Origin of the sequence: Actinacidiphila glaucinigra, from assembly GCF_035918135.1 — a bacterium.
Taxonomy (GTDB): Bacteria; Actinomycetota; Actinomycetes; order Streptomycetales; family Streptomycetaceae; genus Actinacidiphila; species Actinacidiphila glaucinigra.
The window spans coordinates 3,112,843-3,226,832 of the sequence record NZ_CP109144.1 but is presented as its reverse complement, the minus strand read 5'-3'; the positions used below and the strand labels follow the sequence as shown (position 1 = coordinate 3,226,832).

Annotated in this window: 106 protein-coding genes, 5 tRNA genes and 3 pseudogenes (2 of these 114 only partly in view); 89 read left to right on the top strand and 25 right to left on the bottom strand. The window is 71.6% G+C overall.

Annotation, left to right across the window (positions count from 1 at the left end; translation table 11 throughout):
* From OIE69_RS14060 to serA, 6 genes are all read left to right on the top strand, one after another.
* A protein-coding gene (locus OIE69_RS14060; protein ID WP_326572297.1) for a 2-hydroxyacid dehydrogenase crosses the window boundary here: on the top strand, positions 1–13 show its end. It extends 941 nt beyond the left edge of the window; 13 of the gene's 954 nt are visible here — the last part of the coding sequence; the start codon falls outside the window, past its left edge; its stop codon occupies positions 11–13.
* Positions 14–285: 272 nt separating this feature from the next.
* Positions 286–3,138, top strand: coding sequence for a putative bifunctional diguanylate cyclase/phosphodiesterase (locus OIE69_RS14055; RefSeq protein WP_326572296.1), 2,853 nt, complete (start codon positions 286–288; stop codon positions 3,136–3,138).
* A 212-nt stretch (positions 3,139–3,350) separates the two neighbouring features.
* Positions 3,351–5,228 (top strand): acetolactate synthase large subunit, encoded by a 1,878-nt coding sequence (locus OIE69_RS14050; protein WP_326572295.1) that lies wholly within the window; start codon positions 3,351–3,353, stop codon positions 5,226–5,228.
* Between the two features lie 32 nt (positions 5,229–5,260).
* On the top strand, positions 5,261–5,788 hold the full coding sequence (ilvN, locus tag OIE69_RS14045; protein ID WP_018563397.1) for an acetolactate synthase small subunit: 528 nt from the start codon (positions 5,261–5,263) through the stop codon (positions 5,786–5,788).
* A gap of 77 nt (positions 5,789–5,865) precedes the next feature.
* Entirely contained in the window at positions 5,866–6,864 is a 999-nt protein-coding gene (ilvC, locus tag OIE69_RS14040; RefSeq protein ID WP_326572294.1) for a ketol-acid reductoisomerase, read from the top strand.
* Positions 6,865–7,117: 253 nt separating this feature from the next.
* On the top strand, positions 7,118–8,707 hold the full coding sequence (gene serA, locus OIE69_RS14035) for a phosphoglycerate dehydrogenase (RefSeq protein WP_326572293.1): 1,590 nt from the start codon (positions 7,118–7,120) through the stop codon (positions 8,705–8,707).
* Here serA and OIE69_RS14030 read toward each other — a convergent pair.
* Positions 8,691–9,998 carry a glycosyltransferase 87 family protein gene (locus tag OIE69_RS14030; protein WP_326572292.1) on the bottom strand — a complete coding sequence of 436 codons (1,308 nt, stop codon included), beginning with the start codon at positions 9,996–9,998 and terminating at the stop codon, positions 8,691–8,693. The genes serA and OIE69_RS14030 overlap by 17 nt on opposite strands.
* Before the next feature lie 154 nt (positions 9,999–10,152).
* Positions 10,153–11,340: a PucR family transcriptional regulator gene (locus tag OIE69_RS14025; RefSeq protein ID WP_326572291.1), complete on the bottom strand. Its 1,188-nt coding sequence runs from the start codon at positions 11,338–11,340 to the stop codon at positions 10,153–10,155.
* Between the two features lie 142 nt (positions 11,341–11,482).
* On the opposite strand from OIE69_RS14025, the gene OIE69_RS14020 reads away from it, so the two are divergent.
* The 4 genes from OIE69_RS14020 (at position 11,483) to OIE69_RS14005 (ending at position 17,402) form a co-directional block, all read left to right on the top strand.
* Positions 11,483–12,412: a proline dehydrogenase family protein gene (locus OIE69_RS14020; RefSeq protein ID WP_089225011.1), complete on the top strand. Its 930-nt coding sequence runs from the start codon at positions 11,483–11,485 to the stop codon at positions 12,410–12,412.
* Positions 12,413–12,447: 35 nt separating this feature from the next.
* Positions 12,448–14,088 carry an L-glutamate gamma-semialdehyde dehydrogenase gene (pruA, locus tag OIE69_RS14015; RefSeq protein WP_326572290.1) on the top strand — a complete coding sequence of 547 codons (1,641 nt, stop codon included), beginning with the start codon at positions 12,448–12,450 and terminating at the stop codon, positions 14,086–14,088.
* A gap of 979 nt (positions 14,089–15,067) precedes the next feature.
* Positions 15,068–16,105 carry a 3-isopropylmalate dehydrogenase gene (locus OIE69_RS14010; protein WP_326572289.1) on the top strand — a complete coding sequence of 346 codons (1,038 nt, stop codon included), beginning with the start codon at positions 15,068–15,070 and terminating at the stop codon, positions 16,103–16,105.
* 208 nt (positions 16,106–16,313) lie between these two features.
* Positions 16,314–17,402 carry a branched-chain amino acid aminotransferase gene (locus OIE69_RS14005; RefSeq protein WP_326572288.1) on the top strand — a complete coding sequence of 363 codons (1,089 nt, stop codon included), beginning with the start codon at positions 16,314–16,316 and terminating at the stop codon, positions 17,400–17,402.
* Between the two features lie 98 nt (positions 17,403–17,500).
* On the opposite strand, the pseudogene OIE69_RS14000 reads toward OIE69_RS14005, so the two are convergent.
* Positions 17,501–18,445, bottom strand: a pseudogene (locus OIE69_RS14000) (cytosine permease).
* Positions 18,446–18,600: 155 nt separating this feature from the next.
* On the opposite strand from OIE69_RS14000, the gene ureA reads away from it, so the two are divergent.
* The 7 genes from ureA to OIE69_RS13965 all read left to right on the top strand — a co-directional run bounded on the left by ureA (position 18,601) and on the right by OIE69_RS13965 (position 26,007).
* Positions 18,601–19,284, top strand: coding sequence for an urease subunit gamma (gene ureA / locus OIE69_RS13995; protein ID WP_326572287.1), 684 nt, complete (start codon positions 18,601–18,603; stop codon positions 19,282–19,284).
* Positions 19,281–20,969 carry an urease subunit alpha gene (locus tag OIE69_RS13990; protein ID WP_326572286.1) on the top strand — a complete coding sequence of 563 codons (1,689 nt, stop codon included), beginning with the start codon at positions 19,281–19,283 and terminating at the stop codon, positions 20,967–20,969. The genes ureA and OIE69_RS13990 overlap by 4 nt, the downstream gene beginning before the upstream one ends.
* Positions 20,970–20,983: 14 nt before the next feature.
* Positions 20,984–22,027 (top strand): agmatine deiminase family protein, encoded by a 1,044-nt coding sequence (locus OIE69_RS13985; protein ID WP_326572285.1) that lies wholly within the window; start codon positions 20,984–20,986, stop codon positions 22,025–22,027.
* A gap of 25 nt (positions 22,028–22,052) precedes the next feature.
* Positions 22,053–22,667: a TetR/AcrR family transcriptional regulator gene (locus OIE69_RS13980; protein WP_326572284.1), complete on the top strand. Its 615-nt coding sequence runs from the start codon at positions 22,053–22,055 to the stop codon at positions 22,665–22,667.
* A gap of 375 nt (positions 22,668–23,042) precedes the next feature.
* The gene (gene cimA / locus OIE69_RS13975; RefSeq protein ID WP_326572283.1) at positions 23,043–24,647 is read left to right on the top strand and encodes a citramalate synthase; all 1,605 of its coding nucleotides are present in this window, start codon (positions 23,043–23,045) and stop codon (positions 24,645–24,647) included.
* Between the two features lie 399 nt (positions 24,648–25,046).
* On the top strand, positions 25,047–25,361 hold the full coding sequence (locus OIE69_RS13970) for a hypothetical protein (protein ID WP_326572282.1): 315 nt from the start codon (positions 25,047–25,049) through the stop codon (positions 25,359–25,361).
* Between the two features lie 139 nt (positions 25,362–25,500).
* On the top strand, positions 25,501–26,007 hold the full coding sequence (locus OIE69_RS13965) for a hypothetical protein (RefSeq protein ID WP_326572281.1): 507 nt from the start codon (positions 25,501–25,503) through the stop codon (positions 26,005–26,007).
* A 70-nt stretch (positions 26,008–26,077) separates the two neighbouring features.
* Here the strand turns inward: OIE69_RS13965 and OIE69_RS13960 are convergent, their stop codons facing one another.
* On the bottom strand, positions 26,078–26,911 hold the full coding sequence (locus OIE69_RS13960; RefSeq protein WP_326572280.1) for an MOSC domain-containing protein: 834 nt from the start codon (positions 26,909–26,911) through the stop codon (positions 26,078–26,080).
* Between the two features lie 69 nt (positions 26,912–26,980).
* Between OIE69_RS13960 and OIE69_RS13955 the strand changes: the two genes are divergently transcribed.
* The 5 genes from OIE69_RS13955 (at position 26,981) to OIE69_RS13935 (ending at position 31,539) form a co-directional block, all read left to right on the top strand.
* Entirely contained in the window at positions 26,981–27,460 is a 480-nt protein-coding gene (locus OIE69_RS13955; RefSeq protein ID WP_326572279.1) for a GNAT family N-acetyltransferase, read from the top strand.
* A 93-nt stretch (positions 27,461–27,553) separates the two neighbouring features.
* Positions 27,554–28,645, top strand: coding sequence for an HpcH/HpaI aldolase/citrate lyase family protein (locus OIE69_RS13950; RefSeq protein WP_326572278.1), 1,092 nt, complete (start codon positions 27,554–27,556; stop codon positions 28,643–28,645).
* Positions 28,642–29,514 carry an HpcH/HpaI aldolase/citrate lyase family protein gene (locus tag OIE69_RS13945; RefSeq protein WP_326572277.1) on the top strand — a complete coding sequence of 291 codons (873 nt, stop codon included), beginning with the start codon at positions 28,642–28,644 and terminating at the stop codon, positions 29,512–29,514. Before OIE69_RS13950 ends, OIE69_RS13945 begins: the two co-directional genes overlap by 4 nt.
* A gap of 167 nt (positions 29,515–29,681) precedes the next feature.
* Entirely contained in the window at positions 29,682–31,304 is a 1,623-nt protein-coding gene (locus tag OIE69_RS13940; protein ID WP_089225228.1) for an acyl-CoA carboxylase subunit beta, read from the top strand.
* 16 nt (positions 31,305–31,320) lie between these two features.
* Complete coding sequence (locus tag OIE69_RS13935; RefSeq protein WP_089224994.1) at positions 31,321–31,539, top strand: acyl-CoA carboxylase epsilon subunit; 219 nt, start codon at positions 31,321–31,323, stop codon at positions 31,537–31,539.
* 194 nt (positions 31,540–31,733) lie between these two features.
* Here OIE69_RS13935 and OIE69_RS13930 read toward each other — a convergent pair whose 3' ends face one another.
* The 8 genes from OIE69_RS13930 to OIE69_RS13895 all read right to left on the bottom strand — a co-directional run bounded on the left by OIE69_RS13930 (position 31,734) and on the right by OIE69_RS13895 (position 41,938).
* Positions 31,734–32,312, bottom strand: a complete 579-nt coding sequence (locus OIE69_RS13930) for a GTP-binding protein (protein ID WP_078620108.1) — start codon at positions 32,310–32,312, stop codon at positions 31,734–31,736.
* Positions 32,293–32,859: a DUF742 domain-containing protein gene (locus tag OIE69_RS13925; protein WP_326572276.1), complete on the bottom strand. Its 567-nt coding sequence runs from the start codon at positions 32,857–32,859 to the stop codon at positions 32,293–32,295. The genes OIE69_RS13930 and OIE69_RS13925 overlap by 20 nt, the downstream gene beginning before the upstream one ends.
* 71 nt (positions 32,860–32,930) lie before the next feature.
* A complete protein-coding gene (locus tag OIE69_RS13920) occupies positions 32,931–33,344 on the bottom strand; it encodes a roadblock/LC7 domain-containing protein (protein WP_018562059.1) in 414 nt (137 codons plus the stop codon).
* Between the two features lie 9 nt (positions 33,345–33,353).
* Entirely contained in the window at positions 33,354–36,458 is a 3,105-nt protein-coding gene (locus tag OIE69_RS13915) for a sensor histidine kinase (protein WP_326572275.1), read from the bottom strand.
* Positions 36,459–36,920: 462 nt separating this feature from the next.
* The gene (locus OIE69_RS13910; RefSeq protein WP_078620110.1) at positions 36,921–37,529 is read right to left on the bottom strand and encodes a GTP-binding protein; all 609 of its coding nucleotides are present in this window, start codon (positions 37,527–37,529) and stop codon (positions 36,921–36,923) included.
* Positions 37,510–37,917, bottom strand: a complete 408-nt coding sequence (locus tag OIE69_RS13905; protein WP_018562062.1) for a DUF742 domain-containing protein — start codon at positions 37,915–37,917, stop codon at positions 37,510–37,512. The genes OIE69_RS13910 and OIE69_RS13905 overlap by 20 nt, the downstream gene beginning before the upstream one ends.
* A gap of 76 nt (positions 37,918–37,993) precedes the next feature.
* The gene (locus OIE69_RS13900; RefSeq protein ID WP_018562063.1) at positions 37,994–38,407 is read right to left on the bottom strand and encodes a roadblock/LC7 domain-containing protein; all 414 of its coding nucleotides are present in this window, start codon (positions 38,405–38,407) and stop codon (positions 37,994–37,996) included.
* A 9-nt stretch (positions 38,408–38,416) separates the two neighbouring features.
* Complete coding sequence (locus OIE69_RS13895) at positions 38,417–41,938, bottom strand: sensor histidine kinase (RefSeq protein WP_392567501.1); 3,522 nt, start codon at positions 41,936–41,938, stop codon at positions 38,417–38,419.
* Between the two features lie 563 nt (positions 41,939–42,501).
* Here OIE69_RS13895 and OIE69_RS13890 point away from each other — a divergent pair.
* The 10 genes from OIE69_RS13890 to OIE69_RS13845 all read left to right on the top strand — a co-directional run bounded on the left by OIE69_RS13890 (position 42,502) and on the right by OIE69_RS13845 (position 47,326).
* Entirely contained in the window at positions 42,502–42,690 is a 189-nt protein-coding gene (locus OIE69_RS13890; protein ID WP_089224988.1) for a hypothetical protein, read from the top strand.
* An 85-nt stretch (positions 42,691–42,775) separates the two neighbouring features.
* Complete coding sequence (locus OIE69_RS13885) at positions 42,776–43,567, top strand: fumarylacetoacetate hydrolase family protein (protein ID WP_326572273.1); 792 nt, start codon at positions 42,776–42,778, stop codon at positions 43,565–43,567.
* Complete coding sequence (gltX, locus tag OIE69_RS13880) at positions 43,560–45,044, top strand: glutamate--tRNA ligase (RefSeq protein WP_326572272.1); 1,485 nt, start codon at positions 43,560–43,562, stop codon at positions 45,042–45,044. The genes OIE69_RS13885 and gltX overlap by 8 nt, the downstream gene beginning before the upstream one ends.
* A 69-nt stretch (positions 45,045–45,113) precedes the next feature.
* Positions 45,114–46,073, top strand: a complete 960-nt coding sequence (locus tag OIE69_RS13875; RefSeq protein ID WP_326572271.1) for a pseudouridine synthase — start codon at positions 45,114–45,116, stop codon at positions 46,071–46,073.
* A gap of 9 nt (positions 46,074–46,082) precedes the next feature.
* Positions 46,083–46,802: an HAD family hydrolase gene (locus OIE69_RS13870; protein WP_326572270.1), complete on the top strand. Its 720-nt coding sequence runs from the start codon at positions 46,083–46,085 to the stop codon at positions 46,800–46,802.
* Between the two features lie 88 nt (positions 46,803–46,890).
* Positions 46,891–46,962 (top strand) — tRNA-Gln (locus tag OIE69_RS13865).
* A 16-nt stretch (positions 46,963–46,978) separates the two neighbouring features.
* Positions 46,979–47,051: transfer RNA gene (locus OIE69_RS13860), tRNA-Glu, on the top strand.
* A 27-nt stretch (positions 47,052–47,078) separates the two neighbouring features.
* A tRNA-Glu gene (locus OIE69_RS13855) sits at positions 47,079–47,151 on the top strand.
* A 12-nt stretch (positions 47,152–47,163) separates the two neighbouring features.
* Positions 47,164–47,235, top strand: a tRNA-Gln gene (locus tag OIE69_RS13850).
* A gap of 18 nt (positions 47,236–47,253) precedes the next feature.
* Positions 47,254–47,326, top strand: a tRNA-Glu gene (locus tag OIE69_RS13845).
* A 78-nt stretch (positions 47,327–47,404) separates the two neighbouring features.
* On the opposite strand, the gene OIE69_RS13840 is transcribed toward OIE69_RS13845, so the two are convergent.
* Positions 47,405–48,049, bottom strand: a complete 645-nt coding sequence (locus tag OIE69_RS13840) for a MerR family transcriptional regulator (protein WP_326572269.1) — start codon at positions 48,047–48,049, stop codon at positions 47,405–47,407.
* Positions 48,050–48,131: 82 nt separating this feature from the next.
* Between OIE69_RS13840 and OIE69_RS13835 the strand changes: the two genes are divergently transcribed.
* Entirely contained in the window at positions 48,132–48,632 is a 501-nt protein-coding gene (locus tag OIE69_RS13835) for a DUF4188 domain-containing protein (RefSeq protein ID WP_326572268.1), read from the top strand.
* 16 nt (positions 48,633–48,648) lie between these two features.
* On the opposite strand, the gene ndgR is transcribed toward OIE69_RS13835, so the two are convergent.
* A complete protein-coding gene (gene ndgR / locus OIE69_RS13830; RefSeq protein ID WP_089224981.1) occupies positions 48,649–49,365 on the bottom strand; it encodes an IclR family transcriptional regulator NdgR in 717 nt (238 codons plus the stop codon).
* A gap of 160 nt (positions 49,366–49,525) precedes the next feature.
* Here ndgR and leuC point away from each other — a divergent pair, with 160 nt between their 5' ends.
* The 4 genes from leuC to OIE69_RS13810 all read left to right on the top strand — a co-directional run bounded on the left by leuC (position 49,526) and on the right by OIE69_RS13810 (position 52,645).
* Positions 49,526–50,947 carry a 3-isopropylmalate dehydratase large subunit gene (leuC, locus tag OIE69_RS13825; protein WP_089224980.1) on the top strand — a complete coding sequence of 474 codons (1,422 nt, stop codon included), beginning with the start codon at positions 49,526–49,528 and terminating at the stop codon, positions 50,945–50,947.
* A gap of 5 nt (positions 50,948–50,952) precedes the next feature.
* Positions 50,953–51,546 (top strand): 3-isopropylmalate dehydratase small subunit, encoded by a 594-nt coding sequence (gene leuD, locus OIE69_RS13820; RefSeq protein WP_326572267.1) that lies wholly within the window; start codon positions 50,953–50,955, stop codon positions 51,544–51,546.
* Between the two features lie 133 nt (positions 51,547–51,679).
* Positions 51,680–51,913, top strand: a complete 234-nt coding sequence (locus OIE69_RS13815) for an SCO5555 family protein (protein ID WP_018562075.1) — start codon at positions 51,680–51,682, stop codon at positions 51,911–51,913.
* A gap of 123 nt (positions 51,914–52,036) precedes the next feature.
* Positions 52,037–52,645, top strand: a complete 609-nt coding sequence (locus OIE69_RS13810; RefSeq protein WP_326572266.1) for an HU family DNA-binding protein — start codon at positions 52,037–52,039, stop codon at positions 52,643–52,645.
* 73 nt (positions 52,646–52,718) lie between these two features.
* On the opposite strand, the gene OIE69_RS13805 is transcribed toward OIE69_RS13810, so the two are convergent.
* Complete coding sequence (locus tag OIE69_RS13805) at positions 52,719–52,937, bottom strand: hypothetical protein (protein ID WP_018562077.1); 219 nt, start codon at positions 52,935–52,937, stop codon at positions 52,719–52,721.
* A gap of 10 nt (positions 52,938–52,947) precedes the next feature.
* Positions 52,948–53,661, bottom strand: a complete 714-nt coding sequence (gene cofC / locus OIE69_RS13800; protein WP_326581133.1) for a 2-phospho-L-lactate guanylyltransferase — start codon at positions 53,659–53,661, stop codon at positions 52,948–52,950.
* Positions 53,662–53,950: 289 nt separating this feature from the next.
* Here cofC and OIE69_RS13795 point away from each other — a divergent pair, with 289 nt between their 5' ends.
* From OIE69_RS13795 to OIE69_RS13785, 3 genes are read left to right on the top strand one after another with little or no spacing between them, the layout of a single operon-like run.
* Complete coding sequence (locus OIE69_RS13795; protein WP_326572265.1) at positions 53,951–54,676, top strand: lysophospholipid acyltransferase family protein; 726 nt, start codon at positions 53,951–53,953, stop codon at positions 54,674–54,676.
* The gene (locus OIE69_RS13790; protein ID WP_326572264.1) at positions 54,673–55,674 is read left to right on the top strand and encodes an NAD(P)H-dependent glycerol-3-phosphate dehydrogenase; all 1,002 of its coding nucleotides are present in this window, start codon (positions 54,673–54,675) and stop codon (positions 55,672–55,674) included. The genes OIE69_RS13795 and OIE69_RS13790 overlap by 4 nt, the downstream gene beginning before the upstream one ends.
* Positions 55,675–55,701: 27 nt before the next feature.
* A complete protein-coding gene (locus OIE69_RS13785; RefSeq protein ID WP_326572263.1) occupies positions 55,702–56,838 on the top strand; it encodes a D-alanine--D-alanine ligase family protein in 1,137 nt (378 codons plus the stop codon).
* Positions 56,839–56,872: 34 nt separating this feature from the next.
* On the opposite strand, the gene OIE69_RS13780 is transcribed toward OIE69_RS13785, so the two are convergent.
* Positions 56,873–57,337 carry a DUF3515 domain-containing protein gene (locus OIE69_RS13780; RefSeq protein ID WP_326572262.1) on the bottom strand — a complete coding sequence of 155 codons (465 nt, stop codon included), beginning with the start codon at positions 57,335–57,337 and terminating at the stop codon, positions 56,873–56,875.
* Positions 57,338–57,387: 50 nt separating this feature from the next.
* Complete coding sequence (locus OIE69_RS13775; protein ID WP_018562083.1) at positions 57,388–57,621, bottom strand: Lrp/AsnC family transcriptional regulator; 234 nt, start codon at positions 57,619–57,621, stop codon at positions 57,388–57,390.
* Between the two features lie 155 nt (positions 57,622–57,776).
* Between OIE69_RS13775 and OIE69_RS13770 the strand changes: the two genes are divergently transcribed.
* On the top strand, positions 57,777–58,736 hold the full coding sequence (locus tag OIE69_RS13770; RefSeq protein WP_089224972.1) for a thiamine-phosphate kinase: 960 nt from the start codon (positions 57,777–57,779) through the stop codon (positions 58,734–58,736).
* A gap of 22 nt (positions 58,737–58,758) precedes the next feature.
* Positions 58,759–59,547, top strand: a complete 789-nt coding sequence (thiD, locus tag OIE69_RS13765; protein WP_326572261.1) for a bifunctional hydroxymethylpyrimidine kinase/phosphomethylpyrimidine kinase — start codon at positions 58,759–58,761, stop codon at positions 59,545–59,547.
* Between the two features lie 134 nt (positions 59,548–59,681).
* On the opposite strand, the gene rpmB is transcribed toward thiD, so the two are convergent.
* Positions 59,682–59,867 (bottom strand): 50S ribosomal protein L28, encoded by a 186-nt coding sequence (gene rpmB, locus OIE69_RS13760; protein WP_014628431.1) that lies wholly within the window; start codon positions 59,865–59,867, stop codon positions 59,682–59,684.
* A 270-nt stretch (positions 59,868–60,137) separates the two neighbouring features.
* On the opposite strand from rpmB, the gene OIE69_RS13755 reads away from it, so the two are divergent.
* The 12 genes from OIE69_RS13755 (at position 60,138) to OIE69_RS13700 (ending at position 71,985) form a co-directional block, all read left to right on the top strand.
* A complete protein-coding gene (locus tag OIE69_RS13755) occupies positions 60,138–61,835 on the top strand; it encodes a DAK2 domain-containing protein (RefSeq protein WP_326572260.1) in 1,698 nt (565 codons plus the stop codon).
* A gap of 288 nt (positions 61,836–62,123) precedes the next feature.
* Positions 62,124–62,933, top strand: coding sequence for a calcium-binding protein (locus OIE69_RS13750; protein WP_326572259.1), 810 nt, complete (start codon positions 62,124–62,126; stop codon positions 62,931–62,933).
* Positions 62,934–63,215: 282 nt separating this feature from the next.
* Positions 63,216–65,414: an ATP-dependent DNA helicase RecG gene (gene recG / locus OIE69_RS13745; RefSeq protein ID WP_392567500.1), complete on the top strand. Its 2,199-nt coding sequence runs from the start codon at positions 63,216–63,218 to the stop codon at positions 65,412–65,414.
* Positions 65,415–65,509: 95 nt separating this feature from the next.
* The gene (locus OIE69_RS13740; protein ID WP_326572257.1) at positions 65,510–66,055 is read left to right on the top strand and encodes a helix-turn-helix domain-containing protein; all 546 of its coding nucleotides are present in this window, start codon (positions 65,510–65,512) and stop codon (positions 66,053–66,055) included.
* Between the two features lie 68 nt (positions 66,056–66,123).
* Complete coding sequence (gene rsmD / locus OIE69_RS13735; protein ID WP_326572256.1) at positions 66,124–66,705, top strand: 16S rRNA (guanine(966)-N(2))-methyltransferase RsmD; 582 nt, start codon at positions 66,124–66,126, stop codon at positions 66,703–66,705.
* Positions 66,706–66,740: 35 nt separating this feature from the next.
* Entirely contained in the window at positions 66,741–67,220 is a 480-nt protein-coding gene (gene coaD / locus OIE69_RS13730; RefSeq protein ID WP_018562090.1) for a pantetheine-phosphate adenylyltransferase, read from the top strand.
* A 10-nt stretch (positions 67,221–67,230) separates the two neighbouring features.
* Complete coding sequence (locus OIE69_RS13725) at positions 67,231–68,325, top strand: ATP synthase F0 subunit B (RefSeq protein WP_326572255.1); 1,095 nt, start codon at positions 67,231–67,233, stop codon at positions 68,323–68,325.
* 178 nt (positions 68,326–68,503) lie between these two features.
* Complete coding sequence (locus OIE69_RS13720; protein WP_326572254.1) at positions 68,504–69,043, top strand: YceD family protein; 540 nt, start codon at positions 68,504–68,506, stop codon at positions 69,041–69,043.
* 2 nt (positions 69,044–69,045) lie between these two features.
* Positions 69,046–69,219 carry a 50S ribosomal protein L32 gene (gene rpmF / locus OIE69_RS13715; protein WP_026251550.1) on the top strand — a complete coding sequence of 58 codons (174 nt, stop codon included), beginning with the start codon at positions 69,046–69,048 and terminating at the stop codon, positions 69,217–69,219.
* Positions 69,220–69,238: 19 nt separating this feature from the next.
* Positions 69,239–69,988, top strand: a complete 750-nt coding sequence (gene rnc, locus OIE69_RS13710) for a ribonuclease III (RefSeq protein WP_326572253.1) — start codon at positions 69,239–69,241, stop codon at positions 69,986–69,988.
* Between the two features lie 94 nt (positions 69,989–70,082).
* Positions 70,083–70,982, top strand: coding sequence for a bifunctional DNA-formamidopyrimidine glycosylase/DNA-(apurinic or apyrimidinic site) lyase (gene mutM / locus OIE69_RS13705; RefSeq protein ID WP_326572252.1), 900 nt, complete (start codon positions 70,083–70,085; stop codon positions 70,980–70,982).
* A gap of 130 nt (positions 70,983–71,112) precedes the next feature.
* On the top strand, positions 71,113–71,985 hold the full coding sequence (locus OIE69_RS13700; protein ID WP_326572251.1) for a phosphotransferase: 873 nt from the start codon (positions 71,113–71,115) through the stop codon (positions 71,983–71,985).
* 389 nt (positions 71,986–72,374) lie between these two features.
* On the opposite strand, the gene OIE69_RS13695 is transcribed toward OIE69_RS13700, so the two are convergent.
* Entirely contained in the window at positions 72,375–72,545 is a 171-nt protein-coding gene (locus tag OIE69_RS13695; RefSeq protein ID WP_326572250.1) for a hypothetical protein, read from the bottom strand.
* Positions 72,546–73,558: 1,013 nt separating this feature from the next.
* Between OIE69_RS13695 and OIE69_RS13690 the strand changes: the two are divergent.
* A pseudogene (locus tag OIE69_RS13690) lies at positions 73,559–73,855 on the top strand (tyrosine-type recombinase/integrase); the annotation flags it as partial.
* Positions 73,856–73,878: 23 nt separating this feature from the next.
* Here the strand turns inward: OIE69_RS13690 and OIE69_RS13685 are convergent.
* A complete protein-coding gene (locus OIE69_RS13685) occupies positions 73,879–74,787 on the bottom strand; it encodes a CAP domain-containing protein (RefSeq protein WP_326572249.1) in 909 nt (302 codons plus the stop codon).
* Between the two features lie 124 nt (positions 74,788–74,911).
* Here OIE69_RS13685 and OIE69_RS13680 point away from each other — a divergent pair, with 124 nt between their 5' ends.
* The 3 genes from OIE69_RS13680 (at position 74,912) to smc (ending at position 79,526) form a co-directional block, all read left to right on the top strand.
* A complete protein-coding gene (locus OIE69_RS13680) occupies positions 74,912–75,193 on the top strand; it encodes an acylphosphatase (protein WP_326572248.1) in 282 nt (93 codons plus the stop codon).
* Positions 75,194–75,605: 412 nt separating this feature from the next.
* Positions 75,606–75,794 (top strand): hypothetical protein, encoded by a 189-nt coding sequence (locus OIE69_RS13675; RefSeq protein WP_018562974.1) that lies wholly within the window; start codon positions 75,606–75,608, stop codon positions 75,792–75,794.
* Positions 75,795–75,968: 174 nt separating this feature from the next.
* Positions 75,969–79,526 carry a chromosome segregation protein SMC gene (gene smc / locus OIE69_RS13670; protein WP_326572247.1) on the top strand — a complete coding sequence of 1,186 codons (3,558 nt, stop codon included), beginning with the start codon at positions 75,969–75,971 and terminating at the stop codon, positions 79,524–79,526.
* 19 nt (positions 79,527–79,545) lie between these two features.
* On the opposite strand, the gene OIE69_RS13665 is transcribed toward smc, so the two are convergent.
* Complete coding sequence (locus OIE69_RS13665) at positions 79,546–80,535, bottom strand: LLM class flavin-dependent oxidoreductase (protein WP_326572246.1); 990 nt, start codon at positions 80,533–80,535, stop codon at positions 79,546–79,548.
* A 100-nt stretch (positions 80,536–80,635) separates the two neighbouring features.
* Between OIE69_RS13665 and ftsY the strand changes: the two genes are divergently transcribed.
* Entirely contained in the window at positions 80,636–81,862 is a 1,227-nt protein-coding gene (gene ftsY / locus OIE69_RS13660) for a signal recognition particle-docking protein FtsY (protein WP_018562971.1), read from the top strand.
* A gap of 81 nt (positions 81,863–81,943) precedes the next feature.
* Here ftsY and OIE69_RS13655 read toward each other — a convergent pair whose 3' ends face one another.
* Positions 81,944–82,618 carry a bifunctional DNA primase/polymerase gene (locus tag OIE69_RS13655; protein ID WP_326572245.1) on the bottom strand — a complete coding sequence of 225 codons (675 nt, stop codon included), beginning with the start codon at positions 82,616–82,618 and terminating at the stop codon, positions 81,944–81,946.
* Between the two features lie 233 nt (positions 82,619–82,851).
* Between OIE69_RS13655 and nsdA the strand changes: the two genes are divergently transcribed.
* From nsdA to ftsH, 7 genes are all read left to right on the top strand, one after another.
* Positions 82,852–84,366 carry a transcriptional repressor NsdA gene (nsdA, locus tag OIE69_RS13650; RefSeq protein ID WP_392567499.1) on the top strand — a complete coding sequence of 505 codons (1,515 nt, stop codon included), beginning with the start codon at positions 82,852–82,854 and terminating at the stop codon, positions 84,364–84,366.
* A 393-nt stretch (positions 84,367–84,759) separates the two neighbouring features.
* A complete protein-coding gene (locus tag OIE69_RS13645) occupies positions 84,760–86,118 on the top strand; it encodes an ammonium transporter (RefSeq protein ID WP_326572243.1) in 1,359 nt (452 codons plus the stop codon).
* Complete coding sequence (locus OIE69_RS13640; RefSeq protein ID WP_326572242.1) at positions 86,115–86,453, top strand: P-II family nitrogen regulator; 339 nt, start codon at positions 86,115–86,117, stop codon at positions 86,451–86,453. Before OIE69_RS13645 ends, OIE69_RS13640 begins: the two co-directional genes overlap by 4 nt.
* A gap of 91 nt (positions 86,454–86,544) precedes the next feature.
* Positions 86,545–89,022, top strand: a complete 2,478-nt coding sequence (locus OIE69_RS13635; RefSeq protein ID WP_326572241.1) for a [protein-PII] uridylyltransferase — start codon at positions 86,545–86,547, stop codon at positions 89,020–89,022.
* An 84-nt stretch (positions 89,023–89,106) separates the two neighbouring features.
* Entirely contained in the window at positions 89,107–90,636 is a 1,530-nt protein-coding gene (gene ffh, locus OIE69_RS13630) for a signal recognition particle protein (protein ID WP_326572240.1), read from the top strand.
* A 74-nt stretch (positions 90,637–90,710) separates the two neighbouring features.
* Entirely contained in the window at positions 90,711–91,226 is a 516-nt protein-coding gene (locus tag OIE69_RS13625) for a GNAT family N-acetyltransferase (protein ID WP_089224953.1), read from the top strand.
* Positions 91,227–91,262: 36 nt separating this feature from the next.
* Positions 91,263–93,197 carry an ATP-dependent zinc metalloprotease FtsH gene (ftsH, locus tag OIE69_RS13620; RefSeq protein ID WP_326572239.1) on the top strand — a complete coding sequence of 645 codons (1,935 nt, stop codon included), beginning with the start codon at positions 91,263–91,265 and terminating at the stop codon, positions 93,195–93,197.
* 68 nt (positions 93,198–93,265) lie between these two features.
* On the opposite strand, the gene OIE69_RS13615 is transcribed toward ftsH, so the two are convergent.
* Positions 93,266–94,099, bottom strand: coding sequence for a class I SAM-dependent methyltransferase (locus OIE69_RS13615; protein WP_326572238.1), 834 nt, complete (start codon positions 94,097–94,099; stop codon positions 93,266–93,268).
* Positions 94,100–94,315: 216 nt separating this feature from the next.
* Between OIE69_RS13615 and proS the strand changes: the two genes are divergently transcribed.
* The 18 genes and pseudogenes from proS (at position 94,316) to OIE69_RS13525 (ending at position 108,508) form a co-directional block, all read left to right on the top strand.
* A complete protein-coding gene (proS, locus tag OIE69_RS13610; protein WP_326572237.1) occupies positions 94,316–95,728 on the top strand; it encodes a proline--tRNA ligase in 1,413 nt (470 codons plus the stop codon).
* A gap of 190 nt (positions 95,729–95,918) precedes the next feature.
* A complete protein-coding gene (locus OIE69_RS13605) occupies positions 95,919–96,509 on the top strand; it encodes a hypothetical protein (RefSeq protein WP_326572236.1) in 591 nt (196 codons plus the stop codon).
* Between the two features lie 227 nt (positions 96,510–96,736).
* Entirely contained in the window at positions 96,737–97,168 is a 432-nt protein-coding gene (gene rpsP / locus OIE69_RS13600; RefSeq protein WP_326572235.1) for a 30S ribosomal protein S16, read from the top strand.
* 2 nt (positions 97,169–97,170) lie between these two features.
* On the top strand, positions 97,171–97,410 hold the full coding sequence (locus OIE69_RS13595) for an RNA-binding protein (RefSeq protein WP_018562958.1): 240 nt from the start codon (positions 97,171–97,173) through the stop codon (positions 97,408–97,410).
* A 91-nt stretch (positions 97,411–97,501) separates the two neighbouring features.
* Positions 97,502–98,026 (top strand): ribosome maturation factor RimM, encoded by a 525-nt coding sequence (rimM, locus tag OIE69_RS13590; RefSeq protein ID WP_326572234.1) that lies wholly within the window; start codon positions 97,502–97,504, stop codon positions 98,024–98,026.
* 4 nt (positions 98,027–98,030) lie between these two features.
* Positions 98,031–98,840 (top strand): tRNA (guanosine(37)-N1)-methyltransferase TrmD, encoded by an 810-nt coding sequence (gene trmD / locus OIE69_RS13585; protein ID WP_326572233.1) that lies wholly within the window; start codon positions 98,031–98,033, stop codon positions 98,838–98,840.
* A 131-nt stretch (positions 98,841–98,971) separates the two neighbouring features.
* A complete protein-coding gene (rplS, locus tag OIE69_RS13580) occupies positions 98,972–99,322 on the top strand; it encodes a 50S ribosomal protein L19 (RefSeq protein WP_018562955.1) in 351 nt (116 codons plus the stop codon).
* A gap of 41 nt (positions 99,323–99,363) precedes the next feature.
* Positions 99,364–100,002: a signal peptidase I gene (gene lepB, locus OIE69_RS13575; protein WP_326572232.1), complete on the top strand. Its 639-nt coding sequence runs from the start codon at positions 99,364–99,366 to the stop codon at positions 100,000–100,002.
* Complete coding sequence (gene lepB, locus OIE69_RS13570; protein ID WP_326572231.1) at positions 99,995–101,119, top strand: signal peptidase I; 1,125 nt, start codon at positions 99,995–99,997, stop codon at positions 101,117–101,119. Before lepB (OIE69_RS13575) ends, lepB (OIE69_RS13570) begins: the two co-directional genes overlap by 8 nt.
* Positions 101,120–101,150: 31 nt before the next feature.
* Positions 101,151–101,915, top strand: a pseudogene (lepB, locus tag OIE69_RS13565) (signal peptidase I); the annotation flags it as partial.
* A gap of 43 nt (positions 101,916–101,958) precedes the next feature.
* Positions 101,959–102,720, top strand: coding sequence for a signal peptidase I (gene lepB / locus OIE69_RS13560; RefSeq protein ID WP_326572230.1), 762 nt, complete (start codon positions 101,959–101,961; stop codon positions 102,718–102,720).
* A 2-nt stretch (positions 102,721–102,722) separates the two neighbouring features.
* Positions 102,723–103,202: an NUDIX hydrolase gene (locus OIE69_RS13555; protein ID WP_326572229.1), complete on the top strand. Its 480-nt coding sequence runs from the start codon at positions 102,723–102,725 to the stop codon at positions 103,200–103,202.
* A gap of 39 nt (positions 103,203–103,241) precedes the next feature.
* Complete coding sequence (locus tag OIE69_RS13550) at positions 103,242–103,568, top strand: DUF2469 domain-containing protein (RefSeq protein ID WP_018562949.1); 327 nt, start codon at positions 103,242–103,244, stop codon at positions 103,566–103,568.
* 92 nt (positions 103,569–103,660) lie between these two features.
* Positions 103,661–104,032: a YraN family protein gene (locus OIE69_RS13545; protein ID WP_326572228.1), complete on the top strand. Its 372-nt coding sequence runs from the start codon at positions 103,661–103,663 to the stop codon at positions 104,030–104,032.
* Positions 104,032–105,639, top strand: coding sequence for a YifB family Mg chelatase-like AAA ATPase (locus OIE69_RS13540; RefSeq protein ID WP_326572227.1), 1,608 nt, complete (start codon positions 104,032–104,034; stop codon positions 105,637–105,639). The genes OIE69_RS13545 and OIE69_RS13540 overlap by 1 nt, the downstream gene beginning before the upstream one ends.
* Positions 105,640–105,656: 17 nt before the next feature.
* Positions 105,657–106,868 carry a DNA-processing protein DprA gene (gene dprA / locus OIE69_RS13535; protein ID WP_326581130.1) on the top strand — a complete coding sequence of 404 codons (1,212 nt, stop codon included), beginning with the start codon at positions 105,657–105,659 and terminating at the stop codon, positions 106,866–106,868.
* Positions 106,869–107,033: 165 nt separating this feature from the next.
* The gene (whiG, locus tag OIE69_RS13530; protein ID WP_018561721.1) at positions 107,034–107,870 is read left to right on the top strand and encodes an RNA polymerase sigma factor WhiG; all 837 of its coding nucleotides are present in this window, start codon (positions 107,034–107,036) and stop codon (positions 107,868–107,870) included.
* An 80-nt stretch (positions 107,871–107,950) separates the two neighbouring features.
* Positions 107,951–108,508, top strand: coding sequence for a TetR/AcrR family transcriptional regulator (locus OIE69_RS13525; protein ID WP_326581129.1), 558 nt, complete (start codon positions 107,951–107,953; stop codon positions 108,506–108,508).
* Here the strand turns inward: OIE69_RS13525 and OIE69_RS13520 are convergent.
* A complete protein-coding gene (locus OIE69_RS13520) occupies positions 108,477–109,118 on the bottom strand; it encodes a murein hydrolase activator EnvC family protein (RefSeq protein ID WP_326572226.1) in 642 nt (213 codons plus the stop codon). The genes OIE69_RS13525 and OIE69_RS13520 overlap by 32 nt on opposite strands.
* 285 nt (positions 109,119–109,403) lie before the next feature.
* On the opposite strand from OIE69_RS13520, the gene rpsB reads away from it, so the two are divergent.
* From rpsB to OIE69_RS13495, 5 genes are all read left to right on the top strand, one after another.
* Positions 109,404–110,330, top strand: a complete 927-nt coding sequence (rpsB, locus tag OIE69_RS13515; protein WP_326572225.1) for a 30S ribosomal protein S2 — start codon at positions 109,404–109,406, stop codon at positions 110,328–110,330.
* 115 nt (positions 110,331–110,445) lie between these two features.
* The gene (tsf, locus tag OIE69_RS13510; protein ID WP_018561725.1) at positions 110,446–111,282 is read left to right on the top strand and encodes a translation elongation factor Ts; all 837 of its coding nucleotides are present in this window, start codon (positions 110,446–110,448) and stop codon (positions 111,280–111,282) included.
* Positions 111,283–111,444: 162 nt separating this feature from the next.
* Complete coding sequence (gene pyrH, locus OIE69_RS13505; protein WP_326572224.1) at positions 111,445–112,206, top strand: UMP kinase; 762 nt, start codon at positions 111,445–111,447, stop codon at positions 112,204–112,206.
* 134 nt (positions 112,207–112,340) lie between these two features.
* Complete coding sequence (frr, locus tag OIE69_RS13500) at positions 112,341–112,898, top strand: ribosome recycling factor (protein ID WP_326581127.1); 558 nt, start codon at positions 112,341–112,343, stop codon at positions 112,896–112,898.
* 116 nt (positions 112,899–113,014) lie between these two features.
* Positions 113,015–113,990, top strand: the 5' portion of a protein-coding gene (locus OIE69_RS13495) for a phosphatidate cytidylyltransferase (RefSeq protein WP_326572223.1). It continues 26 nt past the right edge of the window; only the first 976 of its 1,002 coding nucleotides appear in the window; its start codon is at positions 113,015–113,017; its stop codon lies off the right edge, out of view.

Here is a 113,990-nt window from a genome sequence, read left to right as displayed (position 1 = left end):
CCTGACCACCTGAACACGCCCTGGCACCCGGTGCCTCACGCGTGGGGCAGGACGCTACGCGTGGTCACGCTGTGTAGAGGAACTATGTCCCTGAGTGACTGAACTGGTGTATCGTCCCGCACTGGGGGAACACGACCGGCGTGGCTCGGCGAGTCGCGAACGGGCGTGGGACGACTCAGGACTTGATGGGGGGCGACGGGCGATGCGCGGCCAATGGAGAGAGCATCCGACGCTGGACCACGGCACACCGTGCCGGGGACGTTCACGGTCCCAGGGGACGACACCGTGAGCGCGCCCGGTGCGGTCCTCTCGCAGGCCTCCGCGCCGGGCAGCCGGACCGGCCTGCTGCCCCAGATGCTGCTGGCCGTACTCTGCGGCGGCTACGCCGTCGGGTCGGCCTTCGGCTGGGGCGGCTCCACCGGGCTGGCCCTGGTCATGGGCGACTTCGGGCTCTCCGTGGCGGCACTGGCCGCGGCCGTCTCGTGCCTGGTCTACGTCCGCAGGGCCGCCAACGACCGGTACCGCCCCGCGTGGGCGCTGTTCGCCGTCTCCTCCGCCATGGTGGCGCTCGGCAACGGCATCTGGGGCTGGTACGAGGTCGTGCTGCGGGGCGAAGTGCCGCGCACCTCGGTCGCCGACTTCTGCTTCCTGCTCTTCGCCCCTCCTGCCATCATCGGGCTGCTGGTGCTCGCCAAGCGGCCGGTCACCCGGGCCGGCTGGGTCTGCCTCGGACTGGACGCCTGGCTCATCGGCGGCTCCCTGCTGACCCTCTCCTGGACCCTCGCCCTGGCCCAGACGGCCCTGTGGGAGGGCCACAGCACCGCGCGCATCGCACTGTCCCTGGCGTACCCGCTGCTGGACATCATGCTGGTGAGCATGGTGCTGGCGCTGCACTTCCGGCGGTCCTCGGCCAACCGGGCGGCGGTGAACACCGCCATCGCCTCGCTCGCCCTCACCGTGCTGTGCGACGCGCTGTTCACCTCGCCCCTGCTGCGCGAGCACTACAACTCCGGCCAGATCCTGGACGCCGGATGGTTCGCCGGCAGCATGCTGCTCGCCTACGCCCCCTGGGTCGGCGAGCGCGACACCGCCGAGCGGGTCGCGGCCGAGCGGGGGACCGCCGAACGGGAGCAGGAGCAGGGCCGCCGCATGAGCGGCTCGCTGGCGGCGCTGACCCCGTACCTGGCCGCCGCGGTCTGCGTGCTCGGCATCCTCTACAACGTCATCGACGGCCGGAAGAGCGACCGGGTGGTGCTTCTGACCGGCTGCACCGTCGTGCTCGCCCTGGTGGTGCGGCAGGGCATCATGCTGCTGGACAACATGGCCCTCACCCAGGAGCTGGCCCAGAAGGAGAACCACTTCCGGTCGCTCGTGCAGGGCTCCAGCGACGTCATCATGATCGCCTCGCCGACCGGCGCGCTGCGCTACGTCAGCCCCGCCGCCAAGGGCGTCTACGGCTGCGACCCCGAGGAATGGGTCGGCACCGAGTTCGCCACCCACATCCATCCGGACGACCTGGGACGGGTGGTGCACGAGGTGCGCCGCTTCCTGGCCGCGCACGCGGCCGAGGAACCCGCCACCCGCATCGAGTGCCGCATACGGCACGGAGACGGCAGCTGGCTCAACGTCGAGTCCAGTGTCAATCGCCACCAGGGCGGCCTGATCTTCAACAGCCGCGACGTCACCGAGCGGGTGCGGCTCCAGGCGCAGCTGCAGCACAACGCCTCGCACGACCCGCTCACCGACCTGCCCAACCGGGCCCTGTTCACCGAACGGATCCGCCAGGCGATCGGCGGCCGCCGGGCCGGCGACGGCGACACCGGCACGACGGCGGTGCTCTTCATCGACCTGGACGGCTTCAAGGCGGTCAACGACACCGTCGGCCACCAGGCCGGCGACGAGCTCCTCGTCCAGGCGGCGCGGCGCCTGCAGGACTCCGTGCGCGCCGGCGACACCACCGCACGCCTGGGCGGAGACGAGTTCGCCGCCCTCATCTGCGGCACCAGCGCCGACCCCCATCTGCGCCAGTACCAGGTCCACGAGGTCGCCGACCGGCTCCGTGCCGCCCTCTCCGAGCCCTACCGGGTGGACGGCGCCGAGGTCCGGGTGGCCGCCAGCATCGGCGTGGCCTTCGCCGACCCCGGGGTCAGCCCCGGCGAGCTCCTGCGCAACGCAGACCTGGCGATGTACCGGGCCAAGCAGGCGGGCAAGGGCCGGGTCGAGATGTACGCGCCCGCCATGCAGGCCGAGGTGGTGCGCCGCGCCGAGCTCGCGGGACGGCTGCGCACGGCCCTGCGGGACGGCGAGTTCGCCCTGCTCCACCAGCCCGTGGTCGACCTCGGCACCGGCGAGGTGACGGCGGTCGAGGCGCAGGCCCGCTGGCGGTCCGCCCAGGGCATCCTCTTCACCCCCGCCGAGTTCCTGCGGGTGGCCGAGGACACCGACCGGACCGCGCAGCTGGCCCGCTGGCTGCTGGAGGAGGCGGTCGGCCAGGCCGCGCTGCGCCACGCCGCGGGCAGCCCGGTGCCCGTCGCTGTACGGCTGTCCACCCGGCGCCTGATGCACCGCGAGCTGCCCACCAAGGACGTGGAGGCTCTGCTCGAACGGCACGGGCTGCCGCCGGACTCCCTCCTCCTGCAGGTCGCCGACCAGGACCCGCGGATCTCCCTGGACGAACTGGAGCGGCGGCTGACCGCGCTGAGCCGGCTCGGGGTGCGCATCGCCCTGGAGGGCTTCGGCAGCGGCTACGCGCCCATGGACACGCTGCGGCGGCTCCCCGTCGACGTGCTCAAGCTGGACCGGGGGCTCACCGAGGGCGTCGTGGAGTCCCCGCGGCTGCGGAAGATCACCGCGGGGCTGCTGCGCATCGCCGAGGACCTCGGGATCCGCTCGGTGGCCGAGGGCGTGGACCGCCCGGAGCAGGTGCTGGCCCTGCGCGAGATGAACTGCACCCACGGGCAGGGCATGGCGTTCTCCGGGCCGCTGGACGAGCACCGGCTGCGCTCCTCGCTGACCCGCGGCAGCTATCCCGTGCCCGGCGGGCCGGTCCCGGCGGACAGCACCCGGGTCTCCGTACGCGGCACACGGAAGGCGGACGAGCTACGCTCAAATAATGAGACGCCCGTCCCACCCGCTTGACACTCCCGGCTCGCGAGGAGGAAGGTCAGTCGCATGCGCACCCGAATTCTCGTACTTGGAAAGCGCGTCGGCTGACCCGGGGCCCCTGACCGCCTCGTGGAACGCACCGACGCGCTCCCCTCGCTTGCCTGCCGGCACGAGGGGTTTTTTGTTGCCTGGGATCCAGACATACCGCCCTCTCCACCCTCAAACTCCTGAGAGATGAGAACCAGATGACCGAGCAGGCCACCGGGGCCCACCACCCGCAGCCGCGGGCCCGCGGCGCCGCGCCGCAGCCCACTCCCGCCGAGCGCGTCACGGGCGCCCAGTCCCTCATCCGCTCTCTCGAGGCGGTCGGCGCCGACACCGTGTTCGGTATCCCGGGTGGTGCGATCCTTCCCGCGTACGACCCGCTCATGGACTCCTCGAAGGTGCGCCACGTCCTCGTCCGGCACGAGCAGGGGGCCGGTCACGCCGCCACCGGCTACGCGCAGGCCACGGGCAAGGTCGGCGTCTGTATGGCGACCTCGGGCCCGGGTGCGACCAACCTGGTCACCCCGATCGCGGACGCCCACATGGACTCGGTCCCCATCGTCGCCATCACCGGTCAGGTGGCCTCCAAGGCGATCGGCACCGACGCCTTCCAGGAGGCGGACATCTGCGGCATCACGATGCCGATCACCAAGCACAACTTCCTCGTCACCGACGCGGACGAGATCCCCCGCACCATCGCCGAGGCCTTCCACATCGCGTCCACCGGCCGCCCCGGGCCGGTCCTGGTCGACATCGCCAAGGACGCCCTGCAGTCGCAGACCACGTTCTCCTGGCCGCCCGTCACCGACCTGCCCGGCTACCGCCCGGTCACCAAGCCGCACGCCAAGCAGATCCGCGAGGCCGCCCGGCTCATCAACGAGGCCAAGCGCCCCGTGCTGTACGTCGGCGGCGGCGTCCTCAAGGCCCGTGCCACCGGAGAGCTGCGCATCCTGGCCGAGCTGACCGGGGCCCCGGTCACCACCACCCTGATGGCGCTGGGCGCCTTCCCCGACAGCCACCCCCAGCACGTCGGCATGCCCGGCATGCACGGCTCGGTCTCCGCCGTCGCGGCGCTGCAGAAGGCCGACCTGATCGTCGCCCTCGGTGCCCGCTTCGACGACCGCGTCACCGGCAAGCTCGACTCCTTCGCCCCGTTCGCCAAGATCGTGCACGCCGACATCGACCCGGCCGAGATCTCCAAGAACCGCGTGGCCGACGTGCCGATCGTCGGCGACGCCCGTGAGGTCGTCGCCGACCTGATCGTCGCCGTCCAGGCCGACCACGACGCGGGCCGGCGCGGCGACTACACCGACTGGTGGAAGCTGCTGGGCGGCCTGCGCGACACCTACCCGCTCGGCTACGACCTGCCCGCGAACGGCAGTCTGTCCCCGCAGCAGGTCATCCAGCGTATCGGCGAGCTGGCCCCGGAGGGCACCCTCTTCGCGGCGGGCGTCGGACAGCACCAGATGTGGGCCTCGCAGTTCATCTCCTTCGAGCGGCCCAACACCTGGTTCAACTCCGGCGGCGCCGGGACGATGGGCTACGCCGTCCCCGCCGCCATGGGCGCCAAGGCCGGCCGGCCCGGCACGACCGTGTGGGCGATCGACGGCGACGGCTGCTTCCAGATGACCAACCAGGAGCTGGTCACCTGCGCGCTGAACAACATCCCGATCAAGGTCGCCATCATCAACAACGGCGCCCTCGGCATGGTCCGGCAGTGGCAGTCGCTCTTCTACAACGAGCGCTACTCCAACACCGTCCTGCACGCCGGTGAGACCAACGCGGGCCGCGGCTCCCACCAGGGCGTCAGCGAGACCCCGCCGGTCGGCACCCGCGTCCCGGACTTCGTGAAGCTGTCGGAGGCCATGGGCTGCGTCGGTCTGCGCTGCGAGTCCCCCGACGAGCTGGACGAGATCATCGAGAAGGCCAACGCCATCAACGACCGCCCGGTCGTCGTGGACTTCATCGTCCACGAGGACGCCATGGTGTGGCCGATGGTCGCCGCCGGCACCTCCAACGACGAGATCATGGCCGCCCGCGACGTCCGCCCCGACTTCGGCGACGCCGCGGACGACTGAGGACCGAGAGAGAAGCAGAGGAACGACGCGACATGTCCAAGCACACGCTCTCCGTCCTGGTGGAGAACAAGCCCGGTGTCCTGGCCAGGATCACCGCCCTGTTCTCCCGCCGCGGCTTCAACATCGACTCCCTCGCCGTGGGCACCACCGAGCACGCCGACATCTCCCGCATCACCATCGTGGTGAACGTGATCGAGGACCTCCCGCTGGAGCAGGTCACCAAGCAGCTCAACAAGCTGGTGAACGTCCTGAAGATCGTGGAGCTGGAGCCGTCCGCCGCCGTCCAGCGCGAGCTGGTCCTGGTGAAGGTGCGTGCCGACAACGAGTCCCGGTCCCAGATCGTGGAGATCGTCCAGCTGTTCCGCGCCAAGACCGTGGACGTCTCGCCCGAGGCGGTCACCATCGAGGCCACCGGCGGCGCCGACAAGCTCGAGGCCATGCTGAAGATGCTGGAGCCCTTCGGCATCAAGGAACTCGTCCAGTCCGGCACGATCGCGATCGGCCGGGGTGCACGCTCGATCACCGACCGCTCTCTGCGCGCCCTCGACCGGACCGCATAGCGAGACCGCCAGACTTGATCCCGGCCCGCGGACGTAGTGTGTGGGCAACCCCCCAGATCCCCAAGGAGAGACCCGAAGTGGCCGAGCTGTTCTACGACGACGACGCCGACCTGTCCATCATCCAGGGCCGCAAGGTCGCGGTCATCGGCTACGGGAGCCAGGGGCACGCGCACGCGCTGTCGCTGCGCGACTCGGGTGTCGACGTGCGCGTCGGCCTGCACGAGGGCTCCAAGTCCAAGGCGAAGGCCGAGGAGCAGGGTCTCCGCGTGGTCACCCCCGCCGAGGCCGCGGCCGAGGCCGACGTCATCATGATCCTGGTCCCGGACCCGATCCAGGCGCGGGTCTACGAGGAGTCCGTCAAGGACAACCTGAAGGACGGCGACGCGCTGTTCTTCGGACACGGCCTGAACATCCGCTACGGCTTCATCAAGCCCCCGGCCGGCGTCGACGTGTGCATGGTCGCCCCCAAGGGCCCGGGCCACCTGGTGCGCCGTCAGTACGAGGAGGGGCGCGGCGTCCCGTGCATCGCGGCCGTCGAGCAGGACTCGACCGGGAACGGCTTCGCGCTCGCGCTGTCCTACGCCAAGGCCATCGGCGGCACCCGTGCGGGTGTCATCAAGACGACCTTCACCGAGGAGACCGAGACCGACCTGTTCGGTGAGCAGGCGGTGCTCTGCGGTGGTACGGCGGCGCTGGTCAAGGCCGGTTTCGAGACCCTGACCGAGGCCGGCTACCAGCCGGAGATCGCGTACTTCGAGTGCCTGCACGAGCTGAAGCTCATCGTGGACCTCATGTACGAGGGCGGTCTGGAGAAGATGCGCTGGTCCATCTCCGAGACCGCCGAGTGGGGCGACTACGTCACCGGTCCCCGCATCATCACCGACGCCACCAAGGCCGAGATGAAGAAGGTCCTCGCGGAGATCCAGGACGGCTCCTTCGCCAACAACTGGATCGCCGAGTACAACGCCGGCCTGCCGAGGTACAACGAGTACAAGAAGGCCGACGAGAACCACCTGCTGGAGACCACCGGCAAGAAGCTGCGCAAGCTCATGAGCTGGGTGGACGAGGAGGCGTAAGTCCTCCGCACCGCGGTCTGCACGGTCCCGGGGGCGCCGCGCCCCCGGGACCTGCCGCTTTGGCCACGCCGTACACCCTCGTGCGGGTGATCCTTCCACGTTGGCGCAGGATGCCGGGCCCGCCGCCGATACACTCCACTAACAAGCGCGTCAGGCTCACAGCGTCGTGCGTCTTCCACGCGGCATGCCATCCCTCTCCACCGCCTTCGGCCGTCGGGACGCGGCCGTAGACCAGGGACTAGTGAGGACTCACGTGAGCAACCCCGTCGTACTCATCGCTGAAGAGCTGTCGCCTGCCACCGTCGACGCCCTCGGTCCGGACTTCGAGATCCGTCACTGCAACGGCGCCGACCGAGCCGAACTCCTGAGCGCGATCACCGATGTCGACGCCATCCTGATCCGCAGCGCCACCAAGGTCGACGCCGAGGCCGTCGCCGCCGCCTCCAAGCTGAAGGTCGTGGCCCGCGCGGGCGTCGGCCTGGACAACGTGGACGTCTCCGCCGCCACCAAGGCCGGCGTCATGGTGGTCAACGCCCCGACCTCCAACATCGTCACCGCCGCCGAACTCGCCTGCGGTCTGCTGATCTCCGTCGCCCGCAACATCGCCCCGGCGAACGCGGCGCTGAAGCAGGGCGAGTGGAAGCGCAACAAGTACACCGGCGTCGAGCTCGCCGAGAAGACCCTCGGCGTGGTCGGCCTCGGCCGCATCGGCGCCCTGGTGGCCCAGCGCATGTCGGCCTTCGGGATGAAGATCGTCGCGTACGACCCCTACATCCAGCCCGCGCGCGCCGCCCAGATGGGTGTGAAGATCCTCAGCCTCGACGAGCTGCTGCAGGTCTCCGACTTCATCACGGTGCACCTCCCCAAGACCCCGGAGACGGTCGGCCTCATCGGCGAGGAGGCGCTGCGCAAGGTCAAGCCGCACGTCCGCATCGTCAACGCCGCGCGCGGCGGCATCGTGGACGAGGAGGCGCTGTTCGCCGCGCTCAAGGAGGGACGGGTCGGCGGCGCGGGCGTGGACGTGTACGCCAAGGAGCCCTGCACGGACTCCCCGCTCTTCCAGTTCGACAACGTGGTGGCCACCCCGCACCTGGGCGCCTCCACGGACGAGGCCCAGGAGAAGGCGGGCATCTCCGTCGCCCGTTCGGTGCGCCTCGCCCTCGCCGGTGAGCTGGTGCCGGACGCGGTCAACGTCCAGGGCGGGGTCATCGCCGAGGACGTCCGCCCCGGCCTGCCGCTCGCCGAGAAGCTCGGGCGGATCTTCACCGCCCTCGCGGGCGAGGTGGCGGTCCGCCTCGACGTGGAGGTACGCGGCGAGATCACCCAGCACGACGTGAAGGTGCTGGAGCTCTCCGCCCTCAAGGGCGTCTTCGAGGACGTCGTCGACGAGACCGTCAGCTACGTCAACGCCCCGCTCTTCGCGCAGGAGCGCGGCGTCGAGGTCCGCCTCACCACCAGCAGCGAGTCGCCCGACCACCGCAACCTGGTCACCGTGCGCGGCACCCTCTCGGACGGCACCGAGGTGTCCGTCTCCGGCACGCTGGCGGGTCCCAAGCACATCCAGAAGATCGTCGCCGTCGGCGACGACGACGTGGACCTGGTCTTCGCGGAGCACATGGGCTTCCTGCGCTACATCGACCGCCCCGGTGTCGTCGGCACCGTCGGCCGCATCCTGGGCGACGCCGGCATCAACATCGCGGGCATGCAGGTCGCGCGTGACCAGGCCGGCGGCGAGGCGCTGGTCGCGCTCACCGTCGACACCGCCATCCCCGCCCCGGTGCTGGCCGAGATCGCCGAGGAGATCGGCGCGACCTCGGCCCGCGCGGTCAATCTCGAGGGCTGACGGCCGGTTCGCTCCGCTGGGGGCGGCCGACCCGGGCGATCCGGGTCGGCCGCCCCTTCGCCGTCAGCGTCGCCGTCGCGGGGGAGCCGGGCCGGAAGCGCAGCGCCACCGCCGCGAGGAAGACCAGGCCCAGCACGGGGTACGGAGAGGCGAAGGGCTGCAGCCACCACGCCAGGTGCAGATCCAGGTCACCGGCCTTAGGCACGATCCACAGGGTGCGCGCCAGGAAGACCACCGCCGCCACCCGCAGCGCCCAGCGCGGCGCCTCGGCGGCGAGCAGGATCAGCATCGGCACGCACCACACCCAGTGGTGCGACCAGCTGATCGGCGTGATGAGCAGCGCCGTCACCGCGCAGCACACCACGCCCCAGGCCTCCCGGCCCAGCCGGCCCATCCGCACCGAGACCGCGAGCCCCGCGCAGGCCACCACGAGCGCGGCGACCGCCCACACCGCACCGGGGTGGGCGGTGTGCAGCACTCGGGCGGCGAAGCCCTGCAGCGACTGGTTGTCGACGATCCAGACCTTGCCGATGCGGTTGGTGTCGAAGAGGCAGCGGGTCCAGTAGTCGACCGTCGCGCCGGGCAGCGCGAGCGCCCCCAGCAGTGTGGTCCCGGCGAACCCGGCGGCGGCGACCGCGGCTTCCTTCCGCCGGCCGGTCAGCAGCAGGTAGACGGCGAAGATCGCGGGGGTGAGCTTGATACCCGCCGCCACGCCGATCGCGATGCCCTTGCCGCGTGCGCCGTCCGGCCTGCTCAGGTCCCACAGCACCAGCACCGCGAGCAGCAGGTTGATCTGGCCGTAGAGCATCGTCTGGAAGACGGGCTCCAGCCACAGCCCGAGGGCCATGGCCAGGAGCACCACCACCCAGCGCGAACCGCGGGCGCGCGGCCATCCCGTCGCCCGGCAGGACAGGTATGCGAGCAGCCCGAGCAGCAGCAGGTTGCCGCCCATGAAGGCCAGCTTCAGCAGCGGTACGGGCAGCCACGTCGTCGGCACGAACAGCAGCGCGGCGAACGGCGGGTAGGTCGCCGGGAGGTTCCACTCGGTGACGGTGAAGCCGTACAGGTCGCTGCCGTCGACGGCGGCCGCGCCCTCGGCGCGGTAGACCTGCATGTCGGCCATGGGCACGGGCATCGACAGGCACAGCGCGGTGAAGGCGGCCAGCGACACGACGAGCAGCAGCCCGGCGAGGAGCAGTCGGCGGTCGGCGCGGGGTCTGCCGGGGACGGTCGGCGGCGTCCTCCACAGCGCTGGGCGTTCGCGTCCGTGGGCGTCCGTGGAATGAGTCACCGGCTCCCGATCCCCTTGTTTCGCCATCCGCGGTGTCCGCGCCGGACGCGCGGTTCGCCCACGTCCTACGCGTGTCGATCAAGCCCCCCTGGGCCCTGTCGGCCCGAGCCTCGCGTCACGTTACTTGTGCCCCCTCGGGTCGGCAACAGTCCCTTCAGTCCCCGAGCCCGGCCGTCTTGAGGGCTATGTGGAGCAACAGCCGGTCCTCCCCGTCGTCCAGGTCGAGGCCGGTCAGCCGCTCGATGCGGGACAGCCGGTAGTAGAGCGTCTGCCGGTGTATCCGTAGCTCAGCGGCGGCGCGCCCGGCCTGTCCCGCACGGTCGAGGTACACCTCGGCGGTATGTGCGAGGTCGGAGTGCGAGGGGTCGAGCAGTGGACGCACCGCCGGATCCACCGCCCCGGCGGGCAGCGCGGCCAGCATCCGGTAGGGGCCGATGGCGTCCCACTCCGCGGTGCGACCGAGCCGCGGCTGGGCGCGGGCGGCGCGGGCCGCGGAGACGGCCTCGTGCCATGCCGCGGGCAGTTCCGCGAGCCCCTGGCGGGGGGTGCTGATCCCGGCCCGCGCGCTCGGCTCCACCGCCCTGCCGTTGCCCTCCATCAGCCGTGCGGCCGCGGTGAGCGCCGGCCCCGACGTCGTCGCCGAGCGCAGCCGTACCAGGGCGGCGAGCGCCGCGACCGGGGGCTCCCGGTGCGTGTCGATCGTGCTTTCCTGTGGCGGCACCACGCACAGCGCGGCGGCGCCCGGCACGCTGCGCGGTCCCGGCGCGTCGCCGTCCTCGCCGCCCGGCCAGGGCAGGACGCACACCATCGCGTGGGCCTCGTCCGCGTCCGGGCCGAGTGCCGCCCGCAGCGCCTCACGGGCGGCCGTTCGGCCGGGCCCGGGGGCGGAGCCGAGGAGGTCGCCCAGCGCGCGGCCGGCGTCGGCGCCCGCGCGGGACTCGGCGGCCAGCAGCGCGCCGATACGGGCGGCGACCGCCATGGCGGCGGCCAGCTGGGCGTCGGTGTGCCCGCTGGTGTCCAGCAGCCACACGTAACCGTGCACGACGCCGCCGTGCCGCACCGGCAGGCACAGGCGGGGCCGGAAGACCCCGGCGTCGGGCGCGGCCGGGATGCGGACCGGGGCCGTGGCGCGGGCGATGCCGAAGCGCTCGAACCAGGAGCGGACCTCGGCGGTGGAGCGGCGGGTGAGGATCGACCGGGTGCGCACCGGGTCCATGGCGCCGTCGTCGTCGCTGTCGTGCGCGCCGAAGGCGATCAGCCGGAAGTCGCGGTCCTCCAGGGTCGCCGGGGCGCCGAGCAGCGCCGAGACCTCGTCGACAAGCTCCTGGTAGTCACCACGCACGCCGCCATTCTCCCTCATACATCTGTATGAGCGATGCCGATCGGATGCGTGACAGCTGTCGATGGCGGGCGGGGTAGGTGAATCCTAGATTTCACGGCGACGCTGCCTGCCCCCTGGGCAGCCCTTCAACCAGGAGGAGACCGTGCTCGGTCCCGTGCTGCTCGCCGCCTCGCGCAGCGACCGTATGCGCCGCGTCGTCGCGGGCGCGCCGATCACCCGCCCCGTGGTGAACCGCTTCATCGCGGGTGACGAGCTGGCGCCCGCCATGGACACCGTGCGGTCGCTGACCGCCTCCGGCCTGGAGGTCACGCTCGACCACCTGGGTGAGGACGTCACCGACAAGGCGACCGCGCTCGCCACCCGCGACGCCTACCTGCGGCTGCTGGAGGCACTGAAGGCCGAGGGCCTGGGCACCCGCGCCGAGGTCTCCGTCAAGCTGTCGGCCTTCGGGCAGGCCCTGCCGGCCGGCGGCCACGACATCGCGCTGGAGAACGTCCGTCCCGTCGCCGACCTGGCGAGCGAGATCGGCACCACGGTCACGCTCGACATGGAGGACCACACCACGGTCGACTCCACCCTCGCGATCCTCGACGACCTGCGCCTGCGTCACCCCGGCACCGGCGCCGTCCTGCAGTCGTACCTCTTCCGCACCGAGGAGGACGCCCGCAACCTCGCCGTCGCCGGCTCCCGCGTGCGCCTGGTCAAGGGCGCCTACAAGGAGCCCGCCAATGTGGCCCACCAGGACAAGGCCGAGGTCGACCGCGCCTATGTGCGCTGCCTGAAGATCCTGATGGCGGGCGAGGGCTACCCGATGATCGGGTCCCACGACCCGCGGCTGATCTCCATCGGCCAGGAGCTCGCCCACCGCCACGGCCGCAAGCAGGGCTCGTACGAGTTCCAGATGCTGTACGGCATCCGCACCGCCGAGCAGCGGCGGCTGGCCGAAGAGGGCGAGCGCATGCGCATCTACGTCCCGTACGGCGCAGACTGGTACGGGTACTTCATGCGGCGTCTCGCGGAGCGGCCGGCGAACCTGGCCTTCTTCCTGCGGTCCTTCCTCCCCACCCGCTGACCACGACCCCACAAGGACACAAGGAGATGTCTTCCATGGACGCTGTGACCCAGGTCCCCGCCCCGGTGAACGAGCCGGTGCACTCCTACGCCCCGGGGAGCCCGGAGCGGGCCCGGCTGGAGGCGAAGCTGAAGGAGCTGGCCGGGAACCCCGTCGAGCTGCCGATGACCATCGGCGGCGTGCGGCGGATGGGCGGCGGCGAGCGCTTCGACGTCGTACAGCCGCACAACCACGGCGCCCGCCTGGGCACCTACGCCAACGCCACCCAGGACGACGCCCGCGACGCCGTCGAGGCCGCACTGGCCGCCGCCCCGGCCTGGCGCGCCATGTCCTTCGACGACCGCGCCGCCATCATCCTGCGCGCCGCCGACCTGCTGGCCGGCCCCTGGCGCGAGACGATCGCCGCCTCGACGATGCTCGGCCAGTCCAAGACCGCGCAGCAGGCCGAGATCGACAGCCCCTGCGAGCTGGTCGACTTCTGGCGCTTCAACGTGCACTTCGCCCGGCAGATCCTGGCCGAGCAGCCGATCGCCAACTCCCCGGGTGTGTGGAACCGCCTCGACCACCGCCCGCTCGAGGGCTTCGTCTACGCGATCACGCCCTTCAACTTCACCGCGATCGCCGGCAACCTGCCGACCGCTCCGGCCCTGATGGGCAACGCCGTGGTGTGGAAGCCGTCCCCGACCCAGACGCACGCCGCCGTGCTGCTGATGGAGCTGCTGGAGGAGGCCGGGCTGCCCAAGGGCGTCATCAACCTGGTCACCGGCGACGGCATCGCCGTCTCCGAGGTCGCCCTGGAGCACCCGGACCTGGCCGGCATCCACTTCACCGGTTCCACCCGGACCTTCCAGCACCTGTGGAAGACGGTCGGCAACAACATCGACAAGTACCGCTCCTACCCGCGGATCGTCGGCGAGACCGGCGGCAAGGACTTCGTCGTCGCCCACCCGTCGGCCGACCCGGCGGTGCTGAAGACCGCGCTGACCCGCGGCGCCTTCGAGTACCAGGGCCAGAAGTGCTCCGCGACCTCCCGCGCCTACATCCCGCGCTCGCTGTGGGAGAACGGCTTCAAGGAGGAGTTCGCGGCGGAGGTCGACGGCCTCACCATGGGTGACGTCACCGACCTGTCGAACTTCATCGGCGCGGTGATCGACGAGCGCGCCTTCGCGAAGAACAAGGCCGCCATCGACCGCGCCAAGGCCGACCCGACCGTCGAGGTCGTCGCCGGCGGCACCTACGACGACGGCGTCGGCTACTTCGTCCGGCCGACCGTGCTGGTCTCCTCCGACCCGGAGAACGAGATCTTCCGCGAGGAGTACTTCGGCCCGGTCCTCGGCGTCCACGTCTACGACGACGCCGACGAGGGCGCCTTCGAGGCGATGCTCACCCAGATGGAATCGGTCGCCGCGTACGCGCTGACCGGCTCGATCGTCTCCCGTGACCGCGCCGCCGTCGCGCACGTCATGGACAGGCTGCGCTTCGCCGCGGGCAACTTCTACATCAACGACAAGTCCACCGGCGCCGTGGTCGGCCAGCAGCCGTTCGGCGGCGGTCGTGCCTCCGGCACCAACGACAAGGCGGGTGCCGCGCAGAACCTCCTGCGCTGGACGTCGACGCGGTCGATCAAGGAGGCCCTGGTGCCCCCCACCGACTACCGCTACCCGCACATGGGCTGACCTCCGCGTCACCCGGACGAGCCCGCAAGGGGCAGGGCCCGGTACCCCCGATTCCGTGGGGTGCCGGGCCTTCGCCGTCTCAGATAGTAGGAAGTCCGAGTAATTGTGGAGACAGATCGGCCGAGCTGTCCTAGCTTTGTAGAAGCCGAACGTCTCGCTCCACCAGCGACCGGCGGACAGCCGCGCACCTCTGGCAGGTCACCCCCTGCAGCGCCGCTCCCCGCCCCGTTCTATGGCGACACAACCCTCCTCTTCTTCTCCGGGAGCTGTTCACCATGGACGAGACCGCCCGCAAGAACGCCGCCGAAGCCCTCCAGCGCGCCCTGGACCGCCGTGACAACGGCGGCTCGACGGGCCACGAGCCGCGATGAGCGGCCCCCTCGTGCCCCGCCGGATCAGCCGTCTGCGGCGCCTGGCCTACCTGGCCGTGCGCGCGATGGTGAAGTGATCGATCCGTCTGCCGTTCTCGGCGAGTGCCGAGACGACCAGCCGTGCCGTCCTGCCGTCCTGCCGGACGGCGCGGGCCGCGACTCCACGGACAGGAACGAGTGGCCCGGGCCCGTGTAGCGGACGCGTGACCATTCCACGGTCTCCGTGGCCTTGTGGGCACCCTTCACCCAGCGATGGGTGTCCATGCTGTCCAGGTCCTTGACGTGCCCTTCGTGGCTTCCGGCACGGGGAAGGCGTACAGGGTCTTCCCCGCGCCGCCCGCCGTGACGTGGACGGTGCCGTCCCACTCGGGGTCCGTGGTCGCCCCGACGGGGACGGCCCTGCCGACGGCGTCGCGGCGCACCGCATCGGTGCGCTGCCGGCGAGGTGCTCGTCGATGCCCATCCGTGGAGTGTCCGTGGACAGGGAATTCACCTCCGCCGCCAACTCGGCACGGTCAGACGGGTCAACAGCGCCCGGCGGGCACGCACCACGTCCGCCATGCGGACATCACGTGTCATTCCCTGGACGGGAGAGTAGGGTTCTCGCCATGTCTCGCAGCATCAGTCTCGCAGTGATCCCCGGTGACGGAATCGGCCAGGAAGTGGTGGCAGAGGGCCTGAAGGTCCTGTCCGCCGTCCTTCCGCAGGACGTGAAGCTGGAGACCAAGGAGTACAGCCTCGGCGCCAAGCGCTGGCACGAGACCGGCGAGACCCTGCCGGACGCGGAGCTGGAGCAGCTCAAGGCGCACGACGCCATCCTGCTGGGCGCGGTCGGCGACCCTTCGGTGCCCTCCGGCGTCCTGGAGCGCGGCCTGCTGCTGAAGCTCCGTTTCGCCTTCGACCACCACGTCAACCTGCGGCCCTCCCGGCTCTTCCCGGGAGTGAAGGGTCCGCTGGCCGGTGAGCCGGACATCGACTTCGTCGTCGTCCGCGAGGGCACCGAGGGCCCCTACGTCGGCAACGGCGGTTCCCTGCGCACCGGTACGCCGCACGAGGTGGCCACCGAGGTCAGCCTCAACACGGCGTTCGGCATCGAGCGCGTGGTGCGCGACGCCTACGCCCGCGCCCAGGCGCGCCCCCGCAGGAAGCTGACGCTGGTCCACAAGAACAACGTCCTCGTGCACGCGGGCCACCTGTGGAAGAACATCTTCGACAGGGTCGGCGAGGAGTACCCCGAGGTCGCCACCGACTACCTGCACGTGGACGCGGCGACGATCTTCTTCGTCACCCAGCCCGAGCGCTTCGACGTGATCGTCACCGACAACCTCTTCGGTGACATCCTCACCGACCTGGCCGCCGCCGTGACCGGTGGCATCGGCCTCGCCGCCAGCGGCAACATCAACCCGGGCGGCGAGTTCCCGTCGATGTTCGAGCCGGTGCACGGCTCCGCCCCGGACATCGCCGGCCAGGGCAAGGCCGATCCCACCGCCACCGTGCTCTCGGTCGGCATGCTGCTGCGGCACCTCGGGTACACCGCCGAGGCCGAGCGGATCGAGGCCGCGGTCGCCGCGGACCTCGCCGAGCGTTCCGCGACACGCAGCACCTCCGAGATCGGCGACGCGCTCGCCGCGCGAGTAGCCGGCTGACCGCCGGGCAAGCCTCCGCCAGTCGGCCCGGCCGGTCAGCGACCGCACCACGACTGACCTCCACCTCCCGGGCCGCGCATGTATGTCCTCGGCCCCACCGCTGCGATAATCGGCGGTGGGGCCGCTGTGCGAGGGGAAACTCGGACGTCCTAGCAGCTGAGGACGTCGGGTGCGGTCCGCCCTGACCCTGACGCGAAGGACACCACACATGACGACGCCCACGATCGAGCTCAAGCCCTCCTCGCACCCGCTGCCCCACGCGCAGCGCGAGGCGATCCTCGCCAGCCCCGGCTTCGGCCGCCACTTCACCGACCACATGGTGACGATCCGGTGGACCGAGGGCCGCGGCTGGCACGACGCGGAGCTCGTGCCGTACGCGCCGCTCTCCATCGACCCCGCGAACATGACGCTGCACTACGCGCAGACGATCTTCGAGGGGCTCAAGGCCTACCGTCAGCCCGACGGGTCCGTCGCCACCTTCCGTCCCGAGGCCAACGCCGAGCGCTTCCAGGCCTCCGCCCGCCGCCTGGCCATGCCTGAGCTGCCCGTCGAGACCTTCATCGCCGCCGTCGACGCGCTCGTCAGCCAGGACAAGGAGTGGGTGCCCAGCCAGGGCGAGCAGTCCCTCTACCTGCGTCCGTTCATGTTCGCCACCGAGGTCGGCCTCGGCGTCAAGCCGGCCAACGAGTACCTGTTCATGGTCATCGCCTCCCCGGCGGGTGCCTACTTCCCCAGTGGCGTCAAGCCCGTCTCCGTCTGGCTCTCCGAGGAGTACGTCCGTGCCGCGCCCGGCGGCACCGGCGCCGCGAAGGCCGGCGGTAACTACGCCGCGTCCCTCGTCGCGCAGGCCCAGGCCATCGAGCACGGCTGCGACCAGGTCGTGTGGCTCGACGCGATCGAGCGCCGCTGGATCGAGGAGATGGGCGGCATGAACCTGTACTTCGTGTACGGGGACAGGATCGTCACCCCCGAGCTCACCGGCTCCCTCCTCCCCGGCATCACCCGCGCATCGCTGCTGCGCATCGCCGCCGACCTCGGCTACGAGGTCGGCGAGGGCCGTATCTCCGTGGACGACTGGAAGAACGGCAACGCGGACGGATCGCTGACCGAGGTCTTCGCCTGCGGCACCGCGGCGGTCATCACGCCGGTCGGTTCGGTGAAGTCCACCCGCGCGGACTGGACCGTCGGCGACGGCCGGTCCGGCGAGGTCACCATGAAACTGCGCAAGGCGCTGCTCGACATCCAGACCGGTCAGTCCCCCGACACCCACGGCTGGATGCACCCCCTGGGCGGCTGACCGCCCGCGGTCCCCGTACGGCGCCGCCCGGGGCAGGGCCCGGGCGGCGCCGCACCCCTGCCCGCGCGACGGCCGGGCCGGGCGGGGAGCGGACCGTCTCACACGGTGACGGCGATCCGTTCCGGAGTCCGCGCCGGCGGCACGGGGTGCGGACGGCCCGCGTGGAGCACCAGGTACACCGCGGCCGTGGCGCCGCCCGATATCAGGAAGCTGAGGTCGATCCCTCCGGTCACGGGCAGCAGGGGCCCGCTGTACGCCGGGGTGTCGACGCAGGGCAGCCCGATGCCCGACCCCGCCGCCCAGGCGACCGCGGCCTGCACGTTCCAGCCGCCGCGGTACCAGTACGGACCGCCGCGGCCGCCCCGGAAGACCCGCGGCTGGGAGAAGCGGCGCGGCGATATGGAGCGCGTGCAGTCGCCCAGCAGGGTGATGAACGCGATCGCCCGCTCAGGCCCGCCGAGACCGTGGCGAGCAGCCAGGTCGGCCAGAAGCCGCCGAGCAGGTACTCCGTGCCGGCGGGCGCGGCCGTGGTGAAGTCCCCCGCGTACGCGACGACCCCGATCACCAGCAGCGCCGTCAGCCCTACGGACAGGGCGCGGCTGAGTCGCAGCAGCATCCGGTAGCCGAAGACCGCGGACGTGGCGGTGCAGGCCGCGAGCAGGGCGTGGACCACGGCGTGGCTCCGGCCGCCGGCCGTGAGCCCGACGAGCCGGTCGAGGCAGCCGACGACGGCGTCGCCGCCGAACCAGAGGGTCAGCGCGGTGCAGCCCAGCGACAGCAGCAGCCCGATGACCGAGCCGAGCAGCCTGCCGCGCACGCCGACGTGCACGCCGCCGCTCGTGGACAGGTTGGTGGCCGTACGCAGCGAGACCAGCGCGAGCGGGGCGAACCAGCACCGTGCCGGCCACGGTGCCCACGAGCAGGGAGGTGAAGGAGGCCCACCGGCCGAGACCGAACGAGACGGGGAGCCGGCCGAAGACGATCACGCCCAGCGCGAGGTCGGAGCCCAGCACGGTGTCCACTCCGCGTTGTTCGATCTGCATGGCGGGCTCCCTTGCCGTGCCGGGAAAGTTAGAACGCCACTCAATTTCATCTGGCAGCGTTCCGACACCAATACTTCCCATGAGTGGCTTTCAGGTTTAGAGTGATGCTCAAATCGTTGATCGATGTGGGAGGCCGATGTGGGAGGTGTCGAGACGTGAGGCTCACCCCGACCGAGCGCGACCGGCTGCTGCTGTTCGGCGCCGCGGAGCTGGCCCGGGCGCGCCGGGCGCGCGGGCTGCGGCTGAACGTCCCCGAGGCCACCGCACTGATCGCCGACGCGGTCTGCGAGGCCGCGCGGGACGGCGCGCGCCTCGCGGAGGCCGTCGAGGCCGGCCGTGCCGTGCTCGGTCCCGAGGACGTGCTGCCCGGCGTGGCGGACGTCGTCACCGAGGTCCACGTGGAGGCCGTCTTCGACGACGGCTCGCGGCTGGCCGTCGTCCCGGACCCGATCGGCGGGGGCTCGCTGGGGCCGCAGGCCCCCGGCGCCGTGCTGCCCGGCCCGGCTCTCCCCGAGCGGTCCCCGGAGGCGGTGGTGGCCGTGCGCAACACCGCCTCCGTACCGGTGAGCGTGACCTCGCACTTCCACTTCTTCGAGGCCAACCCCCGGCTGGACTTCGACCGTTCGGCGGCGTACGGCATGCGCCTGAACGTCCCGGCAGGCTCCTCCGTGCGCTTCGGGCCGGGGGAGGAGCGGGAGGTCGGGCTCGTCCCGATCGGTGGCGACCGCGTGGTGATCGGTTTCGCCGGGCTCGTCGACGGCCCGCTCGACGCGCCCGGCGCGAAGGCGGAGGCACTGCGGCGGGCCGCCGCCTGCGGATACCTGGGAGCGCGGCGATGAGCATCGACCCCTACGAGTACGCCGCCGTGCACGGACCGCGTGCCGGGGACCGGGTCAGGCTGGGGGACTCGGGCCTGGTGGTCCGCGTCGAGTCGGACTCCCAGCGGCCCGGGGACGAGTTCCTCGCCGGATTCGGCAAGACCGCCCGCGACGGGCTGGCGCTCAAGGCCGCCGCCGTCCGCGAGACCTGCGACGTGGTGATCAGCAACGTACTGGTCATCGACGCGGCCGTCGGCATCCGCAAGGTGTCCGTCGGCATCCGCGAGGGCCGCATCCACGCCATCGGCCGGGCAGGCAACCCCGACACCCTCGACGGGGTGGACGTGGTGGTCGGCACGGGCACCTCCATCGTGTCCGGCGAGGGGCTGATCGCCACCGCCGGAGCCGTGGACACCCATGTCCACCTGCTGTCCCCGCGCATCATGGAGGCCTCGCTCGCCTCCGGGGTCACGACGATCATCGGTCAGGAGTTCGGGCCTGTCTGGGGCGTCGGCGTCAACTCGCCCTGGGCGCTGCGCCACGCGTTCAACGCCTTCGACGCCTGGCCCGTCAACATCGGCTTCCTCGGGCGCGGTTCGTCCTCCGACCCGGCGCCGCTGGTCGAGGCGCTCGCCGAGGGCGGGGCGTGCGGCTTCAAGGTCCACGAGGACATGGGCGCCCACACCCGCGCCCTGGACACCGCGCTGCGCGTCGCCGAGGAGCACGACGTCCAGGTCGCCCTGCACAGCGACGGCCTGAACGAGTGCCTGTCCGTGGAGGACACCCTGCGCGTGCTGGACGGCCGTACGATCCACGCCTTCCACATCGAGGGCTGCGGCGGCGGGCACGTGCCCAACGTTTTGAAGATGGCGGGCGTGCCCAACGTCATCGGCTCCTCGACCAACCCCACCCTGCCCTTCGGCCGGGACGCGGTCGGCGAGCACTACGGGATGATCGTCTCCGTCCACGACCTCAAGCCCGACCTGCCGGGCGACGCGGCCATGGCCCGCGACCGCATCCGTGCCGGCACGATGGGCGCCGAGGACGTACTGCACGACCTGGGCGCGATCGGCATCACCTCCTCCGACGCCCAGGGCATGGGCCGCGCCGGCGAGACCGTGCGCCGCACCTTCGCCATGGCCGGGAAGATGAAGGCCGAGCGCGGTCCCCTGGAGGGCGACGGCCCCGACGACGACAACACCCGCGTGCTGCGCTACGTCGCCAAGCTCACCATCAACCCGGCGATCGCCCACGGCCTCGCCCACGAGATCGGCTCGATCGAGGTCGGCAAGCTCGCCGACATCGTGCTGTGGCGGCCGCAGTACTTCGGCGCCAAGCCGCAGATGGTGCTCAAGTCCGGCTTCCCCGCGTACGGGGTCACCGGCGACCCCAACGCCGCCACCGACACCTGCGAACCGCTCGTCCTCGGCCCGCTGTTCGGGGCCCACGGCGCCACCGCCGCCGACCTGTCCGTGGCGTTCGTTGCCCGCCCCGCACTGGAACTGGAGCACGACCGGATGCCCACCCGGCGCCGTCGGGTCGCCGTGCGCGGCACCCGCGGCATCGGTCCGGCCGACCTCGTCCTCAACTCCCGTACCGGGCAGGTGGACGTGGAGGGCACGACGGGCCTGGTGACCCTCGACGGCGACCCGCTGCGCTCCGAGCCCGCGGAGCAGGTGTCGCTCAGCCGTCTCTACTTCTTGTGACAAGGACCAGCGCCATGCCCAGCACCCCCGCCGCCGACGGCTACACCATGCCGCCCGAGTGGGCCCCGCACACCCGTACCTGGATGGCGTGGCCGTCGCCCAGCGTCACCTTCGACGGCGCGGACGACCTCGCCGAGTCCCGCACCGCCTGGGCCGCGGTGGCCCTGACAGTGGCCCGCTTCGAGCCGGTGACCGTCGTGGCCCGGCCCGAGGACGCGGCGGGCGCCCGGGAGCTGCTCGGCTCCGGCGGCGCGGACGTCACGGTCGCCGAGGCGCCGCTGAACGACGCCTGGATGCGTGACATGGGCCCGACCTTCCTGACCGGCGGCGGCCGCCTCGCGGCCGCCGACTGGACGTTCAACGGCTGGGGCGCCCAGGAATGGGCGGCCTGGGGGCACGACGCGGAGATCGGCGCCTTCGTCGCCGGGCGGGCCGGCGCCGCCCGCTACGCCACGTCCTTCGTCAACGAGGGCGGCGGCATCCATGTCGACGGCGAGGGCACCGTGCTGCTCACCGAGACCGTGCAGCTCGACCCGGGCCGCAACCCGGGCTGGACGAGGGAGCGGGCGGAGGCCGAGGTCCACGCCTTCCTCGGCACCCGAAAGGCGATCTGGCTGCCCCGCGGTCTCACCGCCGACTACGGGCGCTTCGGCACCCGCGGGCACGTCGACATCGTGGCGGCCTTCGTCCGTCCCGGCGTGGTCGCCGTCCACAGCCAGCAGGACCCGGCCCACCCCGACCACGCCGTCTCCCGGGAGGTCGCGTCCCTGCTGCGGGCCGCCACCGACGCCCGGGGCCGGGCGCTGGAGGTCGTGGAGCTGCCGGCGCCGCAGGTCCGGGAGGTGGACGGCGAGCTGGTCGACCACTCCTACGTCAACCACTACCTCTGCAACGGCGCCGTGGTCCTGTGCGCCTTCGACGACCCCGCCGACGAGGTCAACAAGGCGGTCTTCGAGCGGCTCTTCCCGGACCGGGAAGTGGTGCTGGTGGACGCTCGTACGATCTTCGCCCACGGTGGTGGTATTCATTGCATCACCCAGCAGCAGCCCCAGGTGTGACCGCCCCACCACCTCCGGAGGAACAGTGACCGGACCCGCCCGCCCGCGGCGGCGGCTCAAGCAGCCGCGCGAGGACGTGATGGCCGCCGCCATGGCGACCATCGCCGAGCGCGGGCTCGCCGAGCTGACCATCGCGGGCCTCGGCCGGCAGGTCGGCATGAGCAGCGGCCACGTCCTCTACTACTTCGGCAGCAAGGACGAGCTGCTGCTGCAGACCCTCGAATGGAGCGAGGAGCAGCTCGCCGCCGAGCGCCGGCGGGTGCTGGGCGGCCCCGCCGCCCCCCGGGAACGGCTCGACGCCGTGATCGACCTCTACCTTCCCGACGGGCGCCGCGACCCGCGCTGGACGCTCTGGTCCGAGATCTGGAACAGGACGACGGCCGCCGAGGACGTGCTGCGCCGCCAGCTCGATCTCGAACTGGTCTGGCACCGCGACCTGGTCGCCCTGCTCGCCGAGGGCATCTCGCGCGGCGACTTCCGGCCCCTGGACCCCGAGCGCTTCACGGTGCGGCTGCGGGCGCTGCTGGACGGCTTCGGGGTGCCCCTGGTCATCGGGCTGCCGGGGACGGACCGCAGGCAGACCCTGGAGCACGTCAAGGAGTTCCTGGACGACGCTCTCTCCCCGGCCCCCGCGGGCTGACGGAGGGCTCACGGCCGGGGTGGCGCGGCTGCCCGAGGCGGGACCGGACGCGGCCGTTCCGGCCCGCTGCCGACCGGGTGCCCGCATCCTGAGACCGTGTCCCACGTCCGCGGGTCCTGTGGCAGACTGCCGATGTGTCCTCGTTCGCCATGATTATCGGCAGCAGGCGCGCCGGTCCTCAGTGATCGCCGAACCGCAGACCATCGCGGAAGCGAACACCGTGTCCCAGACCCGCGCGCAGACCTCTCGCACCCGCGAGAGGTTTTTTCGTTTCCCGGCCCACCCGCGCCGGAGGCGGCGCAGCGCGAGGGATGATGGGGGCAAGTGGAGCCCGGTCTTCCGGAACCACTCACCCGACAGGAGTTGGAACGAACCATGACGGCCGTACTGGACGACAGCTTCCACGTCTTCGACACCACGCTGCGCGACGGCGCGCAGCGCGAGGGCATCAACCTCACCGTCGCCGACAAGCTGACGATCGCCCGGCACCTGGACGACTTCGGGGTGGGCTTCATCGAGGGCGGCTGGCCGGGCGCCAACCCGCGCGACACCGAGTTCTTCGCCCGTGCCGCCGCCGAGCTGGACCTGCGGCACGCCGAATTGGTGGCGTTCGGCGCCACGCGCCGCGCCGGCGGCAACGCCGCAGAGGACCCGCAGGTCAGGGCGCTGCTGGAGTCGGGAGCCCCGGTGATCACGTTGGTCGCCAAGTCCCATGACCGGCATGTCGAGCTGGCCCTGCGCACCACGCTCGAGGAGAACCTGGAGATGGTCCGGGACACCGTCTCCCACCTGCGTTCCCAGGGCCGCCGGGTCTTCGTCGACTGCGAGCACTTCTTCGACGGCTACAGGGCCAACCCGGGGTACGCCAAGGAGGTCGTGCGCGCCGCCCACGAGGCCGGCGCCGACGTCGTCGTCCTCTGCGACACCAACGGCGGGATGCTCCCGGCCCAGATCACCGCCGTCGTCCGCACCGTGCTCGCCGACACCGGCGCCCGCCTGGGGATCCACGCCCAGGACGACACCGGCTGCGCCGTCGCCAACACCCTCGCCGCCGTCGACGCGGGCGCCACCCACGTCCAGTGCACCGCCAACGGCTACGGCGAGCGGGTCGGCAACGCCAACCTCTTCCCGGTCGTGGCGGCGCTGGAGCTCAAGTACGGCCGCAAGGTCCTGCCCGCCGGCTCCCTCGCCGAGATGACCCGCATCTCGCACGCCATCGCCGAGGTCGTCAACCTCACGCCCTCCACCCACCAGCCGTACGTGGGAATCTCGGCCTTCGCCCACAAGGCGGGGCTGCACGCCTCCGCGATCAAGGTCGACCCCGACCTCTACCAGCACATCGACCCGGAACTCGTCGGCAACACCATGCGCATGCTGGTCTCCGACATGGCGGGCCGTGCCTCGGTGGAGCTCAAGGGCAAGGAACTCGGCATCGACCTCGGCGACGACCGCGAGCTCGTCGGCCGCGTCGTGGAGCGCGTCAAGGAGCGCGAACTCGCGGGCTACACCTACGAGGCTGCCGACGCCTCCTTCGAACTCCTGCTGCGCGAGGAGGTGGAGGGCAGGCCGCTGCGCTACTTCCGGGTCGAGTCCTGGCGCGCCATCGTCGAGGACCGCCCCGACGGCACGCACGCCAACGAGGCGACGGTCAAGGTGTGGGCCGACGGCCAGCGCATCGTCGCCACCGCCGAGGGCAACGGCCCGGTCAACGCGCTGGACCGCGCGCTGCGCGTCGCACTGGAGCGGACCTACCCGCAGCTGGCGAAGCTGGAGTTGGTGGACTACAAGGTCCGCATCCTGGAGGGCAAGCACGGCACGGAGTCCATCACCCGGGTGCTGGTCTCCACCTCCGACGGCAGCTGCGAATGGTCCACCGTCGGCGTCGGCGAGAACGTCATCGCCGCCTCCTGGCAGGCACTGGAGGACGCCTACGCGTACGGGCTGCTGCGCGCCGGCGTGGAGCCGCGTCGGAACGACTGAAGGGCCCGGCGCGGCGGACACGGCGCAATCACCCGCGTCCGCCGCGCCGAAAAGGCGTCGGTCACGCAACACGGCGGCCGCGCCGGAATAATTGCCGTAGGCACCGGAATTCCCACCCCGGTAATTCCGGCTGATTGATCCGTCCAAGAAGAGCAAGCGTCCATGAGTGGACACCCGGCGCCCGGGTCGTTACGGTCGAATTGTCGGCGTCGTCGACATGGGATGACTTGATCCGCAGGTCAGGTGGCGTCCGCAGCCGGAATCGACCGGCTGTTGTGGTGCCCGGCGCATCGCGTTGAAGATTTCGCTCTCCGGGCCCGCTCCGCATGTCTTCCATGCGCCCCCGGCCGGGTCGAGCGCACCATCCGCGCGTACCAGATTCCAGGGAAGAAGAAATTCATGCGCGCCAAGCGAAGCATCGCATTGCTGGCAAGCCCCCTCGTCGCGGCCGCGGCGCTGGCGTTCTCGTCGGCGGTACCGGCAACGGCGTCCGCGGACACGGCGCACCACGCGACGGCGTCCGCGCAGCAGTCTCCCACCAAGAACGACCCGAAGTACCAGCAGGGTTACAACGCCGGGCTTCTCGACGGACGCTTCGACGGAAACTCCTGCTCGTACTACGACTCCTACAGTCCGCAGACCACGAACTCGAAGTACAAGTCGGGCTACACCAACGGCTACAACATCGGCTACAACGCCAACTGCGACAACTAAAACCCGGAGATCCGCGCGGCGTGCGTCTCAAGTGCCGTGCATACGCGCGTAGAACACCGGGCACACTCCTCCTGCTCCACCTGCTCCACCTGCACCGCCGCCCCACCGGAAGCACGGTCCCCAGCAGGAGGAATCCCCCATGAAGTTCCGCTCTCTCCTGAGCGCGCTCGTTCTCGCGCTCGGAGTGCTGTTCGCCCCGGGCGTCGGCCTCACCGCGTCCCACGACGCCTACGCCGTCACGAAACTGACGCACGCCCAGGCCACGACGATGTTCCGCAACGCCGGGATCACCTGGTCCTCGTCAGGCGGCTGCTCCAACCGCAACAACGCGACCTGCACGTCCTTCGACCAGCTCAACCAGCCGACCGCCCAGGGCGCGGTGACCCTGAAGGGCGCCACCGGCTGCGCCCTGAACATCACCGGCGGCACCGAGACCGGTCACGCGAGCGGCACCTACTCGCACTGGAACGGCTACAAGCTCGACTACGGCAAGAACAGCTGCGTCACCAACTACATCCACAGCGTCTTCACCTACATCGGCCTGCGCGGTGACGGCGCCCCCCAGTACCGCTCCGGCTCGGGCAACATCTACGCCGACGAGGGCAACCACTGGGACGTCCTGTACTACAACTGCGGCGGCTGCTGATCCGTGCCCGGCGAGCCGCCCGCGGCACGGTCCCGGCCGTGCCGCGGGCGGTCCCGCACCCTGACGACGCTCACGCCCAGGCCCGGACCTCCACCGGGTCGCCCACCGCGATCGTGCCCGGCCGGAGCACGGCCGCCTTCATCGCGAAGCTCACCTTGTTGCCGTACTCCGGCTCCCGCCGGTAGCCGGCCAGGCTGCGCACCGGCTCGGGACCGGCGGTACGGCCGGTCGCCTGGTCGACCAGCGGCACGGAGCAGCGCATCGCGCGCACGGAGTAGCCGAGGCGGGCGGTGCCGACGTCCATGAGACGCACCCGGTCCTCGGTGTGGGGCTCGCTCCAGCCGGCGACCACGATGTTGGGGCGGAAGCGGTCCACGGGCACGGGTGCGCCGCCGCGCTCGGCGATGCGCCGGTTGAGGTCGTCGAGCGAGGCCAGCGAGGCCACGGAAAGGGCGTGCGCGTCGGCGAAGTTGACCTTGCCCGGATGCTCGCCCCAGCCGTCCCGGTCGAAGCCCGGACGGACCCGCACCAGGCGCGAGGGCGCACCCAGCGCATCGGAGAACCAGTGCGCGGCCTCCTCGCCCTGGTCGACCGCCGGCCCCAGCGGCCGGTCGAACAGGGCGACCTCGCGCGGCGGCCCCTCGTACGCCACCTCCAGCGTCAGCTCCCCGGCCCCGGGCGCCGACAGCGACAGGTGCTTGCCGTCGTCGGTGACGTCCGCGCGCACGACCGCCATCCGCGGGAGCGTCCGCTGGCTGCGGAAGGATCCGTCGGCCGCGTCGACCACCATGAACGTACGGTCGTGGACCAGACCGGTCGCGGTGACGGCCGAGCCGGCCAGGGGCACGCCGGCGCAGCCCTTGACGGGGTAGCGGGTCAGCGAGTGCACGGTCGCGGCGGTCATGGGGCTCGTCCTTCCAGGGGCGGAGAAACCCATTCGATCACGCTCCCGTGCCCGGCGTACGGTCATCGCGTGACCGACGACACGACGCCACGGATCAGACCCGCGCGGGCCGCGGACGCGGACGCGATCACCGCGGTCTTCCTGGCCTCCCGGGAGGCCGCCATGCCCTGGCTGCCCCGGCTGCACAGCGACGAGGAGACCCGGTGGTGGGTCGCGAACGTCGTCCTGGAGCAGTGCGGGGTGTGGCTCGCGGAGGAGACCGGGACCGGTGCCGCGGTCGGCTTCGCCGCACTCGGGGGCGACTGGCTGGAGCACCTCTACCTGCGGCCCGACGTGCGCGGACGCGGCATCGGCAGCCGACTGCTCGACGAGGTCGTGCGCCACCACCCGGACGGCCCACTGTCGTTGCACGTCTTCCGGCGCAACACCGCGGCACGCGCGTTCTACGAACGGCACGGCTTCCGGGCCGTCCCCGGCAGCGGGAGCACCGCGAACGAGGAGGGCGAGCCGGATCTGACCTACCGTCTGCCGCCGGTGGCCGGCCGGTGACCAACGGCACACGTACCGACCAGTAACGCGAGGACCCCGCGGATCATAGGGTGAGCGCCGTACGCTCCCCACCCTCGAACCCTGGGAGACCGCATGCGTTCCGCGAAGGACTTCTTCCGACCGCTGGCCGTGGGGGCCCCGGCCCCCGTACGGGAAGTGCCGTTCCGGCCGTCGCGGATGATCCACTTCTTCGATCCGAGCAACGAGAAGATGGCGGCGAAGGTCCCCACCATCGCCCCCAAGGTGGACGTCCTGCTGGGCAACCTGGAGGACGCCGTCTCGGCCGACCGCAAGGAGGCCGCCCGTGCGGGGCTGGTCGCCACGGCCAAGGCCAACGACTTCGGCGGCACCCAGCTGTGGACCCGGATCAACAGCCTCGACTCGCCGTGGGCGCTGGACGACCTGCTGACCCTGGTCACCGAGATCGGCCACAAGCTCGACGTCGTGATGGTGCCCAAGGTCGAGGGCGCCGAGGACATCCACTACGTCGACCGGCTGCTGGCCCAGCTGGAGGCCAAGGCGGGCATCGGGCGGCCGATCCTCGTCCACGCGATCCTGGAGACCGCGACGGGCGTCGCGAACGTCGAGGAGATCGCCGGGGCGAGCCCCCGGATGCAGGGCATCTCCCTCGGCCCCGCCGACCTCGCGGCGAGCCGCCGCATGAAGACCACCCGTGTCGGCGGGGGACACCCGGGGTACCTCGTGCGGGAGGACCCGAAAGGCCCCCTGGGCGCGGAAGGGGACATGGAGCTGCCGCGGCTGACCTTCCAGCAGGACCTGTGGCACTACACGATCGCGCGCATGGTCGACGCCTGTGCCGCGCACGGGATCCTGCCGTACTACGGTCCCTTCGGCGACATCAAGGACACCACCGCCTGCGAGGACCAGTTCCGCAACGCCTTCCTGCTCGGCTGCGTCGGCGCGTGGAGCCTGCACCCGGTGCAGATCGACATCGCCAGGCGGGTCTTCTCCCCGGCGCCCGCCGACGTGGCCTGGGCGCGCAGGGTCATCGACGCCATGGGCGACGGCACCGGCGCCGTGATGATCGACGGCAAGATGCAGGACGACGCCACGGTCAAGCAGTGCCACGTCGTCGTCGAGCTCGCGGAGGCGCTGGCCGCCCGCGATCCGGAACTGGCCGAGACGTACGAGGCCGTGTACAAGGAGCAGGAGCAGAACCGATGACCGACGCGATCCTGCGGCCGCGCCGCTCCGTCCTCTACATGCCCGGCGCGAACGAGCGCGCCCTGGAGAAGGCGAAGACCCTCCCCACCGACGCGCTCATCCTCGACCTGGAGGACTCCGTCGCGCCCGACGCCAAGCCCGAGGCCCGCAAGCGGGTCGCCGCGGCCGCCGCCTCCGGCGAGTACGGGTACCGGGAGGTCGCCGTCCGGGTGAACTCGCCCGGCACGCCCTGGCACGAGGACGACCTGCGGGCCGCCGCCGAGGCGGGCCCGGACGCCGTGGTCGTCCCCAAGGTCGACTCGGCCGCGACGGTGCACGCCGTCGAGCGCGCCCTGGAGGCCGCCGGCGCCCCGGATCACACGGCCATCTGGGCGATGGTGGAGACCCCGCGTGCGATGCTGGACGCCCGTGCCGTCGCGGCGGCCTCCGAGCGGCTGCGCGTCCTGGTCATGGGCACCAACGACCTCGCCAAGGAGCTGCACGCCGAGCACGTCCCCGGCCGTGCCCCGCTGCTCACCGGGCTGTCGCTGGCCCTGCTGGGCGCCCGCGAGGCCGGCAAGGTGATCCTGGACGGTGTCTACAACGACGTCACCGACGAGAGCGGCTTCGAGGCGGAGTGCGTCCAGGGCCGGCGGTTCGGATTCGACGGCAAGACCCTGATCCACCCCCGGCAGGTGGAGGTGTGCAACCGGGTGTTCGCCCCCTCGCCGGAGGAAGCCGACAAGGCGCGGCGCATCATCGAGGCCTTCGAAGAGGCCGTGGCCGAGGGCCGGGGGGTGGTCACGGTGGACGGCCGGATGATCGAGAACCTCCATGTGGATGACGCCCGGCGTGTCCTTGCGCTGGCCGAGGCGGTGTCCGGAAGGTAGCGCTCCCGTTGAGTCCGGGTGGACAACCGCTACAAAGAAAAGGTCCCGCACGTGCCGTGCGGGGCCTTTCTTGTGTTGGTTCTGTCCAGATGCTCCATGAAGCGGGTCCGGACACTGTACGAAGTCGACGCCGATTTTGACGGCCCTCCGCTCGTATGGTCGATGGCATGAGCGTTTTGGACGAGGTGCCGACCCAGCCCGCCGAGGCCGAAGGGGCCGAAGAGGCCGCGCAGCCGGCGAATGACGCGCGCGGGCGCGTCGCGGAACTGCACGCCATCCGCGAGCAGGTCCGGCTCGGCCCCAGCGAGAAGGCCACCCAGGCCCAGAAGGCCAAGGGCAAGCTGACCGCGCGCGAGCGCATCGAGCTGCTGCTCGACGAGGGCTCCTTCAACGAGGTGGAGCCGCTGCGCCGGCACCGCGCCAGCGGATTCGGCCTGGAGTCGAAGAAGCCCTACACCGACGGTGTCATCACCGGCTGGGGCACCGTCCACGGACGGACCGTCTTCGTGTACGCCCATGACTTCCGGATCTTCGGCGGCGCGCTGGGCGAGGCCCACGCCAGCAAGATCCACAAGATCATGGACATGGCCATCGCGGCCGGCGCCCCGCTGGTCTCGCTCAACGACGGTGCCGGCGCCCGCATCCAGGAGGGCGTCTCGGCGCTCGCCGGCTACGGCGGCATCTTCCAGCGCAACACCCGCGCCTCCGGTGTGATCCCGCAGATCTCCGTGATGCTCGGCCCCTGCGCCGGCGGCGCCGCGTACTCCCCGGCCCTGACCGACTTCGTGTTCATGGTCCGGGAGACCTCCCAGATGTTCATCACCGGCCCGGACGTCGTCCAGGCCGTCACCGGCGAGAAGATCTCCCAGAACGGGCTCGGCGGCGCCGACGTCCACTCCGAGGTCTCCGGTGTCTCGCACTTCGCGTACGACGACGAGCAGACCTGCCTGGAGGAGGTCCGCTACCTGCTGTCGATGCTGCCGCAGAACAACCGCGAGAACCCCCCGTCGGCCCCCGCCGCGGACCCGGCCGACCGGCGCTCCGACGTCCTGCTGGACATCGTCCCGGCCGACGGCAACCGCTCGTACGACATGCACCAGGTGATCGAGGAGCTCGTCGACGACGGCGAGTACCTGGAGATCCACGAGCGCTGGGCGACCAACATCATCGTGGCCCTGGCCCGCCTCGACGGCCAGGTCGTCGGCATCATCGCCAACCAGCCCGCCTCCCTCGCCGGCGTCCTCGACATCGAGGCCAGCGAGAAGGCCGCGCGCTTCGTGCAGATGTGCGACGCCTTCAACATCCCGCTCATCACCCTTCTGGACGTCCCCGGCTTCCTGCCGGGCGTCGACCAGGAGCACGGTGGCATCATCCGGCACGGCGCCAAGCTGCTGTACGCGTACTGCAACGCGACCGTGCCGCGGATCTCGCTGATCCTGCGGAAGGCGTACGGAGGTGCCTACATCGTCATGGACAGCCAGTCGATCGGCGCCGACCTGACCTACGCCTGGCCGACCAACGAGATCGCCGTCATGGGCGCCGAAGGCGCCGCCAACGTGATCTTCCGCCGCCAGATCGCCGAGGCCGACGACCCCGACGCCATGCGTGCCCGCATGGTGAAGGAGTACAAGTCCGAGCTGATGCACCCCTACTACGCCGCCGAGCGCGGCCTGGTGGACGACGTCATCGACCCCGCCGAGACGCGCGAGGTCCTCATCCGCTCGCTCGCGATGCTGCGCACCAAGCACGCCGACCTGCCGTCCCGCAAGCATGGCAACCCGCCCCAGTAAGGGAGAGACGAACCCCGTGAGCACCCCTGCCGACAGCACCTCCGCCGCGCTCGTGCGCGTGGAGCGCGGCCACGCCAGCGACGAGGAGCTGGCCGCCCTCACCGCGGTCCTGCTCGCCCGCGCCGCGGCCCAGGGCCAGGACGCGACCGACTACGTCAAGCCCCGCTCCACGGCCGGCTGGCGCCGCCTGGAGCGGCAGTCCGGCTTCAGCGCGCCGCACAGCTGGCGCAGCTGACCCCTCCGGCCCCGCACGGCGGCGCGGCACCCCTCCCGGGTGCCGCGCCGCCGTCGTCGTCGTACGGGGGGCACCACGACGCGTCCCGGGCGGCCCGGAGCGCGAGCGCGGCGCCGCCGGCGGCTCCCAGGCAACGCGAAGGCCCCGCACATCTCGTGCGGGGCCTTTCGCGTCGTGCTCGGGAGCGGGAACCGCTACCGCAGCCGCGCCATCAGGGCGTGCTCGACGAGCGTGATGAGCGCGCTCTTCGCCTCGGCCCGGTGCCGGGCGTCCGTGATGATGATGGGCGCCTCGGGACCGATCTGGAGGGCCTCGCGGACCTCCTCCGGGGCGTACGGCTGGTGCCCGTCGAAGCCGTTGAGGGCGATGACGAACGGCAGGCCGCTGTTCTCGAAGTAGTCGACCGCCGGGAAGCAGTCGGCCAGCCGGCGGGTGTCGACCAGGACGACCGCGCCGATGGCGCCGCGCACCAGGTCGTCCCACATGAACCAGAAGCGGTCCTGGCCCGGCGTACCGAACAGGTAGAGGATCAGGTCCTCGTCCAGGGTGATACGGCCGAAGTCCATCGCCACCGTCGTGGTGGTCTTGTCCGGCGCGTGCGTCAGATCGTCGATCCCCGCGGAGGCGGAGGTCATCACGGCTTCGGTACGCAGCGGGTTGATCTCCGATACGGCACCGACGAACGTGGTCTTGCCCACGCCGAAGCCGCCCGCCACCACGATCTTCGCCGAGGTGGTTGAGCGAGCTGGACCGCTAGAGCTTGCGAAGTCCACTGAGCACCCTTTCGAGCAGTGTCACGTCTGGCTGTCCGCCCGAGGCATCGTCGCCACCGGGCTGGTGAATGGCGACAAGCCCGGCCTCCGCCAGGTCGGCGACGAGGATTCGGGCGACGCCGAGGGGGATGGAGAGGAGCGCGGAGATCTCCGCGACCGACTTGATCTCCCGGCAGAGGATGCAGATCCGCTGGTGCTCCGGCAACTGGCCCCGCAGCTGAGCCGGGTCGGCGGTCGTGCTGACCAGGGCCTCGATGGCGAGCTGGTAGCGCGGCCGGGTGCGGCCACCGGTCATGGCGTAGGGGCGTACCAGACCGGACGGCGTCCTGGCGCGCCCGGTCTGCGCTGTCCGAGGCGGTGGCGCCTGCGGGGGTTCGTACGGCTGGATCCTCGGCTGCCGGTGCGGCGGCATGGGGCCGGGACCGGTGTTCCCCCCACCGTGGGAGGGGGGTGGCTCCTGGCTTGGTGCCGAGGGGAAGTTGAACCGCTTCAGGGGCGGCTGCTGTTGGTGATTGCCGTACTGATCTCCGCCTGGGGGCGTTGCCACGGTTCCTCCTCCAGCTGGGTAGCGCGTCTGAAAACCCTACGGGTCCCCAGACGCGCCCGCATGCCTGTCCGTTAGTTGAGCAGGCTGCCCTGCAATTCCGCACGCAGATCGGGGGTGAGCACATTGCCCGCCCGGTCGACCAGCAGGGCCATCTCGTAGCCCACGAGGCCGATGTCGCACTCCGGGTGCGCCAGCACGGCCAGCGAGGAACCGTCCGAGACGGACATGATGAAGAGGAAGCCGCGCTCCATCTCCACGACGGTCTGGTTCACGTGGCCGCCCTCGAAGATGCGCGAGGCACCCGCGGTCAGCGAGGTCAGACCGGAGGCCACCGCGGCCAGCTGGTCCGCACGGTCCCGGGGGAATCCTTCGGACATCGCCAGCAGCAGGCCGTCGGCAGAGACCACAACCGTATGGGAGACCCCTGGGGTCTGGTCCACGAAACTGGTGATCAACCAGTTCAGGTTCTGTGCCGCCTGGCTCATCGGACTCAACTAACGCTCCTGGTGCTTGGGGCCGAAGCCCTGGCCGTTCGTGTCAGTTCCCGCAGTGCGTCCCTGCTGGACACCACGCCGGAGATTGCTCAGCCGGCCGCGGACGTCCTCGGGTGCACGGGAGACCATCGGTCCACCCTGCGGAGTCTGCTGGGCGGTGCCCGGGACCAGGTTGGCCTTGGGGACCCGCCGGGGCAGGCCGGAGGGGGTGACCCCGCCCGCCTTGGGCTTACGGGCCTGTTCGGCCCGCTGCCAGTTCTCGTCGTTCGTGGAGCGCCAGTCGGGGGACGACTCCCCGTCCTGCGCCGGTGCGGAGGGCGCCGGCTGCGCGGGGAAGGCGTCAGCCGACTGGGGTTCCGGCTGCGCCGGGGCCGCCGGGCCGGACTGCTGCCATCCGCGGTCGCGGCGCGGCAGGCCCGCGTCGGTCACCGAGGACTGCAGCGGGCCGGTGGTCGGACCCGATCGGTCGAAGCCTACGCGCTCAGGGGCCCCGAAGGGGGCGGCTGTGGCGGAATCGGTCGCGGCCTGGGCGGGGAAGCCCTGCTGCCGGCCCGCCTGCGGCAGTTCGCCGCCGGGCGTCGCCGTCCACTGCTCCTGGGCGTAGCCGTTCTGCTGCTGCCAGTCGTCCTGGGCGTAGCCGTTCTGCGGAGCGGCGTACCCCTGCTCCGCGTAGGCGCCCTCGGTGTACGCCGGCTCCTGGAACCCGGGTTGCGCGTCGTAGCCGTGCTGCTCCGGGAACGGCTGGGCCTGCGGCTCCTGGTAGCCCTGCTCGGCGTAGCCGTTGGCCGGGAAGCCGTTGTCCTGGAAGGGGCTCTCCTGGAAGGCCGCCTCGGGGCCGGCCTCCTGGTAGCCGTCCTGGAAGGAGCCCTGCTCCTGCGCCTCCCCCTCGAAGGGCGGGCGCTCCACGGTGCGGTCGCCGGCCGCGGCCTCGAGCTGGGCGCGGCGCTGGTCGCGCATGAGCGAGCGGCCGACGGGGTCGAGCGAGCGGGCGTCGTTCGGGGCCTCGGCGCGCTCGTAGCGCGAGTCGTCGAAGCCGAGTTCGGCGGCGGTCGGCCCGTAGGCGTCGAACTGCGGGGTCTCGAGCTCCGGCACGATCCGGGAGACGGTGAAGTCGTCCTCCAGCGGCACCTCCTCGCCGCCGCCACCGTGGGTGATCGGCTCGGGGAGCATGACCAGCGAGGTGGTGCCCGCCTGCTCGCCGGACGGGCGGAGCTGGACGCGGATGCCGTGCCGGTCGGCCAGGCGGCCGACCACGAACAGGCCCATGCGCTTGGAGATCGACGCGTCGACGATCGGCGGGTCGGCCAGCTTGTGGTTGATGTCCGCGAAGTCCTCGGCCGTGAGGCCGATGCCCTTGTCGTGGATCTCGACCATGACCCGGCCGTCGGGCAGCCGGGTCGCGGTGACGCGCACCTTGGTCTGCGGCGAGGAGAACGTGGTGGCGTTCTCCAGCAACTCGGCCAGCAGGTGCACGAGGTCGGTCACGGCGGTGCCGTGGATCTCGGTCTCCGGGATGCCGACCAGCTCGATTCGGGCGTAGGCCTCCACCTCGGAGGCCGCGGCGCGGAGCACGTCGACCAGCGGGACCGGCTGGTTCCAGCGGCGGCCGGGCTCCTCGCCGGCGAGGACCAGGAGGTTCTCGCCGTTGCGGCGCATACGGGTGGCCAGGTGGTCCAGCTTGAAGAGGTTCTCCAGCTGGTCCGGCTCCGCCTCGTTGTTCTCCAGGTCCGTGATCAGCGTCAGCTGGCGCTGGATGAGGCCCTGGTTGCGGCGGGAGAGGTTGGTGAAGATCGCGTTGACGTTGCCGCGGAGCAGGGCCTGCTCGGCGGCGAGCCGTACCGCCTCGCGGTGGATCTGGTCGAAGGCGCGGGCGACCTCGCCGATCTCGTCGTTGGAGGTGATCGGGATCGCCTGGACGCGGGTGTCGACCTTGCCCGGGTCGGTGCGGGAGAGCTGGTCGACCAGGCTCGGCAGGCGCTTCTCGGCGACCTCGAAGGCCGAGGTGCGCAGGCGGCGCATGCTGTTGCTCATGGAGCGGGCGACCATCGCGGCCACGATGAAGGCGATGATCAGCGCGATCAGCACGACGGCGGAGTTGACGATGGCGTCGATGCGGGCGCTGTCGGCGATGTCGCTCGAGTCGCTGTACGCCTGGTTGGCCAGGTGCTGCTCGACGTTCTTGTAGGCGTCGAAGGCGAGGGTGGTCGCGCCGAACCAGCTCTCCGCGGTCACGCCCTGGCCCTTGAGCTGCTCAGGATCCTGACCGGAGGCGATCAGCTTGATCATGTTCTCCAGGCTCGGGGGCGCCTTGAAGGGCTGTCCGGCCTGCTGGGCCGCCTCGGCGGCCTGGGCGACCTGCTCCTTGCCCTTCTCCAGGGCCGCGGCCTGCTCGTTCTGCAGCCGCTGGTAGTCCGCGTCGGTGCCACCGCCCCGGTACTCCTCGAGGGCGACCTGCTGGAGGTAGGCGTACGAGGTGAACGCGGTGAGCTGGAGCCGCAGCTCGCCGTCGGCGAGCTTGCTGCGGTCCTCGACGAGGAGGTGGGTGCCTATGGAGCGGGTCAGCGACTCGGCGGCCTTCGACAGTTCGAGCGCGTAGAGGGTGCGGCCGTAGGAGGCGACGCTGTTGGTGCCGAAGCCGAGCTCGTTCGCCAGTTCCATCAGCGGGTGCTGGACCTCGACGTACTTCTCCTCGGTCTGCACGCCCGGGAGCTGCCGGGTGAAGGCCGTGTCGCGCAGCTTCGCCAGGACCTTCTCGCCCTCGCGGATGTTCGCCACGCGGCGCTGCAGCCGGTCGTTCACGGGCAGTTGGGTGACGGCCGCGTCGAACTTCGCGGCGGCCTGGTCGGTGGCCGCGCGGGTCGCTACGACGGTCTTGTTGTCGGCGTCGCCGGCCAGCAGGGGAACGACGCTGAGATCGCGTTCGTTGAGGATGGCGTTGGCGTAGTCCACGGCCGCACGTACGGCGCTGGCGGTCCGCACCGCGTCGTCCGCGTCCTGCCAGGTCTTCACCGAACTCTGCACCCGGAAGCCGCCGAAGACCAGGGCGACCAGCACCGGGATGAGGAGGATGACGTTCAGACGGGTGGCCACCCGCCAGTTGCGCATGGCGAAGCGGCTTCCCGCGCTCGCCGCCGGCTCGGGGGCAGGTGCGGCCTCGGGGGCGGTGTCCTGTGCCGTGCCGTATCGCGCAGGCGGGGTGAAATTGCCACGCGGGTGGTCCGCGGGACCCGGCTCTGCTCGCCTCGTGTTCCTCACTCGACCAACAACCTCTCGGCGACGGCGCGGGCGGCGCCGTTCCTACTCTCGGGTTTCGATGAATTCCAGCACGTCATGGGGGTGCTCCACAAACCTCCGGCGAGGACTGCGAAGCCATGATCACGCGCCGGTCAAAGGGGGCATAAGCATAAAGCGGTGGCAATTCACTGGGTGGATGTATGCGCAGTGAAGCCGACTGGGCGCGGGCGGTGTTCGGGTTGTTCCGATTCGCGGTCGAAACGTTATGAACAGAAGGACCGGCCATGTCCAAAGACACAGCCGGTCCTTTCGTGAAGTGGCAAGCTGGAACGCTTACTTGAGACGGGCGAGCAGCGCGTGTTCGACGAGCGTGATGAGCGCGCTCTTCGCCTCGGCGCGGTGCCGGGCGTCCGTGATGATGATGGGGGCGTCCGGGCCGATCTGCAGTGCTTCCCGGACTTCGTCGGGCGTGTACGGCTGGTGCCCGTCGAAGCCGTTGAGGGCGATGACGAACGGCAGGCCGCTGTTCTCGAAGTAGTCGACGGCAGGGAAGCAGTCGGCCAGTCGGCGGGTGTCGACCAGGACGACCGCGCCGATGGCGCCGCGGACCAGGTCGTCCCACATGAACCAGAAGCGGTCCTGGCCCGGCGTACCGAACAGGTACAGGATCAGGTCGTCGTCGAGCGTGATACGACCGAAGTCCATGGCCACGGTCGTCGTGGTCTTGTCGGCCACGTGTGTCAGATCGTCCACGCCCGCGGACGCCGAGGTCATCACGGCCTCCGTGCGGAGCGGGTTGATCTCCGAGACCGCTCCGACGAACGTGGTCTTGCCCACGCCGAAGCCACCCGCCACCACGATCTTCGCCGAGGTGGTGGACCGGGCCGCGGGCGGCGCACCGTACGCCGCCTGCTGCCCCGGCCTAGAGCTTGCGAAGTCCACTGAGCACCCTTTCGAGCAGTGTCACATCAGGCTGTCCGCCGGCCTCGCCGCTGCTCGGCTGGTGGATGGCGACCATACCGGCCTCAGCCAGGTCGGCCACCAGAATCCGGGCCACCCCCAGCGGGATCCCCAGCAGTGCGGAGATCTCGGCGACCGACTTGATCTCCATGCACAGGTGGCAGATGCGCTGGTGTTCGGGGAGTAGCCCCTGGAAGGCACTCGCGTCCGCGCTGGTGCTGACCAGCGCCTCGATGGCGAGCTGGTAGCGGGGCCGGGTGCGACCACCGGTCATGGCGTACGGCCGCACCAGCGGCTGGTCGCCTTCATCCCCGTACGGCGCATGGTGGGGCGCGCCGTACGGGCCGGGCGAGGCGGGCGGCGGGGTCATGAATGGTCCTCCGGGTAAGAGCGGACGCGTGTCGCGAGTAGTCATGGGGCGTGCATTCGGCCGGGCTCCGGAGAGCTCAGCCCATCAGGCTGCCTTGGAGTTCTGCGCGCAGGTCGGGGGTGAGAACGGCGCCCGCTCGGTCGACGAGCAGGGCCATCTCGTAGCCCACGAGGCCGATGTCGCACTCGGGGTGCGCCAGTACGGCGAGTGAGGACCCGTCCGAGACCGACATCAGGAGGAGGAAGCCGCGCTCCATCTCCACGACGGTCTGGTTGACGCTGCCGCCCTCGAAGATGCGGGACGCGCCCGCGGTCAGCGAGGTGAGGCCGGAGGCCACCGCGGCCAGCTGGTCGGCGCGGTCCCGGGGGAAGCCCTCGGACATGGCCAGCAGCAGGCCGTCGGCGGATACGACCACGGTGTGGGACACCCCGGGGGTGTTGTCCACGAAGTTGGTGATCAACCAGTTCAGATTCTGTGCCGCCTGGCTCATCTGACTCAACTAACGCTCCTGCTGGTGAGTGGTGCCAAAGCCGCGGCCGTCGGTCGTTCCCGTACCGGCCTGGCGGCCCTGCTGGATACCGCGACGGAGGTTGGTCAGGCGTCCGCGCACGTCGTCGGGCGCCCGCGAGATCTGCGGACCGCCCTGTGGGGCTTGCTGGGGAGCACCGGCTCCCGGGACGAGGTTGGCCTTGGGGACGCGCCGCGGCAGACCGGACGGGGTGACCCCGCCGGCGGACGGCTGGCGTACCTGGCCGGCGCGCTCCCACACCTCGTCGTTCGGCGAGGACCGCCACGCCGCCGATTCGCGCCGCGGGGGCTGCGGCGGCTGCGCGGGCTGTGCCGGGTGCGCGGGCGGCGCCGGGTACTCGGCGCGGGCCCGCTGCGGCTGCGGCTGCTGCTGGTGGTGCTGCTGCGGCGCGGGCTGCTGCGGGCGCTGCGGCGGCAGGGTGGGCGCGCCCGCGCTCTGGCCGTTGCCGTTCTGCTGCGCTGCGACCGGGCCACTCTCGACGTGCACCTGCTGCATGCGCTCCGCACGACCGGTGCGGAACCAGTCCGACTCGAGGGAGTCGAAGATCGGGCTGGACTCGTCCCCGCGGATCGGGGCCGGGGGCAGCGCCATCGGCTCGCTGACGGCCGGCAGCGGCTGCCGGTCGGCCTGCGGGGCCGCGGGACGCTGCTGGTGGCCGCCACCGGGGCCCTGGGCGTAGCTCGCGGAGTGCCGCGGGCCCTGCGGGGCCGCCGGAGCGGGCGGCGGGGTCTCGGGCGCCTGCGGGTACTGAGGCGCCTGCGGGTACTGAGGTGCCTGCGGCGCCGCGGGGCGCTGGAAGACGTCGCTGCGGGTGAACTGGCCCTGCTGCTGGGGGGCCTGGCCACCGTGCTGCGGGACCTGGCCACCGTGCTGCGGCATCTGCGGAGCCTGCGGCATCTGGGGGGCCTGCGGCATGTGCGGGGCCTGGGGGCCGCCGTAGGCCTGCGGCGCGTGCGGCATCGCGTTGAAGTCCGGGCGCTCGAACTGCGCCGTGGACTCCAGGTCCTCGTGACCGCGCGGCATGTCGGCCTCGGGGCCGTGGGCCGCGCCCATCGGCTGCGGGGCCGCCGGACGCTGCGGGGGAGCCGCGGGCCGCTGCTGTTGCTGCGGCTGCTGCGGCCGGCCCTGGCCACCGGGCACCTGCTCGTTGGCCCAGCTCGGGCCCGAGCGCTGCGGGCCGGGACCCGCCGGGGCGCCGGGGCCGGCCGGACGGCCGCCCTGCGGGCCCATACCGGGACCGGAGTTGAGGGCCGGACGCGACGCGGAACCGGACACCTGGCCGCGCTGGCCGCCTCGGTGCATGCCGGCCAGGCCCGTACCGCCGCCGCCCATGGCCGGGGCGGGTGCGCCCGGAGCCCCGGCGGGGGCACCGCCCGGCTGCTGGCCGCGGTTGCCCGCGCCGGGCTGCGGCTTCGCGCCGCCCTGGGTGACGTCCACCGGCAGCATGACGAGCGCGGTGGTGCCGCCCGAGTCGGACGGACGCAGCTGGATCCGGATGCCGTGTCGCAGGGACAGGCGGCCGACCACGAACAGACCCATGCGGCGGGAGACGGAGACGTCCACCGTCGGCGGGTTCGCGAGCCGCTCGTTGATGTCGGCGAGGTCCTCCGGGGAGAGGCCGATGCCGGTGTCGTGGATCTCGATCAGCACGCGGCCGTCGGGCAGCGCGTGACCGGTGACCCGCACCTTGGTCTGCGGGGAGGAGAACGAGGTCGCGTTCTCCAGCAGCTCTGCGAGCAGGTGGACGAGGTCGTTGACGACGCGGCCGGTGACCTCGACCGCCGGCACAGAGGTGAGTTCGATGCGCTCGTACTGCTCCACCTCGGAGGCGGCGGCGCGGAGGACGTCGACCAGCGGGACCGGGCGGGTCCAGCGGCGGCCGGGCTCCTCGCCCGCGAGGACGAGGAGGTTTTCGCCGTTCCGGCGCATACGGGTCGCGAGGTGGTCGAGCTTGAAGAGGCTGGACAGCTGGTCCGGGTCGGCCTCGCGGGACTCCAGTTCGGAGATCAGGCTCAGCTGACGCTGGATCAGGCCCTGGCTGCGGCGCGAGAGGTTGGTGAACATCGCGTTGACGTTCCCTCGCAGCAGCGCCTGCTCGGCGGCGAGACGGACCGCCTCGCGGTGGACCTCGTCGAACGCGCGGGCCACCTGGCCGATTTCGTCGCGGGTGTGGATGCCGATCGACTCGACCGAGGTGTCGACGTCCTGCGGGTCGGACTCGGAGAGCTGCTTGACCAGCTCGGGCAGTCGCTTCTGGGCGACTTCCTGGGCGGTGTCCTGCAGCCGGCGCAGCGAGCGGACCATCGACCGGGCGACGACGAAGGCGCCGACGACCGAGATGCCGAGCACGAGGAGGATCAGCGCACCGCTGAGGATCGCCTCTTGCTGGGCCTCGTCCCGCAGCGTCAGGGCCTTCTGCTGCATCTGCTGCAGCAGGGTCTGCTCGATCTGGCCCATGACCTGGAGCTTGGTCTTGGCGTCGTCGTCCCAGTCCAGGTACGAGGTGCCCTTGAAGTTCTGGATGCTGGACTCGGAGGCCGTGATGCGTTCGACCTGGTCGTCGACCTTGGTGACGATGTCGTTGCCACCGGTGAGGCCCTTGAGCAGGTCCGCGGAGTTCGCCCGGCCGTAGATCTGGCTGAACTGCTTCAGCTCCGTGTTCTCGGAGCGGTGGACGCCCGAGAGGTAACGGAAGTCGGCGGCGCTGAGCTTGCGGTCGTCGGCGAGCGCGGCACTGACCACGGCGCGCTGGATGGAGTCGTACTCCTTGGCTGCCGAGAACGCGGCCAGCGCGCGGGTGCTCGCGATCATGTCCGAGTTGCCGGTCGCCTCGGCCAGCTCCTGGGAGAGGTCGATCAGCGACTGGATGATGTCGTTGTAGTCGCTGACGGTCTGCGAGATGTAGCCGTGATCCTCGTACGCACGCTCGCGGATGGAGTTCAGTTCTTGAAGATTACGGCCGATCACGGACAGCGAGGCGTTGACACCGGTGAGGTCCGGCGAGACCTCGTTGGCGGCGGCGATGTACGCCGTGCGCGCCAGCTTGGTCTTCGCCTGGGAGGCCTTGATGTTGTCGTCGTTCACGTCCCTGGGCGTGCTGGACAGCGGCCCGGCCGAGGCGTCCCGCTCCTCCTGGAGCGCGGCGGCGAGCTTGGTCGCCTGCTCCGTGAGGTCGGTCAGCGAGGTCATGGCCTCCAGTTGCTGCACGTTCTCCAGCGAGCTCTGGATGCGCAGCGCACCCAGCGTGGTCGCGGCGACCACCGGCAGCGCGAGCAGCGACACCAGACGAGTGCTGATGCGCCAGTTGCGCATGGCTATTCGAGAGCCGTGCTTCGGGCCGGTGCGCACACCGATTCCCGGCGTGACGTCGCTATGCGCGCCCGCGGTTCCGGCGTCTGCGGTTTCATCCCGGCGGGCGGGACCGTGTTCGGTCCCACCGCGCTGCTCCGGGTCGCCCGCAGCGCCGCCATCCCTCTTGAAACGTCCCTGCACTAGCGTCGCAACCTCTGGACCAGGCGTCCCCCGCACGGGCGGCAGGACGGTGTCGAGTCTTCGGAGTACCGCCCCCCGGCGGATACCCATTGGCCGCCGCCGCTCGGCGATCGCACGCTCCCCCCTGCGCGCCGGCATCTGTTGATACGGCGGTCCGGGGAATTCCAGCACAGTGCCGGACGTCCAACAAGGGCCGACATGTTTCGAGTGGAATACGTGACTCAGCGCGTCCGGTGGATCACGCGGTGTCGGTGTCCTTTCGGATTTCTTCCGGCAATCCGGGCTTTCTCCAGGGGGGTTGGAGCCCCCCGTCCGGCGCCCGGCTGCTGCCAACCGGGGGTGAAGAGTCCGGATAGGCCGTGATGTCGGGTTGGGGGGCATCGGCCGGCCGACCGATTCGCCCCGCTTGTCCCCGCCTTCGTGAGCAAAATCACAGGCCGTCAGTTGTATTGGGCATCCGGATCGGGGAACAGGCGCCGATAGATTGACGTTTGACACAGCCGTGTATTACGTCAACCGCGCCTTGCGGGGCGCCCGGTACAACACGAGGTTCTGACCGGCCCATGAAGACGACCATGATCATGCGACCCATAGCCAACCCGCGCCGCACCACCCTCGCGCACCTGACGGACGCCGAGGACGCGCGGACCGCAGAGGTCGCGCCGGCCGTCGAGGGCGCGGAGGCCGTCGTGCTGCCCCGCCAGACCGCCAACCCCCGCCGTACCGTCCTGACGGAGCTGCCGACCGCCTGAGGCGCGGCTCGGCGGGCGGGGCCGGGAGCCACCCCCGGGATAACCTGGAGCGTCAGTCTCCGGCCAGTGAGGTGAGCTGCTTCCCGTGCGCATCGCCAGGTTCTCCATCGACGGCAATGTCGCCTTCGGCGTCGTCGAAGGCGACGAGTCCGTCCCGGACGGACTCGTCCTCGACATCATCAAGGGCATCCCGTTCGCCGAGTACGAGCGCTCCGGCACCAAGGTGCCGCTGAGCAAGGTCCGGCTGTTGCCGCCGGTGCTCCCCAGCAAGGTCGTCGCGATCGGCCGGAACTACGCCGAGCACGCCGCCGAGCTGGGCAACGAGGTGCCGGAGGTCCCGGTCGCCTTCTTCAAGCCGTCCACCTCGGTGATCGGCCCCGGCGACCCCATCGTGTACCCCTCCTTCTCGCAGGAGGTGCACCACGAGGCCGAGCTCGCCGTCGTCATCGGCCGGATGTGCCGCGAGGTCCCGCGTGAGCGCGTCGCCGAGGTCGTCCTCGGCTACACCTGCGCCAACGACGTCACCGCGCGGGACGCCCAGAAGGCCGAGAAGCAGTGGGCGAGGGCCAAGGGCTTCGACTCCTCGTGCCCCATCGGCCCCTGGATCGAGACCGGCCTCGACCTCGCCGCCGCGAACGACCTCGCCGTCACCGCGACCGTCAACGGCGAACTCCGCCAGTCCGGCCGCACGAGCCAGATGATCCGCTCCATCGAGGACCTGATCGTCCACATCACCGAGGCCATGACGCTGCTCCCGGGCGACGTCGTCCTCACCGGCACTCCGGCGGGCGTCGGCCCGCTCCACGTCGGCGACGAGGTCGCCGTCTCCATCGAAGGCATCGGCACTCTCACCAACAAGGTGATCAAGCGTGACTAGCGCAGCTCCCGTACGCGTACGTTTCTGCCCCTCGCCGACCGGCAACCCCCACGTGGGCCTGGTCCGCACCGCCCTGTTCAACTGGGCGTTCGCCCGTCACCACCAGGGCACCCTGGTCTTCCGCATCGAGGACACCGACGCCGCCCGCGACTCGGAGGAGTCGTACGAGCAGCTGCTGCAGGCCATGCGCTGGCTCGGCTTCGACTGGGACGAGGGCCCCGAGGTCGGCGGCCCGCACGCGCCGTACCGGCAGTCGCAGCGCATGGACGTCTACAAGGACGTCGCCGCGAAGCTGCTGGAGTCCGGCCACGCGTACAAGTGCTACTGCACCACCGAGGAGCTCGACGAGCGCCGCGAGGCCGCCCGCGCCGCCGGCCGCCCCTCGGGTTACGACGGCCACTGCCGCGACCTGACCGCCGAGCAGGTGGACGCGTACGAGCGCGAGGGCCGCGAGCCCATCGTCCGCTTCCGCATGCCCGACGAGACGATCACCTTCACCGACCTGGTCCGCGGCGAGCTGACCTTCACGCCGGACAACGTGCCCGACTACGGCATCGTCCGGGCCAACGGCGCCCCGCTGTACACGCTGGTCAACCCGGTCGACGACGCGCTGATGGAGATCACGCACGTGCTGCGCGGCGAGGACCTGCTGTCCTCCACCCCGCGGCAGATCGCGCTCTACCGCGCGCTCGCCGAGATCGGCGTCGGCAACGGCACCACCCCGCGCTTCGGCCACCTGCCGTACGTCATGGGCGAGGGCAACAAGAAGCTCTCCAAGCGCGACCCGCAGTCCTCCCTCAACCTCTACCGGGAGCGCGGCTTCCTTCCCGAGGGCCTGCTGAACTACCTGTCGCTGCTGGGCTGGTCGCTCTCCGCCGACCGCGACGTCTTCAGCGTCGAGGAGATGGTGGCCGCCTTCGACATCGACGCGGTCAACGCCAACCCGGCGCGCTTCGACCTGAAGAAGGCCGAGTCGATCAACGGCGACCACATCCGCATGCTGGACGTGAAGACGTTCGTCGAGGCCTGCGGCCCGTGGCTGAAGGCCCCGTTCGCCCCCTGGGCGCCCGAGGCGTTCGACCAGGCCGCCTTCGAGGCGATCGCGCCGCACGCGCAGACCCGTCTGACGGTGCTCTCCGACATCACCGACAACGTCGACTTCCTCTTCCTCGACACGCCGGTGGAGGACGAGGCGTCCTGGCAGAAGGCGATGAAGGACCCGGCCGCCGCCTCGGCGCTGCTGACCACCGCCCGGGAGAACCTGGCGGCCGCCGACTGGAACGCCGAGGCGCTGAAGGACGCCGTGCTCGCCGCCGGCGAGACCCACGGCCTCAAGCTCGGCAAGGCCCAGGCGCCGGTCCGGGTCGCCGTCACCGGCCGCACCGTGGGACTGCCGCTCTTCGAGTCCCTCGAAGTGCTCGGCCGTGAGCGCACCCTGGACCGCGTCGACGCCACCCTGGCGAAACTGGCCGGCTGACCGCGGTACGCCGATCCGCCCCGGGCACTCCGCCAGGAGCCCGGGGCGGCACGCTTCCCGGACCACCTCATGCGCCGCAGGACCCGGCCCCCGATCCCCCCGCTGCCCCAACGCCGCGGGGTCGATCCCGTACGCGTGCGGCTGCCCGGCACCGGGACCTGGGCGACGGTCCGCGACCACCTGGTGGACCGCCTCGGCGCGGCGGTGCCCGCGGAGCGGGTGGACGCCATGTTCGCGGCGGGAGAGGTGCACGGGAGCGACGGCCCGCTCGCCCCTGACGCCGCCTTCCGCCCGGGTGGCCACGTCTGGTTCCACCGGGAGCTGCCGGCGGAGGTCCCGGTGCCCTTCGGGATCGAGGTGCTCCACCGGGACGACCGGCTGCTCGTCGTCGACAAGCCGCACTTCCTCGCCACCATGCCGCGTGGCGCCCATGTCGTCGAGACGGCGCTGAGCCGGCTGCGCCACGACCTCGCCCTGCCCGAGCTCAGCCCGGCCCACCGGCTCGACCGGCTGACGGCGGGCGTGGTGATGTTCGTGATCCGCCCCGAGCTGCGCGGCGCCTACCAGACCATCTTCCGCGACCGGCTGGTGCGCAAGGAGTACGAGGCCGTGGCCCGGCACGACCCCGCCCTGGCGCTGCCGCGCACAGTGGAGAGCCGGATCGTCAAGGAGCGCGGCGACATGGCGGCCCACGAGGTCCCCGGCGAGCCCAACGCCCGCAGCCACGTGGAGCTGATGGAGCACCGCGACGGGCTGGCCCGCTACCGGCTCCGCCCCGAGACCGGCCGCACCCACCAGTTGCGGGTGCACATGAACAGCCTGGGGGTGCCCATCCTCGGCGACCCCGTCTATCCGCACGTCCTGCCGCCGGCCGTGCCCGGCGACTTCACCCGCCCCCTGCGGCTGCTGGCCCGGGTGCTGGAGTTCGACGACCCCGTGACGGGCGACCGGCGCCGTTTCGAGAGCCGCCGGACGGTGTTCACCCGGTGGCCGCCGGGCCCCGGCGCCCCGGACGGAGCACCGGGTTAGAGTCGGCACATGCCGATCCGCGCCGTGCTCTGGGACATCGACGACACGATCTTCGACTACTCGGGTGCCGAGCGGACCGGCGCGCTGCGTCACCTCGAGGCCGAGGGTCTGCTCGGTGAGTTCGGCGGCGAGGAGCGGGCGCTGGGTACCTGGCGCGAGGTGATGGAGACGCACTACGCGCGCTTCCTCACCGGGGAGCTGGACTTCACCGAGCACCGCAGGGAGCGCGTCCGGGCCTTCCTGGGGCCCTCGGTGAGCGACTCCGTGGCCGACGCCTGGTTCGCGGCCTACTACGTGCACTTCGAGGCCGCCTGGTCGGTCTTCCCCGACGTGGTGCCGGCGCTGGACGCCCTCACCCCCGACTACCGGCACGGCCTGCTGTCCAACTCCAGCACGGCCCACCAGGAGCGCAAGCTCACCCGGCTGGGCCTCCGCGACCGCTTCGAGTGCCTGGTGTGCTCGCAGGAACTGGGACACGCCAAGCCCGCCCCGGAGGCCTTCCTGGGCGCGTGCGAGGCCCTGGGGCTGCCTCCGGAGGAGGTCGCCTATGTCGGCGACAAGGCCGACACCGACGCGCGCGGCGCCGACGCGGCGGGCCTGCACGGGGTGTGGCTGGACCGTACGGGTTCCGTCACCGCGCCGGACCTGCGGCGGATCACCGGGCTCGCGGAGCTGCCCGCACTTCTGGCGGCGGATACTCGTTTTGGAGCCCCGTCACCGATCGGGTAATGTTCTTCCTGCGCCGCCCGGGCGGGCCGAAATGGCCGGTACGGGGAGCGCGGCCAAACAAAACCCCCTGCGGGGGGTTGAGTTTTGGTGGGGTATGGTGTAATTGGCAGCACGACTGATTCTGGTTCAGTTAGTCTAGGTTCGAGTCCTGGTACCCCAGCGCAGATTTCTGCAAAGCCCCCGTTGTGTAGCGGCCTAGCACGCTGCCCTCTCAAGGCAGTAGCGCCGGTTCGAATCCGGTCGGGGGTACTGATCTCTCTCGCAGGGATCGCTAGGGCCCCCGTTGTGTAGCGGCCTAGCACGCCGCCCTCTCAAGGCGGTAGCGCCGGTTCGAATCCGGTCGGGGGTACTTGACACACCATGGGGTATGGTGTAATTGGCAGCACGAGTGATTCTGGTTCATTTAGTCTAGGTTCGAGTCCTGGTACCCCAGCGTATTTCCTCAAGGCTTGCCCCCGTTGTGTAGCGGCCTAGCACGCCGCCCTCTCAAGGCGGTAGCGCCGGTTCGAATCCGGTCGGGGGTACATCGAGGAGAGGCCCTCCGCTTCGGCGGGGGGCCTCTTCCGTTTTCCCCGTCCCCTCCCCGTTCCCGGCGTCCGGGCTCACTCAACTCCGAAGCGGCGCCGGGACTCCTCGGCCTCGGCGAGCCGGCGCAGGCTCAGCAGCACCGGCTCGTAGAGCACCGTGAGCGTCACGGCGGCGGCCGCCTGCTCCAGCGGGGTGTCGTAGGTCTCGACCAGATCCAGGTCGTGGACCGCCTGTTGGGCGGCGAGCCGCGCGTACGGGGCCAAGTGCCTTGCGCTGCTGGGGTATCCGAGGCGGGTCAGGGCGGCGACCGCCGTGACGAGCATCCGGTACGCGGGGGAGGGGCCGTACTTCTCGCTGCCGTGGCTCCAGCCGAGTTCGGCCATCAGCCCGTCCACCTCGCGGCGGGCCGTCCCGGTCGCCGGGTCGTCCTCGTCCGGCTCCGGTCCGTGCGGCAGGACGAAGGTGGCGGCGCCGAGCCGCATGTGCTGGTTGAGCGACTCGTCCTCCACCGCGGCGAGCACCTCGCGGGCGGTGGCCACCGGCACCTTGCCGACCTGGATCAGCGCCCGGACGAACCGCAGCCGGCGCAGGTGCTCCTCCCCGTACTCGGACTGCGTGGCCGTGACGCGACGGCCCGGCGGGAGCAGGCCCTCGCGCAGGTAGTACTTGATCGTGGCCGTGGCCACGCCGCTGCGTTCGCTCAGCTCCGCCAGTCGCATTCCCTTGCGCCCTCCATTGGATAGTGGCACTATCTAAGCATGGATAGCGTCACTATCCAACACGACCGACAGGGGGCTCCTCATGTCCGCGCAGGTGATTCCGGGCCGCAACACCGCCGCCGCCGAGGGCGGCATCGTCGTGTTCCTCATCGGGATGCGGATCAACCGCTTCCTGGCACTCGGCAGCTGGCTCCCGGTGTTCCGCGCCATGCCGCGCATGCTGCGCGAGCTGTCGCGGGACGACGGGAGCGGGTTCCTGGGGTACCGGCTGCTGTTCGGCGGGCCCCGGGTGATCTACGTCGTCCAGTACTGGAAGTCCACGGAGCAGCTCTTCGCGTACGCCTCCCAGCAGGACAAGCAGCACCGGCCCGCGTGGGCGGCGTTCAACCGCCGCGCGCGGGCCGGCAAGGGCAGGGTGGGCTTCTGGCACGAGACATACGCCGCGCCGGCGGGCGCCTACGAGTCCGTCTACGTCGACATGCCCGCCTTCGGGCTGGGCGCCGCGACGGGCGTCGTCCCGGTGGGACGCCGCGGTGAGACGGCGGCGCAGCGGCTGAAGACGGGCGAGGAGCGGGCGGCCTGAGGCCGGCGCTCCGGGCTCAGCCGCTGCGGCGCAGCGCCTCGGACAGGCGGCCGGCGGCGTCCACGACGGCCTGGGCGTGCATGCGCCCGGGGTGCCGGGTGAGCCGCTCGATCGGACCGGAGACGGACACCGCCGCCACCACGCGGTTGGACGGGCCGCGCACCGGGGCCGAGACGGAGGCCACACCCGGTTCGCGCTCGCCGATCGACTGGGCCCAGCCGCGGCGCCGTACGCCGGAGAGCGCGGTGGCGGTGAAGCGGGCTCCCTGCAGCCCGCGGTGGAGCCGCTCCGGCTCCTCCCAGGCGAGCAGGACCTGGGCGGCGGAACCGGCCTTCATCGGCAGCGTCGAGCCGACCGGGACGGTGTCCCGCAGTCCGGACAGCCGCTCGGCGGCGGCCACGCAGATGCGCATGTCGCCCTGGCGGCGATAGAGCTGGGCGCTCTCGCCGGTCACGTCGCGCAGATGCGTGAGCACCGGCCCGGCGGTGGCCAGCAGGCGGTCCTCGCCCGCCGCGGCGGCCAGTTCGGACAGTCGCGGGCCGAGGATGAAGCGCCCCTGCATGTCGCGGGCCACCATCCGGTGGTGCTCCAGGGCGACGGCGAGGCGGTGCGCGGTGGGGCGGGCGAGGCCCGTGGCGCCCACGAGACCGGCCAGGGTGGCCGGGCCGGACTCCAGTGCGCTGAGCACCAGAGCCGCCTTGTCGAGAACGCCGACGCCACTACTGTTGTCCATGCAACGATACTCGCGTCTCACTCTGTGAAACGCAAGTTCAATTTTCCGGCGGACGCGGCACGCTGGAATGCACAGGCCGCTGCGGCCACTCCCCACAAGGGCGCGGACACGCAGGGCAACGACGAACAGGCCGGCAGAGCGGCCGGTCGGAGGGAATGCGATGGCAAGGACACTCGCGGAAAAGGTCTGGGAGGATCACGTCGTACGGCGCGCCGAGGGCGAGCCCGACCTCCTCTTCATCGACCTGCACCTGCTCCACGAGGTCACCAGCCCGCAGGCCTTCGACGGTCTGCGGATGAACGGCCGCCCGGTGCGCCGGCTGGACCTCACCATCGCGACCGAGGACCACAACACCCCCACCCTCGACATCGACAAGCCGATCGCCGACCCGGTCTCGCGCACGCAGCTGGAGACGCTGCGCAAGAACTGCGCCGAGTTCGGGGTGCGGCTGCACCCGCTGGGCGACGTCGAGCAGGGAGTCGTGCACGTCGTCGGTCCGCAGCTGGGCCTGACCCAGCCGGGCATGACGGTCGTCTGCGGCGACAGCCACACCTCGACCCACGGCGCCTTCGGCGCGCTGGCGTTCGGCATCGGCACCAGCCAGGTCGAGCACGTGCTGGCCACCCAGACCCTGCCGCTCGCCCCGTTCAAGACCATGGCGATCACCGTCGACGGCGAGCTGCCCGGCGGCGTCACCGCCAAGGACCTGATCCTGGCGATCATCGCCAGGATCGGCACCGGCGGCGGCCAGGGCTACGTCATCGAGTACCGCGGCTCGGCCATCGAGAAGCTCTCGATGGAGGCCCGGATGACCATCTGCAACATGTCGATCGAGGCGGGCGCCCGGGCCGGCATGATCGCCCCCGACCGGACCACCTTCGACTACCTGCAGGGCCGTCCGCACGCCCCGCAGGGCGAGGACTGGGACGCCGCGGTCGCGTACTGGAAGACCCTCAGGACCGACGAGGACGCCGTCTTCGACCACGAGGTCGTCATCGACGCCGCCTCGCTGTCCCCGTTCGTCACCTGGGGCACCAACCCCGGCCAGGGCGCCCCGCTGAGCGCCTCCGTGCCGGACCCGGCCGGCTTCGAGGACCCCAGTGACCGCCTGGCCGCCGAGAAGGCCCTGGAGTACATGGCCCTGGAGCCCGGTACGCCGCTGCGCGAGGTGAAGGTCGACACCGTCTTCGTCGGCTCCTGCACCAACGGCCGCATCGAGGATCTGCGGTCCGCCGCCTCCGTCGTCAAGGGCCGCAGGATCGCCGACGGCGTGCGGATGCTGGTCGTGCCCGGCTCGGTCCGGGTCGCGCTGCAGGCCGTGGAGGAGGGCCTGGACAAGGTCTTCAAGGAGGCGGGTGCCGAGTGGCGGCACGCGGGCTGCTCGATGTGCCTGGGCATGAACCCCGACCAACTGGCCCCCGGTGAGCGCTCCGCGTCCACCTCCAACCGCAACTTCGAGGGACGGCAGGGCAAGGGCGGCCGCACCCACCTGGTGTCGCCGCAGGTCGCGGCCGCGACCGCGGTCACCGGCCGACTCTCGTCCCCCGCCGATCTGCCCGGCGCAGCCGTCCTGGAGGCCTGAGAACGATGGAAGCTTTCACCACGCACACCGGCCGCGCCGTCCCGCTGCGCCGCAGCAACGCCGACACGGACCAGATCATCCCGGCCCACTGGCTGAAGAAGGTCACCCGCAACGGCTTCGAGGACGGCCTGTTCGAGGCCTGGCGCAAGGACCCCGAGTTCGTGCTCAACCGGCCCGAGCGCCAGGGGGCGACCGTTCTGGTCGCCGGCCCGGACTTCGGCACCGGCTCCTCCCGCGAGCACGCGGTGTGGGCCCTGCAGAACTACGGTTTCAAGGCCGTCATCTCCTCCCGCTACGCCGATATCTTCCGGGGCAACTCGTTGAAGAACGGCCTGCTCACCGTGATCCTGCCGCAGGAGACGGTCGAGGAGCTCTGGCAGCTGACCGAGGCCGACCCGACGGTCGAGATCACCGTCGACCTGGAGGCCCGGGAGGTCCGCGCCGAGGGGATCACCGCCCCCTTCGAACTGGACGACAACGCCCGCTGGCGGCTGCTCAACGGCCTGGACGACATCAGCCTCACCTTGCAGAACGAGGCCGACATCGCCGCCTACGAGGCCGAGCGCCCCTCCTACAAGCCGCAGACCCTGCCCGTCTGAGAGGCCCGGCGGCCCCCGCGGCCGCCCGCCCGCCCACCTCCGCAGCGCCCCCCGCCCCCACCGGGCGGGGGGCGCTGCGGCGTGTTCGGCTCCACACCTCGTGACAACTCACCGCAGATGACACAATCGGCACATGGAACACGATGGCCAACTCGAGCTGTACGGGTTCCTCGCTGCCAGGTTGAAGCAGGCCCACACCCGGGTGGCGGGTCTGCAAGTGCCGGAGGACGTCAGGATGCAGTTGACCCGGCGGCTGCTCGTCATCACCGCTGCCGCGAAGCATGATCTCGCTGGTGCGGCAAGGCGTCTGGAGGAACTGATGAAGGACCTCGACGAAGGCCGATTCCCCGATCAAAGGTCTTCCTGAGCCCCGAGTTCGTTGCGGCACAAGGGTGATTCGCCCGTTTCGTATTTGATTTGCGGTATATATCCGCCTAGCGTGCGAAAAAGCCCGAACTTCATCGCCGGGCAAGTTTCCGAAGGGGAAGACGTGAACAAGGCGCAGCTCGTTGAAGCGATTGCCGACAAGCTCGGCGGCCGTCAGCAGGCCGCGGACGCGGTCGACGCCGTCCTGGACGCGATCGTCCGCGCGACGGTGAGCGGGGACCGGGTCTCGGTCACCGGCTTCGGCTCGTTCGAGAAGGTGGAGCGTCCCGCCCGTTACGCCCGCAACCCCCAGACCGGGGAGCGGGTCCGGGTCAAGAAGACCTCCGTCCCGCGCTTCCGCGCCGGTCAGGGCTTCAAGGACCTGGTCAGCGGGTCGAAGAAGCTCCCCAAGGCCGGAGAGGTCTCCGTCAAGAAGGCGCCCAAGGGCAGCCTGAGCGGTGGCGTCACCGCCAAGGCCACGACCAAGAAGGCCGCCGCGAAGAAGACCACGGCGAAGAAGGCCGCCACCAAGGCCGCCGCGGCCAAGAAGACCACCGCCGCCAAGACCACGGCCAAGAAGGCCACCGCGGCAAAGGCGACGACGGCGAAGAAGGCGACCGCCAAGAAGACCGCGGCGAAGAAGGCGACCGCCAAGAAGACCGCCCCGGCCAAGAAGGCGCCCGCCAAGTCGGCGGCCCGGAAGACCGCCACCAAGCGGACCGCGAAGCGGTAACGATTCCGCGGCCCCGCACACGCCGACGGGCCGGACACCCCTGAATCAGGGTGTCCGGCCCGTCGGCGTGTGCTCAGGCCCCCGGGTCGGGGAAGGTCTGCAGCGTCACGAACACCACCCGGCGCCCGTCCCCGCTGCCCTCGGTGCGGATGCGCACCCGCTGCCCGGGCCGCAGCAGCCGCAAGCCCCCCGCGTCGAACGCCGCCGCGTCGAACGGCAGCGGCGTCCCGTCGTCCAGCAGCACGCTGCCGGCGCGGGTCTCGGGGTCGTAGGTGTACGCGGTGGCCTGCATGGGCCTCAGCCTATCGGGCACCGCCGCCCGGGGCCGGTGCGCCCGCGGCCGGGCAGCCGGCGGGCCCGGGCCCCGCGGCCCCGTCCCGCGGAGCCGCCCGAAGTGCGGGCCGCAGCAGCGCCCGCGTGTGCGGCCCGACCCCCAGCAGCAGGGCGGCGGCCAGGTCCTCTCCCGTATCCACGTCCCGGCGTACGGAGTCCACGTCCGGCAGGGCGATCTCATGGGCGCCGGAGGCCCGGTGGCGGGCCCGCGAGGGCCCCCCGAAGGCCGGCGCGAGGGTGGTCCCGGCGGTGGCCGCCAGCAGCGTGGTGCCGATTCCGGCCGCGTCGGCCAGAAACGACCGTCCTGGGCGCCGTGCGGCCGCGCGGAGCACCGCGGCCAGTTCGAGGGGCCGCAAGGCCGGGAGATCGGCGTTCACGGCCGCCACGGCCGCCGTGGGGTGACGCCGCAGAACCGTGTCGGCGCCGTGCCGCAGCGCCGCGTTGAGGCCGGCCGCCGGGGAGTCCGCCTCGACGCGCGCCCCGAGGGCCGCCAGCACGGACCCGGCGAGCGGGTCATCGGTGACGACCGTCACATTTCGTACCGCCTCGCAGGCGAGCGCGGCGGCCACCGTGTCCTGCGCGAAGGCCAGCGCCAGCCCCGGCCGCACGGGGCCGACGGCCTCCGCGAGGCGGCTCTTGGCGGCGGACAGCGGCTTCAGCGGGACGACGAGCGTCCATTCCACGGGTGGCGACACCGAACTATTGTGCTCGGGTCCCCCGGGGCCGCCGCCACCCTGCCCCAACCCCCCTTCCCGGCGGCCCGCCTCCGGGTGCACGATCTCCCTGGTGCGTGCCCGGGCCTCCTGGTCCCGGTGCTTCCGCCGGGGCGTACCCCGAGGGCCTTTCGCCCTGGCGTTACGGTGGCCCTACCGGCGACACTTGTGCGGCCGCACCGGCCGTACGGTGCCGCCGACCGCAGCAGGCCGCGATCCGGTGACCCCCGGGTCGGCGGCGGAACGAGGAGGAGTTCTGGTGTCCCGCCGCAGAATCGGCTTCTGGTACCGGCTCGCAGCCGTCATCGCCAAACCGCCGCTTGTCGTTCTCTTCAAGCGGGACTGGCGCGGAATGGAGCACATTCCGGGCCAGGGCGGATTCATCACGGCGGTCAACCACAACTCGTACCTCGACCCGCTGTCGTACGCGCATTTCCAGTACAACACCGGGCGGGTCCCGCGCTTCCTGGCGAAGGCGCCGCTGTTCAAGCCCGCCTTCGTCGGCGCCATACTGCGCGGCACCGGCCAGATCCCCGTCTACCGCGAGAGCACCGACGCCGCCAACGCCTTCCGGGCCGCGGTGGACGCCATCAACTCCGGCGAGTGCGTCGCCTTCTACCCGGAGGGCACGCTGACCCGCGACCCCGAGATGTGGCCGATGGTGGGCAAGACCGGCGTGGCACGGGTCGCGCTGATGACCAAGGCCCCCGTGATCCCGGTCGCCCAGTGGGGCGCCAACGAGGTCATGCCGCCGTACGCCACGGACAAGAAGCTCCGCCTCTTCCCGCGCAGGACCCTGCGGGTCGTCGCCGGGCCGCCGGTGGACCTCTCGGCCTTCTACGGGCAGGAGGCCAACGCCGAGGTGCTCAGGGACGCCACCGACACCATCATGGCCGCGGTCAGCGAGCTGCTGGGCGAACTGCGCGGCCAGACCCCGCCCGCCGAGCGCTTCGACCCTCGCAAGCAGAAGGGGAACACCAAGTGACGACGCGCTGCGCGGTCTACGGAGCGGGCTCCTGGGGAACCGCCTTCGCGATGGTGCTCGCCGACGCGGGCGCCCAGGTGACCATGTGGGGCCGCCGCCCCGAGGTGGTCGAGGCGGTCAACAACACGCGCACCAACCCGTACTACCTCCCCGGGACCGAGCTGCCCGCGACGATCACCGCCACCACCGACCCCGCCGAGGCGGCCCGGGACGCGGAGTTCGTGATCCTCTCCGTACCGTCGCAGACGCTCCGCGGCAACCTGGCCGAGTGGCAGTCGCTGCTGCCCCGCGACTCGGTGCTGGTCAGCCTGATGAAGGGCGTCGAACTCGGCACGGCCAAGCGGATGAGCGAGGTCATCGAGGAGGTCGCCAAGGCGGGCCCGGAGCGCGTCGCCGTGCTGTCCGGCCCCAACCTGGCCAAGGAGATCGCCGCACGGCAGCCCGCCGCCAGCGTCGTCGCCTGCCGCGACGAGGCCGTCGCCAAGCGGCTGCAGGCCGCCAGCCACACCGCGTACTTCCGGCCGTACACCAACACCGACGTCGTCGGCTGCGAACTCGGCGGCGCGGTGAAGAACGTGATCGGCCTGGCGGTCGGCATCGCCGACGGCATGGGCCTGGGCGACAACACCAAGGGCTCGCTGATCACGCGCGGACTGGCGGAGACCACCCGGCTCGGCATCGCGCTCGGCGCCGACCCGCTGACCTTCTCCGGTCTGGCGGGACTGGGCGACCTCGTCGCGACCTGCTCCTCGCCGCTGTCGCGCAACCACACCTTCGGCTTCAACCTGGGCAAGGGCATGACGCTGCAGGAGACCATCGCCGTCACCCGGCAGACCGCCGAGGGCGTCAAGTCCTGCGAGTCGGTGCTCGACCTCGCCCGCCGGCACGGTGTCGACATGCCCATCACCGAGACCGTCGTCGACATCGTGCACAACGGCAAGCAGCCGGTCGTCGCGGTCAAGGAGCTGATGTCGCGCTCCGCCAAGTCGGAACGCTGACGTCCGGAACGGTAAGGTCAACGCGACATGAGCATTCAGCCTTCTTCCCGCAAGCCGCGCGTCGCCGTCGTCTTCGGCGGACGCAGCTCCGAGCACGCCATCTCGGTCGTCACCGCAGGCGCCGTACTGAGCGCGATCGACCGCGACAAGTACGACGTTCTGCCGATCGGGATCACCACCGACGGCCGTTGGGCGCTCACCGCCGACGACCCGTCCCGGATGGCGATCGCCGACCGCGCGCTGCCGAGCGTCGAGGAGCTCGCCGAGTCCTCCGACGGCTCGGTGATGCTGCCGGTGGACCCGGCCAGCCGCGAGGTCGTCTACAGCGAGCCCGGCTCGGTGCCCAAGGCGCTGGGCGACGTCGACGTCGTCTTCCCCATGCTGCACGGCCCCTACGGCGAGGACGGCACTCTCCAGGGACTGCTGGAGCTCTCCGGTGTGCCCTACGTCGGCTCCGGAGTGCTCGCCTCGGCCGTCGGCATGGACAAGGAGTACATGAAGCGGGTCTTCATCTCCTTCGGTCTGCCGGTCGGCCCGTACGTGGTGATCCGCCCCCGCGACTGGGAGAACGACCCCGCCGCGGCCCGGAAGACGGTCGTGGACTTCGCGGCCGACCACGGCTGGCCGGTCTTCGTCAAGCCCGCACGCGCCGGGTCCTCGATGGGCATCAGCAAGGTCAACGACCTCGCCGGCCTGGACGAGGCGATCGAGGAGGCCCGCCGGCACGACCCCAAGGTGCTGGTGGAGTCGCTGCTGCGGGGCCGCGAGATCGAATGCGGCGTCCTGGAGTTCGAGGACGGCCCGCGCGCCTCCGTCCCCGCGGAGATCCCGCCGGTCACGGCACACGACTTCTACGACTTCGAGGCGAAGTACATCGACTCCGCCGAGGGCGTCGTCCCCGCCCCGCTGACCCCGGAGCAGACCGCCGAGGTGCAGCGGCTCGCCGTGGCCGCCTTCGACGCGGCCTCCTGCGAGGGCCTGGTCCGCGCGGACTTCTTCCTGCAGGACGACGGCGAGTTCGTGATCAACGAGATCAACACGATGCCCGGCTTCACGCCGATCTCCATGTACCCGCGCATGTGGCAGGAGAGCGGCGTCGGCTACGCGGAACTGGTGGACCGGCTGATCCAGGCCGCGCTGCGGCGCCCCACCGGCCTGCGCTGAGCCGCGAACGGCGAGGAGCGGTGCCCCGGGCCCGTCAGAGCTCGGAGGGGATCGTCGTCTTCACGGCGTGCCCGAGGTCGGTCAGCGGATTGACCTCGGGCTTGTAGCGGGCGGGTACCGTCACCTCGACGAAGGCCTTGCGGCCGGTCGTCGTGAAGCGGTAGCCGTCGCCGGCCTGCTCGATGAGCCAGCTCACGCCGTTGACCTCCACCGCCTCGGCGGTGGGGTTGTACACCGGGTTGCCCGGGGTCAGCATCTCGGGTCGCGGCACGCCGCAGCGCAGCACCACCGTAGGATCCCCCCATCCGGCGGTGAGGTCGGAGGCGGGGCTCACCGACCGCTTCGACAGGCCGTCGACCTTCCCCGGCAGCGCGTCGTGGAGGGCGCCGCACATCCGGGCGGCGGAGGCGGAGGGCGACGGCACGGCGACCCCGCCCGCGGCAGTACCGGAGGCGGAAATCCAGACCGCCGCCGCGGACAGGCACGCGACGGCGGACACGGAGACTAGCGCTACCCGGCGGTACATCACCCGCCGAGCCTACAGGGGGCCTACAGATGGACGACCGGACAGGTCAGGGTGCGGGTGATCCCCTCCACCTGCTGCACCTTCGCCACCACGAGGCGCCCCAAGTCGTCGACCGTGTCGGCCTGGGCACGCACGATCACGTCGTACGGGCCGGTGACGTCCTCGGCCTGGATGACCCCCGAAATCTTGGAGATCACCTCAGCTACTGCCGAGGCCTTTCCTACCTCGGTCTGGATCAGAATGTACGCCTGTACCACGGAACCTCCAGGGCGGCTACGAGGATCATGTGGGAGGGAACGTCACGGTACCGCGTCGCCGCATGCCGCGGGGAGACCCGCGCGGTACCGGCCGTGCCGAAGCCGCCGCACAAGGGCACACAGAAGGGGACCGGCCAGGTGAAGGGGACAGTCAGATGAAGGGCACCGTGGGCGAACTGGGGGAGTTCGGGCTCATCAGGGAGTTGACCGCCCGGCTCACATCCAGCCCCGCCGTCCGGCTCGGACCGGGTGACGACGCCGCCGTGGTCGCCGCCCCGGACCGGCGGGTGGTGGCCACCACCGACGCGCTCGTGGAGGGGCGGCACTTCCGCCGCGACTGGTCCACCGCCTACGACGTGGGCCGCAAGGCCGCCGCGCAGAACCTCGCGGACATCGCCGCCATGGGCGCCGTGCCGACCGCCGTGCTGCTCGCCCTGGTCGTCCCGGCCGACCTGCCGGTGACCTGGCCGGTCGAGCTGATGGACGGCATCCGGGACGAGTGCCAGGTGGCCGGCGCGGCCGTGGTCGGCGGCGACGTCGTCCGCGGTGACACGATCATGGTCTCCATCACCGCACTGGGCGACCTCCGCGACCGCGAACCCATCACCCGATCCGGTGCCCGTCCCGGCGACGTCGTCGCCGTCACCGGCTGGCTGGGCTGGTCCGCGGCGGGACTCGCCGTCCTCTCCCGGGGGTTCCGCTCCCCGCGCGCCTTCGTCGAGGCCCACCGCCGCCCCGAACCGCCGTACCACGCGGGTCCCGCCGCCGCGGAACTCGGCGCGACGGCCATGACGGACGTGAGCGACGGGCTCGTCGCCGACCTCGGCCACATCGCCGCCGCGAGCGGCGTGGCCATAGACCTGTCCTCCGCGGACATCGACATCCCGGCGCAGATGGCCGACATCGGGCAGGCCGTCGGGGTCGACCCGTTGCACTGGGTGCTGACCGGGGGTGAGGACCACGCGATAGTCGCCGCCTTCCCCCCGGACACGAAGCTGCCCGCCCGCTGGCGGGTCATCGGCCGGGTGGTGAAGGCCACCACGGCGCCCCAGGTCACCGTTGACGGCGCCCCCTGGGACAAGGCGGGCGGCTGGGACCACTTCGGGGCCGAGTGACGGCGCCGACTAGATTCGCCGTATGACGATCCCACCACGCGTGCTCACCGTCGCCGGCTCCGACTCCGGCGGCGGCGCGGGCATCCAGGCCGACCTGAAGACCATGCTCGCCCTCGGCGTCCACGGGATGAGCGTGGTCACGGCCGTCACGGCGCAGAACTCGCTGGGCGTCCAGGGCGCCTGGGAACTCCCGGTGGAGGCCGTACGGGCCCAGTTCCACAGTGTCGTGGACGACATCGGCGTCCAGGCGGTCAAGACCGGGATGCTCTCCTCGGCCGGGCTCGTCACCGCCGTCGCCGAACTCCTCGCCCCGCTCGACGTCCCCGTGGTCGTCGACCCCGTCGGCGTCTCCAAGCACGGCGACCCGCTGCTCGCCGCCGACGCCGTCGAGGTCGTCCGGACGCGGCTGCTGCCGCTGGCCACCGTCGCCACTCCCAACCTGGACGAAGTGCGCCAGATCACAGGAGTCGTCGTGGACGGCGAGCCGGCCATGCGCGAGGCCGCGGCGGCCGTCCTCAAGTGCGGCCCCCGCTGGGTCCTGATCAAGGGCGGCCACCTGAGCGGCGACGCCGTCGACCTGCTCACCGACGGCGGCAGCGAGCACTGGCTGCGCGCCCCGCGCCATGACAACCGCCACACCCACGGCACCGGCTGCACCCTGGCGTCCGCCGTCGCCTCGTTCCTGGCGCGGGGGATGGACGTCCCCGAGGCGGCCCACGCCGCCAAGGAGTACGTCACCGGAGCCATCGGGGCGGGGTTCCCGCTGGGCGGCGGCATCGGCCCCGTGGACCACGCCTGGCGGCTGCGCTGACGAAGGCCGGCGGATCCCGCCGATTGCGGTGGGATCCCATGTGATCCGGCGGGAAAGCACACCAGAAAGCCGGTCCACCACAAGGGTGGACCGGCTCAAGTAGCCGCAAAGGCTGCGCTACGACGTCCTATGCGTCAGCGCGCGACCTTGCCGGCCTTGATGCACGAGGTGCAGACGTTGAGGCGCTTCGGCGTCCGACCGACCACAGCACGCACCGTCTGGATGTTGGGGTTCCAACGACGGCGGGTACGGCGGTGCGAGTGCGAGATGTTGTTGCCGAAGCCCGGCCCCTTGCCGCAGACGTCGCAGTTGGCAGCCACGGGTCACTCCAAAGACTTCAGATGCACTAACGGATAAATCCCGGCGGCGACCGGCATCCGTCCAAGTGCATGAAGGAAGAGCCGGTGGTGCCGAGGGACGGCCCGGGACAGCCCCGGGCAACCGGAGCAGCATACTACGTCCGCTCCTGTCCCTCGAAATTACCATGGTCAGCGGTACGGGGCGGTCGCCCGGAGGGCCCCGGCCCTCAGTACGCTGCGTGCGGACACCTCCCCACCCCAGGTCCCCGGCCGCCCCCGCAGGAGGAACACGTGCCGCCGACGCTCGACCCTCCCGCGGTCCGCGCATGGTGCCGGCTGTCCCTCCAGGCGCTCGGGCGGGCACGCGAGGAGATCGACGCGATCAACGTCTACCCCGTCGCCGACGGGGACACCGGAACGAACCTCTTCCTGACCGTGGAGTCCGCCGCCCAGTCCGTGGACGCGGTCTTCGAGGGCCACGCCGCCTCGGGCGGCACCCCGGACCTCACCTCGTGCCTGCGCTCCATGGCGCACGGCGCGCTCATCGGGGCGCGCGGCAACTCCGGGACGATCCTGGCCCAACTGCTGCGCGGCATGGCCGAGGTCCTCACCGAGGACGCCGGCGACCTGCGGCCCGCCCTGCGCAGGGCGGCGGAGTTCGCGTACCAGGCGGTGGCGCACCCGGTCGAGGGCACGATGCTGACCGTCGCCACGGCGGCCGCGGAGGCCGCCTCCGTGGTGAACGGCGACGTCCACGAGGTCTCCCGGGCCGCGTACGAGGCGGCGCGCCTCGCGCTGGCGGCGACCCCGGGGCAACTGGCCGTCCTCGGCGACGCAGGGGTCGTCGACGCCGGCGGCCGCGGCCTGGTGGCCGTCCTGGGTGCCCTCGCGGACGCGGTCTCCGGCCAGGCCCCCATGGGCCCGCTCGACGACGTCCTGCGGGTCCCGCTGCCCCGGAGCGCGTCCCAGGTCGTGCCGTACGGCTGCGCGACCGGCGAGGACGGCACGGAGGGCGGCGACCCCCACGCGGTGCCCGGCGGGCCGGACTTCGAGGTGATCTACCTCCTGGAGGCGCCCGACCGCGCCGTACCGGCGCTGCGCACACGGCTGGACCGGCTCGGCGACTCCCTGGTGGTCGTCGGCGGGGACGGGCTGTGGAACGTCCACGTCCACGTCGACGACGTGGGCGCCGCCATCGAGGCCGGGATCGAGGCCGGACGGCCGTACCGCATCAAGGTCACGCACTTCGGCGACCAGGCGCGGGCGCTGGAGCGGGGCCGCCGCGGGACGAGCGGCCCGCACGGGGCGGGCGAGCGGGGCGAGCGCGCGCTGCGCGCCGTCGTCGCCGTGGTGCGCGGCGACGGCCTCGCCGGACTCTGCGTCCAGGCCGGCGCCACCGTGGTCGCCGTACGGCCCGGGGAGCCGCCCGCGAGCGGCGACATCGCCGAGGCCATCCGCCGCGCGCACGCCGACGAGGTCGTCCTGCTGCCCAACGAGGTCGAACTGCGCCACGCGGTGGGCGCCGCGGCCGAGCAGGCGCGCGCGGAGGGCGTCCGCGTGGCCCTCATCCCCACCCGGTCCGCGGTCCAGGGCATCGCCGCTCTCGCCGTCCACGAGCCCACCCGGCGCTTCGACGAGGACGTCGTCGCCATGACCTCCGCGGCCGGCGCCACCCGCTACGCCGAGCTCGCCGTCGCGGAGGCCCGGTCCTGGACCATGGCCGGCGTCTGCCAGGCGGGGGACGTCCTCGGCCTCATCGACGGGGACGTCGCGGTGATCGGCGGCAACCTCGTGGAGACCGGGATCATCGTCCTGGACCGCATGCTCGCGGCGGGCGGGGAGATGGTCACGCTCGTCATCGGGGCCCACGCGCCCGCGGATCTCGCGGACCGGCTCGAGGCGCACGTCCGCGACAGCCACCTCGCGGTCGACACGGTCGTCTACCACGGCGGCCAGGAGACGTGCCCCCTCCTGATCGGCGTCGAATAGCCCCGCCGGGCAAGTCGACGATTTCGCGGAGTGGGCGGCCGCGGTCCAGTCCGGCCGTGATTTCACCGCGAATTAACCGGCTCGCCATCTGCCGGTCCCACCGTCGCCACCTGCGATTATGTCGACGTCAATTGGTCCTGCCGCGCACGTATGTACGTCACACTAATGTGTTTCCGAACCGTGAATGCCGCCCGTACGATGCTTCAACCATTCATGATTCCTGCCGGGGGGAAACGCGGCGGGGTCACATCGATGTGGGGGCTCATACACATGCGCATTCGCGCCACAGTGGCAGCCGTTTCGGGCGCCCTGGCTCTGTCCGCACTGGCCGTGCCGGCCGCTCACGCCGACGGCAAGGCACATGGTTTCTCCTTCCCGTCCGCCACCAAGCGGACGGTCACCCCGGCCGACGACGCGGACGGTGACACCACCCTCTCGAGCGTCGTCGTCAACGCCGGGAAGCCCGTCGTGCTCGGCACGACCAGCAAGCTGACCGTCAAGGTCACGCTGACCGCCAACGACCCGGCGGGCATCTACGACGCCGACGCGCTGCTCTACCACGGCACGTATCCCAACGCCGTCGACGGCGCGGAGACGTCCGTCAAGACGTGCGGAGCGCGGAACGCAGCGACGTACACCTGCACACTCACCTACAGCTTCACGTCGAAGGAAACCGTCTACAAGAACGGACTGGCGGGCACCTGGAAGGTCGCCGCCTACGCGGTCGGACAGGACGGCGACTTCGTCGAGAAGGAGGCGATCAAGACCTTCAAGGTCCTGCGCACCTCGAAGGTGACGGTCAACGCCGCTCCGGAGCCGGTGAAGAAGGGCAAGACGATCACGGTCACCGGCTCCTTGACCGTCGCGAACTGGGACACCCTGAAGTACGGCGGCTACGCGAGCCAGAAGGTCGCGCTGCAGTTCCGCAAGGCGGGCACGACCAACTACGTGAACGTCAAGGGCATCACGTCGAGCAAGACGGGCTCGCTGAAGACCACGGTCAAGGCAGCCCAGGACGGCTACTACCGCTTCAGCTTCATCGGTTCGCCGACCGCCGCCGCGTCCACCGTCGCCGGCGACTACATCGACGTCAGGTAACCACCGCGCCGCACACCACGGCAGCCGGACTCCCGCCTCGCGGGGTCCGGCTGCCGCGCGTGCGGGAGGAATCCACGAGCGGGACGGTCCATGGTGCCCCGTCGTCCGGAGCCGCGCCGGCGCGGTCGACCGCCGCCCTCGCCGGCCGTCGTGATCCCGTTCACGTATCGATCGACGGCCGGCGGGAATGCGGAGGCGATCCGAGGCCGGCCGCCGGCACAACGGCGCCGCAGGTGACGCACAGGCACCACATTGTCCGCGGGGTGCGCAAAGATGGACGCGATGTCTGCTGCCCTTGACGAACCGCTCGCAAAATCCGTCGGCGGCCGCACCGCAAAGGTGTTCGCCGACCACCTCGACCTGCGCACGGTCGGTGACCTGCTGCACCACTACCCGCGCCGCTACGCCGAACGCGGCGAGCTGACCCGCCTGTCCGACCTTCCGCTCGACGAGCACGTCACCGTCGTCGCCCGCGTCGCCAAGGCGACGAAGAAGACGTACGGCCCGGGCAAGGCGCGCCTGGAGGTGGTCGTCACGGACGGCAGCGGCTCGCTCACCCTGGTCTTCTTCGGCCGGGGGGTGTTCAAGCCCGAGCACGACCTCCTCCCGGGCCGGCGCGGCATGTTCGCCGGCAAGGTCTCCGTGTTCAACCGGGCCCTGCAGTTGGCGCATCCTGAGTACCAGTTGCTGGACGCCGAGGACGGCAAGGAGGCGGTGGACGCCTTCGCGGGCCGGCTGATCCCGATCTACCCGGCGTGCAAGCAGGTCAACTCGTGGACGATCGCCAAGACCGTGGACACGGTGCTGACCTCCCTGGGGGCCACGCAGTGGTCCGGCACGGGTGAGCCGCTGCCCGCAGCGCTGCGGGAGTCGCGCGGGCTCACGGCGCTGCCGGAGGCGCTGGAGAAGATCCACCGGCCGCGGTCCAAGGCGGACATCATGATCGCCAAGGAGCGCCTCAAGTGGGACGAGGCGTTCGTGCTGCAGGTGGCCCTCGCGCGGCGCCGTGCCGCGGACGACGCGCTGCCCGCCGTGCCGCGTGCGCCGGCGGAGGACGGCCTGCTGACGGCCTTCGACGCGCGGCTGCCGTTCACGCTCACCGAGGGCCAGCAGAAGGTGTCGGCGGAGATCTTCGCGGACCTGGCGACGGACCACCCGATGCACCGGCTGCTGCAGGGCGAGGTGGGTTCCGGCAAGACGATGGTGGCGCTGCGCGCCATGCTCGGGGTGGTCGACGCGGGCGGCCAGGCCGCGATGCTCGCGCCCACGGAGGTGCTGGCGCAGCAGCACCACCGGTCGATCACGGAGATGATGGGCGACCTCGCCGAGGGCGGCATGCTCGGCGGCTCGGACCTGGGCACGAAGATCGTGCTGCTGACGGGTTCCATGGGGGCCGCCGCCCGCCGCCGGGCGCTGCTGGACCTGGTGACCGGCGAGGCCGGGATCGTCGTGGGCACGCACGCGCTGATCGAGGACAAGGTGCAGTTCCACGACCTGGGTCTGGTCGTGGTGGACGAGCAGCACCGCTTCGGTGTCGAGCAGCGCGACGCGCTGCGGGGCAAGGCCAAGCAGCCGCCGCACCTGCTGGTGATGACGGCGACGCCGATTCCGCGGACCGTGGCGATGACGGTCTTCGGCGACCTGGAGACCTCCGTGCTGGACCAGTTGCCGGCGGGCCGTTCGCCGATCGCCACGCACGTCGTGCCCGCCAAGGACAAGCCGCACTTCCTCTCGCGCGCCTGGGAGCGGGTGCGCGAGGAGGCCGAGAACGGGCACCAGGCGTACGTGGTGTGCCCGCGGATCGGCGACTCGGACGATGAAGCGGACGCGCCGAAGAAGAAGTCCGCGGAGGACGAGGCGGAGCGGCGGCCGCCGCTGGCCGTGCTGGAGACAGCCGAGCAGCTCGTCAAGGGGCCGCTGGCGGGGCTGCGGGTGGAGGTGCTGCACGGGCGGATGCAGCCGGAGGCGAAGGACGACGTGATGCGCCGCTTCGCCGCGGGCGAGGTCGACGTCCTGGTGGCGACCACGGTGATCGAGGTCGGCGTCAACGTGCCGAACGCCACCGCCATGGTGATCCTGGACGCGGACCGCTTCGGCGTCTCGCAGCTGCACCAGTTGCGCGGCCGGGTCGGCCGCGGTTCGGCGGCGGGTCTGTGCCTGCTGGTGTCCGAGATGCCGGAGGCGACCTCGGCCCGCGCCCGGCTGGACGCCGTGGCCGGGACGCTGGACGGCTTCGAGTTGTCCCGCATCGACCTGGAACAGCGGCGTGAGGGCGACGTGCTGGGGCAGGCCCAGTCCGGGACGCGCTCGTCGCTGCGCATGCTGACGGTGATCGACGACGAGGACGTGATCGCGGCCGCCCGCGAGGAGGCCACCTCGCTGGTCGCCGCGGATCCCGAACTGGCGGGCCAGCCGGACCTGCGCAGCGCGCTGGAGAGCCTGGTGGACGCGGACCGCGAGCAGTATCTCGACAAGGGCTGACGGACCGTCATTGTCAGTGCCCCCTGGGAGAATGGACACAGTCCGCGCCGATCCGCTCGGGAATCGGCGTAGTTGGACCTTTGGGGGCTGATTTCATGTCGTTCCGTCATCTCAACGAACTGCCGCTCGGTGAGAAGGTCTTCCGGATCGAGCTCTCCAGCGACGACGACACCACCGTCACCCTGACCCTGGCCGGCTGGTCCGAGGACGACCCGGACACCCTCCTCGCCTCCGGCACGCTCACGCTGCCGCTGACCGACGTCCCGTCCCTGCGCATCGCCCTCAACCGCGCCCTTCGCGCCCTCGCGCTCGTGGCCGACGTGTCCGAGCCCATCCCCGACCGCGACGTGCTGCGCGAACTGTTCCCGGGGCACGGCGCGCCCTGGGTGCCGCAGCACGAGGAGGAACTGCTCCGCCGGTTCCACGACGGCGAGTCCATCGCCCGCATAGCCGCGCGCTTCGGCCGCACGCCCGACTCCGTCCGGACGAAGCTGCGTGAGCTCGGTCACGACCCGCGCCGCCCCGAGCACTGCCCGCCCGACGGCTGCCTGTCCTGGTCGCGCTACGCCTCGCCGGCGCTCGTGGGGGGCGTGGCGGGGTCCCCCCTGCCGGAGGCCGGGGGCGAGCAGGGCCGGGACTGACCTACGTATCGTGGGGGAGCGGCGCCGCGCAGGCGCCGTTCCCCGCCCACGAGACGAGTGAGCCGCAGATGACCCGCGTGATCGCCGGAGCCGCCGGTGGCCGCCGCCTGGCCGTGCCGCCGGGTAACGGAACCCGACCCACCTCGGACCGGGCGAAGGAGGGGCTGTTCTCCACCTGGGAGTCGCTGCGCGGCGCCCTGCACGGGGCGCGGGTGATCGACCTGTACGGGGGATCGGGCGCCGTCGGACTGGAGGCGCTGTCGCGCGGCGCGGCGCACGTGCTGCTGGTCGAGTCCGATCCGCGGGCCGCCCGGGTCATCCGGGAGAACGTCCGCGTCCTCAAGATGCCCGGCGCCGAGGTGCGGGCCGGCAAGGCCGAGAAGGTGATCGCGGGGGAGCCCCCGGCGGACCCGTACGACGTGGTGTTCCTGGACCCGCCGTACGCCGTCACGGACGACGAGCTGCGCGAGATCCTGCTCACACTCCGCACGCGGGGCTGGCTCGGCGCGGATGCCGTCGCCACCGTGGAAAGGAGCACCCGAGGCGGGGAATTCCGCTGGCCCGAGGGGTACGAAGGGATCAGGGCCCGTCGGTACGGCGAAGGGACGCTTTGGTACGGTCGCGCCGCCGACGTCACTGACGCGTCATGAACCACCCGCAGAACCCTCAGAGCGAGGAGTCACCGTTGCGCCGCGCAGTCTGTCCCGGGTCCTTCGACCCCGTCACCAATGGACACCTCGACATCATCGCCCGAGCCTCGCGCCTGTACGACGAGGTCTACGTGGCCGTGATGATCAACAAGTCGAAGAAGGGCCTCTTCTCGATCGAGGAGCGCATCGCCCTCATCGAGGAGGTCACGGCCGAGTACGGCAACGTGCGCGTGGAGGCCTTCCACGGCCTGCTGGTGGACTTCTGCAAGCAGCGCGACATCCCCGCGATCGTGAAGGGCCTGCGCGCGGTCAGCGACTTCGACTACGAGCTGCAGATGGCCCAGATGAACAACGGGCTGTCCGGCGTGGAGACCCTGTTCGTCCCCACCAACCCCACCTACAGCTTCCTGTCCTCCAGCCTCGTCAAGGAGGTGGCGCAATGGGGCGGCGACGTCGCCCACTTGCTGCCCCCCGTCGTACTGGAGGCCCTCAAGAAGAAGCTCGCGCAGCAGTAGAGTCTGGGACGTGGACGTCCAGAAGAAGCTCGACGAGATCGTGGCCGCCGTGGAGGCCGCCCGGTCCATGCCGATGTCGGCCTCCTGCGTGGTCAACCGTGCCGAGCTGCTCGACATGCTCGAAGACGTGCGGTCGGCGCTGCCCGACTCGCTCTCCCAGGCCCAGCAGCTGCTGGGCGGGCGGGAGCAGATGGTCGAGGAGGCCCGGGCCGAGGCCGACCGGATCATCGGGGCCGCGCACGCGGAACGCGGTTCGCTGATCTCCGACACCGAGATCGCCCGCCGCTCCCAGCAGGAGGCCGAGCGCATCGTCACGGAGGCGCAGCGCGAGGCCACCGAGATCCGGGCCGAGGCCGACGACTACGTCGACAGCAAGCTCGCCAACTTCGAGGTCGTGCTGACCAAGACCATCGGCTCGGTGGACCGCGGCCGCGAGAAGCTGCTCGGCCACGGCCCGGCCCTCGACGAGAACGGCTACCCGTACGAGGACGACGACGCGCCGGAGCGCAGCGGCGACCCGGAGACGCTGCGCCGCCGCGCCGACGAGTACGTGGACGCCAAGCTGGGCGCCTTCGAGGCGGTCCTCAGCAAGACCCTGGAGGCCGTCGGACGCGGCCGCCTGAAGCTGACCGGTCACCGCCCCGTCGACGAGCTCGGCGCCGGCCTGGCCCACGACACGGACGGCGAGGGCCATGTCCCCGGGCAGTCCGACGCCGAGTACCTCGCGGGCCTGGCCGCCCCCGTGGCCCCGGGCGACTACCAGTACGACCCGAACGCCGTGCAGCAGCCCGACTACGGCTACCAGCAGCCGGACCCGTACCAGCAGCAGGGCCAGCAGCCCGACCCCTACCAGCAGCAGGGCCAGTACGCCGACCCGTACGCCGCGCAGCCGCAGCAGGCCTACTACGACCCGAACTACGGCTGGCAGCAGCCGCAGCAGCCGCAGCAACCGCAGCAGACCGGCTACGAGCAGCAACAGCAGTACATGCCGCAGCAGCACCAGCAGGGTCAGGGCGCGGCGCTGGACGAGACGAGCTTCTTCGACACCAGCATGATCGACCTGAACCGGCTGCGGGAGCTGGAGCAGGAGCGCGGTTTGGGCTGAGCCCGGGGGACCGGTATCCTGATCCCTCAGCCGTGTGATCCCCGGCGCTTTGGCGTGCCCGCCGTCGCACCGAAGGGCACGCGCCGAACCGTAGAAAGCAGGAGCCCTGAACACCCGCCTCGACCACCGCAACCCGCTCGTGTTCGACACGCACGAGCTGGGTCGTCGTCCTGGGGCGATGAAGAAGGTCTCCCGCTCGGTGCCGGCCCCCAAGGACATGGGCATCGAGGTCATCGGTGTCCGCGAGGGCACGGAGATCACGCTGGACCTCCGCCTGGAGTCGGTGATGGAGGGGGTGCTCGTCACGGGCACCGCCCGCGCACCGCTCTCGGGGGAGTGCGTAAGGTGTCTGGAGCCGGTCGAGCGCGAGCTCGAGACGGACTTCCAGGAGTTGTACTCCTACCCCGACGCCGACACCCGGACCGGTGGGCACCATGGTGCCGCCGATGCCGGTGACGACGCCGAGGAGGAGGACACTCTCTTCCTCGAGGGCGACTTGTTCGACCTCGAGCCCGTGCTGCGGGACGCGGTGGTTCTCGAACTGCCGCTGCAGCCGGTGTGCCAGGACGACTGTTCCGGCCTGTGCCCCGATTGCGGGGTGCGGCTGGCGGACGACCCGGACCACCACCACGAGGTCACCGACATCCGTTGGGCGGCCCTGCAGGAAATCCAGCTGAGCGGTGCCGAGGACGGCGCCGACGAGAACCAGGAGAAGTAGCCGTGGCTGTTCCCAAGCGGAAGATGTCGCGCAGCAACACGCGCCACCGCCGTTCGCAGTGGAAGGCTGCGCCCGTGAGCCTGGTGGCGTGCGAGCGCTGCCACGAGCCGAAGCAGCAGCACATCGCGTGCCCGAGCTGCGGCACCTACAACCGTCGTCAGGTCCTCGAGGTCTGATCGGCGGGTGAGGGGCTCCATGTCGTCAGACGGCGCAACGTCGACGGACGCCGGTAAGGCAGCCTCGTCCCCCGCGGTTCTGGAAGGGCGGCTCGGGTACACACTCGAACCCGCCCTTCTGGTGCGTGCGCTGACCCACCGCTCGTACGCGTACGAGAACGGTGGTCTGCCCACCAACGAGCGCCTGGAGTTCCTCGGGGACTCCGTGCTCGGCCTGGTGGTCACGGACACGCTCTACCGCACCCACCCGGACCTTCCGGAGGGCACGCTCGCCAAGCTGCGGGCCGCGGTGGTCAACTCGCGCGCCCTGGCCGATGTCGGCCGCGGCCTCGACCTGGGCAGCTTCGTCCGCCTCGGACGGGGCGAAGAGGGCACGGGCGGCAGGGACAAGGCGTCGATCCTCGCGGACACCCTCGAGGCGGTGATCGGTGCGGTCTACCTGGACCAGGGCCTGGACGCCGCGTCGGAGCTGGTGCACCGGCTCTTCGATCCACTGATCGAGAAATCGTCCAACCTCGGTGCGGGACTGGACTGGAAGACCAGCCTCCAGGAGCTCACCGCGGGCGAGGGCCTCGGTGTCCCGGAGTACGTGGTCTCCGAGACCGGACCCGACCACGAGAAGACCTTCACGGCTGCCGCCCGCGTCGGTGGTGTCGAGTACGGCACCGGCACCGGCCGCAGCAAGAAGGAAGCAGAGCAGCAGGCCGCCGAGTCGGCTTGGCGTGACATCCGCGCCAAGCGCGACGCGAACGGCACTGTCGCCGGCTGAACCCGTCAGGCCCGTCCGTCCGGCCCCCGAGGCCGTCCGGGCGGGCCTTGCGGTTCCCCGGGCGGGGAACCGCCGTCCGAGAGGAGCGCACCGAGTGCCGGAGCTGCCCGAGGTCGAAGTCGTACGTCGCGGCCTGGACCGCTGGGTGAGCGGGCGCACGGTCGCCGGGACCGAGGTTCTGCACGCCCGTTCCGTGCGCCGCCACCTCGCCGGCGGCGCCGACTTCGCCGCCCGGCTGGAGGCGCAGACCTTCGGCCCCGCCCTGCGTCGGGGCAAGTATCTGTGGCTGCCGCTCCAGGACTCCCCGCTGGCCCTCCTCGGCCACCTCGGCATGAGCGGCCAGCTCCTCGTCCAGCCGGAGGACGCGCCCGCCGAGACCCATCTGCGGATCCGGATCCGCTTCGAGGACGATCTCGGGACGGAGCTGCGCTTCGTCGACCAGCGCACCTTCGGCGGCCTGTCGCTGCACGAGTGCGTGCCCGGTGACCCCGAGCGGCTGCCGGTCCCCCTGTCGCACATCGCCCGCGACCCGCTCGACCCCCGCTTCGACGACGCGGCCTTCCACACCGCGCTGCGCCGCCGCCGCACCACGATCAAGCGGGCGCTGCTGGACCAGTCCCTGATCAGCGGGGTCGGCAACATCTACGCCGACGAGGCGCTGTGGCGCACCCGGCTGCACTACGAGCGGCCGACCGCGACCCTGACCCGGCCGGTCACCACCGAACTGCTCACCCACATCCGCGAGGTCATGACCGACGCCCTCGCCGCCGGCGGCACGAGCTTCGACAGCCTGTACGTCAACGTCAACGGGGAGTCCGGCTACTTCGACCGCTCCCTGGACGCCTACGGTCGCGAGGACGAGCCCTGCCGCCGCTGCGGCACGCCGATCCGCCGCCGCCCCTGGATGAACCGCTCGAGCTACTTCTGCCCGCGCTGTCAGCGACCGCCGCGCGGCCCGGCCGGCACGACAGCCCTCGCCGTCCGCTCGTCGTAGCGGCGTGCGGCCGCAGTCGCACGGGGGAGACGACGTCGCGCTCACACCGGCGCGGCGACGCGGCGCGTCGGACGACGGGGCCGCCGTGGACCCCCGGCGCGGGCCGGGCCGTACGGCGCACAATGGGCGGATGCCTCTCGACGGCCCACCCTCCCCACCCGCCGCCACGTACGCCGAGACCGCGGAGCCGCAACCGGAGATCCCCCTGATCGGCGGTGACGTGACCGAGGGCGTCGTCCGCGTCGGCGACACGGTCCGCCGCCCGACAGGCGAGCACAGTCCCCTGGTGCACGCCCTGCTCCGGCACCTGGAGGATGTCGGGTTCCCCGGCGCCCCGCGCCTCCTCGGTATCGACGCGGCCGGCCGCGAGGTGCTGACCTACGTCACCGGCGAGGTCGCCGGACGCCCCCGCCCCGCCTGGATCGCCGACGAGGACCGCCTCGTCTCGGTCGGCCGCCTGGTCCGCGTCTACGACGACGCGGCCGCCGGCTTCACCCCGCCCGACGGCGTCCGGGCCCCCTCCGGCCCCGTCCCGCACCCGGACACGCCTCCCGCGCCCGCCCATCCCGCCGAGGTGATCGGGCACATGGACTTCACGCCCGACAACATCGTCTTCCGGGACGGCCGGGCCGCCGCGCTCATCGACTTCGACCTGGCCAGGCCGGTCCCGAGGGTCGAGGAGATCCACAACGCGATGCTCTACTGGGCCCCCATCGGCGACCCCGCCGACGCCGACCCCCACCTGCGCGACGTCGACGTCCCCCGCCGCTGCCGCCTGCTCGCCGACGCGTACGGGATGTCCGGCACCGATCGTGGCCGCCTGCTGGAGGTCGCCGTGCTCCGGACCCGCCGCGCGTGGTTCTCCATGAAGCGCATGGCCGAGACCGAGGGCGGCGGCTGGGCCCGCATGTGGCACGAGGGGGTCGGCGACCGGATCAAACGCCGCGAGGCCTGGCTGGAGCGCCACGGCTCCTCGATCGAGGCGGCACTCACCGCTCCGTAGCGCCGGGGGAGCGCCGCTTGCGGCCGGACAGGACCCCGTACACGTCGAGTGCCGCCCCGGCAGAGCACCCGAGGAAGCGCACCGCGCCCCTCACCGCCGACACCACCGGTTCCTCCACCGCGCGCACCCACCCAGTCGGAATCCGTGGCCGGCAGGTTGCGGCCACGTCCATCTCTACGTCCGGGGAGCCGCCCCCGTTCAACGCGGCGCCGACGGCCGGTGACTGCCTCAGTAGCCGAAGAAGTGATCCGGGGCCTTGCTGACCTGGGCGCGCCGTGACGATCAACGCTGTGACCTGCGATCGAGTAGTCAACGGTTGTCGGCGTTGGTCGTCGTTGCGCGCCCTCGGACGGCCCAGAGACGGCCCGGCCTGGCTCCTGCGTCTCTCTTCACCAGCCGTAGTCTCGAGCGGCCCTGTCTGCCTCGGAACCATCCAGCCACGCAAGGCGAAGTGGCTCGCCGCGCAGCATGAACCACCCGGCGTCCCACTGCTGGAGCTCAACGTCGACGTCCGTTGTGACGACGCTGTCCTCGCTCCCGCCGGCGTCGTAGGTGAGCATCCACTCGGGACGTTCTTCTGGGCGGACCAGACGCCTGTGCCAGAAGGGTCCCTCCTCGACCCACCAGGTCTGTACGCGAGTGATCAACCACGCCACAGGCGCATCGCCGGAGAAGACGCGAGCCGCACCACGCCGGTACGGGTCGAGTCTGCGGTCCGGTTCTTGCTCAGGTTCTCGTCGCCACCTTGCCATTTCGCCATTGTCACTGCAGCTCTCGTATGAGGGGCGGAGGCCGCTCTTGCGTGGCCAGTTTGGAAGACTGAGGCTGCGGACTCTGCCTCACCTGGGCGGACGCTGACCTGCGGCAAACCGACTCTGCCACGGTGGTTCCCCGTGGTTCCCCGCTCGGCACCGACGTACGTGGCACGCGTGTGGCACGTACCCCGGGTAACCCCTCTCGGCTTCCGGGTTGCCGGTGTTGATCAACCTGTCACCTTGGAGAGGGTCGACAAGTGGGCGACTGGTCCATGACAATCCGCTGGTGACTGATCGCGTTAACTTGGCCATATCGGCACTGGGCGTGCCGGTCTCCGCTTTGCTACTGGCGGGCGCATTGCAGGCGTACTTGGCCGGCGACGACTCGGGGTGGATGATCACCTTCTCGTCCCTGCTACAGGTCGCTACGGTCTGGCAGTTGGTCCGCGACATACGCCGGCGCCGCAGGATGCGAACCAAGGCTGGCTGACCTCCGAGTGCATCGGCGGGTTCCTCATCCGCGAGGGCGTTGGCGCGATCTTTGGCCGGTGGCCTGCCTGGGCTGGGGTCGGGCATGGCCAGGGGGCCTTACGCTGGCCGCGAATCGGGCTGGCTCCTGCCTGCCCGCAATAAGCCCGATCGGCCCCCTGGTCTTGCTCGACATCGGGTCCCGGACCGGGGAGGTGGCTAAAGATCGTGTCGGCGCCCGCCCCAGCCAACGCGGTTCTGACCTCATGCCCTGGCCTACCTGTCTGGGCGCGGCCGGACGCGGGCCGCGCGCCCGGCGGAGCGTGAGCGACGCCGGGTGCCTTGATGATCGGAACCGCTTCAACCATTGGGTCTGGCGTCCGGCCCTGCGCGCGGCCGGCGTCTCCGCGGGGAGGGAGAACGGCATGCACGCGCTGCGGCACTTCTACGCTTCGGTGCTCCTGGCCGCGGGGGAGAGCATCAAGGCCCTGAGCGAGTACCTCGGCCATCACGACCCCGGCTTCACGCTCCGGACGTACACGCACCTGATGCCTGCGAGCGACACACGCACGAGGGCCGCCGTCGATCGCGTATTCGGCTACAAGCCTGCGACCGACGACGGCCCGGAGACGGCCCGAGCCGTCTGACAGCTATCTGACCTGCGGCTTTCTCAGTAGCCGAAGTCCTGCGTCCACCAGGGGCCGCCCTCGCCGAGGACTGCGCCGACGCCGATCTTCTTGAAGTCGCAATTGAGGATGTTGGCGCGGTGCCCCTCGCTGTTCATCCAGGCGTCCATGACCTCCTCGGCCGTGGCCTGGCCGCGGGCGATGTTCTCGCCGCCGAGGTTCTTGACGCCGGCCTGGGCGGCGCGGTCCCAGGGGTCGTCGCCGTCGGGGTCGGAGTGGTCGAAGAAGCCCCGGGCGGCCATGTCGGCGCTGAAGTCGGAGGCGAGCTCGGAGAGCTTCTTGTCGGCGTGCAGCGGCTGGCAGCCGGCGGTGGCCCGGACCGTGTTCACCAGGGCCAGGACGGAGGTCTCGACGACGCTCTGGTCGCCGTCCTGCGCCTCCTCGTCGCCGCCCGGCACGAGGGTGGCCGCGGGCGGGGACGGGACGTCGGTGGGCGTGGAGGACGCCGAGGGCTGCGGCGCGGCGGGAGTGGCCGCGCTCTCCTCCGGGGCAGAGGTGGGGGCGGAGGGGGTCGGCGTCGCCGAGGTCGCGGGCGCCGACGGGGCCGCGGGGGGCGCGGTCGTACGGGCGTCGCCGCGGCTGGCGGGAGCCGAGGTGTCACGGTCGGCGGGCACGGCGCCGACGTCCTGCGGGCTCACGGTGTTCGGCAGCCCGGCGGCCTGGACCTGACCGGGAGCGTCATCGTGGTACCCGAACCCGCCGGAACCGTCCGGCGAGGGCAGCAGCCCGCTGGAGACGCCGATCGCGCCGACCGCCAGCGCGGCGGACGAGGCCAGCAGCCCGGTGCGCACCGGGTTCTGCTTGCGCCGCCGGGCCCTGCTGGTCTGCCCGCGGTGGCGCGGCGCCTCCGAGAACGGCGCCGGCTCGGAGGCTGTACGGCTGTGGCGGCCCATCCGCTGCAGTCCTTTATGTCGACGGTGTTCACCCGAACGGGTGAGTTCTGTTGCGGCGCGACTGTATCGAAAGACAGGCGGGGCCGGTGTGAACCCTGTGCAACTGGCGGGTTAGCGTGCTTCCATGAACGACGCTGTCCGACTCACGGCCTGGGTGCGAGGCCGAGTACACCAAGTGGGTTTCCGCTGGTGGACGCGGGTGAGCGCACTGGAGATCGGCGGGCTCGACGGCTATGTGAGCAATCTCTCGGACGGACGCGTGCAGATCGTGGCCGAAGGCGACCGGTCGCACTGCGACCGGCTGCTCGACTGGCTGCGGACCGGCGACACGCCCGGACGCGTCGACGGCGTCACCGAGATCTGGGGCGAGCCGCGCGGTGGCTACGAGGGCTTCGCGATCCGCTGAGCCACCGTCCGGCGCACCGCGCCGTCCTCGCAGGTGAGGAGCGAGGTCACAGATCGCCGGCAATCTCACCTGGCAAGAGCGACAAGGAGGTTGCCATTTCGCGCACCGCGTGCAAGGCTGCCGACATCGAGGACGCGGTGATCTTCGGGGAGTGATCGACGGCCCCGTCCTCCAGCCACGCGGGACGCCCGCGGCGCCTTTCTCGCGCCGTGTTTTCTTAGGCGTACCCGACGAGTGGGCTGTGATCGTGTTGACCGTCCAACCATTTGGTGAGACGCTGGAAGCCCCGCGCACCGCAGCTGTAGGCATGGCAAAGGGCAGCTTCGGCGCACACGGCGCGGGTGCCTATAACCCCTCACAAACGACCCACACCGCTCCCCGGTCGGTCACTCAGCGTGGAGGACCATCCATCATGGCAAAGGCGCTTCTCGGTTACGTCGGCGGCCCCGACCCTCGACTCCTCGCCGAGATGCGAAGGCTGCAGCAGCGTGTCCAGGACCTGGAAACCGAACTCGTACGGATCCAGGCCGAGAACGACACGCTGGCCGCCGCCTCGCGCGAGCTCGTCGACGTACCTCACGCGGAGCCGGTTCTCGCCTGATCGGCCTTTCGGCCGATCAAGTGGAAACGACTCCGTTTGGGAATGTGCAAGGGACGCCCCGGCGTCCCTTCGTCGTTTTCCGCCCCGTTGCCCTCCCATGATCTCCGCCCTTGCATTGCATGTGCCCCCCGCATTCCTCGGTGAAACCGAGAGCGGGAGGTAGAGTCCAACGGCGTGCACCTCAAGAGCCTGACCCTGCGCGGGTTCAAGTCATTCGCCTCGGCGACGACGCTGCGGTTCGAACCCGGAATCACCTGCGTCGTCGGCCCGAACGGTTCCGGCAAGTCCAATGTCGTGGACGCGCTGTCCTGGGTCATGGGCGAACAGGGCGCCAAGTCGCTGCGCGGCGGGAAGATGGAGGACGTCATCTTCGCCGGCACGACGGGGCGGCCGCCGCTCGGCCGTGCCGAGGTGTCGCTCACGATCGACAACGGCGACGGTGCCCTCCCGATCGAATACGCCGAGGTCACCATCACGCGGATCATGTTCCGCAATGGCGGCAGCGAATACCAGATCAACGGGGACACCTGCCGGTTGCTGGACATCCAGGAACTGCTCTCCGACTCCGGTATCGGCCGTGAAATGCACGTCATCGTCGGCCAGGGGCAGCTGGATTCGGTCCTGCACGCAGATCCGATGGGCCGCCGCGCCTTCATCGAGGAGGCGGCCGGCGTCCTCAAGCACCGCAAGCGCAAGGAAAAGGCGCTGCGCAAGCTGGACGCCATGCAGGCCAATCTGGCCCGCGTCCAGGACCTGACCGGTGAGCTGCGGCGTCAGCTCAAGCCGCTGGGACGGCAGGCACAGGTGGCGCGCCGGGCGGTGGTCATCCAGGCGGACCTGCGCGACGCCCGGCTGCGGCTGCTCGCCGACGACCTGGTCACCCTGCGGGAGGCGCTGCGCGCCGAGGTCGCCGACGAGGCGGCGCTCAAGGAGCGCCGCGACGCCGTCGAGACGGACCTCGCGGCCGCCGTACAACGAGAGGCGCGGCTGGAGGAGCAGGTCAGGGAGCTCGCCCCGCGGCTGGCCGACGCCCGTGCCACCTGGTACGGGCTGTCGCAGCTGGCCGAGCGGGTCCGCGGCACCATCGGCCTGGCCGAGCAGCGCGTACGGCATGCCACCGCGCAGCCCGCGGAGGAACGGCGCGGCCGCGACCCGGAGGAGATGGAGCGCGAGGCCGCCCGCATCCGCGAGCAGGAGGCGGAACTCACGGACGCACTGGAGGCCGCCCAGCGCGCCCTGGACGACACGGTCGACCACCGCGCGGAACTGGAACGCCGCCTGGCGGAGGAGGACAAGGCCCTCAAGGCCGCCGCGCGCGCCATCGCCGACCGCCGCGAGGGCCTGGCCCGTCTGCAGGGTCAGGTCAACGCCGCCCGCTCCAAGGCCGGATCCGCCGAGGCCGAGATCGGCCGGCTGACCGCCGCCCGCGACGAGGCGCGCGAGCGCGCCGAGTCCGCCCAGGAGGAGTACGAGGAACTCCGCGCCCGGGTCGAGGATCTGGACGCGGACGACTCCGAGCTCGACGAGCGCCTCGAGGCCGCCAAGGACGAGCAGGGCCGTGCCGACGAGGCCCACTCCGCCGCGCGCGAGGACGCCACCGCCGCCGAGCGCCGGCGTGCCGCCCTTGCCGCGCGTCACGACGCCCTCGCCCTCGGCCTGCGCCGCAAGGACGGCACCGGTGCCCTGCTCGCCGCGGGCGACCGCCTGTCCGGGCTGCTCGGTCCCGCCGCTGAACTCCTCACCGTCGCCCCGGGCCACGAGGTGCCGGTGGCCGCCGCGCTGGGCGCCGCCGCCGACGCCGTGGCCGTCTCCGGCCCGTCAGCAGCCGCCGAGGCGCTGCGGCTGCTGCGCAAGGACGACGCGGGCCGCGCCGCGCTGCTCGTCGCCGGTGACGCCGTCCCGCCGGAGGCCGCCGAGGTGCCCGCGGGTGTGCGTGCGGCGGCCGCGCTCGTCGGCGGTCCCGATGAACTGCTTCCGGCCGTGCGCCGTCTGCTGCGGGACTACGTCGTCGTGGAGAGCCTCGCCGACGCCGAGTCACTGGTCGCCGCCCACCCGCGGCTGACCGCGGTGACCGCGGAAGGCGACGTCCTCGGCGCCCACTTCGCCCACGGCGGCTCGGCCGGGGCCCCCAGCCTGCTGGAGGTCCAGGCCGCCGTCGACGAGGCCGCCGCGGAGCTGGAGGCTTTGGCCGGGCGCTGTGAGGCGCTCGCGGAGGAGCAGGCCGCGGCCAGGGAACGCAGGGCGGCCGCCGCCCGGGTGGTCGACGAGCTGACGCAGCGTCGCCGGGCCGCGGAGAAGGAGAAGTCGGCCGTGGCCCAGCAGCTGGGCCGGCTGGGAGGGCAGGCACGTGCCGCTGCGGGGGAAGCGGAACGTTCTGCCGCCGCGGTGGGCCGCGCCGAGGAGTCGCTGGCCGCCGCGATAGAGGAGTTCGAGGAGCTCTCCTTCCGGCTGAGCGAGGCGGAGGCCGCCCCCGCCGACGAGGAGCCGGACACTTCCGTGCGCGACCGGCTCGCCGCCGACGGCGCCAACGCCCGCCAGACGGAGATGGAGGCGCGGCTCCAGGTCCGTACCCACGAGGAGCGGGTCAAGGGCCTGGCCGGCCGCGCCGACGGCCTGGACCGCGCCGCCCGCGCCGAGCGCGAGGCCAGGGCGCGGGCCGCCCGCCGCAAGGCACGTCTGGAGTACGAGGCGCAGGTCGCCACCGCGGTGCTGAAGGGCGCGCAGGGCCTGCTGGCGTACGTCCAGGTCTCGCTGGGGCGCGCGGACGAGGAGCGGGGAGCGGCCGAGCGGGCCAAGGCCGAGCGCGAGGCGGAGCTGGACACCGCGCGCCGCCGGGGCCGGGAGCTGAAGTCCGAACTGGACCGGCTGACCGACTCCGTCCACAAGGGTGAGGTGCTGGGCGCGGAGAAGAGGCTGAGGACCGAGCAACTGGAGAGCAAGGCGCTGGAGGAGTACGGCGTCGAGCCCGCGGGCCTGGTCGCGGAGTACGGACCGGACCAGCTCGTGCCGCCGTCCCCGCCCGCCGAGGGCGAGGAGCTGCCGGAGGACCCGGAGCACCCGCGGAACAGGCCGCGCCCCTACCACCGGGGCGAGCAGGAGAAGCGGCTGAAGGTGGCGGAGAAGGCGTACCAGCAGTTGGGCAAGGTCAACCCGCTGGCGCTGGAGGAGTTCGCGGCGCTGGAGGAGCGGCACAAGTTCCTCTCGGAGCAGCTGGAGGACCTGAGGAAGACCCGGGCCGACCTGCTCCAGGTGGTCAAGGAGGTCGACGAGCGGGTCGAGCAGGTCTTCACCTCCGCCTACCACGACACCGCGCGGGAGTTCGAGGGCGTGTTCTCCCGGCTCTTCCCCGGCGGCGACGGCCGGCTGATCCTGACCGACCCCGAGAACATGCTCACCACCGGTGTGGAGGTGGAGGCCCGCCCGCCGGGCAAGAAGGTCAAGCGGCTGTCGCTGCTGTCGGGCGGCGAGCGCTCGCTGACCGCGGTGGCACTGCTGGTGTCGATCTTCAAGGCCCGGCCGAGCCCGTTCTACGTGATGGACGAGGTGGAGGCCGCGCTGGACGACACCAACCTGCAGCGGCTCATCGGCATCATGCGGGAGCTGCAGGAGAGCTCCCAGCTGATCGTCATCACCCACCAGAAGCGGACCATGGAGGTCGCCGACGCGCTGTACGGCGTGTCCATGCAGGGCGACGGTGTGTCGAAGGTCATCAGCCAGCGCCTCACGTCCTGACCGGCCCGGCCGGGCCCGGTCAGTCCTTCAGCCGGGGCAGCACCTGCTCCGCGAACAGGCGCAGGCTCCGCCAGCCCTCCTCGACCGGCATCCCCCCGCACAGCGGGTGCAGCACGAGGGCGGCGGCCGGGTCGGTGCCCGCCTCCGCGAAGGCGACGCACTCGTCGGGGGTGACCACGCGGTAGACGCCCTCTCGGCGCAGTTCCTCCGGGGAGGCCGCCGTGGAGCGCACCGCCGAGCGGATGCCGGCGGACTGCCACGAGGCGTAGGTGGCCGCCTCGTGGAACAGGTGCCGCCCGTACTCGGTCCAGGTGCGGTCGGGGTCCTCGGACAGGTGGAGCAGCGGCACCTGGGGCGGGGGCATCAGACACCAGCCCTCCGTGCCGTGCTCGGCGAGCTGCTCCCGGTAGTAGGTCTCCAGCTCCGGCAGGTGGGCGCTGGGGAAGAACGGCAGTCCGAACCGCGCCGCCCGCCGCGCCGCGGCGCGCGAGCTGCCGCCGACGATCAGCAGCGGGTGCGGGGAGCTGTGGGGGCGGGGTGTGACCCGGACGGTCCGGCCGCGGAAGGCGAAGGGCTCACCGGTCCAGGCCTTCAGGAGCGTGTCCAGCAGTTCGTCCTGGAGGGCGCCGCGCCGGTGCCAGTCGACCCCGAGGGCCGCGTACTCCTCGGGGCGGTAGCCGATGCCGGCGACGGTGACCAGCCGTCCGCCGCCGACGTGGTCGAGCACCGCGAGGTCCTCCGCCAGCCGCAGCGGGTCGTACAGCGGCCCGATCAGGGCGGAGACGGTGACCGCGATCCTGCGCGTCGCGCCGAGGACGGCCCCCGCGAAGGTGAGGGGCGAGGGCAGCCAGCCGTCGGGGGAGCCGTGGTGCTCCTCGGTCTGGAGGGTGGCGATGCCGTGCTCGTCGGCGTACGCGGCCATTTCCAGGGCCGCCCGGTAGCGGTGGCTCAGCGCCCCGGGCGAGGCCGCGGGGTCGACGAGGTTGAAACGTACGACAGTGGCGGGCATGCGCCGACGTTAGCTGACGAACCGTCAGATGAACAGAGTCGCGGACGCCCGCCGGGTGGCTCCCGGGAGGGCGGGCCGCGTGACCGATACTGGACGGGTTATGGAAACCGTCATTCTTGCCGTAGTCATCGCCCTGGTCGTGATCCTGGCGGCCGGCGGGCTGGTGGTGGGCAGCCGCCGCAGGAAGCAGCTGCCCCCCGCGCCGCCCACCGAGCAGCCGACGATCACCGCGCCTCCCGCCGAACCGCACATCGGCGACGAGGCCGAGGCCCCGCGGGACGAACCCCGCCGGACCATCGAAGAGGTCGAGCTCCCCGAGTCGGAAGACGCCTCCGCAGGCGGCGTCCTCGTCGAGGAGCGCCCGGCCGCCCCCGAGATCGAGCGGCCCGAGCCCACCGCCGGCCGCCTGGTGCGGCTGCGCTCCCGCCTCTCGCGCTCGCAGAACGCGCTCGGCAAGGGGCTGCTCACCCTGCTCTCGCGCGAGCACCTCGACGAGGACACCTGGGAGGAGGTCGAGGACACCCTGCTCACCGCGGACGTCGGTGTCGCCCCCACCCAGGAGCTGGTGGAGCGGCTGCGCACCCGGGTGAAGGTGCTCGGCACCCGCAGCCCCGCGGACCTGCGGCAGCTGCTGCGCGAGGAACTGCTGACCCTGGTCCGCACGGACCTGGACCGCACGCTCCACACGGACGGGCTGCCGAACGCGGACGGTGCCGACCAGCCGGCCGTGCTGATGGTCGTCGGCGTCAACGGCACCGGCAAGACCACCACCACCGGCAAGCTTGCCCGGGTCCTGGTGGCCGACGGCCGCAGCGTCGTGCTGGGTGCCGCCGACACCTTCCGCGCCGCGGCCGCGGACCAGCTGCAGACCTGGGGCGAGCGGGTCGGCGCCCGCACCGTACGAGGGCCCGAGGGCGGCGACCCGGCGTCGGTCGCCTTCGACGCGGTCAAGGAGGGCATCGCCGAGGGCGCGGACGTCGTGCTCATCGACACCGCCGGCCGGCTGCACACCAAGACCGGCCTGATGGACGAGCTCGGCAAGGTCAAGCGCGTCGTGGAGAAGCACGGCCCGGTGGACGAGGTCCTGCTCGTCCTGGACGCCACGACAGGCCAGAACGGCCTGGTGCAGGCCCGGGTCTTCGCCGAGGTCGTCGACATCACCGGCATCGTGCTGACCAAGCTCGACGGCACCGCCAAGGGCGGCATCGTCGTCGCCGTCCAGCGCGAGCTGGGCGTCCCGGTCAAGCTGATCGGCCTGGGCGAGGGGGCGGACGACCTCGCGCCGTTCGAGCCCGAGGCCTTCGTGGACGCGCTGATCGGCTCGTAGCCGGCGGCATCCGCGGACAAGCGGACGAGCGGAGAGACGGACAAGGGGCGCACTCCCGGGAGTGCGCCCCTTGTCCGTTGCTCACGCGTGGGCGCGGTCCCGGTGGCAGACGTACGCCAGCGTGCCGAGCAGCAGCCGGGCCTCCGGGGGCTGGCGGGCGGCGTCCAGCGCCGGCGGCCGCAGCCAGCGGACCGGGCCGAGGCCGCCGAGGTCGGAGGGGGGAGCGGTCACATGGTCGCCCGGCCCGAGGCAGCGCAGGTCGAGGTCGGCGTCGTCCCAGCCCATGCGGTACAGCAGATGCGGGAGCTCGGCGGCGGCACCCGGCGCGACGAAGAACTGCGCCCGGCCGTCCGGGGTGGCGACGACCGGGCCGAGACGCAGCCCCATCCGCTCCAGGCGCACCAGAGCGCGCACGCCGGATCGTTCCGCCACGTCGATCACGTCGAAGGTGCGCCCCACGGGAAGCATCAGCGCCGCGCCCGGCACGCGCTCCCAGGCGGCCACGGCCTCCTCGAGGGTCGCCCCGGCCGGCACCTCGCCGGCGAACTCCAGTGCGTGGGCGCCCGGCGCCTCGCACCCCGGGTCACCGCAGGAGCACTGCCCGCCTCCGCGCGTGGCGCGCGCACCCGGCGCCACCGCCCATCCGCACAACCCGGTGTACTCCGCCACGGTGGTGCACGCCGAGGCGTGCGTCCGGCGGCGCGCGCCGGAGCGGATGTGTCGCATCTCCCGCATGCTGCCGATCGTGAAGCCCATGACACCCCCAACGGGTCGCAGTTGCCGATGGTTACGCCCGTGCCTGATCGGCATGTGTCAAGTGAATCGCTCCGCGTGCACATGTAGTTCATTCGAAGGGGTGGCGAATGGTGGCGTTTTCGCTGGAGGCATCGCCGGATGGGTGATCGTAGGATTACTTTCGGTTTGCAAGCCCCGGAAGTGTGCGGGCCGGCGGGTATGCCGGAGGCAAGACTCGTAGGACACTGAGGCACATGGGGGCCAGGCAGGCAACGGCCCGCATCCCCGGAGGTGTTGGGCGACGGAATGGGGGCGTCACGGTGGGCGGCACACAGGACAAGCAGCCCAACGCGCAGTTGACCTCTTGGTTTGTGCGCAGTGGCTGGTCCAAGGGCGAACTCGCCCGTCAGGTGAACCGCAGAGCGCGCCAGATGGGGGCGCTGCACGTCAGCACGGACACCTCGCGGGTGCGCCGCTGGCTGGACGGTGAGCAGCCGCGGGAACCGATCCCGCGCATCCTGTCCGAGCTGTTCTCCGAGCGCTTCGGCACCGTCGTCCCGGTGGAGGACCTGGGGCTGCGTCCCGCCCACCAGCCGCCCGCCTCGACCGGAGTGGACCTGCCGTGGGCGGGGCCGCAGACGGTCCAGATGATCAACGAGTTCTCCCGCAGCGACCTGATGCTCGGCCGCCGCGGCTTCCTCGGGACCTCCCTGGCGCTGGCCGCCGGCCCCGCCCTCGTCGAGCCGATGCAGCGCTGGCTGGTGCCCACCCCCGCGTCCGGCGCCGACGTCCCGCCGCCGCGCGACTCCCGTGCCAGGGCCCGGCTCTCCGAGCCCGAACTGGAGCTGCTGGAAGCCACCACGGTGATGTTCCGGCAGTGGGACAACCAGTGCGGCGGCGGCCTGCGCCGCAAGGCGGTGGTGGGCCAGCTGCACGAGGTCACCGACCTGCTCCAGGAGTCCCATCCGCAGTCCGTCGCCAAGCGGCTCTACCGCGTCACCGCCGAGCTCGCGGCGCTCGCCGGCTGGATGTCGTACGACGTCGGCCTGCACCCCACCGCGCAGAAGTACCTGGTCCTGGCCCTGCACGCGGCCAAGGAGGCCGACGACCGCCCGCTGGGCGCCTTCGTCCTGTCCAGCATGAGCCGCCAGATGATCCACCTGGACCGCCCCGACGACGCACTGGAACTCATCCACCTGGCGCAGTACGGCAGCAGGGACAGCGCGAGCGCCACCACCCAGGCGATGCTGTACGCGATGGAGGCCCGCGCCTACGCCAACATGGGTCAGGTCAGCAAGTGCCACCGCGCCGTGCGGATGGCGGAGGACTCCTACACCGACTCCCGGCCCGCCGAGGACCCGGACTGGATCAGCTTCTTCAACGAGGCCGAGCTCAACGCCGAGAACGCCCACTCCTACCGTGACCTGGCATACGTGGCCGGCCGCAGCCCCACGTACGCCTCGCTGGCCCACCCGGTGATGCAGCGGGCCGTCGACCTGTTCGCGCAGGACAGCGTCCACCAGCGCGCCTACGCCCTCAACCTGATCGGCATGGCCACCGTGCATCTGCTGCAGCGCAGCCCGGAGGAGGCCGCAGGGCTCACCGTCCAGGCGATCGACGTCGCCAAGCACGTGCGCTCCGAGCGGGTGAACACCCGCATCCGCAAGACCGCCGACAGCGCCCTGCGCGACTACGGCACGGTCGCCGAGGTCGCCCAGCTCAGCGAGCGCCTCGCCGCCGACCTCCCCGAGGTCGCCGAGACCGCCTGATCCGGCGGTCCGCCCCGTACCCCGGCCGCGGCCGGCCATCCCGACAGCCCGACTCGGCTCCCCCATGCCAGGTCAATCGGGTGGCTCGCCGCGGCCGGTCCTCGTTCACCGGCACGTCCCATCGACGGCGTGGCGAGGTTTGTACACCCCGGCCCGCGCGGCACGTATACAGCTCGTCGGCCCACCCGAGGGGTCGCGGAGTCATGACGGCGTCGTCATGGCGGCGCCCGCTGGGGCGGCGGTTCATCGCGACGTAACACGGACGACTTCTTCGTCACGGTGACGAAACACCCGATGGCGTCGACGGAAACCCGGCTGGGACAACCTCATGGCGAAAACCGGCCCACCGAGCCCGCATCCCGCACGGGCCGTTCGGATGACGAGGAGACGCCGATGGCAGCAGGCTTTTTGACGCTTGCCGCAGACACGCCCACGCTCGACAGCGGTAGCACGGCGTTCATGCTGCTGAGCGCGGCACTGGTGCTCGTGATGACCCCCGGTCTGGCCTTCTTCTACGGCGGCATGGTCCGGGTCAAGAGCGTCCTGAACATGCTGATGATGAGCTTCATCGCCATCGGCATCGTCACGGTGCTGTGGACGCTCTACGGCTTCAGCGTCGCGTTCGACTCCGGGAACGCCTTCTTCGGCGGCTTCGAGTGGGCCGGCATGCGCAACATCGGGATCGCCCAGCTGTGGGACGGCTACACCATCCCGGTCTACGTCTTCGCCGTCTTCCAGCTGATGTTCGCGATCATCACGCCCGCCCTGATCAGCGGTGCCCTGGCGGACCGGGTGAAGTTCACCGCCTGGTCGCTCTTCGTGGCCCTGTGGGCGACGGTCGTGTACTTCCCGGTCGCCCACATGGTCTGGGCGTCCGACGGCTTCCTCTTCACCCGCGGCGTGATCGACTTCGCCGGTGGTACGGCGGTGCACATCAACGCCGGTGCCGCGGCGCTCGGCGTGATCCTCGTCATCCGCAAGCGCGTGGGCTTCAAGAAGGACCCGTTCCGGCCGCACAACCTGCCGCTGGTCATGCTCGGCGCCGGTCTGCTGTGGTTCGGCTGGTTCGGCTTCAACGCCGGCTCCTGGCTCGCCTCCGACGGTGTCGCGGCCGTGGCCTTCACCAACACCCAGGTCGCCACCGCCTCCGCGATGCTCGGCTGGCTCGCCTACGAGAAGATCAAGCACGGCTCCTTCACCACCCTGGGCGCCGCATCCGGTGCCGTCGCCGGCCTGGTCGCCATCACCCCGGCGTGCGGCTCGGTCAGCCCGCTCGGCGCCATCGCCGTCGGTGTCATCGCCGGTGTGGCCTGCGCCGCCGCGGTCGGCCTGAAGTACCGGTTCGGCTTCGACGACTCCCTCGACGTGGTCGGCGTCCACATGGTCGGCGGCATCATCGGCTCGCTGCTCATCGGCTTCTTCGCCACCGGCGGGGTCGGCCAGACCGCCAAGGGCGTCTTCTACGGCGGCGGCTTCGACCAGCTGTGGAAGCAGTTCCTCGGCGTCGGCGTGGTCCTGGCCTACTCGCTGGTCGCGTCGGCGATCCTTGCCAAGCTCATCGACCTGGTGATCGGATTCACCGTCAGCGAGGACACCGAGGTCGCGGGCATCGACCAGGCCGAGCACGCGGAGACCGGCTACGACTTCGCGGGCGTGGCCGGCGCGGTCCGCTCCGCCCTCTCCTCCCTGGACAGCAGCAGTGGCACCGGCACCCAGGTGACCGACGCCCCGTCGAAGAAGGTGGACGCGTGAAGCTCATCACCGCGGTCGTGAAGCCGCACCGGCTGGACGAGATCAAGGAGGCCCTGCAGGCCTTCGGCGTCCAGGGCCTGACGGTCACCGAGGCCAGTGGCTACGGCCGCCAGCGGGGCCACACCGAGGTGTACCGCGGTGCCGAGTACACCGTCGACCTCGTGCCCAAGATCCGCATCGAGGTGCTGGTCGAGGACAGCGACGCCGACCAGCTGATCGACGTCGTCGTCAAGGCGGCCCGTACCGGCAAGATCGGTGACGGCAAGGTCTGGAGCATCCCGGTCGAGACCGCCGTACGGGTCCGGACCGGGGAGCGCGGCCCGGACGCACTCTGAGGACGCGGGGGCGCGGCCGGGACTCCGGCCGCGCCCCTTCGCACCACCGAACCCGAGAAGTTCCACCGCACGGCCTGCGACTGGAGACAGTGTGACGGAGAACGTCGACGCGAAAGCCCACGACGGACACGCCCCTGCAGGCTATGCGGCGGCCCGGCTGGCCCTCCTGAGCGGCGAGGGCCCGTCCGGGCCGCCGCGGCGCAGGGCGCTGGCCGCCCTCACCGACACATGGCTCGCCGACCTCGCGCGCGGCGCGGCCGACCGGACCGGGACCAGGGGCTGGTCACTGGTCGCCGTCGGCGGCTACGGCAGGGGCGAGCTCTCCCCGCGCAGCGATCTCGACCTGCTGCTGCTCCACGACGGCTCCGCCGGGCCCGCGGACGTCGCCGGCCTCGCCGACGGGATCTGGTACCCGGTCTGGGACCTGGGCGTCGCCCTCGACCACTCCGTCCGCACCCCGGCCGAGGCCCGCAAGACCGCCGCCGAGGACCTCAAGGTCCAGCTCGGCCTCCTCGACGCCCGCCACATCGCGGGGGACACCGCCCTCACCGCGTCCCTGCGCACCGCCGTCCTCGCCGACTGGCGCAACCAGGCCCCCAAGCGGCTCCCCGCGCTCCACGAACTGTGCCTGGAACGCGCCGAACGCCACGGCGAGCTCTCGTACCTGCTGGAGCCCGACCTCAAGGAGGCCCGCGGCGGACTGCGCGACGCCACCGCCCTGCGCGCCGTCGCCGCCTCCTGGCTCGCCGACGCGCCCCGCGAAGGCCTGGAGGACGCCCGCACCCGGCTGCTCGACGCCCGGGACGCCCTCCACCTGGTGACCGGCCGCGCCACCGACCGGCTCGCCCTTCAGGAGCAGGACCAGGTGGCCGGCGCACTCGGCCTGCTGGACGCCGACGCGCTGCTGCGCCAGGTGTACGAGGCCGCCCGGACCGTCGGCTACGCCTTCGACGTCACCTGGCGCGAGGTCGGCCGGGTCCTGCGCTCCCGCCAGTCGCGGCCCCGCAGGCGCGGGCTGCTCGGCCGCTCCCGTCCCGAGCAGGGGAACGCGCCCGAGCGCACCCCGCTCGCCGAGGGCGTCGTGGAGCACGAGGGCGAGGCCGTCCTCGCGCTCACGGCCAGGCCCGAGCGCGACCCGGTGCTGCCGCTGCGTGCCGCCGCGGCGGCGGCCGAGCACGGCGTACCGCTGTCGCTGCACGCGGTCCGCCGGCTGGGCGTGGCCCAGGCGACCCGGCCGCTGCCGGTGCCGTGGCCCGCCGAGGCCCGCGAACAGCTCGTCACACTGCTGGGCGCGGGGGAGTCCACGGTGCCGGTGTGGGAGGCACTGGAGGCCGAGGGCATGATCACCCGGCTGCTCCCCGACTGGGAGCGGGTCCGCTGCCGCCCGCAGCGCAACGCCGTGCACATCTGGACCGTCGACCGGCACCTCATCGAGTGCGCGGTGCGCGCCTCGCGCCTGACCCGCCGGGTCGGCCGTCCCGACCTCCTGCTCATCGCCGCCCTGCTGCACGACATCGGCAAGGGCTGGCCCGGTGACCACTCCGAGGCCGGCGAGGTCATCGCCCGCGACGTCGCGGCCCGCTTCGGCTTCGGCCGGACCGACGTGGAGACGCTGGCCCTGCTCGTCCGCCACCACCTGCTGCTCATCGAGACCGCGACCCGGCGGGACCTGGACGACCCCGCCACCGTGCAGAGCGTGGCCGACGCCGTCCGCGACTCCGAGACGCTGGAGCTGCTGCACGCGCTGACCGAGGCGGACGCCCTGGCCACCGGCCCCGCGGCCTGGAGTGCGTGGCGGTCCTCGCTCGTCGGCGACCTGGTCAAGCGGGTCGCCGCCGTCCTGGCGAGCGGGGCGGTGCCCGAGCCGGCCGACCGCGAGCCCACCGCCGAGGAGGAGCGCCTGGCCGTCGAGGCGGCCCGCACCGGGGGCCCGGTCATCGCGCTGCGCGCCCACGCCGAACCCGACCCCGACGGGACCGCCCCGCGGACCGCGGACGGCGAACCCGAGCCCGTCGGCGTGGAGCTGCTGCTCGCCGTTCCCGACCGCCCCGGGCTGCTCGCCGCGGCGGCGGGTGTGCTCGCCCTGCACCGGCTCACCGTCCGCGCCGCCGACCTGCGCACGGTCGACCCCATCGGCGACGGCCCGGTGACCCTCCTGCGCTGGCGGGTGGCCGCCCAGTACGGCTCGCTGCCCGAGGCGGCACGGCTGCGCAACGACTTCGCCCGGGCCTTCTCGGGCTCCTTCGACATCGAGTCCCGGCTGGCGGAGCGCGAGTCCGCCCATCCCCGCCGCCGCGGGGTCACGTCCCCGCCGCCCCGGGTCACCGTCGCCCCCGGCAGCTCCACCGCCGCCACCGTCATCGAGGTCCGCGCCCACGACGCCCCGGGGCTGCTGCACCGCATCGGCCGGGCCCTGGAGTCCACCGGCGTGAACGTCAGGTCCGCCCGCATCAGTACGCTCGGCGCCAACGCGGTGGACGCGTTCTACGTCACCGACACCGCCGGTGCTCCGCTCCCCGACGTACGCGCGGCCGAGGTCGCCGACCAGGTGGAGCGGGCCCTGCGCTGACGCGGTGGAGACCATTCGCGGGCCGGGCGGATACCCTTGAGGACGACCTATCACCCGCCCCCGACCTGAGGATCCGCGACCGACGTGTTCGACACCCTTTCCGACCGCCTCGCAGCGACGTTCAAGAACCTCCGGGGCAAGGGCCGCCTCTCCGAGGCGGACATCGACGCCACGGCGCGCGAGATCCGTATCGCGCTGCTGGAGGCGGATGTCGCGCTGCCGGTGGTCCGTGCCTTCATCAAGCAGGTCAAGGAGCGGGCGAGCGGGGCCGAGGTGTCCCAGGCCCTCAATCCCGCCCAGCAGGTCATCAAGATCGTCAACGACGAGCTGATCGGCATCCTCGGCGGTGAGACCCGCCGGCTGCGTTTCGCCAAGCAGCCGCCGACCGTCATCATGCTCGCCGGTCTGCAGGGTGCCGGTAAGACGACCCTGGCGGGCAAGCTCGGCCGCTGGCTGGCGAGCCAGGGCCACGCCCCGCTGCTGGTCGCCGCCGACCTCCAGCGCCCCAACGCCGTCAACCAGCTCCAGGTCGTCGCGGAGCGGGCGGGCGTCGCGGTCTTCGCGCCGGAGCCCGGCAACGGCGTGGGCGACCCGGTCCAGGTCGCCAAGGACTCCCTCGAGCACGCCCGCAGCAAGCAGTACGACGTCGTGGTCGTCGACACCGCCGGCCGCCTCGGCATCGACGCCGAGATGATGCAGCAGGCCGCGGACATCCGCGACGCCGTGCGGCCCGACGAGATCCTCTTCGTCGTCGACGCCATGATCGGGCAGGACGCGGTGAACACCGCCGAGGCCTTCCGCGACGGCGTCGGCTTCGACGGCGTCGTGCTCTCCAAGCTCGACGGCGACGCCCGCGGTGGTGCCGCGCTCTCCATCGCGCACGTCACCGGCCGCCAGATCATGTTCGCCTCCAACGGCGAGAAGCTGGACGACTTCGACGCCTTCCACCCCGACCGGATGGCCTCGCGCATCCTGGGCATGGGTGACGTCCTCAGCCTGATCGAGAAGGCCGAGCAGACCTTCAGCCAGGCCGAGGCCCAGAAGATGGCCGAGAAGCTGGCCAAGGGTCCCAAGGAGTTCACCCTCGACGACTTCCTCCAGCAGATGGAGCAGGTCCGCAAGATGGGCTCGATCTCCAAGCTGCTCGGCATGCTCCCGGGCATGGGCCAGATCAAGGACCAGATCAACAACCTCGACGAGCGCGACGTGGACCGCACGGCCGCGATCATCAAGTCGATGACCCCGGGCGAGCGCCACGACCCCACGATCATCAACGGCTCCCGCCGCGCCCGCATCGCCCGCGGTTCCGGTGTCGACGTCAGCGCCGTGAAGAGCCTGGTGGAGCGGTTCTTCGAGGCCCGCAAGATGATGTCGCGGATGGCCCAGGGCGGCATGCCCGGCATGCCGGGCCTGGGCGGTGGCGCCCGTCAGAAGAAGCAGCAGAAGAAGGCCAAGGGCAAGCGCCAGAGCGGCAACCCGCTCAAGCGCGCCGAGCAGGAGAAGGCCGACGCCGCCCGTCGTGAGCAGCAGGCCGGCGGTGCCTTCGGGATGCCGGCGGGCCAGGAGGGCCAGAACTTCGAACTCCCCGACGAGTTCAAGAAGTTCATGGGCTGATCCGGTCCCGTGTCCGTACGGCGGCGGCGCTTCCCGGGAGGGAGGAGCCGCCGCCGCGCGTGCATCATGGACCCATGCGCGTACACATCCGTGCCCCGGAGCCGGCCGACGCCCCCGCGTACCGGGAGGCGGTGCTGCGTTCCGCCGAGCACGTCGGCCGGTGGAACCCGGTCGAACCGGACGGGCTGCCCGAACTGCTGCGGCGCCAGGGGCCCGTGCTGCGGACGTTCCTGATCCTCGACGAGGACACCGGCGGGATCGTCGGCAAGTGCAACGTGGCCAACATCGTCATGGGGCGCTTCCGCAACGCCAGCCTGGGCTACGACAGCTACGTGCCCTTCGCCGGCACCGGGCGGATGAGCGAGGGCCTGCGACTGGTCGTCGACCGCTGCTTCGCCCGCGAGCCGCAGGGCCTGGGCCTGCACCGGTTGGAGATCAACGTGCAGCCGGAGAACGAACGGTCGGTCGCCATGGCCAAACGCCTCGGCTTCCGCCACGAGGGCTTCACCCCCCGCATGCTCTACCTGAACGACGCCTGGCGCGACCACGAGCGCTTCGCGCTCACCGCCGAGGAGTGGCCCGGGGCCTGAGGGGCGCCGGAGCGGCGCTGTCCTTATGGTCGGGGTATGGGCAATCCCGTACCGCCCCGGCAGAATCCGGACGACCCATGGCGGACGGAGGGCGCGCCACCCTCGCCGCCCACCCGGCGACGGCGCCGCATGGGCGGCTGGGGCGGCATGATCCTGACGGCGCTCGTCGTCTTCCTCATCACCGACCTGGTGCTCTCGTTCTTCACCGGGTCCCGGCCGACCACGATCTCGTACACCGAGTTCGGCCGGCAGCTCGCCGGGGACAACATCTCGAAGATCTACTCCAAGGGCGACTCCATCGAGGGGCAGCTCAAGAAGAAGCAGGACGTGCCCGGGGCGGACGAGGGCACGTTCATGCAGTTCAAGACCCAGCGGCCGGTCTTCGCCGACGACGACCTGTGGGCGACCCTGACGAAGAACAAGGTCACCGTCACCGCCGAACCCGTGGTCCAGCAGCGCGGACTGCTCTACAACCTGCTCCTCTCGCTCGCCCCGGTGCTGCTGCTGGTCGTGCTGTGGCTCTACGTCTCCCGCCGGATGAGCAAGCTCGCGGGCGGGCTCGGCGGCCTGGGCGGCATCGGCCGCAGGGCCCCGCCGCGGCCGGTCGTCCCCGAGCTGGGCCGCCGCACCACCTTCGCCGACGTGGCGGGCATCGACGAGGTGGAGGCCGAGCTCAACGAGGTCGTCGACTTCCTCAAGCGCCCGCAGGCCTACCGGGCGCTCGGGGCGCGGATGCCGCGCGGCGTGCTGCTGGCCGGACCGCCCGGCACCGGCAAGACACTGCTCGCCCGGGCGGTGGCCGGCGAGGCCGACGTGCCGTTCTTCTCCGCCTCCGCCTCCGAGTTCATCGAGATGATCGTGGGCGTCGGCGCCGGCCGGGTGCGCGAGCTGTTCGCCGAGGCCCGCAAGGTCGCCCCGGCGATCATCTTCATCGACGAGATCGACACCATCGGGCGCGCCCGCGGCGCTGCGGGTGGCATCGGCGGCCACGACGAGCGGGAGCAGACCCTCAACCAGATCCTCACCGAGATGGACGGCTTCTCCGGCTCCGAGGGCGTCGTCGTCATCGCCGCCACCAACCGGCCCGACGTCCTGGACCCCGCCCTGACCCGGCCCGGCCGCTTCGACCGCGTCGTCCACGTCAGCCCGCCCGACCGTACGGGCCGCGAGGCCATTCTCGGCATCCACCTGCGCCAGGTCCCCCTGGAGGGCGGCATCGACCTGACCGCCGTGGCCCGTGCGACGCCCGGGATGACGGGAGCGGAACTGGCCAACCTCGCCAACGAGGCCGCGCTGCTCGCCGTCAAGCGCGGCAAGGGCGCCGTCGGGCGGAGCGAGCTCTCCGACGCCCTGGAGAAGGTGCAGTTGGGCGCGGCCCGCCCGCTCGTGATCCCCGTCGAGGAGCGCCGCCGTACCGCCTACCACGAGTCCGGGCACGCCCTGCTCGGCATGCTGCACCCGGGCGCCGACCCCGTACGCAAGATCACCATCGTCCCGCGCGGCCGCGCCCTCGGCGTCACCCTCTCCACCCCCGACTCCGACCGCTACGCGTACACCGAGGAGTACCTGCGCGGCCGGATCATCGGCGCGCTCGGCGGCATGGCCGCCGAGCACGTCGTCTTCGGGGTGATCACCACCGGCGCCGAGAACGACCTGGAGCAGGTCACCAACGTCGTCCGGGGCATGGTCGGCCGCTGGGGCATGAGCGAGAAGGTCGGCCCGCTCTCCGCGATCCCGGCCGACTCCCAGCAGCCCTACGGGCTGTCCGCCGCCCCCGCCACCCTCGACGTGATCGACGCCGAGATGCGCAGGATCGTGGACGAGTGCTACGGGACGGCCTGCCGGCTGCTGAGCCGGCACCGCGAGCAACTGGACGCGCTTGCGGAGCGACTGCTGGAGGCGGAGACGCTGGAGGAGGGCGAGGCCTACGAGGCGGCGGGCATCCCGCGGTTGGCGAAGGCCGCCGAGTAGCCGCCGCCGGGCAGCCGTCGCCGGGTCGCGGCAGCGGTCGCGGTCGCGGTCGCGCGGGAACGTCCCGGCTACACCCGGGCCACCAGGTACCGGAACACGTTCTCCATCCGGACCGTGCCGTCGGCGCGCCGGTACGCGTGCAGCGTCTCGCGCAGTTCCTTGCGCACCTGGTCTTCGTCGGTGGCCGCCACGGCCGCGTCGAAGAGTCCGGTCGACACCAGGCCGCGTACCGCGCTGTCCATGTCGGGGTAGCCGAAGGGGCAGGACACCCGTCCCGAGCCGTCCGGGCGCAGCCCCGCGTCCCGCGCCAGGACCTCCAGGTCGTCCCGGCCGCTGAGCCGGACCGCGGCCGCGGCGGTGGCGTCGCGCGGCTCGGCCAGCCGGGCCGCGACCCGCAGCACCCGTCCGGTCGCGCAGCGCTCGGGCGGCCCCCAGCCGGCCAGCACGACCGGGCTGCCCCGCTCCGCCAGGTCCGCCGCGGCCCTGAGCGCCGGGACCAGCTCACCGCGTGCCGTCCCCGGGTCGAGGGCGGTCACCATCGTGAACGGTGCCCCTTCCGTGCCGGGCATCTCCTCCGGGCCGCCCGGCACGAGCCGGGTGCGCCCGTCGGACCGCACCGGTGTGCCCCACTGCGGCTCGGGCAGCAGCCGCTGCCGGGCCAGCGCGAGACGCCGTTCGTCCGGATCGCATCCCGTGACGGCCGCGCCCCGGGCCGAGGCCATCAGCAGCGCGAGTCCCGATCCGCACCCGATGCCGAGCAGCCGGGTGCGGGGGCCGACCTCCAATCGCTCGTGCACCGCCTCGTAGAGCGGTACGAGCATCCGCTCCTGGATCTCCGCCCAGTCACGCGCCCTGCCGTCGGTCCGGTGTGTTCGTGGGTGCCGTGCGAGCGTAGGTGTCATCGAGCGCCCCAATCAGCCGCGTCGCCGTCTCGCCGAAAGCCTTCCTCGTACGCCCCCCGGTTACGCCGCGCACCGTCATCGTCACGCCGCGCATGCCCCCGGAGCCAGCCAACTCCCCTTCCGGGCCGTAGTCCAGAGGTTTGAAGGTGAGGATTGGGCCGATTCCCGGGCCCGCCGATTCACGTCCGGCGCCGCTGTCCCCGTACCATCTGCGGCATGGCAAAGGCTCCCGTTCTCACCCCTCAGGCCGACGACTTCCCGCGCTGGTACCAGGACCTGATCAACAAGGCCGAGCTGGCCGACAACGGCCCGGTGCGCGGCACCATGGTCATCCGGCCGTACGGGTACTCGCTGTGGGAGCGGATGCAGCAGGAGATGGACGCGCGGATCAAGGAGGCGGGCGCCCAGAACGCGTACTTCCCGCTCTTCATCCCGCAGTCCTACCTGACCCGGGAGGCCGAGCACGTCGAGGGCTTCGCGCCGGAGCTGGCCGTGGTCACCCACGGCGGCGGCAAGGAGCTGGAGGAGCCGGTCGTCGTCCGGCCCACCTCCGAGACGATCATCAACGAGTACTTCTCCAAGTGGGTGCAGAGCTACCGCGACCTGCCGCTGCTCATCAACCAGTGGGCCAACGTGGTCCGTTGGGAGATGCGCTCGCGGCTCTTCCTCCGCACGAGTGAGTTCCTGTGGCAGGAGGGCCACACCGCGCACGCCACCTACGAGGACGCCCGCGAGTACGCCGCGATGATCCACCGCGACGTGTACGGCGACTTCATGACCGAGGTCCTGGGCATCGACGTCGTCCTCGGCCGCAAGACCGCCCGCGAGCGCTTCGCCGGCGCCATCAACACCCTCACCCTCGAGGGCATGATGGGCGACGGCAAGGCGCTGCAGCTGGGCACCAGCCACGAGCTGGGCACCAACTTCGCCAAGGCCTTCAACACCTCCTACCTGTCGAAGGAGGGGCAGCAGGAGCTGGTCTGGCAGACCTCCTGGGGCGTGTCGACCCGCATGGTCGGAGGCCTGATCATGTCCCACGGCGACGACAACGGACTGCGGGTGCCGCCGCGGCTGGCCCCGGTGCAGGCCGTCGTCCTGGCGATCAAGGGCGACGACGCGGTCGTCGCCAAGGTCCGCGAGATCGGCGACCGGCTCAAGGCCGCGGGTGTGCGCGTCCAGGTCGACGTGCGCACCGACACCCCCTTCGGCCGGCGCGCCGTGGACTGGGAGCTGAAGGGCGTCCCCGTCCGTGTCGAGGTCGGCCCGCGCGACCTGGAGAACGGCACCGCGATGCTCGCCCGCCGCATCCCCGGGGGCAAGGAGCCGGTGGCGATCGACGAGCTGGCCGCGCTGCTGCCCAAGGTGCTCGAGGAGGACCAGGCCACGCTGCTGCGCCAGTCCCGGGAGCGGCGTGAGTCCCGCACCGTGGACGTCAGGACGATCGCCGAGGCCGCCGAGGCCGCGGTCACCGGCTGGGGCCGCATCCCGTGGGCGGACCTGGGCCCGGAGGGCGAGGCCAAGCTGGCCGAGCAGGGCGTGTCCGTACGCTGCCTCCTCACCGAGGATGGCGCTGTTCCGGAAGCGGACGACGCGCCGGGTACCGTCGCGCTCGTCGCGCGGGCATACTGACCGTCAGCTGACTGAAAAGCGACGTACGTAATCGGCAGTACGTCCATGCTTGAGGCGGGTGCGTGACTTCTCCACTGTCCTCCGCACCCGCCCTCAGCCGTACGCATCATCCGGAACTGACTAGTACGTGCAAAATATTTGGGATGGCCCGGTATCGGAACACAGGGCGCCCTCTGCTCGTTGTCACGACGTGAGCACGACACCACCAGTCCTCGCCGCCGAGCTGGCAGTCGCATGGGCCGACATTCAACGGCACCATCCCGAACTGCCCGACCTGGCCGCCCCCGAGTCCCTGATCGGAGAGTCCTCGTCCGCGTGCGGCACGGAGCTCTCCTTCGAGCGCCTGCTGCACGAGGCCGTCCACGGAGTCGCCGCCGCACGCGGCGTCCGGGACACCTCGCGGGCAGGTCGCTACCACAACCGTCGATTCCTGGCCATCGCCGACGAGCTCGGCCTGGACCACTCCGAGGAGCCGCACCCCAGCAGCGGCTTCTCCCTGGTCCAGATGCGCCCGGACACCAAGAAGCGCTACCGGGCGACGATCGACCGCCTGCAGCGCGCGCTCAGAGCGCACACCGCGGCGACCTCCGCCGACACCGCCCGCAGTTTCCGCGGGCCCGCCGCCCGGCACGGGTCCTCGGGCGGAGGCGTACGGGTGAAGGCGGTCTGCGACTGCGGACGCAACGTCCGGGTCGTGCCGTCCGTGCTCGCGCAGGCGCCGATCGTCTGCGGGGCGTGCGGTACGCCGTTCCGGATTCCGGAGGCCGCGGCGGTCGCGTGAGCGCCCGCCGCGGCACGGGGGCGGCGCCGTACGGGGGGCAGCGCCGGTGGGGTCACCGGCGTGCGGTGGCGTGCCCGCCGTATGGCAGAATGGTCAGCTGAGCACTCGGCAGCCGTGCAGGACCCCTCTCTCCTTCGGCTGACGCGTCCGTCGGGCAAACCGGCACCACAACCCCACGTGGCGGTCTGTTCTGCCCAACCACGTCAACACCAGGAGAACCCACTCCCGTGGCAGTCAAGATCAAGCTGAAGCGTCTGGGCAAGATCCGTTCGCCTCACTACCGCATCGTCGTCGCCGACTCCCGTACCCGCCGTGACGGCCGGGCCATCGAGGAGATCGGTCTGTACCACCCGGTCCAGAACCCGTCGCGCATCGAGGTCAACGCCGATCGCGTCGCGTACTGGCTGGGTGTCGGCGCGCAGCCGACCGAGCCCGTGCTCGCCATCCTGAAGAAGACCGGCGACTGGCAGAAGTACAAGGGCGAGCCGGCCCCGGCCCCGCTCCTGGTCGCCGAGCCCAAGGCCGACAAGCGCGCCCTCTTCGAGGCCGCCGCCAAGGACGCCGGTGACGAGCCCAAGGGTGAGGCCATCACCCAGAAGGCCAAGAAGTCCGACAAGAAGGACGAGGCCGCCGAGGCGGCCGAGTCGACCGAGGCCTGATCGTGCTCGAGGAGGCCCTCGAGCACCTGGTCAAGGGCATCGTCGACAATCCCGACGAGGTGCAGGTCGCCGCGCGCACCCTGCGTCGCGGGAAGGTCCTCGAGGTCCGGGTGCACCCCGACGACCTCGGCAAGGTGATCGGCCGCAACGGCCGCACCGCCCGCGCCCTGCGCACCGTCGTGGGCGCGATCGGCGGACGGGGTGTGCGCGTCGACCTCGTCGACGTGGACAACGTCCGCTGAGGTACGCAGCACCGGCACGGGCCGGGGGTGGCACTTGGGCCGCCCCCGGCCCGTGGCCTTATCCGACACGTGAGCACAGGAGCGCGAACAAGTGCAGCTGGTAGTGGGACGCATCGGCCGCGCCCATGGCATCAAGGGCGAGGTCTCGGTGGAGGTGCGCACCGACGAGCCGGAACTGCGGCTCGCCCCGGGCGCCGTGCTCGTCACGGACCCGGCCTCGGCCGGCCCGCTCACCGTCGAGACCGGCCGGGTGCACAGCGGCCGGCTGATGCTGCGCTTCGCGGGCGTCAAGGACCGCACCGGCGCCGAGGCGCTGCGCAACGTCCTGCTCATCGCCGACGTCGACCCGGACGAGACGCCGGAGGACCCCGAGGAGTTCTACGACCACCAGCTGGTCGACCTCGACGTGGTCACCGCCGACGGGACCGAGGTCGGCCGGATCAAGGAGATCTCCCACCTGCCGTACCACGACCTGCTGGTCGTCGAACGGCCGGACGGCAGCGAGGTCATGGTGCCCTTCGTCGCCGAGATCGTCCCCGAGATCGACCTGGAGCAGCAGCGGGCCGTCATCGACCCCCCGCCCGGCCTGCTGGACGAGGCCGAGGCGGAGCAGTAGGACCATGCGCATCGACGTCGTCACGATCTTCCCCGAGTACCTGGAGCCGCTGAACGTCTCCCTGGTCGGCAAGGCCCGGGAGCGAGGCCTGCTGGACGTACGCGTCCACGACCTGCGCGAATGGACCCACGACCGGCACAACACGGTCGACGACACCCCGTACGGCGGCGGGCCCGGCATGGTCATGAAGCCCGAGCCGTGGGGCGAGGCCCTGGACGCGGTCCTGGAATCGGGCGAGGGCTCGCCGGTGCTGGTGGTGCCCACCCCGAGCGGCCGCCCCTTCACCCAGGAGCTCGCCGTCGAGCTGTCCGGAAAGCCCTGGCTGGTCTTCACCCCGGCGCGCTACGAGGGCATCGACCGGCGGGTCATCGAGGAGTACGGCGACCGGTTCGACGTCCGCGAGGTCTCCATCGGCGACTACGTGCTGGCCGGCGGCGAGGCCCCGGTCCTGGTGATGGTCGAGGCGGTCGCCCGCCTGCTGCCGGGCGTGCTGGGCAACGCCGAGTCCCACCGCGACGACTCCTTCGCCCCCGGCGCGATGGCCGACCTGCTGGAGGGCCCGGTCTTCACCAAGCCCCCGGTCTGGCGCGACCGCGGCGTGCCGGAGGTGCTGCTCAGCGGCCACCACGGCAAGGTCGCCCGCTGGCGCCGCGACGAGGCCTTCCGCCGTACCGCGCAGAATCGTCCCGACCTGATCGAGCGCTGCGACCCGGCGACCCTCGACAAGAAGGACCGCTCGATGCTCGCCGCACTCGGCTGGGTACTCGGCGAGGACGGGCGATTTGGGCGAGCCGCGGAGTCCGTGGAAGAATAGGCGGCTGCCGTAGTGCGTCCGGCGTGCGCCCCTGCCACAGGGGGACATGACGACCGTCCGACGGGCCGGCATTCGTATCACCACCACAATCCGCCGATGACCTGTGGCATGGGCGAAGAAAGCAGACGAACATGTCCCACCTGCTCGACACCGTCGACGCCGCGTCGCTGCGCAGCGACGTCCCGGCCTTCCGCCCGGGTGACACCGTCAACGTCCACGTCCGCGTGATCGAGGGCAACCGCTCCCGTATCCAGCAGTTCAAGGGCGTTGTCATCCGTCGCCAGGGTTCCGGCGTCCGTGAGACCTTCACGGTGCGCAAGGTCTCCTTCAGCGTCGGCGTCGAGCGCACCTTCCCGGTGCACAGCCCGATCTTCGAGAAGATCGAGCTCGTGACCCGCGGTGACGTGCGTCGCGCCAAGCTGTACTACCTCCGTGAGCTGCGCGGCAAGGCCGCGAAGATCAAGGAGAAGCGCGAGCGCTGAGCCCGCCGGGCACAAGCGGGGCCCTATAGGCTCTGCGCTCGATGGACACAGAGGTACACCTTCCGGAGCGCGACCGCGCCGATGCCGCCGAACAGCGGGATGAGCGGTCGCGCTTCGGCGTACGTACACAGCGGTATGCGCTCCTCGTCGTGGCGGCCGCCGCCGTGGTCGCGCTGGTCAACGTGTTCGTCGCGCAGCCCTTCGAGATTCCCAGCGGGTCGATGGAGAACACCCTGCGGGCCGGGGACCGGGTGCTCGTCAACAAACTGGCGTACCGTTTCGGCAGGATGCCCGCCAGGGGCGACGTCGTGGTGTTCGACGGCAGGGGGTCCTTCGTGCAGGGCTCCGGCGGAACCGACTTCGTCAAGCGCGTGGTCGGTGTCGGTGGGGACCGGGTGACCTGCTGCGACGACCGGGGCAGGATCACCGTCAACGGGCGCCCGCTGGACGAGACCTATCTTTACCCCGGGGACACGCCGTCCCGGGTAGCGTTCGACATCGAGGTTCCGAAGGGGAGGCTGTGGGTGATGGGTGACCACCGTGCCGACAGTCGTGATTCCCGTGATCATCTCGGTGACCCCGGAGGGGGCACGGTTCCGGTGGACAAGGTGATCGGCCGGGCGGAGGCGACCATATGGCCGCTGGGCCGCCGCCGGTCCCTGGACGGCGCCCATGGGTAGCCGCGGCCGGGAGCAAGCCGGCCAGCCGCGCCGTGCCGAGTACCTGGGCGATGAGCAGGCGGGCCCGCGCAGGGGCGGCGGCCGGGCCGATCGGCGCAAGCTGGCGCGGAAGGTCAAGCGCAGGCGGCGTCGTTCCGCCGCCAGGGAGATACCCCTGCTCATCGGGGTCGCGCTGCTGATCGCGCTGGTGCTCAAGACCTTCCTGCTGCAGGCCTTCGTCATTCCGTCGGGTTCGATGGAGCAGACGATCAGGATCGGCGACCGCGTGGTCGTCGACAAGCTGACGCCGTGGTTCGGCTCCCGTCCCCAGCGCGGCGACGTGGTGGTGTTCAAGGACCCCGGCAACTGGCTGGACGGCGAGCAGGCCCAGTCCGGCGAGGACCCGGTGGTCGTCAAGCAGGTCAAGGAGTTCTTCACCTTCATCGGGTTGCTGCCGTCCGCGGACGAGCAGGACCTGATCAAGCGGGTGGTCGCGGTCGGCGGCGACACGGTGAAGTGCTGTGACGCCCAGGGCAGGATCACCGTCAACGGGACCCCGCTGAACGAGCCCTACATCCATCCGGGGAATCCGCCGTCGGAGATCAAGTTCACGGTGAAGGTCCCGCCGAACCGGCTCTTCGTGATGGGCGACCATCGCTCCAACTCCGCGGACTCCCGCTTCCACCTCAAGGACGCCGGCGACGGCACCGTGCCCGAGAGCATGGTGGTGGGCAGGGCCTTCGCCGTGGCCTGGCCGATGGGGCACTGGGCCGGGCTGAAGGAACCGGCGACGTATTCCGGCGTTGCCGCGCCGGGGGGTTCGGGCGCGTCTGCCGCAAGGGCGGGTCCCGGGGTGGCAACATCCAACAATCGGCAAGGAATGACCCCGCTCCCGACTCCTGCGGAACTCCCGCTCGTTATGGGTGTGGTGAGCTTGCGCCGCATGTGGCGCGGGCGGCAGCGCGTGGCAAGCGGAGTAGGGAGTGGATGTGGGGGACCTGGTGGTCGGCGCAAGGTCCGGACGCGAAGAGCCGGAGGATCGGGACCCCACATCGGGCGGCTCGGCGGGCGGTGGCGAGGCGCCGCTCGGAAAGAAAGGCCCGGACGCGGGCGCGGAGACCTCCGAAGAGGCGAGTGACACGAACGACCGTGACGGCGGCGCGGACAAGAAGCAGCAGCGTTCCTTCTGGAAGGAACTGCCCCTGCTGATCGTCATCGCTCTCGCGCTGGCCTGGCTGATCAAGACCTTCCTGCTGCAGGCGTTCTCCATCCCCTCGGCGTCGATGGAGAACACCCTCAGGATCGGCGACCGGGTGCTGGTCGACAAGCTCACGCCCTGGTTCGGCTCCGAGCCCGAGCGCGGCGAGGTCGTGGTCTTCCACGACCCGGGCGGCTGGCTCGGCGAGACCGCCCCGGTGGACACCAACCCGGTGACGGGTGCGATCCAAAAGGGCCTGAGCTTCGTCGGCCTCATGCCGTCCGCGGAGGAGAAGGACCTGATCAAGCGGGTCATCGCGGTCGGTGGCGACACGGTGGAGTGCAAGGGCACCGGCCCGGTCAAGGTGAACGGCAAGGCGCTGGAGGAGCCGTACATCTACCCCGGGAACACCCCGTGCGGTGACCGTCCCTTCGGTCCGATCAAGGTCCCGCAGGGCCGTATCTGGGTCATGGGCGATCACCGGCAGGACTCCCTGGACTCCCGTTACCACCAGAACCTGCCGGGCAACGGCACAGTCTCCGTGGACGAGGTCGTCGGCCGCGCGGTCGTCGTGGCCTGGCCCATCAGTAACTGGTCCACCCTGCCCGTGCCCAGCACCTTCGACCAGCCGGGCATCAACGCGGCGGCCGCGGGTCTGCCGGCCGCGGGCGGACTGGCCGGCGCGGTCCCGCTGGCGATGTGGCGGCGGCGCCGTCTGATCAACCGGGCCGGGTGACGGGGCTGCCCCCGGTCCGTACCCCCGGGTAGGGTGCGGACGCATGAGCACGAGCACACGCACGGGCACGCGGACGGCGACGGCGCGAGCGGACGGACAGGGCGGCGGACGGATCGGACGGATAACCTCCGGTCTGGCCGTCGCCCTCGGCTGCGTCCTCTTCCTGGGCGGTTTCGTCTGGGGGGCGCTGGTCTACCGGCCCTACACCGTCCCCACCGGATCGATGACCCCGACCGTGGACGCGGGCGACAAGATCCTCGCCCAGCGGATCGACGGCTCCGAGGTGCGGCGCGGGGACATCGTGGTCTTCACCGACCCGCTCTGGGGCGACGTCCCCATGGTGAAGCGGGTCGTGGCCGTCGGCGGTGACAAGGTGGCCTGCTGCGACAAGCAGGGGCGGCTCACGGTCGACGGCAAGCCGGTCGACGAGCCGTACCGCCTGGACACCGAGGGCCCGGCCTCGCCCACGCCCTTCTCGGCCACCGTGCCCCGAGGCAACCTGTTCATGATGGGCGACAACCGGGCGACGTCCGAGGACTCCCGCTTCCGCCTCGGCGACGCCGACAACGGCTCCGTGCCGCGCGGCACGGTGTCCGCACGGGTCGACGGCGTGGCCTGGCCGTTCGGCCGCGCGGGCATGGTCGACCGGACCGGCGCCTTCGCCACCCTGCCGGGCGAGGGTCCCTCCGATCCCGGTCCGCTGCGCACGGTGGGCGTGGCGATCGCGGCCGGCGTGGCCCTGATCTTCGCGGGAGCGGCCCACGGCCCGGTCGCGGACCGGGCCCGGCGCAGGGCGGCGCGATAACCGTGCGACGGCGCGCGGCCCGGGTCGTCCTGCTCGACCCTTCCGACCGGATCCTGCTGCTGCACGGGTACGAGCCGGACGACCCGTCCGTCACCTGGTGGTTCACCCCGGGCGGAGGCGTCGAGGAGGGCGAGAGCCTGGACGTCGCCGCGCGCCGGGAGCTGGCCGAGGAGACCGGCATCACCACCGCCCTGCTGGGGCCCGTGCTGTGGGAGCGCTCGTGCGCCTTCGACTTCGACGGCCGGCGCTGGGAGCAGGACGAGTGGTACTACCTGGCCCGCACCGAGGACGTCCGGGTGCACACGGGCGGCCTCACGGAGCTGGAGCAGCGCAGCGTGGACGGCCTGCGATGGTGGACCTGCGAGGAACTGCTCGCCTCGCATGAGACGGTGTACCCGACCAGGCTCGCCGAGCTGCTGCGCAGGCTGCTCGACGAAGGTCCCCCATTGTCCCCGATTCACCTGGGGACGGAGCGTGACTGACGCACAATGGGGGGACGTACGGCTGAAGGGGAACATGCCATGAGCGCCGAGGACCTCGAGAAGTACGAGACCGAGATGGAGCTGAAGCTCTACAGGGAGTACCGGGATGTCGTCGGCCTGTTCAAGTACGTGATCGAGACGGAGCGTCGTTTCTACCTCACCAACGACTACGAGATGCAGGTGCACTCGGTCCAGGGCGAGGTGTTCTTCGAGGTCTCCATGGCTGACGCGTGGGTGTGGGACATGTACCGGCCGGCACGCTTCGTCAAGCAGGTGCGCGTGCTGACGTTCAAGGACGTGAACATCGAGGAGCTGAACAAGGCCGACCTCGACCTGCCCTCGGACGACTCCGGCTTCAACGGCTGAGGCCGCCGGGGCCGACGGGTTGTCCACAGGCCCCCATCAAGATCATCTCTCGGGCGCCACCTCCCTCACAGTGAGTGACGGAGGTGGTACGGATGAACGCCCGAGGAGCTTTCGGACGCTACGGCGAGGAACTGGCGGCACGGTCGCTGACCGAGGCCGGGATGATCGTGCTGGAGCGGAACTGGCGGTGCCGGCACCGCGAACGCCACGGCGAGATCGACATCGTGGCGGCGGACGGGGACGCGCTCGTCGTGTGCGAGGTGAAGTCGCGCGCCGAGACCTGCGGTGAGCACCCCATGGCCGCCGTCACGCCGCGCAAGGCCGAGCGGCTGCGTCAGCTGGCCGAGTGCTGGCTCGCCGACCACGGCGGGCCGCCGCCGGGCGGCGTGCGGATCGACGTGGTGGGCGTGGTGCTGCCGGCCCGGGGCGCCGCCCGCGTCGAGCACGTGCGGGGGGTGGAGTGATGGGCTTCGCCCGTACGTGTTCGGTGGCGCTGCTGGGCGTGGAGGGCGTCGTCGTCGAGGTCCAGGCGGACCTGGAGGCGGGGGTGGCGGCGTTCACGCTGGTGGGGCTGCCCGACAAGAGCCTCAGCGAGAGCCGTGACCGGGTCCGCGCCGCCATCGTGAACAGCGGTGAGACGTGGCCGCAGAAGAAGCTCACGGTCGGCCTCAGCCCGGCCTCCGTCCCCAAGGGCGGCAGCGGCTTCGACCTTGCGGTGGCGTGCGCCGTCCTCGCCGCGAACGACCGCGTCGCCCCGCGCGACATCGCCGACCTGATGATGATCGGCGAACTCGGCCTCGACGGCCGGGTCCGCCCGGTCCGCGGTGTGCTGCCCGCGGTCCTGGCCGCAGCCGAGGCCGGGTACCGCCACGTCGTGGTGCCCGAGCGCACCGTTGCCGAGGCCTCGCTCGTGCCGGGGGTCTCCGTGCTCGGGGTCCGCAGCCTGCGGCAGCTCATCGCGCTGCTCAACGACGAGCTCGCCCCGGAGGAGGACGAGGAGCCCGCCGACGGGCGGCCCGACCCGATGCTGGCCGGCCTCACCCTGCCCGGCGTCGGCCACGGCACGGGGCTCGCCGACGCCGGCACCCCGGATCTGGCCGAGGTCGCGGGTCAGGGCGCCGCCAGGACCGCCCTGGAGGTCGCGGCCGCGGGCGGCCACCACATCTATCTCAAGGGGCCGCCGGGCGCCGGCAAGACGATGCTCGCCGAGCGGCTGCCCGGGCTGCTGCCGCCGCTCACCCGCCAGGAGGCGGTGGAGGTCACCGCGGTGCACTCGGTCGCCGGGATCCTGCCGCCGGGCCGGCACATGGTGGAGCAGCCGCCGTACTGCGCGCCGCACCATTCGGCGACCATGCAGTCCCTCGTCGGCGGCGGGAACGCGCTGCCGCGGCCGGGCGCCGTCTCGCTCTCCCACAAAGGGGTCCTTTTTCTTGACGAAGCGCCCGAATTCAACGGCCAGGCCCTCGACGCACTGCGTCAGCCCCTGGAATCCGGGCACGTGGTGATCGCCAGGGCCGCCGGAGTCGTCCGCCTTCCCGCACGGTTCCTGCTCGTCCTCGCCGCCAACCCCTGCCCCTGCGGCCGGTACGGCTCACCCGGCGGCATGTGCGACTGCACGCCGAGCATGATCCGCCGCTACCAGGGACGGCTGTCCGGGCCGCTCCTGGACCGGGTCGACCTGCGGGTGGAGGTGGAGGCCGTCAGCCGCTCCGAGCTGATCGGCGGCGCCGGCTCCGCCGAGACCACCGCGGTGGTCGCCACGCGGGTGCGGGAGGCCCGCGAACGCGCCGCCGCCCGGTACAGGGACACGCCGTGGCGGCTCAACAGCCAGGTCCCCGGTCACGAACTGCGCACCCGCTGGGCCGTGGCGCCCGGGGCCCTGCGCCCCGCCGAACGGGACATGGAGCGCGGACTGCTCACCGCGCGGGGGCTCGACCGGGTCCTGCGGGTGGCCTGGACGGTCGCCGATCTCGCGGGCCGCGACCGGCCGGCCGGCGTCGACATGGAGCGCGCCCTGGAGCTGCGCACGGGTGTGCGCCGCGGCATGGCGGCGACGGGAGACAAACGATGACGCAGATGCCGCCCGGCATGGACGACGACGCCGGGCCGGACCCTGAGGAGGAGCCGCCCCCGACGCCCGGGGAGCGTCTGGCCCGGGCCGCCGTGACGCGGATCGCCGACCCCGGCGACGGGCTGGTCGGCACCTGGCTGCGCGAGTTCGGCCCCGTCGAGACCGTACGGGCGCTCACCGCCGGAGAAGAGCTGCCCGGGGCGGGGCAGCAGAGGGCGGCCGGGTACGCCCTGCGGGCCCGCCGGGCGCAGCCGGAACGGGATCTGGCGGCTGCCCGGGCCACGCGCACCCGCTTCGTGTGCCCCGGTGACCCGGACTGGCCGCGGCAGCTCGACGACCTGGGCCCCGAACGACCCTACGGGCTCTGGGTGCGCGGCTGCGCCTCGCTGAGGATGTGGGCGCTGCGGTCGGTCGCCGTCGTGGGCGCCCGGGCGTGCACGGACTACGGCTCCCACATGGCGGCGTCCCTCGGCGCCGACCTGGCGGAGGCCGGCTGGGTCACCGTCTCCGGGGCCGCCTACGGCATCGACGGCGCCGCGCACCGCGGCGCGCTGTCCGTGACGGGCGCGACCGTGGGGGTCGTCGCCTCCGGGGTGGACGTGCCGTATCCGCCGGGTCACGCCGAGTTGATCGGACGCATCGCCGAACAGGGGCTGCTCATCGGTGAATTGCCGCCCGGATCGCACCCCACCCGCAGCCGCTTCGTGCTCCGCAACCGCGTGATCGCGGCACTGACCCGGGGCACCGTCGTGATCGAGGCCCAGTACCGCAGCGGCTCCCTGATCACCGCCCGCCGGGCCCGCAAGCTGGGGCGTTTCGTCATGGGCGTCCCGGGCCCCTGTACCTCGTCGCTGTCCCGCGGGGTCCACGAGCTGCTGCGCGCCGACGGGGTACTGGTCACCGGCGCGGCAGACGTGATCGAGCTTGTCGGACGCATCGGCGAGGACCTGGCGCCCGAGCGCCGCGGTCCGGTTCTGCCGCGGGATCTGCTGCCGCCCGCGACCGCCCGGGTGCTGGAGGCCCTGCCCGCCCGAGGCGGGGCCTGCCGCGAGGAGCTCGCGGTCGCCGCGGGCAGCACCCCTGACGACACCCTCACCAGGCTTCATGAGCTGCACGCCCTCGGTTTCGTCGAACGCGACGGACCGCGCTGGAAGTTGGCGCACGGCGGCGAGACCGCTCCCACGCCGGAGGGGGAGGGAGGCTTCCAAGCCGACACGCTCTCCCGGTGAACACACCATCAGGTGACAGGACGGTTCTTGACCTGGGACCCCCTGGATGGCGAGGTTATGGGGACGCCCGTACGTCGCCCTGAGCAACGGGCTCGTCACGCTACGCTCAAGGAGGTTCCAGTCCGCCCGTCCCTCAGGTCAACGCAGAACGGCTCAGATCGACGCATGCACCGGCACACTCCCGGGCACGAAGGCAGCACGGCGGCGACCGCCGTCACCGGAAACCCCCGCCCACCCGCCCCCACCTCGCTCGACGCGCTGTGGCGGACCTACAAGGCCACGGGGGACGCGCGTCTGCGCGAGCAGCTGATCCTGCACTACTCACCCCTGGTGAAGTACGTGGCGGGACGCGTGAGCGTCGGCCTGCCCGCAAACGTGGAACAGGCGGACTTCGTCTCCTCCGGGGTCTTCGGGCTCATCGACGCCATCGAGAAGTTCGACCCGGAGCGCGCGATCAAGTTCGAGACGTACGCGATCACCCGGATTCGCGGGGCCATGATCGACGAGCTGCGCGCCCTGGACTGGATCCCGCGCTCGGTGCGCCAGAAGGCCCGCGCCGTCGAGCGCGCCTACGCCACCCTCGAGGCCTCCTTGCGGCGCACCCCGAGCGAGTCGGAGGTCGCCGCCGAGATGGGCATCGCCCTGGAGGAGCTGCACGGAGTCTTCAGCCAGCTCTCCCTCGCCAACGTCGTCGCCCTGGAGGAGCTGCTCCACGCGGGCACCGACGGCGGCGACCGGCTCACCCTGGTCGACACCCTGGAGGACACCGGCGCCGACAACCCCGTCGAGGTCGCGGAGGACCGCGAGCTGCGCCGGCTGCTCGCCCGCGCCGTCAACACCCTGCCCGAGCGCGAGAAGACCGTGGTCACCCTCTACTACTACGAGGGGCTCACCCTCGCGGAGATCGGCCAGGTGCTCGGGGTCACCGAGAGCAGGGTCAGCCAGATCCACACCAAATCCGTTCTGCAACTGCGCGCGAAACTGGCCGACGTCGGCCGTTGACGCCGCTTTGCCGACGGGTGCGCCCGGCGGGCACGCCACTTCCGTACAGTGGTGAGGTGCCCAAGATTCGAGCGGCCTCGGTGGCCGAGCACCGGTCGATGCAGCGCGACGCCCTGCTGGACGCCGCCCGCAGTCTGCTCTCCGAGGGCGGGACGGAGGCCCTGACCTTCCCCGCGCTGGCGGAGCGCACCGGGCTGGCCCGATCCTCCGTCTACGAGTACTTCCGCTCCCGGGCCGCCGTCGTCGAGGAGCTGTGCGCCGTCGACTTCCCCGTCTGGGCGGCCGAGGTCGAGACGGCCATGGAGGCCGCCCCGTCCGCCGAGGCCAAGGTCGAGGCCTACGTCCGCAGCCAGCTCGCGCTCGTCGGCGACCGCCGGCACCGGGCCGTGGTCGCGATTTCCGCGGGTGAACTCGACGCGAGCGCCCGCGAGAAGATCCGCGCCGCCCACGGCGGACTGATCGCCATGGTCGTCGAGGCGCTCGCCGCGCTCGGCCACCACGAGCCGAGGCTCACCGCGATGCTGCTCCAGGGCGTCGTCGACTCCGCCGTCCGCCGGATCGAGCTCGGCGCCGCCGAGGAGCCGGACACCATCGCCGACGCGGCCGTCACCATGGCCCTGCGCGGGGTTCTGGGCTGACCCGCGCGGAGGCCACCGCCCCGTCCGCCCCCTCGGGCAAGGGCACCCCGAAGACCGGCAGCAGCCGCGAAGGCCCTCCGCGCAGCATCGCGTGCGGCAGCAGCGACAGCGGGTCGAGGTAGACGTCCCCGCGCAGCAGCCCCCAGTGCAGGCAGCCGCGCGGGCAGTGCCACGGGCCTTCATCGAGCGCCCCCACCACCTGCCCCGCGCCGACCTCGTCGCCCACCGCGACGGACGCCCGCACCGGCTGGTACGTGATGCGCAGACCGCCGTCGACCTCGATCGCGACGACCCCGCGCCCCGCCACCTGCCCGGCGTACGACACCTTCCCGGGCGCCGCCGCGCGCACCGGTGCGCCGGGTCCCGCGCGCAGGTCCACCCCCCGGTGCCCCCTCGCCCACGGAACCGCCGGCGGATCGAACCCTCGCTCCACGACCGGCCGCCGCCCCCCGTCGCCTGGTGCCACGGGCCAGGCCCGGTCCGCGCCCCCGCCGGCCGGGACGACGGGGACGACCGGGACGACAGGCATCCGGACGGAGGCCTCCACCGGGCGCACGAGGCCCCCGAGCCACGTCAGTACCGCCAACACCACCGCCACATATGTCCTCATGCCTCAACGGTGACGCCTCCCGCAACTTCCGGACGATCATGGAACCGGCCTGTGGACAACTTCGGACGGCCCCCGTCCCCAGGCGCGATGTCGCCCGCGGCTCCGGCGGTCCCGTACACTTTCCATGGCGATCCGGGTCACCGGGTCGACTTCGCACGCCCCGCCACCGCCCTACAGCGAGCGGTGGACGCGCTCCTCGGTCCCTTGTGGCACGGCGCGTTCGGGGCGTCAGGCGCGGCCGCCGTCCGGCGACCGCGAAAACCGAGTACCCCTAGGAGTACGGCCATGGCCGTCGTCACGATGCGGGAGCTGCTGGAAAGCGGCGTCCACTTCGGGCACCAGACCCGCCGCTGGAACCCGAAGATGAAGCGCTTCATCTTCACCGAGCGCAATGGCATCTACATCATCGACCTGCTCCAGTCGCTGTCGTACATCGACCGCGCCTACGAGTTCGTCAAGGAGACCGTCGCGCACGGCGGCACCATCCTCTTCGTCGGTACGAAGAAGCAGGCCCAGGAGGCCATCGCCGAGCAGGCGACCCGCGTCGGCATGCCCTACGTGAACCAGCGCTGGCTGGGCGGCATGCTCACCAACTTCTCGACCGTCTACAAGCGCCTGCAGCGCCTGAAGGAGCTCGAGGAGATCGACTTCGAGGACGTGGCCGCCTCCGGCCTCACCAAGAAGGAGCTCCTGGTCCTCTCCCGTGAGAAGGACAAGCTGGAGAAGACCCTGGGCGGCATCCGCGAGATGCAGAAGGTGCCGAGCGCCGTCTGGATCGTGGACACCAAGAAGGAGCACATCGCCGTCGGTGAGGCGCGCAAGCTGCGCATCCCGGTCGTCGCGATCCTCGACACCAACTGCGACCCCGACGAGGTCGACTACAAGATCCCGGGCAACGACGACGCGATCCGCTCCGTCACGCTGCTGACCCGTGTGATCGCCGACGCCGTCGCCGAGGGCCTCATCTCCCGCTCCGGTGCCGCCTCCGCCGGTGACAAGGCCGAGGGCGAGCCGCTGGCCGCCTGGGAGCGCGAGCTGCTCGAGGGCGACAAGGCGAAGGCCGAGGAGACCGCCGCCGAGACCGCTCCGGCCGAGGCCGCCGCTGACGCTCCGGCCGAGGCCGAGGCTCCGGCCGAGGCCGCCGAGGCGCCCGCCGCCGACGCTCCGGCCGAGGCCGCCGAGGCGCCCGCCGCCGACGCCGAGCAGGCCTGAGCCTCAGCCCTGCTTCCGATGCGTGTGAGGACGGCGGGGGCTCCGGCCCCCGCCGTTCGTCCGTAGAACCACCGCTCACCGGATTCACCGACTTCCGAAGAGAGACTGACAGACCATGGCGAACTTCACCGCCGCCGACGTCAAGAAGCTCCGCGAGCTGACCGCCGCGGGCATGATGGACTGCAAGAAGGCGCTCGAGGAGGCCGAGGGCGACCTGGACAAGGCCGTCGAGATCCTCCGCGTCAAGGGCCAGAAGGGCGTCACCAAGCGCGAGGGCCGCTCCGCGTCCAACGGCGCCGTCGTGTCCCTGATCGCCGGTGACAACAGCGAGGGTGTCCTCGTCGAGCTCAAGTGCGAGACCGACTTCGTCGCCAAGGGCGACAAGTTCATCGCCGCCGCCGACGCGATCGCCGCCCACGTCGCCGCCAGCAAGCCGGCCGACCTGGAGGCGCTGCTCGCCTCCGAGATCAAGGACGGCCAGACCGTCCAGGCCTACGTCGACGAGGCCAACGCCACCCTCGGCGAGAAGATCGTCCTGGACCGCTTCGCGCAGTTCACCGACGGCTACGTCGCCTCCTACCTGCACCGCACCAGCCCGGACCTGCCCCCGCAGGTCGGTGTCCTGGTCGAGCTGGACAAGGAGAACGCCCAGGTCGCCAAGGACGTCGCGCAGCACATCGCCGCCTTCGCCCCCACCTTCCTGTCCCGCGAGGAGGTGCCGGCCGAGACCGTCGAGAACGAGCGTCGCGTCGCCGAGGCCACCGCCCGCGAGGAGGGCAAGCCCGAGGCCGCCCTGACGAAGATCGTCGAGGGTCGCGTCAACGGCTTCTTCAAGGAGAACGTCGTCCTCGAGCAGGCCTTCGCCAAGGACAACAAGAAGTCCGTCCAGAAGGTGCTCGACGAGGCCGGCGTCTCGCTGAAGCGCTTCGCCCGCTTCCGCGTCGGCGTCTGAGCGACCAGCCGCGCAAGCGTTTGACCGACGGCCCCGCTAGGGTCGTACGCAGCCGGCCGCTCACCGGCAGGCCGCAGTTGTGACGAGGAGGCCATTGCCCACAGGGAACCATCACGGACCCTCGGCAATGGCCTTCTTCGTACGTGCACGAGGAGAATCTCCATGGAACAGGACGCCGACAAGGCACCCACCGCCGCCGGCACGCACAAGGGCCGGTACCTGCTCAAGCTCTCCGGCGAGGCCTTCGCCGGCGGAGGGGGGCTCGGAGTCGACCCCGACGTCGTGCACGCGATGGCCCGCGAGATCGCCGCGGTCGTCCGCGACGGTTACGAGATCGCCGTCGTCATCGGCGGCGGCAACTTCTTCCGCGGCGCCCAGCTCCAGCAGCGGGGCATGGACCGGGCCCGGTCCGACTACATGGGCATGCTCGGCACGGTCATGAACTGCCTCGCCCTCCAGGACTTCCTGGAGAAGGAGGGCATCCAGTCGCGGGTGCAGACGGCGATCACCATGGGCCAGGTCGCCGAGCCCTACATCCCGCTGCGCGCCGTGCGCCACCTGGAGAAGGGCCGTGTGGTGATCTTCGGCGCCGGTATGGGAATGCCGTACTTCTCCACCGACACCACCGCCGCGCAGCGCGCCCTGGAGATCCACGCCGAGGCGCTGCTGATGGGCAAGAACGGGGTCGACGGCGTCTACGACTCCGACCCCCGCTCGAACCCCGACGCGGTGATGTTCGACGCCCTGGAGTACGCCGACGTCATCGCCCGCGACCTGCGCGTCGCGGACCTGACGGCGATCACGCTGTGCCAGGACAACAAGCTCCCGATCCTCGTCTTCGAGCTGCTCGCGGAGGGCAACATCGCGCGGGCCGTGAAGGGTGAGAAGATCGGCACGCTCGTCAACGACACGGGCGCCCGCTGACGGACGGCGCCGGCCGCAACCCGGCCGGCGATCCGCCCGGAACGGGGATGGACAAGACGCTGCCGGTCGGACACCGTGCAGGAAAGACGCGCGCAAGGGCCGAGGCTCTGCCTTCTGAAAACCAGGAGCACATGGTGATTGAAGAGACCCTCCTCGAAGCCGAGGAGAAGATGGAGAAGGCCGTCGTGGTCGCCAAGGAGGACTTCGCCGCGATCCGCACCGGTCGTGCCCACCCGGCGATGTTCAACAAGATCGTGGCGGACTACTACGGCGCCCCGACCCCGATCAACCAGCTCGCCTCCTTCGCGGTACCCGAGGCGCGGATGGCCGTGATCACCCCGTTCGACAACTCGGCGCTGCGCAACATCGAGCAGGCGATCCGGGATTCGGACCTGGGTGTCAACCCGACCAACGACGGCCGTATCATCCGGGTGGTCTTCCCGCAGCTCACCGAGGAGCGGCGCAGGGACTACATCAAGGTCGCCCGCGGCAAGGCGGAGGACGCGCGGATCTCGATCCGCAGCGTGCGCCGCAAGGCCAAGGAGACCCTCGACAAGCTCGTCAAGGACGGCGAGACGGGCGAGGACGAGGTGCGCCGCGCGGAGAAGGAACTCGACGACACGACCCACAAGTACGTGGCGCAGGTCGACGAGCTGCTCAAGCACAAGGAATCCGAGCTGCTGGAGGTCTGATCCGGCGCGCCCGCCGGATCCGCTCCACGGCCCGGCACACCCGCGGCTGAGCCACCCATCCACCCGACCATCCATCCGACCGACCCGGACCGGACGAAAACGCGAGGCGAAACTCCGTGAACGACTCTTCTTGGGGGCCCTCGCCACATGCCGGTTCCTGGGGAGGCGAGGATGAGGTGGGCACCCGGATGGGCGGCCCCTTGTTCCGCGACGACGCCCCCGAACCGGAGCGGCACTCCGCCCGGCCCGACCGTTCCGCGCCCCAGCCCTCGGCGGCGGGTGGGAACGGCGGCCGGGCGAAGAAGAGCGCGGGGCGCAACCTGCGCGCCGCGATAGGGGTCGGCGTCGGGCTCGGCGTCGTCATCATTGCCTCACTCTTCATCGTCAAGGCCGTCTTCGTGGGCGTCGTCGCCGCGGCGGTCGTGGTGGGCCTGTGGGAGCTCACCTCGCGCCTGGCCGAGCGCAAGGAGATCCGGGCTCCGCTGGTGCCGCTCGCCGTCGGCGGCGCCGCCATGGTCGTCGCGGGCTATGTGCGCGGCGCCGAGGGCGCATGGGTGGCGATGGCGCTCACCGCACTCGCCGTCCTGGTGTGGCGGATGACGGAGCCACCGGAGAACTACCTCCGCGACGTGACGGCGGGCGTCTTCGCCGCGTTCTATGTGCCGTTCCTGGCCACGTTCGTGGTGATGATGCTCGCGGCGGGCGACGGCCCGTGGCGGGTCTTCGTCTTCCTGCTCCTCACGGTGATCAGCGACACCGGTGCCTATGCCGTCGGCTGGCGCTTCGGCACGCACAAGCTCGCTCCCCGCATCAGCCCCGGCAAGACCCGCGAGGGCCTGGTCGGCGCGATCAGCTTCGCGATGGTCGCGGGCGCCCTCTCCATGGAGTTCCTGATCGACGACGGCCAGTGGTGGCAGGGGCTGCTGCTGGGCCTCGCCGTGGCCGTCAGCGCGACCCTCGGCGACCTGGGCGAGTCCATGATCAAGCGGGACCTCGGCATCAAGGACATGGGCAAGCTGCTGCCCGGCCACGGCGGCATCATGGACCGCCTCGACTCGTTGCTGCCGACCGCCCCCGTGGTGTGGCTGCTGC

Excerpts from the sequence above, each read along its gene's own strand:
- OIE69_RS13720 (WP_326572254.1), top strand. The coding sequence starts at position 68,504 with ATGAAGAAGGTCTCCCGCTCGGTGCCGGCCCCCAAGGACATGGGCATC.
- lepB (WP_326572232.1), top strand. The coding sequence starts at position 99,364 with ATGGACACAGAGGTACACCTTCCGGAGCGCGACCGCGCCGATGCCGCC.
- OIE69_RS13905 (WP_018562062.1), bottom strand. The coding sequence starts at position 37,917 with ATGACCCCGCCGCCCGCCTCGCCCGGCCCGTACGGCGCGCCCCACCAT.
- OIE69_RS13960 (WP_326572280.1), bottom strand. The coding sequence starts at position 26,911 with ATGACCGCCGCGACCGTGCACTCGCTGACCCGCTACCCCGTCAAGGGC.
- recG (WP_392567500.1), top strand. The coding sequence starts at position 63,216 with ATGTCTGCTGCCCTTGACGAACCGCTCGCAAAATCCGTCGGCGGCCGC.
- OIE69_RS13695 (WP_326572250.1), bottom strand. The coding sequence starts at position 72,545 with ATGCTCACCTACGACGCCGGCGGGAGCGAGGACAGCGTCGTCACAACG.
- OIE69_RS13655 (WP_326572245.1), bottom strand. The coding sequence starts at position 82,618 with ATGGGCTTCACGATCGGCAGCATGCGGGAGATGCGACACATCCGCTCC.
- rnc (WP_326572253.1), top strand. The coding sequence starts at position 69,239 with ATGTCGTCAGACGGCGCAACGTCGACGGACGCCGGTAAGGCAGCCTCG.
- OIE69_RS13890 (WP_089224988.1), top strand. The coding sequence starts at position 42,502 with ATGAAGACGACCATGATCATGCGACCCATAGCCAACCCGCGCCGCACC.
- cimA (WP_326572283.1), top strand. The coding sequence starts at position 23,043 with ATGACGGCCGTACTGGACGACAGCTTCCACGTCTTCGACACCACGCTG.
- OIE69_RS13545 (WP_326572228.1), top strand. The coding sequence starts at position 103,661 with ATGAACGCCCGAGGAGCTTTCGGACGCTACGGCGAGGAACTGGCGGCA.
- OIE69_RS13740 (WP_326572257.1), top strand. The coding sequence starts at position 65,510 with ATGTCGTTCCGTCATCTCAACGAACTGCCGCTCGGTGAGAAGGTCTTC.
- rplS (WP_018562955.1), top strand. The coding sequence starts at position 98,972 with ATGTCCCACCTGCTCGACACCGTCGACGCCGCGTCGCTGCGCAGCGAC.
- whiG (WP_018561721.1), top strand. The coding sequence starts at position 107,034 with ATGCACCGGCACACTCCCGGGCACGAAGGCAGCACGGCGGCGACCGCC.
- OIE69_RS13840 (WP_326572269.1), bottom strand. The coding sequence starts at position 48,049 with ATGCGACTGGCGGAGCTGAGCGAACGCAGCGGCGTGGCCACGGCCACG.
- tsf (WP_018561725.1), top strand. The coding sequence starts at position 110,446 with ATGGCGAACTTCACCGCCGCCGACGTCAAGAAGCTCCGCGAGCTGACC.
- OIE69_RS13835 (WP_326572268.1), top strand. The coding sequence starts at position 48,132 with ATGTCCGCGCAGGTGATTCCGGGCCGCAACACCGCCGCCGCCGAGGGC.
- proS (WP_326572237.1), top strand. The coding sequence starts at position 94,316 with ATGGCAAAGGCTCCCGTTCTCACCCCTCAGGCCGACGACTTCCCGCGC.
- OIE69_RS14005 (WP_326572288.1), top strand. The coding sequence starts at position 16,314 with ATGACGACGCCCACGATCGAGCTCAAGCCCTCCTCGCACCCGCTGCCC.
- leuC (WP_089224980.1), top strand. The coding sequence starts at position 49,526 with ATGGCAAGGACACTCGCGGAAAAGGTCTGGGAGGATCACGTCGTACGG.
- OIE69_RS13920 (WP_018562059.1), bottom strand. The coding sequence starts at position 33,344 with ATGAGCCAGGCGGCACAGAACCTGAACTGGTTGATCACCAGTTTCGTG.
- OIE69_RS13870 (WP_326572270.1), top strand. The coding sequence starts at position 46,083 with ATGCCGATCCGCGCCGTGCTCTGGGACATCGACGACACGATCTTCGAC.
- rpsB (WP_326572225.1), top strand. The coding sequence starts at position 109,404 with ATGGCCGTCGTCACGATGCGGGAGCTGCTGGAAAGCGGCGTCCACTTC.
- OIE69_RS13970 (WP_326572282.1), top strand. The coding sequence starts at position 25,047 with ATGCGCGCCAAGCGAAGCATCGCATTGCTGGCAAGCCCCCTCGTCGCG.
- trmD (WP_326572233.1), top strand. The coding sequence starts at position 98,031 with ATGCGCATCGACGTCGTCACGATCTTCCCCGAGTACCTGGAGCCGCTG.
- lepB (WP_326572230.1), top strand. The coding sequence starts at position 101,959 with ATGAGCACGAGCACACGCACGGGCACGCGGACGGCGACGGCGCGAGCG.
- OIE69_RS13945 (WP_326572277.1), top strand. The coding sequence starts at position 28,642 with ATGACCGACGCGATCCTGCGGCCGCGCCGCTCCGTCCTCTACATGCCC.
- OIE69_RS13875 (WP_326572271.1), top strand. The coding sequence starts at position 45,114 with ATGCGCCGCAGGACCCGGCCCCCGATCCCCCCGCTGCCCCAACGCCGC.
- dprA (WP_326581130.1), top strand. The coding sequence starts at position 105,657 with ATGGACGACGACGCCGGGCCGGACCCTGAGGAGGAGCCGCCCCCGACG.
- OIE69_RS13645 (WP_326572243.1), top strand. The coding sequence starts at position 84,760 with ATGGCAGCAGGCTTTTTGACGCTTGCCGCAGACACGCCCACGCTCGAC.
- OIE69_RS13915 (WP_326572275.1), bottom strand. The coding sequence starts at position 36,458 with ATGCGCAACTGGCGGGTGGCCACCCGTCTGAACGTCATCCTCCTCATC.
- leuD (WP_326572267.1), top strand. The coding sequence starts at position 50,953 with ATGGAAGCTTTCACCACGCACACCGGCCGCGCCGTCCCGCTGCGCCGC.
- OIE69_RS14010 (WP_326572289.1), top strand. The coding sequence starts at position 15,068 with ATGTCTCGCAGCATCAGTCTCGCAGTGATCCCCGGTGACGGAATCGGC.
- thiD (WP_326572261.1), top strand. The coding sequence starts at position 58,759 with ATGACGATCCCACCACGCGTGCTCACCGTCGCCGGCTCCGACTCCGGC.
- OIE69_RS13985 (WP_326572285.1), top strand. The coding sequence starts at position 20,984 with ATGCCCAGCACCCCCGCCGCCGACGGCTACACCATGCCGCCCGAGTGG.
- pruA (WP_326572290.1), top strand. The coding sequence starts at position 12,448 with ATGGACGCTGTGACCCAGGTCCCCGCCCCGGTGAACGAGCCGGTGCAC.
- nsdA (WP_392567499.1), top strand. The coding sequence starts at position 82,852 with ATGGGGGCCAGGCAGGCAACGGCCCGCATCCCCGGAGGTGTTGGGCGA.
- rsmD (WP_326572256.1), top strand. The coding sequence starts at position 66,124 with ATGACCCGCGTGATCGCCGGAGCCGCCGGTGGCCGCCGCCTGGCCGTG.
- OIE69_RS13805 (WP_018562077.1), bottom strand. The coding sequence starts at position 52,937 with ATGCAGGCCACCGCGTACACCTACGACCCCGAGACCCGCGCCGGCAGC.
- OIE69_RS13900 (WP_018562063.1), bottom strand. The coding sequence starts at position 38,407 with ATGAGCCAGGCGGCACAGAATCTGAACTGGTTGATCACCAACTTCGTG.
- OIE69_RS13940 (WP_089225228.1), top strand. The coding sequence starts at position 29,682 with ATGAGCGTTTTGGACGAGGTGCCGACCCAGCCCGCCGAGGCCGAAGGG.
- OIE69_RS13990 (WP_326572286.1), top strand. The coding sequence starts at position 19,281 with ATGAGCATCGACCCCTACGAGTACGCCGCCGTGCACGGACCGCGTGCC.
- OIE69_RS13815 (WP_018562075.1), top strand. The coding sequence starts at position 51,680 with ATGGAACACGATGGCCAACTCGAGCTGTACGGGTTCCTCGCTGCCAGG.
- OIE69_RS13665 (WP_326572246.1), bottom strand. The coding sequence starts at position 80,535 with ATGCCCGCCACTGTCGTACGTTTCAACCTCGTCGACCCCGCGGCCTCG.
- OIE69_RS13550 (WP_018562949.1), top strand. The coding sequence starts at position 103,242 with ATGAGCGCCGAGGACCTCGAGAAGTACGAGACCGAGATGGAGCTGAAG.
- pyrH (WP_326572224.1), top strand. The coding sequence starts at position 111,445 with ATGGAACAGGACGCCGACAAGGCACCCACCGCCGCCGGCACGCACAAG.
- ndgR (WP_089224981.1), bottom strand. The coding sequence starts at position 49,365 with ATGGACAACAGTAGTGGCGTCGGCGTTCTCGACAAGGCGGCTCTGGTG.
- OIE69_RS13950 (WP_326572278.1), top strand. The coding sequence starts at position 27,554 with ATGCGTTCCGCGAAGGACTTCTTCCGACCGCTGGCCGTGGGGGCCCCG.
- ftsH (WP_326572239.1), top strand. The coding sequence starts at position 91,263 with ATGGGCAATCCCGTACCGCCCCGGCAGAATCCGGACGACCCATGGCGG.
- OIE69_RS13540 (WP_326572227.1), top strand. The coding sequence starts at position 104,032 with ATGGGCTTCGCCCGTACGTGTTCGGTGGCGCTGCTGGGCGTGGAGGGC.
- OIE69_RS13685 (WP_326572249.1), bottom strand. The coding sequence starts at position 74,787 with ATGGGCCGCCACAGCCGTACAGCCTCCGAGCCGGCGCCGTTCTCGGAG.
- OIE69_RS13680 (WP_326572248.1), top strand. The coding sequence starts at position 74,912 with ATGAACGACGCTGTCCGACTCACGGCCTGGGTGCGAGGCCGAGTACAC.
- OIE69_RS13615 (WP_326572238.1), bottom strand. The coding sequence starts at position 94,099 with ATGACACCTACGCTCGCACGGCACCCACGAACACACCGGACCGACGGC.
- ftsY (WP_018562971.1), top strand. The coding sequence starts at position 80,636 with ATGGAAACCGTCATTCTTGCCGTAGTCATCGCCCTGGTCGTGATCCTG.
- OIE69_RS14050 (WP_326572295.1), top strand. The coding sequence starts at position 3,351 with ATGACCGAGCAGGCCACCGGGGCCCACCACCCGCAGCCGCGGGCCCGC.
- OIE69_RS13770 (WP_089224972.1), top strand. The coding sequence starts at position 57,777 with ATGAAGGGCACCGTGGGCGAACTGGGGGAGTTCGGGCTCATCAGGGAG.
- OIE69_RS13700 (WP_326572251.1), top strand. The coding sequence starts at position 71,113 with ATGCCTCTCGACGGCCCACCCTCCCCACCCGCCGCCACGTACGCCGAG.
- OIE69_RS13965 (WP_326572281.1), top strand. The coding sequence starts at position 25,501 with ATGAAGTTCCGCTCTCTCCTGAGCGCGCTCGTTCTCGCGCTCGGAGTG.
- OIE69_RS13520 (WP_326572226.1), bottom strand. The coding sequence starts at position 109,118 with ATGAGGACATATGTGGCGGTGGTGTTGGCGGTACTGACGTGGCTCGGG.
- OIE69_RS13625 (WP_089224953.1), top strand. The coding sequence starts at position 90,711 with ATGCGCGTACACATCCGTGCCCCGGAGCCGGCCGACGCCCCCGCGTAC.
- OIE69_RS13675 (WP_018562974.1), top strand. The coding sequence starts at position 75,606 with ATGGCAAAGGCGCTTCTCGGTTACGTCGGCGGCCCCGACCCTCGACTC.
- ilvN (WP_018563397.1), top strand. The coding sequence starts at position 5,261 with ATGTCCAAGCACACGCTCTCCGTCCTGGTGGAGAACAAGCCCGGTGTC.
- OIE69_RS13785 (WP_326572263.1), top strand. The coding sequence starts at position 55,702 with ATGAGCATTCAGCCTTCTTCCCGCAAGCCGCGCGTCGCCGTCGTCTTC.
- lepB (WP_326572231.1), top strand. The coding sequence starts at position 99,995 with ATGGGTAGCCGCGGCCGGGAGCAAGCCGGCCAGCCGCGCCGTGCCGAG.